This is a genomic window from Microcoleus sp. B3-D7, assembly GCF_036705305.1.
Lineage (GTDB): Bacteria > Cyanobacteriota > Cyanobacteriia > Cyanobacteriales > Microcoleaceae > Microcoleus.
This window is the reverse complement of the sequence record NZ_JAUBUE010000018.1, coordinates 1-113,134: the sequence shown is the minus strand read 5'-3', so window position 1 is coordinate 113,134 and position 113,134 is coordinate 1. Positions and strand designations below refer to the sequence as shown.

88 protein-coding genes are annotated in these 113,134 nt (G+C 47.6%); 31 read left to right on the top strand and 57 right to left on the bottom strand.

What is annotated here, in order from left to right; genetic code table 11:
* Positions 1-452: 452 nt before the first annotated feature.
* On the top strand, positions 453-1,019 hold the full coding sequence (locus QUB25_RS29820) for a group II intron maturase-specific domain-containing protein (protein WP_445251950.1): 567 nt from the start codon (positions 453-455) through the stop codon (positions 1,017-1,019).
* A 185-nt stretch (positions 1,020-1,204) separates the two neighbouring features.
* On the opposite strand, the gene QUB25_RS14860 is transcribed toward QUB25_RS29820, so the two are convergent.
* Both QUB25_RS14860 and QUB25_RS14855 read right to left on the bottom strand, forming a co-directional pair.
* On the bottom strand, positions 1,205-1,366 hold the full coding sequence (locus tag QUB25_RS14860; protein ID WP_333183910.1) for a hypothetical protein: 162 nt from the start codon (positions 1,364-1,366) through the stop codon (positions 1,205-1,207).
* A gap of 78 nt (positions 1,367-1,444) precedes the next feature.
* Positions 1,445-1,573, bottom strand: a complete 129-nt coding sequence (locus tag QUB25_RS14855; RefSeq protein ID WP_333183909.1) for a hypothetical protein — start codon at positions 1,571-1,573, stop codon at positions 1,445-1,447.
* A 132-nt stretch (positions 1,574-1,705) separates the two neighbouring features.
* Here QUB25_RS14855 and QUB25_RS14850 point away from each other — a divergent pair, with 132 nt between their 5' ends.
* Positions 1,706-1,951 (top strand): hypothetical protein, encoded by a 246-nt coding sequence (locus QUB25_RS14850; RefSeq protein ID WP_333183908.1) that lies wholly within the window; start codon positions 1,706-1,708, stop codon positions 1,949-1,951.
* A 207-nt stretch (positions 1,952-2,158) separates the two neighbouring features.
* Here the strand turns inward: QUB25_RS14850 and prfA are convergent, their stop codons facing one another.
* From prfA to rplC, 31 genes are all read right to left on the bottom strand, one after another.
* Complete coding sequence (gene prfA, locus QUB25_RS14845) at positions 2,159-3,253, bottom strand: peptide chain release factor 1 (protein WP_333059813.1); 1,095 nt, start codon at positions 3,251-3,253, stop codon at positions 2,159-2,161.
* A gap of 345 nt (positions 3,254-3,598) precedes the next feature.
* Positions 3,599-3,907: a 50S ribosomal protein L31 gene (gene rpmE / locus QUB25_RS14840; protein WP_333059812.1), complete on the bottom strand. Its 309-nt coding sequence runs from the start codon at positions 3,905-3,907 to the stop codon at positions 3,599-3,601.
* Between the two features lie 307 nt (positions 3,908-4,214).
* Positions 4,215-4,628, bottom strand: coding sequence for a 30S ribosomal protein S9 (gene rpsI, locus QUB25_RS14835; protein ID WP_006634975.1), 414 nt, complete (start codon positions 4,626-4,628; stop codon positions 4,215-4,217).
* Positions 4,628-5,083: a 50S ribosomal protein L13 gene (gene rplM, locus QUB25_RS14830; protein WP_015178725.1), complete on the bottom strand. Its 456-nt coding sequence runs from the start codon at positions 5,081-5,083 to the stop codon at positions 4,628-4,630. Before rplM ends, rpsI begins: the two co-directional genes overlap by 1 nt.
* A 139-nt stretch (positions 5,084-5,222) precedes the next feature.
* On the bottom strand, positions 5,223-6,065 hold the full coding sequence (gene truA, locus QUB25_RS14825) for a tRNA pseudouridine(38-40) synthase TruA (RefSeq protein ID WP_333059811.1): 843 nt from the start codon (positions 6,063-6,065) through the stop codon (positions 5,223-5,225).
* Between the two features lie 29 nt (positions 6,066-6,094).
* Positions 6,095-6,445 carry a 50S ribosomal protein L17 gene (gene rplQ, locus QUB25_RS14820; protein ID WP_190657966.1) on the bottom strand — a complete coding sequence of 117 codons (351 nt, stop codon included), beginning with the start codon at positions 6,443-6,445 and terminating at the stop codon, positions 6,095-6,097.
* Between the two features lie 125 nt (positions 6,446-6,570).
* On the bottom strand, positions 6,571-7,515 hold the full coding sequence (locus tag QUB25_RS14815) for a DNA-directed RNA polymerase subunit alpha (protein WP_332958426.1): 945 nt from the start codon (positions 7,513-7,515) through the stop codon (positions 6,571-6,573).
* A gap of 174 nt (positions 7,516-7,689) precedes the next feature.
* On the bottom strand, positions 7,690-8,088 hold the full coding sequence (gene rpsK / locus QUB25_RS14810) for a 30S ribosomal protein S11 (protein WP_332978136.1): 399 nt from the start codon (positions 8,086-8,088) through the stop codon (positions 7,690-7,692).
* 84 nt (positions 8,089-8,172) lie between these two features.
* Complete coding sequence (rpsM, locus tag QUB25_RS14805; protein WP_006634981.1) at positions 8,173-8,556, bottom strand: 30S ribosomal protein S13; 384 nt, start codon at positions 8,554-8,556, stop codon at positions 8,173-8,175.
* A gap of 83 nt (positions 8,557-8,639) precedes the next feature.
* Positions 8,640-8,753, bottom strand: a complete 114-nt coding sequence (gene rpmJ / locus QUB25_RS14800; protein ID WP_015178722.1) for a 50S ribosomal protein L36 — start codon at positions 8,751-8,753, stop codon at positions 8,640-8,642.
* 368 nt (positions 8,754-9,121) lie between these two features.
* On the bottom strand, positions 9,122-9,346 hold the full coding sequence (infA, locus tag QUB25_RS14795; RefSeq protein ID WP_006276978.1) for a translation initiation factor IF-1: 225 nt from the start codon (positions 9,344-9,346) through the stop codon (positions 9,122-9,124).
* Positions 9,347-9,639: 293 nt separating this feature from the next.
* Positions 9,640-10,224, bottom strand: coding sequence for an adenylate kinase (locus QUB25_RS14790; protein WP_333183907.1), 585 nt, complete (start codon positions 10,222-10,224; stop codon positions 9,640-9,642).
* Between the two features lie 5 nt (positions 10,225-10,229).
* Positions 10,230-11,534 (bottom strand): preprotein translocase subunit SecY, encoded by a 1,305-nt coding sequence (secY, locus tag QUB25_RS14785; RefSeq protein ID WP_333039629.1) that lies wholly within the window; start codon positions 11,532-11,534, stop codon positions 10,230-10,232.
* Between the two features lie 102 nt (positions 11,535-11,636).
* Positions 11,637-12,083: a 50S ribosomal protein L15 gene (rplO, locus tag QUB25_RS14780; RefSeq protein ID WP_006634984.1), complete on the bottom strand. Its 447-nt coding sequence runs from the start codon at positions 12,081-12,083 to the stop codon at positions 11,637-11,639.
* 146 nt (positions 12,084-12,229) lie between these two features.
* Positions 12,230-12,778, bottom strand: coding sequence for a 30S ribosomal protein S5 (gene rpsE, locus QUB25_RS14775; RefSeq protein ID WP_190745441.1), 549 nt, complete (start codon positions 12,776-12,778; stop codon positions 12,230-12,232).
* 162 nt (positions 12,779-12,940) lie between these two features.
* Positions 12,941-13,303, bottom strand: coding sequence for a 50S ribosomal protein L18 (rplR, locus tag QUB25_RS14770; RefSeq protein ID WP_333039624.1), 363 nt, complete (start codon positions 13,301-13,303; stop codon positions 12,941-12,943).
* Between the two features lie 2 nt (positions 13,304-13,305).
* Positions 13,306-13,854 carry a 50S ribosomal protein L6 gene (gene rplF / locus QUB25_RS14765; protein ID WP_333039622.1) on the bottom strand — a complete coding sequence of 183 codons (549 nt, stop codon included), beginning with the start codon at positions 13,852-13,854 and terminating at the stop codon, positions 13,306-13,308.
* A 122-nt stretch (positions 13,855-13,976) separates the two neighbouring features.
* Positions 13,977-14,381 carry a 30S ribosomal protein S8 gene (rpsH, locus tag QUB25_RS14760; protein WP_333183906.1) on the bottom strand — a complete coding sequence of 135 codons (405 nt, stop codon included), beginning with the start codon at positions 14,379-14,381 and terminating at the stop codon, positions 13,977-13,979.
* Between the two features lie 22 nt (positions 14,382-14,403).
* On the bottom strand, positions 14,404-14,949 hold the full coding sequence (gene rplE / locus QUB25_RS14755; RefSeq protein WP_006634989.1) for a 50S ribosomal protein L5: 546 nt from the start codon (positions 14,947-14,949) through the stop codon (positions 14,404-14,406).
* A 142-nt stretch (positions 14,950-15,091) separates the two neighbouring features.
* A complete protein-coding gene (gene rplX, locus QUB25_RS14750; protein ID WP_242719707.1) occupies positions 15,092-15,454 on the bottom strand; it encodes a 50S ribosomal protein L24 in 363 nt (120 codons plus the stop codon).
* Position 15,455: 1 nt separating this feature from the next.
* Complete coding sequence (rplN, locus tag QUB25_RS14745) at positions 15,456-15,824, bottom strand: 50S ribosomal protein L14 (RefSeq protein WP_006634991.1); 369 nt, start codon at positions 15,822-15,824, stop codon at positions 15,456-15,458.
* 116 nt (positions 15,825-15,940) lie between these two features.
* The gene (rpsQ, locus tag QUB25_RS14740; RefSeq protein ID WP_006634992.1) at positions 15,941-16,189 is read right to left on the bottom strand and encodes a 30S ribosomal protein S17; all 249 of its coding nucleotides are present in this window, start codon (positions 16,187-16,189) and stop codon (positions 15,941-15,943) included.
* A gap of 68 nt (positions 16,190-16,257) precedes the next feature.
* Positions 16,258-16,539 carry a 50S ribosomal protein L29 gene (gene rpmC / locus QUB25_RS14735; protein WP_333039617.1) on the bottom strand — a complete coding sequence of 94 codons (282 nt, stop codon included), beginning with the start codon at positions 16,537-16,539 and terminating at the stop codon, positions 16,258-16,260.
* Positions 16,540-16,698: 159 nt separating this feature from the next.
* On the bottom strand, positions 16,699-17,118 hold the full coding sequence (rplP, locus tag QUB25_RS14730; protein ID WP_333059807.1) for a 50S ribosomal protein L16: 420 nt from the start codon (positions 17,116-17,118) through the stop codon (positions 16,699-16,701).
* A gap of 114 nt (positions 17,119-17,232) precedes the next feature.
* Positions 17,233-17,961, bottom strand: coding sequence for a 30S ribosomal protein S3 (rpsC, locus tag QUB25_RS14725; protein ID WP_006634995.1), 729 nt, complete (start codon positions 17,959-17,961; stop codon positions 17,233-17,235).
* Between the two features lie 113 nt (positions 17,962-18,074).
* A complete protein-coding gene (gene rplV / locus QUB25_RS14720) occupies positions 18,075-18,434 on the bottom strand; it encodes a 50S ribosomal protein L22 (RefSeq protein WP_006634996.1) in 360 nt (119 codons plus the stop codon).
* Positions 18,435-18,531: 97 nt separating this feature from the next.
* A complete protein-coding gene (gene rpsS / locus QUB25_RS14715; protein WP_006634997.1) occupies positions 18,532-18,813 on the bottom strand; it encodes a 30S ribosomal protein S19 in 282 nt (93 codons plus the stop codon).
* Positions 18,814-18,926: 113 nt separating this feature from the next.
* A complete protein-coding gene (rplB, locus tag QUB25_RS14710) occupies positions 18,927-19,790 on the bottom strand; it encodes a 50S ribosomal protein L2 (RefSeq protein ID WP_333039612.1) in 864 nt (287 codons plus the stop codon).
* A gap of 158 nt (positions 19,791-19,948) precedes the next feature.
* Positions 19,949-20,257 carry a 50S ribosomal protein L23 gene (locus QUB25_RS14705; RefSeq protein WP_006634999.1) on the bottom strand — a complete coding sequence of 103 codons (309 nt, stop codon included), beginning with the start codon at positions 20,255-20,257 and terminating at the stop codon, positions 19,949-19,951.
* Entirely contained in the window at positions 20,250-20,882 is a 633-nt protein-coding gene (gene rplD / locus QUB25_RS14700) for a 50S ribosomal protein L4 (protein ID WP_333059806.1), read from the bottom strand. Before rplD ends, QUB25_RS14705 begins: the two co-directional genes overlap by 8 nt.
* Before the next feature lie 191 nt (positions 20,883-21,073).
* Complete coding sequence (rplC, locus tag QUB25_RS14695) at positions 21,074-21,709, bottom strand: 50S ribosomal protein L3 (RefSeq protein ID WP_333039608.1); 636 nt, start codon at positions 21,707-21,709, stop codon at positions 21,074-21,076.
* 431 nt (positions 21,710-22,140) lie between these two features.
* Here rplC and QUB25_RS14690 point away from each other — a divergent pair, with 431 nt between their 5' ends.
* The 3 genes from QUB25_RS14690 (at position 22,141) to QUB25_RS14680 (ending at position 23,899) form a co-directional block, all read left to right on the top strand.
* A complete protein-coding gene (locus tag QUB25_RS14690; protein WP_333059805.1) occupies positions 22,141-22,617 on the top strand; it encodes an NAD(P)H-quinone oxidoreductase subunit N in 477 nt (158 codons plus the stop codon).
* Between the two features lie 118 nt (positions 22,618-22,735).
* The gene (locus QUB25_RS14685) at positions 22,736-23,341 is read left to right on the top strand and encodes a VWA domain-containing protein (protein ID WP_333183905.1); all 606 of its coding nucleotides are present in this window, start codon (positions 22,736-22,738) and stop codon (positions 23,339-23,341) included.
* A gap of 72 nt (positions 23,342-23,413) precedes the next feature.
* Positions 23,414-23,899: a salt stress protein, Slr1339 family gene (locus tag QUB25_RS14680; protein WP_333183904.1), complete on the top strand. Its 486-nt coding sequence runs from the start codon at positions 23,414-23,416 to the stop codon at positions 23,897-23,899.
* A 241-nt stretch (positions 23,900-24,140) separates the two neighbouring features.
* On the opposite strand, the gene QUB25_RS14675 is transcribed toward QUB25_RS14680, so the two are convergent.
* From QUB25_RS14675 to QUB25_RS14660, 4 genes are all read right to left on the bottom strand, one after another.
* A complete protein-coding gene (locus QUB25_RS14675) occupies positions 24,141-24,680 on the bottom strand; it encodes a dCMP deaminase family protein (RefSeq protein WP_333039601.1) in 540 nt (179 codons plus the stop codon).
* Positions 24,677-26,206 carry a thymidylate synthase gene (locus tag QUB25_RS14670; RefSeq protein ID WP_333183903.1) on the bottom strand — a complete coding sequence of 510 codons (1,530 nt, stop codon included), beginning with the start codon at positions 26,204-26,206 and terminating at the stop codon, positions 24,677-24,679. The genes QUB25_RS14675 and QUB25_RS14670 overlap by 4 nt, the downstream gene beginning before the upstream one ends.
* Positions 26,207-26,304: 98 nt before the next feature.
* A complete protein-coding gene (locus QUB25_RS14665) occupies positions 26,305-27,636 on the bottom strand; it encodes a response regulator (protein ID WP_333183902.1) in 1,332 nt (443 codons plus the stop codon).
* Positions 27,629-30,499 carry an ATP-binding protein gene (locus QUB25_RS14660; protein WP_333183901.1) on the bottom strand — a complete coding sequence of 957 codons (2,871 nt, stop codon included), beginning with the start codon at positions 30,497-30,499 and terminating at the stop codon, positions 27,629-27,631. The genes QUB25_RS14665 and QUB25_RS14660 overlap by 8 nt, the downstream gene beginning before the upstream one ends.
* Positions 30,500-30,716: 217 nt before the next feature.
* Here QUB25_RS14660 and QUB25_RS14655 point away from each other — a divergent pair, with 217 nt between their 5' ends.
* From QUB25_RS14655 to dtd, 5 genes are all read left to right on the top strand, one after another.
* Entirely contained in the window at positions 30,717-30,887 is a 171-nt protein-coding gene (locus QUB25_RS14655; protein ID WP_333183900.1) for a hypothetical protein, read from the top strand.
* Between the two features lie 342 nt (positions 30,888-31,229).
* On the top strand, positions 31,230-31,409 hold the full coding sequence (locus QUB25_RS29815) for a transposase (RefSeq protein ID WP_445251949.1): 180 nt from the start codon (positions 31,230-31,232) through the stop codon (positions 31,407-31,409).
* Between the two features lie 346 nt (positions 31,410-31,755).
* Positions 31,756-31,956, top strand: a complete 201-nt coding sequence (locus QUB25_RS14645) for a hypothetical protein (RefSeq protein WP_333059796.1) — start codon at positions 31,756-31,758, stop codon at positions 31,954-31,956.
* Between the two features lie 396 nt (positions 31,957-32,352).
* Positions 32,353-33,492, top strand: a complete 1,140-nt coding sequence (locus QUB25_RS14640; protein ID WP_333183899.1) for a GTP-binding protein — start codon at positions 32,353-32,355, stop codon at positions 33,490-33,492.
* A gap of 880 nt (positions 33,493-34,372) precedes the next feature.
* Positions 34,373-34,828: a D-aminoacyl-tRNA deacylase gene (gene dtd, locus QUB25_RS14635; RefSeq protein WP_333039589.1), complete on the top strand. Its 456-nt coding sequence runs from the start codon at positions 34,373-34,375 to the stop codon at positions 34,826-34,828.
* Between the two features lie 107 nt (positions 34,829-34,935).
* Here the strand turns inward: dtd and QUB25_RS14630 are convergent, their stop codons facing one another.
* On the bottom strand, positions 34,936-35,304 hold the full coding sequence (locus tag QUB25_RS14630) for a hypothetical protein (RefSeq protein WP_333183898.1): 369 nt from the start codon (positions 35,302-35,304) through the stop codon (positions 34,936-34,938).
* Positions 35,305-35,347: 43 nt separating this feature from the next.
* Between QUB25_RS14630 and QUB25_RS14625 the strand changes: the two genes are divergently transcribed.
* The 3 genes from QUB25_RS14625 (at position 35,348) to QUB25_RS14615 (ending at position 38,556) form a co-directional block, all read left to right on the top strand.
* Complete coding sequence (locus tag QUB25_RS14625) at positions 35,348-36,586, top strand: HetZ-related protein (RefSeq protein WP_333183897.1); 1,239 nt, start codon at positions 35,348-35,350, stop codon at positions 36,584-36,586.
* A gap of 674 nt (positions 36,587-37,260) precedes the next feature.
* Positions 37,261-38,172: a DUF2382 domain-containing protein gene (locus QUB25_RS14620; protein WP_333183896.1), complete on the top strand. Its 912-nt coding sequence runs from the start codon at positions 37,261-37,263 to the stop codon at positions 38,170-38,172.
* A gap of 165 nt (positions 38,173-38,337) precedes the next feature.
* On the top strand, positions 38,338-38,556 hold the full coding sequence (locus tag QUB25_RS14615) for a hypothetical protein (RefSeq protein WP_333183895.1): 219 nt from the start codon (positions 38,338-38,340) through the stop codon (positions 38,554-38,556).
* 184 nt (positions 38,557-38,740) lie between these two features.
* Here QUB25_RS14615 and QUB25_RS14610 read toward each other — a convergent pair whose 3' ends face one another.
* Positions 38,741-39,709, bottom strand: a complete 969-nt coding sequence (locus QUB25_RS14610; RefSeq protein ID WP_333183894.1) for a TIGR03885 family FMN-dependent LLM class oxidoreductase — start codon at positions 39,707-39,709, stop codon at positions 38,741-38,743.
* Positions 39,710-39,910: 201 nt separating this feature from the next.
* Entirely contained in the window at positions 39,911-40,762 is an 852-nt protein-coding gene (locus tag QUB25_RS14605) for a DUF1206 domain-containing protein (RefSeq protein ID WP_333183893.1), read from the bottom strand.
* A gap of 1,069 nt (positions 40,763-41,831) precedes the next feature.
* Between QUB25_RS14605 and QUB25_RS14600 the strand changes: the two genes are divergently transcribed.
* From QUB25_RS14600 to QUB25_RS14575, 6 genes are all read left to right on the top strand, one after another.
* Entirely contained in the window at positions 41,832-42,077 is a 246-nt protein-coding gene (locus QUB25_RS14600) for a hypothetical protein (RefSeq protein WP_333183892.1), read from the top strand.
* Between the two features lie 334 nt (positions 42,078-42,411).
* Positions 42,412-42,990, top strand: coding sequence for a DUF3611 family protein (locus QUB25_RS14595; RefSeq protein ID WP_333183891.1), 579 nt, complete (start codon positions 42,412-42,414; stop codon positions 42,988-42,990).
* 443 nt (positions 42,991-43,433) lie between these two features.
* On the top strand, positions 43,434-45,065 hold the full coding sequence (locus QUB25_RS14590; RefSeq protein ID WP_333183890.1) for an alpha-amylase family protein: 1,632 nt from the start codon (positions 43,434-43,436) through the stop codon (positions 45,063-45,065).
* A gap of 153 nt (positions 45,066-45,218) precedes the next feature.
* Entirely contained in the window at positions 45,219-45,980 is a 762-nt protein-coding gene (locus tag QUB25_RS14585) for a ZIP family zinc transporter (protein WP_333183889.1), read from the top strand.
* Positions 45,981-46,149: 169 nt separating this feature from the next.
* Positions 46,150-48,567, top strand: coding sequence for a bifunctional serine/threonine-protein kinase/ABC transporter substrate-binding protein (locus QUB25_RS14580; RefSeq protein WP_333183888.1), 2,418 nt, complete (start codon positions 46,150-46,152; stop codon positions 48,565-48,567).
* A gap of 399 nt (positions 48,568-48,966) precedes the next feature.
* Entirely contained in the window at positions 48,967-49,686 is a 720-nt protein-coding gene (locus tag QUB25_RS14575; RefSeq protein WP_333059774.1) for a PHP domain-containing protein, read from the top strand.
* A gap of 483 nt (positions 49,687-50,169) precedes the next feature.
* On the opposite strand, the gene QUB25_RS14570 is transcribed toward QUB25_RS14575, so the two are convergent.
* Positions 50,170-51,336, bottom strand: a complete 1,167-nt coding sequence (locus tag QUB25_RS14570; RefSeq protein WP_333039571.1) for a CO2 hydration protein — start codon at positions 51,334-51,336, stop codon at positions 50,170-50,172.
* Between the two features lie 174 nt (positions 51,337-51,510).
* Positions 51,511-53,025 (bottom strand): NADH-quinone oxidoreductase subunit M, encoded by a 1,515-nt coding sequence (locus QUB25_RS14565; RefSeq protein ID WP_333183887.1) that lies wholly within the window; start codon positions 53,023-53,025, stop codon positions 51,511-51,513.
* Positions 53,026-53,153: 128 nt separating this feature from the next.
* Between QUB25_RS14565 and QUB25_RS14560 the strand changes: the two genes are divergently transcribed.
* Positions 53,154-53,765, top strand: coding sequence for a Uma2 family endonuclease (locus QUB25_RS14560; protein ID WP_333183886.1), 612 nt, complete (start codon positions 53,154-53,156; stop codon positions 53,763-53,765).
* 144 nt (positions 53,766-53,909) lie between these two features.
* Here the strand turns inward: QUB25_RS14560 and QUB25_RS14555 are convergent, their stop codons facing one another.
* Positions 53,910-55,784, bottom strand: coding sequence for an NAD(P)H-quinone oxidoreductase subunit F (locus tag QUB25_RS14555; protein ID WP_333039567.1), 1,875 nt, complete (start codon positions 55,782-55,784; stop codon positions 53,910-53,912).
* 623 nt (positions 55,785-56,407) lie between these two features.
* Here QUB25_RS14555 and QUB25_RS14550 point away from each other — a divergent pair.
* The 7 genes from QUB25_RS14550 to QUB25_RS14520 all read left to right on the top strand — a co-directional run bounded on the left by QUB25_RS14550 (position 56,408) and on the right by QUB25_RS14520 (position 62,933).
* On the top strand, positions 56,408-56,719 hold the full coding sequence (locus QUB25_RS14550) for a carbon dioxide-concentrating mechanism protein CcmK (RefSeq protein ID WP_006635059.1): 312 nt from the start codon (positions 56,408-56,410) through the stop codon (positions 56,717-56,719).
* A 96-nt stretch (positions 56,720-56,815) separates the two neighbouring features.
* A complete protein-coding gene (locus QUB25_RS14545; RefSeq protein WP_006635058.1) occupies positions 56,816-57,157 on the top strand; it encodes a carbon dioxide-concentrating mechanism protein CcmK in 342 nt (113 codons plus the stop codon).
* 263 nt (positions 57,158-57,420) lie between these two features.
* On the top strand, positions 57,421-57,726 hold the full coding sequence (locus QUB25_RS14540) for a EutN/CcmL family microcompartment protein (protein WP_006635057.1): 306 nt from the start codon (positions 57,421-57,423) through the stop codon (positions 57,724-57,726).
* Positions 57,727-57,843: 117 nt separating this feature from the next.
* Positions 57,844-59,481 (top strand): ribulose bisphosphate carboxylase small subunit, encoded by a 1,638-nt coding sequence (locus QUB25_RS14535; protein WP_333039564.1) that lies wholly within the window; start codon positions 57,844-57,846, stop codon positions 59,479-59,481.
* Between the two features lie 289 nt (positions 59,482-59,770).
* The gene (locus QUB25_RS14530) at positions 59,771-60,460 is read left to right on the top strand and encodes a carbon dioxide concentrating mechanism protein (protein ID WP_333183885.1); all 690 of its coding nucleotides are present in this window, start codon (positions 59,771-59,773) and stop codon (positions 60,458-60,460) included.
* 205 nt (positions 60,461-60,665) lie between these two features.
* Positions 60,666-61,439: a BMC domain-containing protein gene (locus tag QUB25_RS14525; RefSeq protein ID WP_333183884.1), complete on the top strand. Its 774-nt coding sequence runs from the start codon at positions 60,666-60,668 to the stop codon at positions 61,437-61,439.
* A gap of 453 nt (positions 61,440-61,892) precedes the next feature.
* On the top strand, positions 61,893-62,933 hold the full coding sequence (locus QUB25_RS14520; RefSeq protein ID WP_333183883.1) for a tetratricopeptide repeat protein: 1,041 nt from the start codon (positions 61,893-61,895) through the stop codon (positions 62,931-62,933).
* Between the two features lie 162 nt (positions 62,934-63,095).
* Here QUB25_RS14520 and QUB25_RS14515 read toward each other — a convergent pair whose 3' ends face one another.
* The 14 genes from QUB25_RS14515 to QUB25_RS14450 form a co-directional block, all read right to left on the bottom strand.
* The gene (locus QUB25_RS14515) at positions 63,096-64,253 is read right to left on the bottom strand and encodes an aldo/keto reductase (RefSeq protein WP_333183882.1); all 1,158 of its coding nucleotides are present in this window, start codon (positions 64,251-64,253) and stop codon (positions 63,096-63,098) included.
* A 123-nt stretch (positions 64,254-64,376) separates the two neighbouring features.
* Positions 64,377-68,717 carry an amino acid adenylation domain-containing protein gene (locus QUB25_RS14510; protein WP_333183881.1) on the bottom strand — a complete coding sequence of 1,447 codons (4,341 nt, stop codon included), beginning with the start codon at positions 68,715-68,717 and terminating at the stop codon, positions 64,377-64,379.
* 298 nt (positions 68,718-69,015) lie between these two features.
* Entirely contained in the window at positions 69,016-74,139 is a 5,124-nt protein-coding gene (locus tag QUB25_RS14505) for an amino acid adenylation domain-containing protein (protein WP_333183880.1), read from the bottom strand.
* Positions 74,140-74,182: 43 nt separating this feature from the next.
* A complete protein-coding gene (gene ectB / locus QUB25_RS14500) occupies positions 74,183-75,475 on the bottom strand; it encodes a diaminobutyrate--2-oxoglutarate transaminase (protein ID WP_333183879.1) in 1,293 nt (430 codons plus the stop codon).
* Positions 75,476-75,506: 31 nt separating this feature from the next.
* A complete protein-coding gene (locus QUB25_RS14495; RefSeq protein WP_333183878.1) occupies positions 75,507-76,925 on the bottom strand; it encodes a condensation domain-containing protein in 1,419 nt (472 codons plus the stop codon).
* Between the two features lie 6 nt (positions 76,926-76,931).
* On the bottom strand, positions 76,932-81,458 hold the full coding sequence (locus tag QUB25_RS14490) for an amino acid adenylation domain-containing protein (protein ID WP_333183877.1): 4,527 nt from the start codon (positions 81,456-81,458) through the stop codon (positions 76,932-76,934).
* Between the two features lie 22 nt (positions 81,459-81,480).
* Positions 81,481-82,530 carry a TauD/TfdA family dioxygenase gene (locus tag QUB25_RS14485; RefSeq protein ID WP_333183876.1) on the bottom strand — a complete coding sequence of 350 codons (1,050 nt, stop codon included), beginning with the start codon at positions 82,528-82,530 and terminating at the stop codon, positions 81,481-81,483.
* A 61-nt stretch (positions 82,531-82,591) separates the two neighbouring features.
* Positions 82,592-84,139 (bottom strand): condensation domain-containing protein, encoded by a 1,548-nt coding sequence (locus QUB25_RS14480; protein ID WP_333183875.1) that lies wholly within the window; start codon positions 84,137-84,139, stop codon positions 82,592-82,594.
* Positions 84,129-85,817, bottom strand: coding sequence for a pyridoxal-dependent aspartate 1-decarboxylase PanP (gene panP / locus QUB25_RS14475; RefSeq protein ID WP_333183874.1), 1,689 nt, complete (start codon positions 85,815-85,817; stop codon positions 84,129-84,131). Before panP ends, QUB25_RS14480 begins: the two co-directional genes overlap by 11 nt.
* A gap of 99 nt (positions 85,818-85,916) precedes the next feature.
* A complete protein-coding gene (locus tag QUB25_RS14470; protein ID WP_333183873.1) occupies positions 85,917-89,192 on the bottom strand; it encodes an amino acid adenylation domain-containing protein in 3,276 nt (1,091 codons plus the stop codon).
* Between the two features lies 1 nt (position 89,193).
* A complete protein-coding gene (locus QUB25_RS14465) occupies positions 89,194-93,936 on the bottom strand; it encodes an amino acid adenylation domain-containing protein (RefSeq protein WP_333183872.1) in 4,743 nt (1,580 codons plus the stop codon).
* 34 nt (positions 93,937-93,970) lie between these two features.
* Complete coding sequence (locus QUB25_RS14460) at positions 93,971-97,426, bottom strand: amino acid adenylation domain-containing protein (RefSeq protein WP_333183871.1); 3,456 nt, start codon at positions 97,424-97,426, stop codon at positions 93,971-93,973.
* A 20-nt stretch (positions 97,427-97,446) separates the two neighbouring features.
* A complete protein-coding gene (locus tag QUB25_RS14455; protein WP_333183870.1) occupies positions 97,447-106,044 on the bottom strand; it encodes an amino acid adenylation domain-containing protein in 8,598 nt (2,865 codons plus the stop codon).
* A 498-nt stretch (positions 106,045-106,542) separates the two neighbouring features.
* On the bottom strand, positions 106,543-106,839 hold the full coding sequence (locus QUB25_RS14450; protein ID WP_333183869.1) for a hypothetical protein: 297 nt from the start codon (positions 106,837-106,839) through the stop codon (positions 106,543-106,545).
* A gap of 5 nt (positions 106,840-106,844) precedes the next feature.
* Between QUB25_RS14450 and QUB25_RS14445 the strand changes: the two genes are divergently transcribed.
* The 4 genes from QUB25_RS14445 (at position 106,845) to QUB25_RS14430 (ending at position 112,764) form a co-directional block, all read left to right on the top strand.
* On the top strand, positions 106,845-109,634 hold the full coding sequence (locus QUB25_RS14445) for a TonB-dependent receptor domain-containing protein (RefSeq protein WP_333183868.1): 2,790 nt from the start codon (positions 106,845-106,847) through the stop codon (positions 109,632-109,634).
* 273 nt (positions 109,635-109,907) lie between these two features.
* A complete protein-coding gene (locus QUB25_RS14440; protein ID WP_333183867.1) occupies positions 109,908-111,089 on the top strand; it encodes a PepSY-associated TM helix domain-containing protein in 1,182 nt (393 codons plus the stop codon).
* A gap of 90 nt (positions 111,090-111,179) precedes the next feature.
* A complete protein-coding gene (locus QUB25_RS14435) occupies positions 111,180-112,442 on the top strand; it encodes an MFS transporter (protein WP_333183866.1) in 1,263 nt (420 codons plus the stop codon).
* A gap of 88 nt (positions 112,443-112,530) precedes the next feature.
* A complete protein-coding gene (locus tag QUB25_RS14430; RefSeq protein ID WP_333183865.1) occupies positions 112,531-112,764 on the top strand; it encodes a MerR family DNA-binding transcriptional regulator in 234 nt (77 codons plus the stop codon).
* Positions 112,765-113,134: the final 370 nt, after the last annotated feature.

Sequence of the window (113,134 nt, the reverse complement as noted above, 5' to 3'; positions counted from 1 at the left end):
TGAGCTGATCTTCTCTATTTGACCCTCAGGAGTGAGTGTCAGTAACATGATACCTCATCTTTCTGAGAAAGGCTATAGGTACTTGCTGCTGTAATTGCTTGATATACAGCATCATCAGTTTTTTCCGGTCTGGTCTACAGTCTTGTAACGCTTCGTAGACGCGATTGCCATTGACGATTGAATAATGGATTGAGCGAAAATTCCGCCAAACAAGCCGCATTCCTTGTTGTCATTACTGCATCCATCAGCTCGAATGTTGCATCTTTCGCCAGCACTAATAAATCGTATGCTGCTTGACGAAAGTTCTTTAATCGTTCACTGTTCATTCAGGGAGTGGATAGGTTTTCTTTTTCACCCTCATTCTCTCCCGACGCGGTGGCTCAAGTCCTGCTTTTGCCACCGTTCTCTCTTTTTTAGTCTAAACTCCAGCAGTTAAACCCAATGGTAAATTCATTTCAACACCAAGTCAAAAAGCTACAATTAGCATTAAGGCAAAAGTTAAAGAAGTGATAAAAGATAGTCGTTTCACTCTCGAACATCGCATCAACAAGTGTGGTTCGGTAGTAAGAGGGTGGAGAAATTACCATAGATTCTGCGATATGAGTCAACACAACCTGTGGTCACTGCGCTATTGGTTATGGAAATTCATTCGGAAACAAGGAAGATACAATCGTTATCAAACCAATAAGGTTATAAAAAGAGCAATTCCTGCAATTAGTTGGTCAGCCTGCAAGTTTGTCATTGTCAAGGGAGATAAATCACCCTATGATGGCGATTTTGTTTACTGGTCAAAACGAGAGAATGCTCACTACGATGGGATAACGGCACGACTTCTCAAGAAACAGAATCACAAATGTACAGAATGTAATCTATCGTTCATTTCAGGTGATATTGCAGAATTACACCATATCGACGGCAACCATGACAATTGGAAACCTATAAATTTGGAAGTTCTACATCGTGAATGTCACCAGCATCAGACCGTTCATGGTCAGGTGAGAGTCCGAACAGCGGGTTAAACCCGACTTATTAGGTGTCAGACTAGGAGCCGGATGCAGTGAAAGCTGCACGTCCGCGTTCTGAAGGAGAGGTGTCCCGTGGTAACACAGGCATCGACTCTAATTAACTGAGAGGGGCGGGGAATAATATCCCCCCTCGACTCAACCCTTGCCCACTTATAGCCGTCTACTTGCCCACTGATACATCAACTATTATATTTCCCAGACGACTCAGCCGCCGCCGCGAGTCTATCCATCACAGCTCTACCAATCACTGCCAACTCACTAATTGGTATACATTGAATTTTTTTAAGCAGATCATTAGTATCTACGGGTTCCTGCACCGGCTTGCCTTCAAGATGAGCCATGAGCTCTTCCATCGTAAAGCCTGCTCTTATCGCAATCTGAGTCAAATTTTTCGTATCTGGAAGTACCTGCCCCTTTTCTCAATACAAGACTGAAGCAGCAGAAACTTTCAACAGCTTGCCAAAAGCAGTCAGACTCATCGAGCCGCGCGCTAATTTAACAACCTCACTCAGTTTTTTGTTAGCTTCTGCGTCAACAAAATCAGCCACGAGATAACCACAATTCCTAGTTTACTTGTGTACCAACAAATTTACCTGTCTTGCTGGACAGGAGAAGATGTAGCCGATAGTATTTTACTTTTATTGAAAATTTTAATTAAAATTGATTTGGGAGAAATAGTAATGACCAAGAGACGCACTCAAAAAACTCACAAGCCCAGCCATACACGCCAGAGCCTTACAGCCTCCGGTTGGCTCGAACCCAAATGCTGGCAAATCTCCAAAATAGAAGCTGCCGAAGCCCTGAGAATGCCCGTCAATCGCCTAGTAAAAGTCTACACCAAACAACATCAAGTAATAGTCCTTTACCTGAAAAAGAAAGGACAAAAATGCAGCTCCTTTTTCAGCTACAGACTATTTGGCAGATAGCAACAAGAGGCGATCGCAGCAATTGCCAGTTGTCAAAACAAGCGAATCCTAGCACCCTTAGAAGTCATTGTACAATACGACCTCGAACATTTCAAATATCCAGTGGCGATCGCCGACGCAATTTGGGAGGCTCTACTCAACCATATCTCCCGCGTAACAAGGGGACTGAGGCTGAGCAAACAATGCGCCTAGCCCCCCATCACTCCATCAATTAGTAGAAGCAGCCAACTCAGCCAAACGTTCCTGCTGATCCTGAGAAATGCAAGTTTGAATAATCCCCTCAATATCCCCTTCCAAAACACTATTGAGCGAGAAATTCTCCCCCAAACGGTGGTCCGTAGCCCGATTGTCCTTATAGTTGTAAGTGCGAATCTTCTCCGATCGCGAACCAGTACCAACCTGAGCTAAACGCCGGGACTTCACCTCATCCTGCTGTTCCCGCAACTTCATCTCATAGAGCTTAGCCCGCAAAATCTGCATCGCCCGCTCCTTATTCTGCAACTGACTGCGCTCCTCAGTACAGAAAATCCGAATTCCCGTCGGCTTGTGAAACAAATCCGCAGCAGTTTCCACCTTGTTCACATTTTGACCGCCAGCGCCGCCCGATCGAGCCGTGCTCATCTCAATATCCTTCGGATCGATGTGAATCTCCACATCATCAACCTCCGGCATCACAGCCACCGTCGCCGTCGAAGTATGCACCCGGCCGCCAGCCTCAGTCACAGGCACCCGCTGCACCCGGTGTACTCCAGCCTCAAACTTCAGCTTGCTGTAAACGCTGTCGCCTGTAATTTCCAGAATCACCTCTTTAAAGCCGCCCATTTCCGCCAGCGACTCGCTCACCAACTTCACCTGCCAGCCTTGAGTTTGAGCGTAGCGCGAATACAGCCGCAGCAAATCTCCCGCCCAAATACTAGCCTCATCACCGCCAGTACCGGCCCGAATTTCCAGCATAATATTCTTGTCATCGTTCGGGTCGCGGGGGAGCAGCAAAACCTTCAAACGACTTTCCAAATTCTCCAGCTTCGCCTCAAGTTCCTGAACTTCCAGCGCAGCCATTTCTTGCATATCTCGATCGCCCGCAGCTTCCTTGAGAACCTGTCGCGCGCCCACCAAATCTTCCTGAGTGGTTTTCCACAGAGCAAAAGTATCGACCACTTCCTCCAAGGACGATCGAGCTTTCGCTACCCGTTGAAACTCTTGATTGTCCCTAGCCACATCCGGGTCAGCCATGCGGCGAGTCAACTCATTAAAAGTTTGCTCTACCGACTTCAATTTATCCAGCAAATAAGATTCAGCCATTGTCAGTTGTCCTTTTTCAATCGATTTTAGATTTTAGATTTTAGATTTTAGATTTTAGATTTGAAGAACAGTTGGGATAGAATCTCGATCGAACTCAACTGCCTGCATAGCAAGTCTTCAATCTAAACTCTCCAATCCGAGGGCGGATCGATTTTAGATTTTAGATTTTAGATTTTAGATTTTAGAACTCAAGAGCAGTTAGGATAGAATGTCGATCAAACTCTACGCGATCGAACTCTACTGCCTGCATAGCGAAGTCTTCAATCTAAAATCTAAAATCCGAGGGCGGTAAGTTGCCAGTAGAAAGAACTACTCTCAACAAACAGCGGACAAATGACAATCCGGCTACTTCTTCTTTTTGCCTTTACCAGCAGCCTTAGCAGCATCTGCTTTCGGATCTTCCATTTTAAGCGGTCCAGAGGAAGCATCTGCCTTCGGCATTTCTACCTCGGTCATGCCATACTTCCGCATAAAGCGCTCCACACGACCTTCAGTATCAATAATCTTCTGAGTGCCAGTATAAAAAGGATGATTTCCCGACCAGACATCAACTTGAAGCTTTGGTCTAGTTGAACCCACAGTCATTACCAGTTCCCCGTTGCAATAAACCTGAGATTCGGGATACCACTCAGGGTGAATGCCATCTTTTGCCATTGTTTTTTACTCTCTAATTTTGGAGTTTACAACCATTTTAGCTGCCGCAGGACTTCTAAACCAACAACAGCACCAATTTTGTCTTATACCTTTTGGAACCAGGAATCAGGAATCGGAAATAAACTTGAAAAAAAGGCAGATAAAATCTGAATGATTCTTGCCTTTTCTTTCTTCCTTCTTCCTTCTTCCTTTTTCCTTCTTCCCTCAATCCGTCAATCCGAACTTCCGTTACATCCGTTAAAAAATCCGTTGCCGAACTTTCATTACATCCGTTACATCCGTTACACAATCCGCTGCCGAACCTCGATTATCGCTTCGAGTATTGAGGAGCCTTGCGAGCTTTCCGCAAACCGTACTTTTTCCGTTCTTTGGCCCGCGGGTCGCGAGTCAAATAGCCCTCAGTCTTAAGAGGCTTGCGGTTGTCCGGGTCTAATTGACAAAGTGCTCTAGCGACACCCAAGCGAATCGAATCAGCCTGACCTGTCAAGCCACCGCCTTCGACTTTTACCAAAATGTCGTACTCATTTTCCAGACCCAAAGTTTCCAGAGGGGCCTTAGCAAGAGCCAAATAAGTAGGGTTGAATTGCAGGTACAAATCCCCCTCTTTACCATTGACAGTCAGTATGCCAGTGCCGGGAACCAAGCGCACCCGCGCTACGGAACGCTTGCGGCGTCCGGTACCCCAGTACACAGCGCGACCCGATGTATCTGTTGCTTGCATTACTCATTTCCTCCCGGAATCGTGTGAACAATTAATTCTTCTGGTTTTTGAGCTTGGTGCGGGTGGTTGGGGCCAGCGTACACCTTGAGTTTAGTAAACAGTTGTCTGCCGAGAGAAGTGTGAGGCAGCATTCCCCGTATAGCTTCTTCCACGATTCTTTCGGGTAAACGTGCTTGCAATTTGGCAAAAGTTTCTGTTTTCATGCCGCCCGGTCTTCCAGAATGGCGGCGGTAGATTTTCTGGGTGCGTTTTTTGCCAGTAACAGCGATTTTGTCCGCATTGATGACAATTACGAAGTCGCCGGTATCCATAGAAGGAGTGTAAGTCGGTTTGTGTTTCCCCCGGAGGTACATGGCAACTTCAGTTGCCAGACGGCCCAGCCGCTGGTCGGCGGCATCGACCACGTACCACTTGTGCTCTAGGGAGTCTTGAGTAGGGACGTAAGTTTTGTTCATTGTTTGTTGTTAGTTGTCTATTAACTGTTAACTGTTGTTAGTTGTCAGTTGTCAGTTGTCAGTTGTCAGTTTTTAATTGTTAGTTGTCCTTAGTTTTTTATTAGTAGTTACCTAATGACTAATGACTAATGACTAATGACTAATGACTAATGACTAATTTTGGCTGAGTGTCGTACCAGACATCTGGGGGAAAGGGAAATTCTGAATAGCCAACCCGCAGCAGGCACAAACCTTGAGCGGGAGCGGCATATTTTACCATTTCTCGGCGTTCGTTGACCCAGATATCTGTGAAATTGTCGATCGGCCTTTCCCCGCGACCCACCTGCACCAGCAACCCCACCAGCAGCCGCATCATCCCGTACAGAAACCCGCTCGCCTGAACCTCAATATAGATAAGAGGCCCAGAACGGTGACACTCTGCCACTTGTACGTCCACCCAGGAATGGGGGCGGGCTGAGCCCGCGCGGTGGAAAGCAGCCAGGTGATGCCGCCCGATGAGCGGTGTCAAAGCTGTCTGAATCAAAGATTCATCCACAGGGGCGTGGTAGCAGTGCCAAGCAAAAGGACGCACAAACAAATTAGGAGTCGGATCTGTATAAAGGGTGTAGCGATAGCGGCGCCAACTGGCTGAGAACCGAGCGTGCCAGGTAGGTTCCACCTTTGCCGAAGCTCGAATTAAAATATCTTTTGCCAGTCGAGAGTTGAGAACGCTTGCCCAGCGGTGAGCCGGAATTGGGCCGTGGGCATCAAAATGCGCTACTTGAGCAGCAGCGTGAACTCCCGCATCGGTTCTCCCAGCAGCGTGCAGCGTTACCGGGCGTTCCAGAACAGTCGATATTGCTGTTTCAATTTCTTCTTGTACTGTACGCTGGTTCGGCTGTCGCTGCCAACCGTGAAAGTTAGTGCCGAGGTATTGGATTACTAGAGCAACGCGCTGTATCGATTGGGGATTTTCGATTGGGGATTTTGGATTGTCAGTCATAAATCACAAATCTCCAACCCAAAATTGAATTAAACCAGTTCAACGATCGCCATTTCGGAATTGTCTCCTTGGCGGGGGACAGTTCGTACTACGCGGGTGTAGCCCCCGTTGCGCGAGCCGTACCGTTCTTGGGCTGCTTCAAACAAGGCGTGTACTAACTGTTTGTCGTAGATAAAGCCCATAGCTTGCCGGCGAGCGGCCAAGGAGCCATCTTTTGCCAGGGTAATCATTCTGTCCGCCTCTGGGCGCAGCGCTTTGGCGCGGGCGAGAGTGGTAGTAATTTTACCGTGGCGGATTAATTCGGTGGTCAGCGAGCGCAGCAGGGCGCGGCGCTGGTCAGCCGGTTTGTTGAGTTGGGGAACGCGACAGCGGTGACGCATAGCAGTTGGTAATTGGTAATTGGTAATTGGGTGCCGGGATAGTCCGCGAGTTTTGAGCGGTGATTTCTTTAACTTAAAAACTCACCTACTTAAAATTCAGAACTTTTTTACCCGTTACCCGTTGATTAACTTTTAGCTGATTTTTCCTGTGGCAAGGTAATGCCCAAGCGTTTTTGTAAAGCTTCAATCACTTCTTCGGCAGACTTCTGCCCGAAGTTCTTGATCTCGAGCAAGTCTTCTTGGGTATAATCCAATAAGTCTGCGACTGAGTTGATCTGAGCCCGCTTGAGACAGTTGTAAGCCCGGACGGACAACTGCAATTCTTCGATCGGAATTTGGCTGGTAGGATCGGCTTCACCTGGATACTCTGGTTTGAGAGAATCTTGGGTGATGTCTTTGAGAGGTGCAAATAAATCTACCAGGATGTGGGCAGATTGACTCAAAGCTTCTTGAGGCGTCACGCTGCCATCAGTCCAGATTTCCATAATCAGCCGGTCTTTCTCGACCGTGCCGCCTACCCTAGCATCTTCAACGCTGTAGTTGACTCTGCGAATCGGCATAAAGATAGCGTCAATTTGGAGAAAATCCAAAGCCGACCCATCATCGCGACTGCGGTCTACTGCTCGGTATCCGATGCCTTTTTCAATTCTGAATTCCATTTCCAGAACTGAGCCGGGCGAGAGAGTTGCAATGTACTGGGAGCGATCGATCAATTCCACCTCTGAGGGCAAATCGAATCTATCGGCCGTAACTGTGACAGGCCCCTCAATCCGCAACCTGCCGATTTGCGGCTGCTGAGAATGAGTTTTGAGGACCACCTCTTTCATGTTCAGGAGAATTTCTAGAACATCCTCACGTACCCCTTCGATCGTGGCAAACTCGTGATTGACGCCCGCGATTCGGACTGAAGTTACTGCCGTTCCTTCCAAATTTGACAGCAGAACTCGCCGAAGCGCATTCCCAACAGTTGTTCCTTGACCGCGATCGAGCGGTTCCAGGACAAATTTTCCGTACTGACTGCGGTCTTTGTCAGTGTTAGACTCTATACATTCAATTTGAAACTGCGCCACGGAGTGACCTCCCTTTTCCACTTTGGATTTTTGATTTTGGATTTTAGATTGCAGAGCATACCCCTGAACGGATTTCGGATTTTGGATGGACGGGGCAACAGTTAGAACCATTAGTTTTTGACTTTAAGCAGTTAGCCATTATCCAAAATCTAAAATCTAAAATCTCAAATCGTTTTAGACTCTACGCCGCTTGGGAGGGCGACAGCCGTTGTGAGGAATTGGGGTAACATCTCTAATCAGGGTGATTTCCAGTCCCGCCCCTTGCAGCGCCCGGATTGCAGTTTCTCTACCTGCTCCGGGCCCGCTCACCATTACTTCTATTTGGCGCATTCCTTGGTCGTTGGCTCTGCGGGCAGCACTTTCTGCTGCTGTTTGAGCGGCAAAGGGAGTTCCCTTTTTAGCTCCTTTAAAACCGCTGGAACCTGCCGATGCCCAGGATATCACTTCACCGTTGAGGTCGGTAATAGTTACAATCGTGTTGTTAAAGGTAGACTGGATGTAGCCTACCCCATTGGGTACATTCCGTTTCTGCTTTTTTGCACCAGATTTCTTGCCTGTTTGTGGTCGCGCCATATTAGTCTCTTTAACGTTTCTCTCAACTAATGTCCAGAAGCGCTAGGAGCCAGCAGCCCCCAGCGTATTTTTCCAAAAAAGATGTTACTTCTTGGAAGGTGCCTTTTTCTTGCCCGCAACTGTTCGGCGGACGCCACGACGGGTTCTGGCGTTGGTACGGGTTCGTTGTCCCCGCACCGGCAGACCCAAACGGTGACGCCGACCGCGATAAGTTCCGATGTCCATCAGGCGCTTGATGTTCATTGACTCCCAGCGCCGGAGGTCTCCTTCAATTTGGTATGTGGTTTCTACATGAGCCCGCAGAGCTGTCACGTCGGCCTCTGTTAAATCCTTGACGCGAGTGTCAGGATTGACGCCTGTTGCAGCGATAATTTTTTGGGCCCGCGACAAGCCTATTCCGTAAATGTATGTCAGACCTATTTCGACGCGCTTATCGCGTGGAAGGTCTACCCCGGCAATCCGTGCCACACTTTTTGTCTCCCTAGTTTTCCTGTTTGGCTACAATGTTCAATTAGGATGCACCTGCGTGCAGTACCCAATCTTCGTTTTTTCTAACCTTGGCGCTGTTTGTGTTTCGGGTTAGTGCATATCACCATCACTCGACCGCGACGGCGGATGACGCGACATTTCTCACAAATTTTTTTGACAGATGCTCGAACTTTCATCTTTCTTCCTGCCTGGAGAACCCCGCTCTAGCGGAGAACAGGCACGCTGGGACTGCCCGTAGAGCGGTGGGAGGAGAGGCTGGGCAAGGTGTAGACCTCTCCTCGATTAAATTGTATAAAGTGCGGGTTGTTTCATGAAGGAGCCCGCTTGCACCCACTCCCATTGCTGGGTAAAGTTCCCCTGCGCCAGAGTGTTGGCGAGCGATACTTTTACGGTGTAACAATGACTTAACCCGGTACACCGGTAGGTTGTTGACGCCCTTCTCGGCAACACTACAAACGTAGCATTATAGCATAAATTTGAAGCTTTTTACCAAATTCTCTCTAAATTAAACTTAGAATTCGTTTTTAGAAAGTTTTATCTAAGCCTATTTTTTCCGAAGGCGATAAGTAATCCTGCCTTTGGTCAAGTCATAGGGAGTCAATTCGACTTTGACGCGATCGCCAGGCAGAATTTTGATGTAGTTGCGGCGGATCTTGCCGGAAATGTGAGCCAGCACGTTAAACCCATTATCTAGGTCAACGCGAAACATCGCATTGGGCAGGGATTCCGTCACTGTCCCTTCCATTTCAATTAAATCTTGCTTAGACAATTTGGTATTTACCTCAACTCTACATTTGATTAACTAGGAGTGTCCCGGCGTTGGCCTCAAAACCTATTTACTGGTAGGAGTCAAACGGGAACGGGGGGCAATAATTAGGGCGACTCGATCGACTTGTTGACTCAACCAACCAATTGTTTTAGCTTTACTTGAGTAAAGTTGTGGCAATTAGTATCAAGTTCAATCCGGTCTCTAGCAACCCTCACAAAACCTGATAGCACAAAAAGCTCCTAGTTAACATATCTTAGCAAAAGCTTGTGAGTAACAAGCCGTATTGAGAGGGTTCAAGAGTCGATCGAGAGAGATTGTTGCAGTTCTGCGGTGACTAATTCCATTGCTCGATCGCCATCAACCACAACTAACTGTTGACGGCCGCTGTAAAAATCAATCAAAGGCTCAGTTTGCTCGCGATAAACTTGCAACCGACGGCGGATCGTCTCCTCATTGTCATCCTGCCGGCCCCGCGACAGCAGGCGAGACACCAAAATGTCGTCAGGCACGTCGAGATTAACAGCTTTGAGACCACATTTGGGGTTCGATGTACTCCCCTCGGCACCGCTAAGCTCCTGCAGCAGTTTGTCTAAAAAAGTTGCCTGGGCAACAGTGCGGGGAAAGCCATCGAGAATCCAGCCCGCATTCGCGTCCGGTTCATTCAAGCGTTCCTGCACGATATCCATCAGCAATTGGTCGGGAACCAACTCACCCCTGTCCATGTAAGCTTGCGCCTTTAAGCCCAAGGCAGTTTTCGCCACCACGCAGGCGCGTAGGATTTCGCCCGTAGAAATGTGGGGTATTTTCCAGAGAGCGCCTAATATCTGAGCCTGAGTTCCCTTTCCCGCCCCTGGAGGTCCCATGAAAATAAATTGCATTACGATTACTTCACCATTCCTTCATATCGCTGGGAGATGACGTAAGTTTGAATTTGCTTAGCAGTTTCGATCGCCACACCTACTAGAATCAGTAGGGAAGTTGCGCCAAAACCTCTAAAAGTTTGCACACCGATCGCGCTTTCTACAGCAGTTGGTACAATTGCCACCAGACCGAGAAAAATCGCTCCCAAGAAAGTCAAACGGTTCAAAACCTTCTCCACATAATCACTCGTTTTCTGACCCGGACGAATTCCAGGAATGCTAGCGCCCATTTTCTTCAAGTTCTGAGACATATCTACGGGGTTTACAATCAACGAAGCGTAGAAATAGCTGAAGAACAGAATCAAAGTTAGATAAAACAGCGCGTAAGCCCAAGGGGCAGGGCCGTTCGGACTCAAAACATTAGCAACTTGAACCAAAAACGGGTTATTGAGAGACTGAGCGAGGAAAGAAGGCACAATCAACACCGAAGATGCAAAAATAATCGGCATCACTCCGCCTTGATTCAAGCGCAGGGGCAGATAACTCCGGCTCTCCCGATAAACTTTGCGGCCGACTTGGCGACGGGCCGAAATAATCGGAATGCGGCGAGTACCTTCCTGAACAAAAACAATCCCGACAATAGTTACCAAAAAGACCAGCAGCAGAACGACTACGCGGCCGACAACTTGCGTGTCCCCACTTTGAGCCAATTCAAAAGTTTGTCCCAAAGAGCGCGGCAATACCGACACAATATTGATAAAAATCAGCAGCGACGCTCCGTTCCCGATACCTCGTTCCGTCACCACTTCCGATATCCACATCACAAACATTGAGCCTGCTGTCAGAGCCAAAGCAGTTTGTGCTATGAATAAAGGCGATGGAGACTGAGCAAAAGGGCTGACCCAAATCGCAATGCCAATACTTTGCAGAATTGCCCAGCCCAAAGAAACGTAGCGAGTAATTTGAGAAATTTTGCGTCGCCCCGCTTCTCCTTCATTTTTCTGCAAGTCTTCTAAGCTTGGCAGAGCCGCAGTTAGAAGTTGCACAATAATTGAAGCATTAATGTAGGGCAAAATCCCCAACGCGAAAATCCCCAACGCTGACAAGCCGCCTCCTGAGAACAAGTCCAGAAAGCCAATTAAAGGGCTATTTTGGACGTTTTGGGCAAAGGCGACTCGATCAATGCCGGGGACTGGCAAGTGGACACCCAGGCGTACTAAAATCAGTAAGCCAACTGTTACGAGGATGCGGCCTCGTAAACCAGCAGCTTGAGCCATCTGCATGAACGTCTCTTGTGCAGTTGGCGCTTTCTCTCTACTAACGTCCATAGTTACGATTTTGGATTTTAGATTTGGGATTTTCGACTAAATCATTTTCTGATAGCAAGCTTGAGGATTTGAGATTTGGACAGACTCTCAAACCTCAAATCTTCACGCAACTAATTCACAACTTCCGCCTGCAGCTTCAATTTTGGTGCGAGCACCTGCGGTAAAAGCCGAGGCGCGCACTTGCAAAGGTACATTCAGTTCACCATCTCCTAAGATTTTCAGCGGCCCGTCGTCTGTGGTGACAATTTTTGCTTGGATCAAAGAGGTGAGAGTAACTTCGGTGTTTGCTGGCAGCGATGCTAATTTACTTACATTAATGGTAGTGTACTCTTTCCGGTTCACTAGAGGGAAGCTTTTCAACTTGGGGAGACGGCGGTAGAGAGGATTTTGACCTCCTTCAAAACCGGGTCTAGTGCCGCTACCGGCTCTAGATTTTTGACCGCGCATCCCTTTGCCGGAGCTCGCGCCTTGACCGGCAGAAATACCTCTGCCCAAGCGTCGGGGGCGCTTTTGGGAGCCTGCTTTGGGTCGGGCGTCTTGCAATCTCATAGTTTTAGTAATTGGTAATTGGTAATTGGTATGTAGAGAGGGGGTACGCAGTAGTTTTGAGTGCGTGAGTTTTAAGTTGGGGATTTTTTTATTTTCACCGCAAGCACTTAACACTCAAAACTTACAGTTTCCCATTCTCGCGTGCCCTAACCGTAGAGATTTTCTACTGGAATTCCGCGCTCTTGAGCAACTTCGGACAAGGTGCGGAGGGTGGAGAGGGCATTGACTGCGGCTCGGGCGTTGTTTAAGGGATTTCCAGAACCTAGCTGTTTGGCTAAGATGTTGCGGACTCCTGCTAGTTCGAGAACAGTTCGCACTGCTCCCCCTGCAATTACCCCGGTTCCCGGAGCGGCCGGCCGCATCATCACTTTAGCTCCGCCGCCGTCACCGTTGATGGGGTGAGGGATGGAGTTAGATTTGGTGAGGGGGACTTCAATTAGGTGCTTTTTGCCGTCAGCGACGCCTTTTTTAACGGCACCGATTACGTCGCTAGCTTTGCCGACTCCTACTCCAACTTGACCGCGTTCGTTGCCGATAATGACTATGGCGCGGAAGCTGAGTTTTTTACCACCTTTGACTACTTTGGTAACGCGCCGAATCTGAACAACCCGTTCTTGCCATTCGGATTCTTTTTCGCGCCCTTTGTTGTTGCTGCTGCTTTTTTTCTTGTTGCGCTGTTCTTTTTGTTCTGCCATAGTTTTGTCCTGTGGGAATTAGTAATTGGTGAAAGGCGATCGGCAAGTGGTAATTGTTTGAGTAAAAAGTAAAAATAGAAGAAATCTGGATTTTGCCTTTTAACTTTCAACTTTTGACTTTTTACTTTTTAATTACTCATTACCCGCTACCCATTACCCCCTCTAGAAGTCTAACCCCGCTTCGCGAGCTGCTTCTGCGAGGGCTTTGACACGACCGTGATAGAGGTTGCCCCCCCGATCGAATACGACTTTGACTATGCCAGCGCTGGAACAGCGTTTGGCAATCAACTGACCGACTTGCACGCTCGCGGAGCAGTTGCCGCCAGAACTGAGAGTTGACTTCAATTCGGGATCGAGGGTTGACGCGGCAGCCAAAGTGTGCTGGGCGGTGTCGTCGATTACTTGAGCGTAGATGTGCTGCTCTGAACGAAATACCGCTAGTCTGGGACGTTCGGCGGTGCCGAACACCTTGCGCCGAACACGGCGGTGTCTGCGCTGGACTGATTCTTTGCGAGTAAGCTTCATTGTTACTTCTTACCTGTTTTGCCTGTTTTACCAGCTTTGCGCCGGACGACTTCGCCGCTGTAGCGAATGCCTTTGCCTTTGTAGACTTCGGGCGGACGCACTGCGCGGATGCGGGCTGCTGTATTGCCTACGAGTTCTTTGTCAATGCCGGAGACAATGACGTTGGTGTTGCCTTCAACTGCCATTGTGATGCCTTCGGGAGGGGGCATTTCAACGGGTTTGCTGTAACCGACGTTTAAAATCAGGTTCCGTCCTTGAACCTGTGCCCGATAACCTGTGCCGATAATTTCGAGACGCCGCTGAAAACCTTGAGATACACCTTCGACCATGTTTGCGACTAGGGTGCGGCACAAGCCGTGCAGTTGTCTGGCGACGCGAGATTCGTCTCGGCGAGTAACGAGTAAAGTCTCGCCTTCAATTCCCATAAGGATTTCGGCTGGGATAACTCGGGAAAGTTCACCTTTAGGGCCTTTGACGGCTACTTTTTGACCGTCTAGGGTGACGGTGACTTTCGTGGGGATGCTAATCGGACGCTTGCCAATTCGCGACATAGTTTTTTGTCCTTTGTTTTTAGTTATTAGTCCTTGATTATTAGTGCTTAGTTATTAGTCCTTAGTGATTGATTTTTGAGTCGGTTGCCAACGACCAGTGACTAATGACTAATGACTAATGACTACCAAACATAACAAAGCACTTCACCGCCCAAACCTTGGCGTCGAGCTTCTCTATCCGTCATAATGCCGCTGGAGGTGGAAATAATGGCTATGCCAATTCCGCCTAACACTCTGGGCAATTCTTTACGGTTCGAGTAAACGCGCAGTCCTGGTTTGCTGACTCGCTTAAGTGCCGTGATAATGGGCTTGCGAGTTTTACCTTTGTACTTTAGAGAAAGCACTAAATGTCGCTTGACCCCTTCTGCTTCTGCTTCTTGAAATTCGCCGATGAAGCCTTCACTTTTGAGGACTTGGGCGATGCTGCGGGTCATTTTTGTAGCTGGAATTTGCGTTGTTTGGTGGCGCGCCATGCAAGAATTGCGAATGCGCGTCAACATATCTGCTATGGTATCGTTAGCTGCCATCTTTTGCTTCTTACTCTAGTGCTTAGTTGTCCCGGAACGGCATTCCCATTTCTTTAAGCAAGGCGCGTCCTTCTTCGTCGGTGTTTGCTGTGGTGATAATTGAAATGTCCATGCCTCGAATTTGATCGATGCGGTCATATTCTATTTCTGGAAAAATTAGCTGTTCTCTCAGACCCAAGCTGTAGTTGCCGCGCCCGTCGAAGCTTTTGGGGCTGATGCCGCGGAAGTCGCGGATTCGGGGGAGTGCGAGGTTGATCAGCCGATCGAGAAAATCGTACATCCGATCGCCGCGCAGCGTCACCATAACGCCGACGGGTACTCCTTTGCGGATTTTGAAGCCTGCAATCGCTTTTTTCGCCCGCGTCACCACTGGTTTTTGACCGGTGATGATGCCAATTTCGTTGATCGACGAATCCAGTGCCTTAGCGTTTTGAGATGCTTCTCCCAAACCGCGGTTCACTGTGACTTTGACGAGTTTGGGAACCTGATGGATATTAGTATATTTAAACTGATCCATCAGTGTGGGAACGATTTTTCCTTGATAAAGAACTTTGAGTTTGTCCGGCATAGTTTTTGTGTTTCGTTAACTGTCCCTGGGCTTGGTCAGGGAATTTGTCGATTGTCCGTCCCACCGATGTTAGCTGTTAGTTATGAGTTGAAAAGTCACTTGTCAGAAGGCGGACTAATGACCGATGACTGATAACAAATCACTATTGATCGATGATTTCTCCAGTTTTTTTGAGCTGTCGCAGTTTCCGACCGTCTTCGCTAAATGTATAGCAAACGCGGCTAGCTATTTTTTCTTTTTCGGAATAGTGCATGACATTTGAGCTGTGAATGGGAGCCTCAAATGTGAGTATTTTCCCGGACTCTCCCTCTTGCTGGGGCTTGACGTGCTTTGTTCTGATGTTTACACCTTTAACAATTACTTTGCTGACTTTAGGATATGTCTTTAAGATTTCTCCGACTTTTCCTTTCTCTTTGCCAGTAATTATTTGCACGGTGTCGCCCGCTTTGACGTGCATTCTGTAGCGCTGCGGCTCGCTAGTTGGTTTACCCTTTTTTCCGTACATTTTAAAGTACCTCCGGGGCTAAGGAAACGATTTTAGTAAAGTTTTTGTCGCGCAATTCGCGGGCAACGGGGCCGAAGACGCGAGTGCCTTTGGGGTTGCCGTCTACGTTGATAATAACGGCGGCGTTATCGTCAAAACGAATGCTCATGCCACTGTCGCGACGCAGACCTTTGCGGGTTCTGACAATGACAGCCCGAACAACATCTGATTTTTTGACGGCCATATTGGGGATGGCGTCTTTGACGACGGCAATGATGACATCGCCGACTCCGCCGTAGCGACGGTTGCCGCCTCCCAATACGCGGATGCACATCAGTTTGCGGGCTCCGCTATTGTCGGCGACATTAAGGTATGTCTGGGGTTGAATCATGGTGATTGTTGACTGTTAACTGTTGACTGTTAACTGTTGACTGTTAACTGTTGACTGTTGACGACTAATTGATTAATCAAGTACCGATCGGGCGAGCGCGAGATCGCAATTAACTGTTAGCCGTTTTTTGTCCCGAAAATCTCAGCAACCGTCCAACGTTTGGTTTTGCTCAGTGGGCGAGTTTCAGTGATGCGGACGCGATCGCCGGATTTGCACTGATTTTCTTCGTCATGAGCTTTGTAGCGCTTGGTGCGGACTACGATTTTGCCGTATTTGGTGTGAGAGGAGCGGTTTTCGATTGCTACCACGACGGTTTTATCCATCTTGTCGCTGACTACTACGCCAACTCGTTCTTTAATTGCCATACCTACCTATTTTTGTTGTGCAATTGACTTGTTTTTAGCTACTGTGCGAGCCGAGGCTAGGTTGCTGCTCACTCTTGGCTGACTTCTGGGCTGGGAGCCGAACCTGCGGCTTCTTGAGCTGCGGCTGATTTTTCTGCCGCTTCTTTCTCAGCAACGATTTGGCGCTCGCGTTCAACTGTCATCAATTGAGCTAGCCGGTGTTTGGCGTGCTTGAACAGGTGAGGCTTTTCCATGCGGCCGGTAGCTTGCTGGAGCCGCAATTCCATTAGTTGGCGCTTGACGGCTAAAATTTGCTCTGCTACTGCAGCATCGCTTAATTCTCTAGCTTCTTTAATCTTGGTCAAAGACATAATTGTTTGCTTTCTCGTTAGCGAGCGGTATGACAGAAGACATAATTGTCTCTTAGGCTGAAGGTCGAAGGAAAGAAAAGTTATGAAAGCCAGATTTTAAAATGCTGTAGCCGTTTAAAATGCTGATTAATACAGACCTAATTCTACCTTCGCTCTTCGCTATGACTGGCCTTCTTCGCGAGTGATGAACTTGGTTTTAATTGGTAATTTGAAAGATGCCAAACGCATTGCTTCGCGGGCAGTTTCTTCAGTTACGCCGCCAATTTCAAACATTACCCGGCCCGGTTTGACCACGGCCACCCAAAACTCTGGTGAGCCTTTACCAGAACCCATCCGGGTTTCTGCTGCGCGCTCGGTGACTGGTTTGTCGGGAAAAATGCGAATCCAAATTTTGCCACCCCGGCGGATATAGCGGGTCATGGCGCGGCGTCCGGCTTCTATTTGGCGGGAAGTAATCCAGGCGGGTTCGACGGCTTGGAGCGCGAAGTCGCCAAAGCTAACTGTATTGCCGCGGGTGGCAATACCGCTCATTCGCCCGCGCTGTTGTTTGCGGAATTTCGTTCTTTTAGGGCTTAACATGGCTTTGGGAGTTGGGTAATTGGTAATTGGTAATTGGTAATTGATGATTGCTAATTGCTAATTGGTTTGGAACAACTCACACTTAACAAATGACAACTAACAGTTAACAATTAGCTAGCCTTCGTTCGATCGATCTTCAAAGTTCTGGCGGCGGCGCTTTTGTTTGGTGCGGGGCACTGCTGCATTTGGTGCAGCCTCTTGTTCCTGTCCGGGAATAATTTCGCCTTTGAAAACCCAAACTTTAATGCCCAGAATACCGTAGATGGTTTGAGCAGTGCAGTAGGAGTAGTCGATGTCTGCCCGCAGCGTGTGCAAGGGGACTCTTCCTTCCCGGGTCCATTCCGTACGGGCAATTTCTGCACCGTTGAGGCGTCCGCTGACTTGAATTTTGATGCCTTGGATGCCGACTTTTTGGGCGCGGGTGATCGCTTGGCGGACGACTCGGCGGAAAGATACGCGCCGTTCTAGTTGCTGAGCGATGTATTCCGCGATCAGTGTGGCATCGGCGTCTACTCGCTGGACTTCGACGACGTTGATGCGGATTTGGCGGTTGCTACCCAGTTGCTGCTGCAAACCGACGCGCAAAGTTTCGATCCCTGCTCCGCCGCGGCCTACGACAACGCCTGGTCTGGCGGTGAACACTTCTAGGTCGATTTGATCGGCTTTCCGCTCAATTTTGACCGATGAAATGCCAGCATTGCTGAGGGTTTTACGAACGTACTTGCGAATTTTATAGTCTTCTTGCAAGAGTTCTGGATAGTTTTTGGGATCGGCAAACCAGCGAGAGCGGTGCTCTTGGGTAATGCCGAGGCGAAAACCAATTGGATGTATTTTTTGGCCCATAATAGTTGATGAGTTAATTGGTAATTGGTAATTGGTAATTGGTAATTGGTAATTGGTGATTACCCATTTTTTCAACTTTAAGCTGTTTATTACCTATTACATTTTTCCCTGGTTTAGTTTTCTACGAGCGGAGCTACTACTACGGTAATGTGACAGGTTGGCTTGCGGATTTGGTAGGCGCGACCTTGAGCGCGGGGTCTAAAGCGTTTGAGGACTGGGCCTTGGTCTGCGTAAGCTTGAGAAACTACCAGCTTGGATTTATCCAATCCTGCGTTGTGTTCGGCGTTGGCTACTGCCGATCGCAAAACTTTGACGATTGGTTCGCAGGCGCGGTAGGGCATGAATTCGAGTAAAATCAGCGCTTCTTGGTAGCTTTTGCCGCGAATTTGGTCGAGGACTCGGCGCACTTTGAAGGGGGATGTCCGGATGTAACGGGCGATCGCCTTAATTTCGGATGTGGTATCTATAACCATTTCGATTTGGGTAATTGGTAATTGGTAATTGGGAAAAAGGTAATTGGTAATTGGGAAAAAGTTGATCCGACTACCTATTACCTGTCACCTAATTCGGCTATCTTTTTGCCTTTTTATCACCACTTTTCGCGTGACCTCTAAAGGTGCGAGTGGGGGAAAATTCTCCGAGTTTGTGACCTACCATTTGGTCGGTGAGGTAGACTGGTACGTGCTGTCTGCCGTTGTGAACGGCGATCGTGTGACCTACCATTTGAGGCAGGATTGTGGAAGATCGCGACCAAGTTTTAATTACTTGTTTTTGGCCGGCGGCGTTGAGTTTTTCGATTTTTGTCATCAGAGCATCTGCGACAAAGGGGCCTTTTTTTAGCGATCGAGACATGATTTTTTTAGTAATTCAGGAGTCATTAGGCATGATTCAGCAGTCATTGGTCATCAGTCCTCAGTCATTAGTTAGCAGTTAATAACTAAGCACTGAAGACTGCTGACTGATGACTAGCTTTGTCTACCGCCCTTACCGCGCTTGGAAGATTTGCGGCGGCGGCGGACGATTAAAGCGTCGCTGCGCTTGTTTTTGCGTCGAGTTTTTGCACCCAATGCTGGTTTACCCCAAGGAGTGACAGGCCCCGGACGTCCGATGGGAGCTCTGCCTTCGCCACCGCCGTGCGGGTGGTCTACCGGGTTCATGACACTACCGCGAACGGTGGGTCTACGACCTTTCCAGCGGGTGCGACCTGCTTTGCCGAGGCTGATGTTTCTGGCGTCTGTGTTGCCGACTTGACCGATAGTGGCATAGCAGTCGGCGCGGACTTTGCGCTGTTCGCCGGATGGCAGTTTGAGGGTAACGTAGCTACCTTCTTTTGCCATTAGCTGAGCGCTGGAGCCGGCGGAGCGAACGATTTGTCCGCCTTTTCCAGGTACTAGCTCGACGTTGTGGATGCTGGTACCGAGGGGAATGTTCTTCAGGGGGAGGGCGTTACCAATCTCGATCGGCGCGTCTGGGCCTGAGACAATTACTGTACCGACGTTTAAGTTGAGCGGGTGCAGGATGTACCGTTTTTCGCCGTCTTTGTAGAACAGGAGGGCGATGCGGGCGTTGCGATTGGGGTCATATTCGATCGCCTTGACGGTAGCTGGAATGCTGTGTTTGTCGCGGCGGAAGTCGATGTCTCTATAAAGCCGTTTGTGACCGCCTCCCCGGTGGCGACAGGTAATGACGCCTCGGTTGTTGCGGCCTTGTTTGGTGTGCTTATTACTGGTTAGAGACTTTTCTGGTTCTGATTTGGTAATTTCAGCAAAGTCCGAGACGGTTTGTTCTCGGGTGCTGGAGGTATAAGGTCGGTAAGAACGGATGCCCATAATCGATTTTAGATTTTAGATTTTAGATTTGGGATGCAAGGACTTGGCGGTTTTGGATTTTAGATTTGGGATTATCAGTTAACTTGGTAACTTTCTGGGTTTGGTATTTTCACCAGTTAACCGCAATCTAAAATCTAAAATCTAAAATCCAAAATTGGCTAAACTTCTGGGAATAGGAGTTTGCGGATCGAGTCTCCGTCGGTCAGAGTTACGGTTGCTCGCTTGTAACAAGGTTTAAAGCCGACGAATTTGCCAACTCGACGCTTTTTGCGCGGCGGGTTTTGGGTGTTGACGCCGATGACTTTGACCTTAAATAGTTCTTCGATTGCAGCTTTGATTTGAGGCTTGGTCGCTTTGGGGGCTACGTCGAATGTGAATTGATTTAATTCCATCATTCGGGTAGCTTTCTCGGTGAGAATCGGACGCTGGATCAAATCTGCGTAGTCGCGGGGGTCGATTTTACTCACCGTAAATCTCCTGAATTTTAGCTATGGCTGTAGATGTGACGATAATTTTGTCAGCCGCGAGAACGTCGTAAACATTCAGGGAGGTTGCCAAGATGACGTTTACTAATTCGATGTTGCGTCCTGATAAGTAGACGTTTGGTTGCGGTTCTGGCAAGATTAACAGAACTTTTGTATCGGGTTCAATACCCCAGCGGGCGATCGCACTCAGCAATTCTTTGCTTTTCGGTTTCGGAAATTGCTCTGCAAATTCTTCAACCACAATGATGTCTTCGGTGCGACTTTGGAATGCTGTCCGCAAAGCGAGACGGCGTTCCTTTTTGTTCATTTTGACTTCAAAGTCTCTCGGTTTTGGTCCGAAGATGACACCGCCGCCCCGCCACAGCGGAGAACGGATAGAACCTGCTCTGGCTCGACCCGTGCCTTTTTGACGCCAGGGTTTGCGACCGCCGCCTCTGACTTCCGATCGAGTTTTGGTGCAAGCATTTCCTTGACGGGCGTTATTCAGTTGCCGCGTCAATGCTCTGTGAACGATGTGAGACGCATTTTCTTCTTTGGCTACGCGCAGTTCTAAAGTTGTTTCCCCAACTTCTTCGCCTTGCCAATTTCGGACTACACAATTAACCATATCTTTTGTCCTTTGTCTGTTGTTAGTTGTCTGTTGTTTAGTTGTCTGTCGTCTGTTGTCTGTCGTCTGTTGTCTGTTCTCAGGTCTTAGTTTTCAGCTCTTAGTTTTCAGCTTTTAGTTCTTAGTTATTGCTTGCTACTAACGGCCAACCACTATCTACTGACTGCTGACTACTGACTACTTACTACTGACTAACGTCCTACTTTTTTCTCAGGCACAACATTGACTAAGGCGCCAGCTTTGCCGGGAACTGCTCCCTTAATTAGCAGTAAATTCTGCTCTGTATCCACCCGGACAATTGTTAGTTTGCGGACGGTGACTTGAACGTTGCCCATACGTCCTGCCATTCTTTTCCCAGGATAAACGCGACCAGGAGTAGTTCCAGGCCCGATCGATCCAGGCTCGCGGTGGTTCTTGGAACCGTGAGACATGGGGCCTCGTTTAAAGTTGTGGCGCTTTTGAAAACCTGCAAAACCTTTACCGATGCTGGTACCGATGACATCTACTATTTGTCCCGGTGTAAAAGTATCTGCTTTTAGTTGTTGACCTAATTCAAATGAACTGGTGTCTTCCAATCGGTATTCCTGCAAGTGGCGCAGTGGATTCGCCCCCGACTTGGCAAGGTGTCCTAGTTCTGGCTTGTTGAGAGCCTTTGGTTTGACTTCGTTGTATCCAACTTGAACGGCACCGTAGCCGTCAGTTTGTTTTGTTTTGATTTGAGTTACTGTACAAGGCCCTGCTTGTATGACGGTGACGGGGATGGCTCTCCCTTCGGCGTCAAACACTTGAGTCATGCCTAGTTTAGTGCCAAGAATGCCTACAGACACGGATTTTCTTCCTTTTATTTACGCAAGAGGTTTCGGATTGCGAAATTTACGTCAATCCGCTTGCTCTTGTGCAGAAACATTTATTTCAGTGTTCCTGCAATTAACTGTTATCAACCAACAGCCTTCCTCGGTGTTTAAAATTTGAGTTTTAAATTTGGGAGCGAGCTTGTGGAAGTCTTGCAAGGGTTGAGATTCGCGGATTTTTACCTGCTATATCTCCGAGTTTTGTCTCGGTCTTGCTTGTTTGTGCCAGGACTTGAGCAGCAAACCACTCAGTATCCTTTACGGCGACAATTCACAATAGTACATGAAGTGTTTGCCGTTTGTCAAGGGCGCGATGAGAATTTTTCGCCTCAACTTTAGGATTTATAATATTTCCAGCTCGCAAGCAGCGATCGACCAAATTTTGATACAGCAGGAAACACAAATTTATGGGACTGATTACGACGGGATCTGATCTGATTCGGGATTTGGAAAAGTCGGGGTCGCTGGCCCTGTACGTTCCTTTAGAGGGAGGATTTGAGGGGCGCTACCTCCGCCGGCTGAGGGCCGCGGGCTACGGTGGGTACACGATTTCGGCGCGGGGTTTGGGCGATTTGGCGATGTATTTAACGGGGGTTCACGGGGTACGACCGCCGCATTTGGGCAAGAAAACTACTGGCAACGAAGGGGCGGTTGGTTATACATACTACGTGCCGCCGATGTTGAAAACTCAATTAGACAATTTGCCACCGAAAGCAAAAGGATTGGTGCTGTGGATTATTGAAGGGCAAATTTTGTCGAGTCAGGAGATTGAGTATTTGACTGTTTTGCCGACGTTAGAACCACGAGTTAAAATAGCAGTGGAGATGGGGGGCGATCGAGCTTTTAGCTGGAAGCCACTTAAAGATGCTTTAGTTGCAGCTTAAATTCTGCTGTTTTAGATCGCAAATCTACTAAAAAAACCAGCGAGCAACTAAAGCTCAACAGCTTCTGCTCGCTGGTTTTGATATTTTGGGGAAAAACTTAATTAACAGGAAAAATCTTATGCTTCAGAACCGCGATTATACGATCATTATTGACAAAAGCGGCAGTATGTACACAAAAGACCAGATGGGCGGTAAAAGTCGGTGGGCGCTCATGCAAGAATCGACGATCGCATTGGCGAATAAATGCGAAGAACTTGATCCTGATGGCATAACAGTTTATGTGTTTTCCGGTCGCTTCAAGCGCTACGACAACGTAACATCAGCTAAAGTAGTGCAAATTTTCCAAGAAAACGAACCTTCGGGAACTACGAATTTAGGTGCTGTTCTGCAAGACGCTCTGAACAGTTATTTTCAGCGCAAAGCATCCGGTAAGACCAAGCTAAATGGGGAAACAATATTAGTGGTGACGGACGGGGAACCGGACGATCGCAAAGAAGTGATGAAAACTATTATAGAGGCTTCCCGGAAGCTCGATCGAGATGAAGAGTTGGCGATTTCTTTCATTCAAGTAGGGAATGCGCCGGAAGCTACTAAGTTTCTCAAGATATTGGATGACGAACTGCAAAGCGCCGGGGCTAAATTCGATATCGTTGATACTGTCACGATGGATGATATTGAAGGAATGACCCTGACAGAGGTATTGCTGAATGCAATAACTGATTAAGGAGGCGGGCGAAGTTTCCGTGATTATATTGGGGCCAGTTAGCCCAGCAGCATTTTTTAGGGGGTTTAAGTTATGGAATCGATCGAGCGCCTGTTAGGTGAACTGAAGGCAGAGTATCAAGCATCTCAGAAAATTGCTGAGTTGAAAAGTCAGGCGCCGGCGCAAGCACAAGCGCCGTCAAATGCAACATTTAAAACATCAGATATAAATTTGTATGCTAGTCCTTTGGATAAGGATTTAGCTCAAATTAAGGCTGAGTACGAATTGCCAAATAAAGCTCAGGAAGTCGCTTCACTGCAACCGCTTAAGGTTGAGCACGAATTGCCAAATAAAGCTCAGGAAGTCGCTTCACTGCAACCGCAACCTGCAGAAAAAGTCGCGGAACCACAGTTGGACGTACAAACGCACAGACAGAAAGTTAGGCAAGCTCAGGTTTGGCTGAAAAAGTTGGATAAGAATTCCGATGAGGGATATTGGTTCGATCAGTTTGCTTTTAAGTATTCTTCGAGGATAGATGCCGCGATAGACTATTTGCAAGCAGTGAATGAGTTTGATTGATTGAACTACACGGTCTTCACAATTTTTAATGAAGTTTTTTGGTTGATTGCTATCTCTATTTGTTGTAAGGACACGGCAGTGCTGTGTCTTTACAAAGCGTAAAATACCGATCATTTGTATTACGCGGGATTTAGGACATGGCAGTGCCGTATCCCTGCAAATTGCCAGAAAATAAAAATCATTTATAGGAACACAGCACAGTTATTTCCTGTGGCTGCCACAACCACGGGAAGGATTGCTCCTATACTAAATTTTTGGACACAGATGTAGGATGCAATAAAAACAAAGCCGCCTTTTTTGCTGTATCTTCAGATAGCTGAATTTGTTTTAACTCAACAATACCTTCACTGATAAAAGTATCTCTCAAAGCAGCTTTTTCTCCGCTGTTAAAAGTCGTTTCGTAAAACACTTCTCTAATTCCAGCCGCAATAACTAATTTCAAACAATAGATGCAGGGTTCTAAAGTGACGTAAATACTAGCCCCAGCAGTAGATATACCGTGTTTAGCAGCTTTGGCGATCGCATTTGCTTCCGCGTGAACCGCCCTTGAGGGCAAAGTTTTGCTGGCGTCGCAACTACTCAAACCAGGATAGCAGAAGCCTTGAGTAGTACAGTGTGCCGAACCTGACGGCGAACCGTTGTAACCCGTTGCTAAAACTTGCCTGTTTTTAGTTATCACCGCGCCTACAGGAAAAGCCAGACAAGTCGATCGAGTAGCGGCCAATTTTGCTAACATTAAGAAGTATTCGTCCCAATTCGGTCTTTCTTCTTCTAGATTCATTTTCTATCCTGAATGTATTGGTTGCTGGTTTTCAGACACTCGGCCGCCTTTTGCAATTCTATTCCCAAATAACCAATATGCTCGGGTTGGATGGCAGGGGAAGCCGCACAAATTTCTCGCACTAACTTGAGAGGGTTTTTTCCAGAATAACAGGTGACAACTTCGCCGCTGCCCGGGGTGGTTTGCGTGACAACTATTTGATTGTCGGCTACTTCAACTAAAAAATTGCCTGCTGCATCGAAAAAGTCTCGATCTTCGCAGATTTTAGCATATTGGGTTTGAATGAGTCGATCGGCATTTTCAAAGGTATCGTCATACAAGTGAGCAGATTGACTCAGCGTTACCAACGGGCCCATCGTCAAATTATAATCGGAACGCCTCGCAATTTCATCTCGAATGTGCTGCTGCAAAGCCCGCAAACCCATTGCATTTGCCGGCCAAGCCGCAAACATATCGTTACTGCGGAGAGTTGCGGTTAGCGATATTTCACCGTCCACAACTCGCACCCAAATGTGATTTAAACAAGGACTGCCACTGTGCTGGTGGTCGGATGAACCGTCAGGTCTTCTGTTAACATTTCCGCCCGCATCCCACAGACTAATTACAGCACTTGCGGCGTCAATTTCCTTAATTAGTTTGGCAATAACTTCTTCAATTTGATCTCGTCCAAACCACGACCGCATCCGCTGTGCGTAGGTATATTTAATGCCTTCGCTATATGGGGCATCTTCCAGCATTTGCGGTTTGTACTGTTCGAGGAAATCACGGTCTATTGGTAAGTAATTCGGTTCGGGAAAATAGAACTCCGCAGGTTCATCTGTAATCACTGCCATTAAGTCGATTAATTCTTGCCACTGTCCGTCGTAACCAGTCGGTCGTAAGGTGCCGGTGGTCTTAATTCGGTGGATAATTTTTACCCAAGTTTCGGCGATAGTTTTGCCTTCGATTCTGTGTCCGTATTTCTGACCGGGAAGCACAGTCGGGACGATTTCAACTAATGGAAAAGTTAGGGTTTCTCCCCAAGGTTCAACCACTGCTTTTTCGGAAAAAGACTTTACAAAAGTCACTGTTTCTGCTATATTTATTGCTTCTTTCCATTCGATTGAATGACGCAAGAGTTCTAAGGCTTCTGCTGATATTTCAATATCAATGTAGCCAAATATTGAAGATTTAATTAACCAGCAATCTCTACCAGTATCGCTTTTGCCGGCTTCAAAGCCGTTGCGAAAAAAGTCGATCAAGCACGCTGCAGCACCGGAGTTGCGGTCTTCTTTGGTAGCGTTGAGAATTACTAAAAAGCGGACGTGGGGATTGCACAGCAAGTTTCTAATTAAGAAGTTGATGCCGCGAGTAGGAGAGTATAGTTGTCCGATGACAGCAAATTCGTTGGGTTGTAATTTTTTGCCGATCGCACTTTTTACTGTCCAGCCACTGACAATGGCTGTTTGCCCCGTTCCGCAAATTAATTGATTTGGCTTGTATAGGGGTTTGTACTCAAATTTATTGACGAGATTTGTGGCTGTCATGGTTTACCGTTTTTTGCACCGCGTACTACTATATCAATAGTTTGGATGGTTTGAAGGGGCACTATCAATCATCTTTATGCCACCGCTGCAAGGATTTGTTATGCTGCGTCAACGCAAATCTTTGCCTGAATGTCTTTTACCGCGATCGCCTTCAGCGGAATTGAAATCACAAACTCTGTACCTTCACCTAAAGTTGAGTTGACTTCTAAAGTTCCAGAGTGTTTCTGGACTACGATTTGATGAGCGATCGCCAATCCTAGGCCTGTTCCTTGCCCCACGCCTTTAGTGGTAAACAGATGCTCAAAGATTTTTGGCTTCACCGCATCCGTCATCCCAATCCCATTATCCTGAATTCGGATCACTACCTGAGATTCCGACAATTGGGTTTTGACAGTAATCTGGTTGGGTTTGGCTTTGATCTGAGCAAAACTGCGTCCTTGATTTGATTCCTCAAGCGCATCGATCGCATTTGCCAGCACATTCATAAATACCTGATTCAACTGTCCGGCAAAGCATTCTACCTCTGGCAGATCGCCATAGTCTGTGATGACTTGAATTTCCGGGCGACATTCGTTGGCTTTGAGGCGATGCTTGAGAATCAACAGCGTGCTGTCAATGCCGTCGTGGATATTGCAAGTAATTGGGAGTTCGCAATCCGAACGCGAGAAGGTTCTTAAACTGGTGCTGATTGTGCGAATGCGATCGACTCCTTCTTGCATCGAATCGATTAATTTGGGTAGATCCTCTTGTAAGTATTCCAAGTCTATTTCCTCCACGAATGACTGAAGCGTGGTACTTGGATAAGGGATTTCTTTTTGGTAGAGAGCGATCAGTTTAAAGAGGTCTTTAATATAGTCCTGAGCAGGATTCAGATTGCCCGCAATAAAGCCAAGCGGGTTATTAATCTCGTGCGCGACACCCGCCACTAAATTGCCCAAAGCAGACATCTTTTCGGTGTGGACTAAGTGACACTGAGACTGTTGCAGTTGTGTGAAGGCTGCTTCTAAATCAGCCGTTTGCTCAGCTACACGCTGTTCGAGATTTTTCGTTAACTGCCGTAGCTGCAAATGAGTTTTTACCCGTGCTAGCATCTCCTTTTCTTGAAAGGGTTTGGTGATGTAGTCCACAGCACCCAAGTCAAATCCTTTCTCCTTACTATCGGCATCGGAGACAGCGGTCATAAAAATGATCGGAATGCTGGCTGTCCTGGGATCTGCCTTCAGACGTTGGCAGGTTTCAAAGCCGTCAATTCCTGGCATTTGAACATCGAGCAAGATCAGATCGGGAGGATAAACTTGGACTCGCTTAAGAGCGCGATCGCCGTTGATTGCGGTTGCTACTTCATACCCCGCATCACTTAAGGTTTCACAAACCACTTCTAAGTTTGCAGGGGTATCATCCACCACCAGAATTAATTGAGGACTAGACATCGGCTTTTTTCTCTGTGAGGTGTTGTTGTAGCAACTCTTCAATTTCTTCGTCTTTAAATTGCTTGGCAAGCGGAAGAATTTGTGATGCAAAATCAGCGTAGCGAGGGTTAGAGTGAGCAAGATGCTCTGTGTGTTCTCGTAGCCGTTTTAAGTTGCCTTGCTGTGCCAGTTGTAGTAACGCCCTTAACTCTAAAGTCGAAGGAATAATCCCTTCAGGCTTATCTAATGCAGTCGTTAGAGTGGATGGCCCAGAGTCGTTTGAGGCTGTCATTTCATATTTCCACTTTAATTCCAAATGAGTGGCTAAGAGGTTAAATAATTCACTGACTTCCACTGGCTTGGCCAGGAAATCATTTCCCCCTGCATCTAAACTCATCTGTTGATAGGCTTGTGATACTGATGCAGAAGAGACAATGATCTTCTGGTGTTGCAACTCATTTGCACTGCGAACCTGTTTGAGCAGTTCAAAGCCATCCATGACTGGCATTGCCAAGTCTGTAATCACTAAGTCAGGTTGAGACTGTCGTATTTTTTCCAATCCTTCTTGTCCATTTTCTGCCTCAGTAAGTTGGAATCCTAGTGGATATAACAAGTTGACGAGAACGGCTCGGTTTTCCCAACGATCGTCTACAACAAGAATGCTGCGTCGTTGTCCTTCGTAACCAATAATTTGTTTTCCAGTTGTGAGGGAGTTTTGCTCGGCCCAATCAGTGACGATCGCCATTTCCACCTCAAAAAAGAACTCACTACCGACTCCGGGTTGGCTCTTAACTTGGATTTTTCCGTTCATAAGTTGGACAATCCTTTGGCTGATCGCGAGTCCTAAACCCGTACCCTCGACTTGGCGCTGGCGATCGCCCACTTGTTCAAAAGCCTGAAAAATTTTATCCAAATGATCGGGCGCAATTCCTACGCCCGTATCCTCAACTTGAAATTTGAAAGAGTGAGTGGACGGATTGGGATGATTCTCAACTACGGCAACCTTGAGCGTGACACAACCTTTGTCGGTGAATTTAATCGCATTTCCCACCAAGTTGAGTAACACCTGACGCAGCCGTTTTTCATCGGCAAAAATCCCTTCAGGCAACTGCGGATCGGGCTGGTAAACGAAGTTAATGCCTTTTTGGTCGGCACGAATGCCGCAGATTTCAGCGACACCTTGGAGGAATGAGGGAAAGTGAATCCCTTTAGGTGTGAGTTCTAATTTGCCGGCTTCAATTTTGGACAAGTCCAACACATCGTTAATCAGGGTCAGCAAATGAGAACCACACTGGTGAATGATTTCTACCCCATGACGTTCTTTCGCTGGCAATGCGCTGCTGCGGTTGAGGATTTGAGCATAGCCCAAAATACCGTTGAGAGGAGTGCGAAGTTCGTGGCTCATGTTGGCGAGAAATTCGCTTTTTGCTTTGTTGGCATTGTCTGCAGCTTCCTTTGCATACTTGAGTTCGGCGGTGCGTTTTTCAACTCGCTGTTCAAGCTGCTGGTTAGTTTGCTCTAGGGCGGTGAAGGAATCGCGCAACTGCTGCGCCATTCGGTTAAAGGATTGAGCAAGTACACCCAGTTCTTTAACGCCAGAGGTTTCGACGTTTTGGTCGAGTTTTCCTTCGGCGATCGCTTCCGATGCGTGACTGAGCAGCAAAATGGGTCGAGCAATCCAGCGCGAGGTGTAGATACCCAAAACGGTTGCCAGTCCTAATGCGCCTAAACACAGCCAAATCGTGTTGACTGTATTGGCATTAATTCGTCCCATGAAATCTGATTCCGGCATGGCGACGACTACGAGCCAGTCCAATCCCCATTCGTCCTGCCAGGGAGTTACTTGAACAAACTCCCGCTCACCCTGGATCTCAAAGTCTAGGCGCTGGATGGTTTGAATGGTTTTCAGATCGCCGAAGCGATCGCCGAGATACTTGGACGTGGCTTGAATTAGGGCGTCCTTACTCTCAAAGCCCCGCAGTCGCTGAGGTTTGCCGTTGGTCACTGAAAACACCGGCGCATCGCTAGAGCTGGCAACGATTAATCCGTTGCGCTCCAGAATGAATACCTTGCTGGATTGACTAACCTTAATTTCACGTAAAAAGTCACTAATTTGCGAAAGGCGTTGCTCGACCCCCACGCTGCCGATCAACTGACCATTCTTGTCATAGATGGGGCGACTCGTGGCGATCGACAAGGGGTAGTTATTAGTCTCCCATTGATAGATCTCGCTCCACCCTGGCTTGCCCGTCTCGACACCTTTGGCGTACCAGCCTTCTTTCTGGAACTGATACGCTTTGGTGATTTCAAACATTTTAGTTGGCTTGCTTTGGTCATTTGTAATGTAGTTGTACAAATCTGGATTGCCGTACCGCTTCGGTAGCACCAGGCTAATGTCAGGATTGCCATGGTTCGGAATGGTTGACTCGCGGTAATATCCCGAGGCAATAAAGTCCCCCGTTTTAGACCCGTACAGGATATAGCCAACTTTGTAGGTTTTTACCTGCTTTGCAAAGAATTGAGCCAGGCGATCGGCATCCTGTAAGTTCAGCAATCCCAGGTCAATTTGCTCGCCGTTGATTTGCGTCAAATAGCGGGTTGCAGCGGCATAGCTGTCGAGGTGCTGATCCACACGGTTACTCACCTCTGTTTGTAAGTTAGTCGCTAGTTCATTCACTGCTTTTTGTCCATTTCGCAGTGACAGATACCCTGTTAATCCTACGGCAGCGAAGATTTGCAGGATGAATGGAACAACCAGACCGGTTCGCAGGGGAACCTTACTAAAGCCTTTAGCAGCACCAATTGTGGACTTCGACAGCATAGCGTTCAGAACAGTAAAGATAGGGTACAGGCCTGAGAGTTCCCAAACTTGGTTTATAGGCACCAGATTTTATCTGCAATAAACAGGAAAAATATCGGCTTCGGTTGGACTTCTAAAAAAGCATTGCGGTTCAAGTTTTATAGCGTCAAATCCCGCACCACTTGGTAGCGGAAATCGACACCAACACTAACAATTGATGTCCTACCTCCAACGACCAGTCGCATTAGCAAGTTGCGAGTCACTTTCTCTTTTTCACGGAGAGCAACAATGGCTGAGTTAGATGTGGCGTTGGTTGGTGGAGTGGCAGGGAGGCTGTTATCACCTCGGATCTGTTAGCAGACTGTTGTATTTAGTAGATCGGGCGATCGTTCTGACTCAAATTTCAAGGCGATCGCACACACTCCACCAAAAATATCTCAACCCCATTACAATCGAAGACTACCGCTTATAGAATCAACTTGACATCTTTTGGGCGAGGGGAGCATCTCATATTTGTAAAAACACTTCTTCTGGCTCCTTCTTCCTCTTTCCTCCTGCCTCCTGCCTCCAATGGCTCCTTCTTTCTTCCTCTTTCCTCGCAGCCTCGCGCCTGACAGTCTGTGGCCTCCAAACTCCAATTTCTAGCTTGGCTGCAAAAGTGGGATGCTCCCGGGGCGATCGAGTAAAATTGACAAAAAGAGGTAAATTTAATCAGATTGGGGTTTAAAATGGGTTATTCCAGCGATGTCAGCAACAAAGAGTGGGAAATTATTGAGCCATTACTGTTCCAAAAGAAGAAAACCCAACCTCCGGTGTGGACTTGCGTGGCAAATCCTTTTCGGGGATATTTTATCAACTCAAGAACGGTTGTAATTGGTCAGACTTTCCCAGAGCTATACCACAATATTCTACTGTCTTCTGGCATTACCCAAATTGGTGTGAGGACTGTGTACTTGATCGGATTATGACCGACTTACATAGTAAGGTGCGCTAACAAGTCAAAAAAAACCGCAGTGGACAACCCTAATAATGATTGACTCACTTATGCGAGAAAAACACGCTTCTACGCTAGTGAGGAGTCTAAAGGGTTTTGTTTATACAAATGCACCGTTTAGCATCAAAAGACATATAGCTGTCGATATACTTGGCTTTCCCTTCTTTACCCACTGTACCAAAGCTAGCTTATCTGATAATCTGCAAGCTGATTGAAATTTTTTCCCAAAACATCGATTACTTCAAATCTAAACCTGCCGAACTTCCCAAAACTACCCTCTTGTTAGACAACGGGTACCACCCTGAGAAACGCAACTGTTGCCTTGGAGGAGATTTATCCTCAGATTATGGCTAAGATTAAATTTGAACTCGCAGCCGCGCCATCAAAAGCCGAAAAGTACGCTAAACGGCAATCTGAATTTGTGCCCTCGGCGGCTAGATGGGGGAAGAGAACGTTCCAACGCTTGGGTGGAAAGATGCAAAAGCTGGCGTCAAAAACTTTGATCGCACACTCGCTCGTTCAAATGCCAAACTCAAGCTTTGCTTGATCAGACTGATGCTTAGAAGACTAGCCACCGCGTAAAAAGATCTCAAATGGGTTCTATAGATTAGCGGGATTTGCCGATGGCACTGAGCTTGAGTCTGTCCCAAATTTGTCGCTGCTGAGTTTACCGGGAAAACTGGTTGCAGGCAAACTGCCACAGGTACTCTAAACAAAAAAATTATCAAAAAAATAAAAAAGTGCGATCGACCGCGTTAGCAATTGCCGATAATTAGCGGCGCACTTATTTTGCACTCTCGGGCTGATTGCCGGTTGATGCGTAGATACCATGCCACCAAACCCAACATTTCTCCGAGAAACTGGGTTTACGAGGCCTTGTCCTAATTAAGATACAATAAGAACCACAAAGAAATTGCGATCGACATTATTTGACAGTCAAGCTATGCAATCTACAACTCAGTCCGAGACAGAACTGGCGATGGACGCTCCCAAACACGGATTGCCCGTTACAATCATTACAGGATTTCTCGGCAGCGGCAAAACAACCCTGCTCAACCACATCCTGACCAATCAGCAGGGTTTGAAAACAGCAGTTTTGGTAAATGAATTTGGCGAAATCGGCATCGACAACGAACTGATTGTCACCACCGACGACAACATGGTTGAGCTGAACAACGGCTGCATCTGCTGCACAATTAATGAAGATTTAGTTAATGCAGTTTACAAAGTTCTGGAACGTCAAGAAAATCTCGATTATCTGGTAGTCGAAACAACCGGACTCGCCGACCCGCTGCCAGTAGCGATGACTTTTTTAGGCACAGAACTGCGCGACCTAACTCGTCTCGATTCGATAGTGACAGTAGTAGACGCAGCTAACTACAGCTTAGATTTGTTCAACTCTCAAGCAGCTTACAGTCAAATAGCTTACGGCGATATAATTATCCTCAACAAAACAGATTTGGTTGAAGAAGCAGATTTAGATTTGTTAGAAGTTAAGATTCGCGATGTCAAAGAAGGTGCTCGAATTTTGCGAACAGTAAAATCGCAAGTTCCCCTGCCGCTAGTCCTCAGCGTCGGATTGTTTGAATCCGACAAATATTTCCAATCTGAAAAAACTGCTAGCAGTCACGACCATCACGACCATCACGACCATCACGACCATCACGACCATCACGACCATCACGACCATCACGACCATCACGACCACAGCCATCACGACCACAGCCATCACGACCATCACGACCACTCCGACCATTTAGAAAATGACGGATTTACCTCAATTTCTTTCCAAAGCGACAAGCCGTTTTCTCTGAGAAAATTTCAATATTTCTTAGACAAACAACTGCCAACAAATGTGTTTCGCGCGAAAGGAATTATGTGGTTTGAAGAAAGTCCGAAACGGCATATTTTTCACTTGAGCGGCAAGCGATTTACGATGGACGATGATGAGTGGAAAGGTGAGCGGAAGAACCAGCTTGTTCTCATCGGTCAGGGTTTGGATACCGAGAATTTGCGCTCGCAACTCGAAAACTGTCTTTGTATGCCTTCAACCAGTCGCGGTAAAGGTTTTGGGAAGAACTAACAGTAAAATATTCTTTTCACCTAAACCAAAGAGCGTCGCGGTCTAATTGTTTTCGCGATCGCGAACTGGAGATGGATGGGGACAATGAAGGGCGATCGCCCTCTAAGAAAAAGAGTGCCCTCCAAGAAAAAGAGCGCCCTCGAATAAAAAGAGCGATCGACCTATTTTATTGTTGCTAACAAAAACAGAGCAGCACACTTATACTATCCGCCGATCTCAAAAGCACGATCGCCAGTGCTTTCAAAGGTGCAGAGTTGCGTTGGTTTTACGTAATCTCTGCACCTTTATGCTGTTCCCACCACCTCTCACCACTCCTACTTCCCACAAGCAGGGCAATAGTTGGCAAACTCAACGAGGTCTGGGAGTTTCCCGTGACAGTCTCACGTTCCTTGTTTTCGGCTAAGCTATTACAACAAGCTTGCAAGGAGACGGGCTATGAGCAATCGGCGGCTAAAAAAGAATTCGTGATTGTATTTCGCTCTTTTTATTACGACTCCAAAGGAATTTTTGGTGTTTTTGGGTAAAAATTCAAGATGACATTTTTCTTTTTTTTGCTAATTGTTTGTTAGCCCTTCTCAAATTGATTGGTTACGCTGCCTTGTTTTTGGGTTTGATTTTAATGCTGGGTCATTTCTGTCTAGTTGACATACACATTAGCCGTGCGCGCATAACCCTCCAATCTCAGTGTCCTGAACCAGTGATCGAGCCTAAGCCTGCTGTGTCATTTAAGACTCAGGCGGGTCAACTATAAACTTGCCTTTGAAGCCCCCACGCTTAATCTAAGATTTAGTGGTGAGTGGCTGACAATTTCATTTTCATCGCGACACGGCGATGGCGTTGCTGTTCAAATAATCCTAAGACGCTACCAAAAAGCAAGTCAATGCGAGTCATCATCCAGCGAGTAAAATCATCTCAAGTCGAAATAGAAGGTCAAATTGTCGGCAAAATTGGCCGCGGGCTTAACTTGCTTGTAGGTATTGCAGACACCGACACCGAAGAAGAACTCGATTGGATGGCTCGCAAATGCCTGGAACTGCGTTTGTTTCCCGACTCTGCCGGGGATACCGGGCGCTGGGACAAGTCCGTACAAGACATCGGCGGCGAGTTGCTGGTTGTGAGTCAGTTTACGCTCTACGGGGACTGCCGCAAAGGTCGGCGACCTTCCTTTGACAGAGCAGCGGCTCCTGGAAGAGCGGAAATTTTTTATGATAAATTTGTCGAAAAGTTGCGCCAGAGCGGCTTAAAAGTCGAAACAGGCTTGTTTGGAGCGATGATGCAAGTCTCGATCGAGAATGACGGGCCGGTGACTTTGGTATTAGAGAAAGAATCAGGGTGAATTGTTTGCCAACAAAGCTCTCTTTGCTTCTTTCTTATTCCTTCTTCCTTCTTGGATAAGATCAAATTTCCAGATTAACCGGGTTTCCGAATTACTGTGCCGTAGCTTCAGAATACATTGCAGTTAGCTACACTCTGCCGAGTCTCGATTCCACAATCTATAACGGCCAAAACCGCCTCAAATAGCCAGTTATTAGATTGTCCACTCAGCGGCCTGGCAGCACCCTCAATTTTCCTCGCGCTCGCCCACCCAAATAACAGCTCAGAATGCTTGTACAGTAAGGCTTTAACGGCAATAAAATCAATCTTCCACAGCCAGCGCTTAGAATCAGATTCAGCAGCCAAAAACTGTTGCATGAGAGAGTGGAACACTGGCATCACTGCGGTTATCTCTACTTCCGTAACATTCAATGTATAGAGAGTTGAATCAGCACAGCAAGCGAAACCGCCAGCAACTGCCACCTCACTCTCTGACAAATGTCCTCGCACACCCGCTGTGCCCTACCACCCGATAAACGCCATGACTCTCAAAACTGCCACCAACACCGTCAACTGCAACACCGCTTCTGACATCAACAGCATTCCGGCTGCATCCAGCGAACAAACCGCCGAAATCAATTCTCTTCCAAGCATCGATATCCTCGCTTTGGCTAACTTCGCCCTCAAAGAATTGCAAGCGGAAATGAAAACTTCCAGCCGCAGCGCTCAAGCAGTGGCGATGCGGATTGCTAAGGAAGTCGAACGGATTTGCCAAAAAAGCGATCGCATCCAAATTTCCGGCGAAGTTGAAGCTTGGCAAATCACCTTGGCCGAGCACCGGTTGCAAAAAACCCTGCAATACTACCGCCTCGGTTCCAAACAAGGCCGCGTCGAACTGCACTCTCACCTCGCGGCCATGATTTACCGCCATGTTGCTTCTTTCCGCTCGAACTTGAACTTCCAAGCTCGCTACAACATGATTGAAGACTTTTTGCAAGGCTTTTACATCGAATCTCTGCGAGCTTTCCGCCGCGAACACCAACTCGATGTCACCTACCAGCCCAGAACACAGCTAGAATTGGCTGAGTACATGGCTTTTACCGAACACTACGCGAAGCGCCAAATCGGTTTACCCGGCCGCAACCGCCAACGCCTGATCGTGTTGCGCGCTCAAGGATTTGCCAAGGGCCAGCCTCCCGAAACTGCGATCGACATTGAAATGGCTGTAGAATCCGGCAAGGGAGAAGAAGCAGAAATGTACAGCCGCTCTCCGGCGCTGCAACAAGTGCGCGAGCAAATGGTATCGGAAACTGTCGATCCGGCTGATGCTGTGCTGCGCGATCGAGTAGTCTCGGAATTGATCGCCTATCTGGAATCGCAAAATCAGCCAGAATGCGTGAATTACTTAACTTTAAAATTGCAAGACCTTTCGGCTTCGGAAATTGACCGCGTGCTCGGTTTGTCTTCCCGCCAGCGCGACTACTTGCAACAGCGGTTTAAGTACCACGTCGAAAAATTTGCCCGCACTCAAAATTGGAAACTTGTCCACGAATGGCTGGGTGCTGATGTCGATCAAAAGCTGGGAATGACTTCGGAGAAATGGGAAGCATTTCGCGCTCAACTTGCGCCCGAAATGCAGCAACTGTTAGAAATGAAGCGGAATCAAGAAAGCGACAAGGCGATCGCCACGGCGCTCAAATGCACTCCCAAACAAGTCCAAAAACGCTGGGCGCAACTGTTGGAGCTGGCTAGCCAGACTCGCAACAGCAGCCAAGCTTAACTGGTACTCAAATATGAATGCAACTGTTTTCTTGAGACTGGAAAATGCGATCGGGTGCGGCACCTGCACAGGACTGCCCGCCCCGGCGTCCGCTCTCAAATCAACAAGCGCTGCTACTAAATTATCGCCGCTTTTTGGCAAAATCAATTTATTAAAACAACATTACTTTTTTGAATATCTTTCGTTCCCTGGTTATGCCGGGGAATTTGTTTTTATTAATCATTAGTCATGAGTCATCAGTCATCTTTTAGGAGAAATTGCTTGCTTAAGATGCTGCATTGCCTATATTCATAATAATATTTAAACATAGGGAGTATCCTAACAAAGGCAAAGTTGTTCAAATGTGTTTCACCAATATATCCCCCATAAAATTTTATTTTTAAAGTAATAAATTATGTAGATATTTTTTATCCGTTCATGTAACGTATCACCATCTAATTTATAAGTGTATTTTTTATACAAATAGTTAAATACCTCTTGTGAAACTTGAGCGTGCAGAATTATATCAAAAATGACAAGTCATCTATCCAAAGACATAAAAAATTTAAAATAAAATAAATATACTCATCCTACTATTCTGTTTCACTTAATCCTTCATAAGAAGGAAGCATCAAATTTAAGCTCTATCTAAAATGGGGTCATAAGTTGATATAGATAGAAAGGGCAGGACTGGTATGTTACTTTACAAAATTGAAGATTTTAATCCCGACTACCGCGAAGCTGCTTTTAATGGCGAAGATATCAAAGGTCTGGATATCTATGCTAGAAATACAGATGAGAAGATTGGCTCCATCGATACCGCGCTAGTTGATGAGACAGGACGTTTCCGATATTTTGTTGTTGACACGGGTTTCTGGATATTTGGCAAGAAGGTATTAGTTCCAGTTGCTCTTTGTCGAGTGGATGTTGATGCAGAGCGCATCTACGCGACGGGTTTGAGCAGTCAAGACCAAGCAGAAAGACTACCCAGGTACGAGGATGGAATGGTGGTGGATTACGATTATGAAGAACAAGTTCGGGGTGTTTATCGTACTCTAACTGTAGAAGCGTCTGCACCTGTAGAAGCATCATTGCCTTTAGAAACCTCATTGCCTGTACAAGCATCTCCACCAGTTTCTATGCCGCGCTCTGTCTCTAACCAAGCTAGGGCTGCTGGTTATGATCGCAACACCTACACTTACGAACAAGAGCCTCAATTGTATCAGATGAACGAGCGCGAACATCACAAATTCCGACTCTACGAAGAACGACTGGTTGCAGAAAAAAGCCGTCACAAAACTGGCGAGGTAGCAATTGGCAAGCGAGTTGAAACCGAAACGGCACGGGTTTCAATTCCCACAGAAAAAGAGCGAGTGGTAATTGAGAGTATAACTCCAGAAAAGGCAGGTGCGCCAGTAACTCGGGATACTCCCTTCAAGCAGGAAAAGGTGATGCGTATGGAAGTTTACGAAGAAACTGCTGATATCAAAAAAGAAACTTTTGTGCGCGAAGAAGTTAACATCAGGAAAGAAGTTGAAACGGAGATTGTTGAGGCAAGGGAAACACTGCGTCGTGAAGAGTTGGACGTGAAGACTGAAGGGCGTTAGAGTGCGAATGAATTGAACAAGGGTTTGTATTTGCGCTGTCTTCCACCAAATATGCGTTGAAGCGCAAATACGAACCTACAAAATTACTACACTTACAAAAAAAGAGGATCATTAGAATGTCTAATTGCTGGCGTTTGCCGCTAATTAAGTCCAGCATTTTTAGCTTTGTCGTTTAGCATCTATGCGACCAGTTTTTTAGTAAAATCTGAGCCAGTTGCAGCTCAACAGACATTTGATATCGTTCTTGCCTTCAAAGATGCTGGCATCGGCTTGCGCGATCGTGATGTGCGAATGCTGATGCCGCGCCATCCCGATAAGTGGCGAACCGCATTGGATTTGGGAGATAGCGATCGCACTCAGGATTCTGACAATCCTAGTCGGTAAGTCATATCGATTCCAGTTGCACCGTCGGTGATAGTTGACTGTTGACTATGAGTCAAAAAACTGAAAATAGCGCCCTATATTTGTTGGCAGCTTGTATTCGAGTTTACGCCCGACGATGAAGCGCGGATTTGATATCATTCCGGCGCTGCCGGAATGATATCAGTAGCATCATCATAATTACGACTCAACTTTTTGTCAGCGCTGGCACTACTTTTTCGCCAAACACCTCAATAAACTGCTCTTGTTCTCGGTTAACGTTGTGCAAAATTAGTTCATCAAACCCCAATTCAATATCTTTTTGCAACCACTCAATATGCTGCTCTTGGTCTGCCGAGATACGGACGTGTTGATATAACTCCTCTGGTTGCACAAACTCCCCGGCGGCATCAAATTGATCTGGTGTTATCAGTTCTGTCAACATTTTGCTCTTGAAGATGTTACTACGCCATTGCTCATGAGCGCCTTGTAGTGCTTTCTCTGCATTACTGTCATAGGAAAGCTGCACTTTCAAAATCATTGGTTTCCCTTCTCCGCCACCGCGACGAAAGGCATCAACGACTTTTTTTAACTTTTCAGGTGGGCGAGAAGTAGTAATTAATCCATCTGCCCAACTGCCCAACCATTCTGCGGTTTCTGGGGTAACTGCGGCGCCGATAATTAATGGGAGAATTTCCGGGCGGGTATAGAGTTTTGCATCTTCTACGCACACTAAACCGCGATGGGTGACGGTTTCTCCGGCCCAAAGGGCGCGGATAATATCGACACATTCTTTGAGGCGCGCGTTGCGATCGCTCTTAGTAGGCCACTTATGCCCAGTAATATGTTCGTTCAACGCTTGACCGCTGCCAACCGTAAGCCAAAAACGATTTGGAAACATTTCTGCCAACGTTGCCGCAGCTTGGGCAATAATAGCCGGATGATACCGCTGTCCGGGAGCGCAAACAACTCGATAGGAAAGCGTTGGCGTTGCTTGCATTGCTGCACCCAACCAAGACCAAGCAAAACCGCTTTGTCCTTGCGCTTCACTCCAGGGATGAAAGTGATCGGAAGAAAGGGCATGGGTAAAGCCAGCTTGTTCTGCCATTTGGACATATTTCAACAGTTCGCTGGGCTTAAACTGTTCGTGGGAAGCGTGATAACCAATTGGTGCCATAAGTTTTTAGGAGTTTTGAGTTGACTAGGGGCCGTACATCCTTACCCGCCCTGAGTTTTGAGTTAAAATATCCAGACTTAAAAGCAGGTGATTGAATCAGGAGGCCTAGTAAAAGTTTTGAGTTTTGAGTTAGATAAGTTTTGAATTCACCCAAAATAATCTTGAACTCAAAATTCATAACTTTCTGTCTAAGGGTTAAGCTTATGAGTGGAAAATTCGCCGATAGCGAGCTTCAATTACCGAGTAGATGCCATAGGCAATTAAACCCAAAGGTACTAGAGCCAAAATCACTGGACTAAAAGGTTGTTGTGCCAGAATTTCCAACACCTCGCCCAATCCCTTCGTTTGACTGGCATCCGAGAGCCTTGCTGCTTGAATGAAGAAAAAACCGATTATAACGAAAACAACTCCACGGGCAGCAATTCCAAATCGACCCAACCGTGTCGCCCACTTTTGCTCGGTTGGACTCATTTCATCTAGCTTGAAATGGCGGCGAAATTTGGCTTTATATGCTTCGTAGAAATAAGAAAAGCCTACACCAATAACAATTGATCCCGCCAATCCTACCAGCCATTGTCCAAACGGTTGCGCTAAAATTTGGGCTGTCAAATCTTCGGTTGTATTGCTATTACTACGGCCCGAACCCATTATCAGTTTTACAGCCGTTAAAGCCAAACCTGCGTAAGCTAAAGCACTTAAGGCGTAGCCAATGCGTTGGGCAATTCGCTTGGCATCCATTTTCTGTCCTTGGTGTTCTGGGTCGAGAATTGTCTGAACGATACGCCAAAGGGCATAACCAATAATGCCAATCGTTACCAGAAATAGTAGAAATTTACCGAACGGTTGGTTAACAATTTCTGATAATGCACCGCTAGTATCGGTTGTCCTGCCACCCATACTAAAGGCTGCTTGTGCTGCTAGAAAACCGACAATAAAGTAAACTAAGCCTTTGGAAGCATATCCCAATCTTGCCAGTCGCTCAAACCAGGGATGAGAAGCTGTCTGTCCAATTGAGTCTTTAATACTGTCGGTGGGTGAGTTGTGGCGTTTCATATTTTTTATACTTTAGTTGTTAACGACTGCTGGTCTAGGCATATGGTGAATTCCTTTCCTGTTAACTGACTTTTTAAACAATAAATTTGTATTATTTATTAATTCAATAGTTACCTTGTTGAGAGATTTTTTTCATCTGTCTTGAGCGGGAGTTTCAGATGTTGATGGATTGATGAATTTCCTATTTATTACCCTTGACAAATCTAGCTTTATGGGCTATGAGATAGCTTCCCTGATGGAGCAGTCTGCCAGCAGTATAGTATATCCTTGAGGGAAAATTATTTCACAAAATTTTTAATAACAATTAGAATTGGGGGCGCTAAAAATAAGCCCACAAAATTCAATAATAATCTGAATACTGTCTAGAGTTTCAGGGGTAATTGGGAAGCAAAGATACCTGCTTTTTTATAATGATATGGCTGACAAAATTTCCTGCTGCAAATTGTTTGATTAGGAAATATAGCAACAACACCTCGCCTGCTTTCCAAGGCGAATCTAATAAAGGCAGCCGTGCTGAAATTACGCTTAAAAATTCGCCTATATAGGGAATGAAAGCGAATATAAATGCCACAATACAGTTAACAAAAAACCGTGTCCCTTGCTAAGCAAACAAATTAATAATGCTCGTAATATAGCAAGCATAAATCATTGGTGAATTTATTACTAACTCCCCTTACTAAGAGGAGGGTTGGGGTGGGTAAAAAAAATATGACTTCTGCAAGGATTGCTATAGCACTAAAACTCATGCTTTATGCAATGCCTGCCAACCAACCCATTAAACCCTCTTCGCATTTTGAGATAATTTCATCGGCTCGCTGAGGTAAAAAGCGATAAAAAGGTTGATATTTGCGTTGCGGTATGGCATCAAATTTACCAGAACTATGGTCAAAAATATAACTAATAAGCTATGGATAATCAGGGTTAGATAGTAGGAATACAACAGATAAATAGGCGAATTGGTTCACCTAAAAATAGTTTAAATTTGTTGGGTTAAATGGTCAATACTGGGAATGGGGTCAAAAATTTGTCCGGGTAATCTTGCTTGCAACCAATAGCACCCAACTCGCATATGAATAGTTGGGAATCTGCAATAACTGCCCTAACTAGCTTATGGACGTTGCAAGAATGGATGCGCCCCAGTGCGGGAGTTGGGAATCAAGCATCTATCGCCAATAGTCCGATCGCACTTAACTCAAAGCTGTATCATAAATTTTTCCTCAATCATCTTCCATCAGGTGGATATTTTCTTATGGCATCAGACAGATGGCAAGGTTGGGCTAGTTTGATTAAATGGTATGTAGAAGCAAGATTTTGAAATGGTGAACAAAGACAATAGACGTTTTGCCTAAGTCGATTTTTAAGACTCTAAATTCCCATTGTCGCAAGAAGTTGATTGTTCAGAACCGGGAGGATTTTAGGAAAATCAAATCAACCACAACGGCAGTGTCCGTGTTGAGTTCAACCTTTTATTTACCGGAAATTGCCGAATTCGGTTCTCAAACATCCGGCATCCTGTCCTGCCGTTAACTGACTTTTCAGGAAAATTCTAATAGCTAACCACAAGGCGATCGCTTGCGACAGGAAGACAAGCAGAACCTATTTCTTACGTCGTTTGCTTTGATGCTCAATTCAGCAATAAGGTGTATATAATGAATCAACTTAATCAACCAGAACCCTTGTCGCAACCGCTGACCCAAAGCGAATTCGTCGCAACTTTTCGCTTGTTTAGTAGATTTAGCTTCTGGATACAGTTATTCTTTGGTGCTGTTTCCGGCATTGTTTTATTATTTGCTATGTTGGGTCGCAACATGGGCGATCAAACCAATAATAATGCAGGTATTGGGTTCGGCATATTTTTAGCGATAGTTGGTCTTTTATTGCTGTGCTTTAGAATTTTTTGGGATTTTCGCTATAGGCTTTTAGGGCGACTTTTGCACGCCGAAAATTCCCAGGTATATCCCAGCAAAGAACATATTACTCACACCTTACGGATTGGATTAGTTTCTAGTTTGGTGGGGGTATTAATCGCTTTTGTCGCTTCAGAAGAAACAGTTGCTGTAGTCCTAGCAAAAACTCTTAGTCAGCCCCAAGCGATGGCAGCTTATGCGCCAGAAAACGTGATTCGTTCCCTAGATATTTTTGTGACGATGGCAAACGTCAATCTGGTTGGCGCTCACTTTTTTGGAGCTGTTACTTCTCTTGGGTTACTCAATTGGGTAGAAGAGTAGTTGGCAGCATGGGCGATCGCTAAAGGAAAACACAACTCCTATGCCGTCAGGACTTACGAGCGCTGACCAATTTAACTAAGGTTTATGCTGGTGTACTGTCTTGGCGAAAGAGAGCGAAGACAGTGCAGCTACAAGCTAAACAAGTTGGCTATTTGGATGAACATCTAATCGGAAATTGGTTGGTAGCGATCGCTCCTGCTAATGGTGGTCAGCCCGATCGACCATTTTGTAATAAAAAAAACCTAACTTATTTATTATATTGATAAATATTTAATCTATTATATCTATTATATTGATATATTTTTAATTGGGAAAAACAGAACTTATACTCATATTCCGAAGAATGAGCTATACCCGTGGCATTCAGATTCCTAAATGATCTAGTGACCGGGTGTGTGAACAAAACAATGTTACACAGTTTCTATATTAAGAAATTTACTGCAATGAAAGACCTTTGGTATAAAAACGCAATTGTCTACTCCCTCGATGTTGAAACTTTTATGGACTCTGACGGCGATGGTGTAGGCGACTTTCAGGGACTTATCAACCGCCTAGACTATTTATCCGCGCTAGGAATTACTTGTTTGTGGTTGCTGCCGTTTTATCCTTCCCCTAACCGCGACAATGGTTACGACGTGATGGATTACTACAACATTGATCCGCGACTGGGAACCCTGGGAGATTTTGTCGAGTTCATGCACCAAGCAAGGGAACGAGGCATTCGCGTGCTGATCGATCTGGTAGTAAATCATACGTCCAATCAGCATCCTTGGTTTGTGGCAGCCAAAAGCGATAAAAACTCCAAGTATCGCGATTACTATGTGTGGTCAGAAAATCCACCCAAAACTGATCCAGAATTGCTGGTGTTTCCCGATGCCGAGGACAGTATTTGGGAGTATGACGAACAAGCAAACGCTTACTATTTGCATCACTTCTATAAAGAACAGCCAGATTTGAATATTGCCAATCCGGCGGTACGAGAAGAAATATGCAAAATTATGGGTTTTTGGTTAGAACTGGGGGTGTCTGGATTTCGCATTGATGCTGTTCCCTTTTTAATTAAAGGAATTGGCATCGAAGGTGCAGACCCCGAAAGCCTGCGAGGTTTCTTGGAAGAAATGAGAGAGTTTGTCTCATCGCGTCAGGGTGATGCTGTGTTGCTGGCAGAAGCAAATGTCGATCGCGAGCAAATTCCTATCTACTTTGATAAGGGCGACAGAATGCACATCCTGTTCAACTTTTTGCTGAACCAGCATCTGTTTTTGGCCCTGGCGCGTCAAGAATCCACAGCGCTGCGCGAGGGACTAAAAACCTTACCGGATATTCCTGCTATTTGTCAGTGGCTTAATTTTGTGCGCCACCATGATGAACTGACGCTAGACCGCATTACTTCATCGGAACGAGAGGAAATTTTTGCAGCGTTTGCCCCTGATAAAACTATGCAAATTTTCGGGCGCGGGATTCGTCGTCGCTTACCACCGATGATGGCAGGCGATCGCCGCCGCATTGAACTGGTCTACAGCTTGCTTTTCACCCTGCCTGGTACACCCATGCTGCGCTATGGCGAAGAAATTGGCATGGGCGACGACCTTTCGCTGGAAGGTCGAGACAGCGTTCGCACCGTGATGCAATGGTCAGATGCAGCTAATGGTGGCTTCTCGACGGCTGCAACTGATACTCTTGCCAGACCTACGATCGCCCACGGAGAATACGGTTACAAACAAGTCAATGTCGTCGCAGCGCAGCGCGATCCTGCCTCATTAATTAACTGGATGGAACGTGCAATCAGCATCCGCAAGCAATGTCCTGAGTGGGGTAGGGGCAAGTGGCACATTCTCGAAACCGACTCTCCCTCGGTGTTAGCCCACTGCTGCGACTGGCAAGGCAGGACGGTGATTGCTGTGCACAATTTAGCCGACAAACCTTGTACCGCTACGCTGAAATCTCACGAATACACCCCTCTGTTCGATTTATTTGGCGATCGCCTGTATGAATCTCTCGGTGCGGACTCGCCCTCTATTCCCTTAGAACCCTACGGCTATCGCTGGTTTCGAGTCAATCGAATCCTGGGGTAAAAAAGTTAATGTTGATGGGAACACTAGCGACTCTAACTATTAGGAATTTACTTCGCTGATTAGGTAAACAACGCGGTTTATGGCCCCCATCCGTAAGTCCTATATATAATTTTTAGGCGGGGATAAAAAAATTTTTCCTTTGAGGTGCGGCTGATGTTTCCAGTGTGGTTGCAGGCAGGATTTTGGGGTTTACTAGGGGGGTCGGCATTGCTACTGGGAGCGGCGGTGGGTTACTTTGTCAGCATTCCCCAGCGCGCGATCGCGACAATTATGGCTTTTGGCGCTGGTGTGCTGATTTCAGCGCTATCCTTTGAACTGATGGATGAAGCTTATAAGCGCGGCGGTTTCGACTCTACAGCGATCGGCTTTTTGGGGGGCGCTACTGTCTACACAGCCGCCAATTGGTTTTTGAGTCAACAGGGAGCAAAACACCGCAAGCGATCGGGCGCATTGCACCCAGCTAAAACAGAGTCAGGCGATGGCGGATTAGCCATCGCCCTCGGCGCGCTGTTAGATGGAATACCGGAGTCGATCGTCGTTGGTGTCAGCATGATTTCTGGAGGCGGTGTTAGTTGGGTGACAGTAGCAGCAATTTTTCTTTCCAACATTCCCGAAGGGCTCTCCAGCGCCGCCGGTATGAAAAAAGCAGGGAGATCGATGGGTTACGTTTTTGGAGTTTGGGGCGCGATCGCAGTTATTTCCGGTATCGCATCATTGTTAGGATATACGGTTTTCAGTGGCTTTTCTGCGGAAGTAATAGCCGCTACTACCGCAGTAGCAGCCGGGGGTATTTTAGCCATGATCTCAGATACTATGATTCCCGAAGCATTCGAGGAAACTCACGATTTTGCTGGACTAATTACTGTCTGCGGTTTTTTAGCTGCTTTTGTACTCAGTAAATTAGCCGAAAGATAATTGATAATTAGCCATGGTGATCACTAAAGTAATGTAGAATTGCTGACACTTATAGTGTTTTTGATATAGACACATACGAATTTAATATGTTGCCAAGCTGTATCTGACAGGGAAAAAGCTTATAATCAACCTTAAAGACCGCAGCCACTCAAGAGGTGTTGAAAAATTTATGTGTCTCGAATCAGGGTATATCCTGCACGAAAGCTACCAAATTATCGCTTTGTTGGGACAGGGAGGGTTTGCTAGAACCTACACGGCTGCACAAATAAACCAACCTAATAATCCTCTGTGCGTCGTTAAAGAAATTCCTTTTCCCTCATCGAACGATCCGCGCGTCTTGGAGAGGGCAAGGAAGCGATTTGAAAGGGAGGCTAGCGCTTTGCGCCGTCTCGGCAACAACTCGCGCATTCCCGAATTATTCGATAGCTTTGAAAAAAAAGACCATTTTTATTTAGTGCAAGAATACGTTAAAGGACATCCGCTTAGTCAAGAACTCATTGCGGGCGATCAGTGGAATGAGCAACAAACTGTTGCTTTGTTGCGGGAAGTTCTGGAAATATTAACATCAGTCCACCAAGAAAATATTATTCACCGCGATATTACACCTTTTAACTTAATTCGGCGCAAAACTGATCAAAAAATTGTTTTAATTGATTTTGGGGCCGTCAAAGAAATCGGCACTTTTACCTCTAACTCTACTGGTGAAATATTCAGCTCGCAGGCGATCGGCACCAGGGGTTATATGCCTGCCGAACAACACGATACGCGGTCTCTCCCGCAACCATATAATGATATTTATGCAGTAGGAATCATCGCGATTCAAGCCCTCACCGGGCGGCGTCCCACCAATCTGCCGCAAGACCCCGAAACTGGTGAAATTGTCTGGGATTATTTAACATCTGAACCGGTTAGCAACAAGCTCAAAAATATTTTAACCAAGATGGTGCGTTTCCACTTTCAAGACCGCTACCAATCTGTTGATGAAGTTTTGCAAGACTTGGATTTGTCGATCGTCGCAGGGCCCCAAGTACCCAAAACTTCGCGGAAGTTGCGATCGCGCTTTCGCTGGCTGCTGTTCGGCGTTGCGGGGATTGCAGCTTTTGGGGCGATCGTATTTTTAATCCCCAGAATTTCCCCGCTAATCTCGATAATTTCCCCGCCGGGAAAAACGCTGCCTACACCATCCGCCGATGGTGTAAGTTCCGGCGAAAAACTCTTAGTGCAAACCTCCGCCCTGTGGTCAAAACAAAGGGGAATCAATGAGTTTGCCGACTCAAATTATCCCGAATCTTTAAAATTGCTCAAACAGTCCTGGCGGGAAGACCGCAGAGATCCAGAAACTTTAATTTACATCAACAATGCTTTGCTGAAGGCAATAAAGGCAGAATATTACACGATCGCAATTGTTGTCCCTATCCGCCGCAATCAGGACGGCAGCATCCTCAACGCAAATTTAGCCGAAGAACTGCTCCGTGGCATTGCTCAAGCTCAAACCGAAGTTAATTTAGGTCTTCTGGCTGCAAATGAGAACAATAAAGATTTTCCCGGTCAAGGCTTTCTCGAACCAAAAGCTATTAGGAAAAAAGGTCTGAAAGTCATCATTGCTGATGATGGCAATATCAAATCCTATGCCGTTCAAAGGGCTAATTATCTGGTCGCTCAGCCCGATATTCTAGCAGTCATCGGACACTACACCAGCGACATGACTGTGGAAACAGTAGATATTTACAATCAAAATCAACTAATCGCCATTTCTCCGGGAAGCACCACAGAAGAACTGACGCGAAAACCTCGAAAATTTTTCTTTCGGACGGCTCCGACAACTAGCCTAGAAGCTGAAGCTTTAGTAAATCAACTGTTATTGGTCGATGAGAAAAAAGCCGCAGTATTTTACAATCCCAACAGTCCGTTCAGCGCTTCTTTGTGGGAAGAATTCAAAAAGCAATTTGAAGCAAAAGGAGGCTCAACTTTTAGGCTAAGTAATTATTACGATTTATCTAAAAATAATTTTAACGCCGAAGCAGCCATCCAAAAAGTTGAGAAGACCGGAAGAACAGCCTTACTTGTCATTCCCGACGGTCAAGTCACTAATTCCCTGGAAAATGCGATCGAAATGATAAAAGCTAACGGCGATCGCAATTGGATTGTCGGGCCCTGGACTTTGTACGAGCCGAGAACGCTAGAAGTAGCCAAACAGTTAAAGTCTATTGAAAAACTGGGAATATCCCTGTTTTGGCATCCGCTAGCAAGCTTTGACAAAAAGTTTCCTGTCAACGCGGAAAAATTGTGGGGAGGCCCGGTAAATACTCGATCTGCCTTAACCTACGATGCCGCCCGGACACTGATTAAAGCCCTAGAAATGCAGCCAGAACCTAGCCGCGAAGGAATGCAAAAAACCTTAGCCGATCCAAACTTTAAAGCCGAGGGAGCCACGGGTATAATTGAGTTTGACTCAAAGACTGGAAATCGGAAAAATCCTCCCAAACGAGTAGCGCATATTGTACCCTGTTCTACAGCAATATATGGCGTTACCTTTGTGCCGATCGAATTTCCCACAGCCGCAGCTGCAGGTTTAAAGTGCGATTGAATTGATATCTTGTGCCATTGTCAACAAACCTGTAGAGGGCGGACAGGATGCCCACCCCACAAGAAAATTTACTCTTGGTGGAATAGGCCGGAAAGCCTGTTGTTAAGAATGATGCAATATGTGGGAGTAATTGATATCTTCCGGCCTTGTCAACAAACCGTCGGGGACGAGTTTTACCAAATATAATTGCCTAAAATCAATAATCTCATAAACTCGCCCCCACCCGACGATAAAATGCTGGATAGAGAATTGTGCAAGATGTGCGAGTGAATTGATATCTTGTGCCGAACGCAACAATCCGACAGATGTTTCAATCCTACAGCCGACTATTGCCACAGGTGCAACATATCAATTTATTAGATATATTAAACAAGGTTAGTTTTTTCTATAATAACGCTTATGGCTGTCAATCTCGCTTCCTCAACAAGTTCTAGTCTCAAACCAGAAGCCCAAAATATCTCAGCACTGAAACAAGTCTTTCAGACAATTGATGCCGAGAGCTGTCCGGGTTCCTATAATTTTCATATGCACACAGTCTACTCCGACGGGCGATTGCAGCCAGAGAAATTGATGGAACAAGCCATAGCCCGCGGCCTCAAGGGCTTAGCTATCACCGACCACCACAGTACCCAAGGCTACGTTAAAGCTCAAATTTGGCTGGACAATTGGAAATTAAACCATCCCGACAAAAATAGCGAAGCACCTAGTCTTTGGACAGGCGCTGAAATTAATGCCGAATTGCTCAACAATGAGGTACACATTCTCAGTTACGCCTTCGATCCGCAACATCCCAGTCTCAAACCATACCTACGAGGTAAAAGCACTGAAGGCACTTATTGTTATTCAGCAGCCAGGGTAATTGAAGCTATTCATGAAGCAGGAGGTTTAGCAGTTCTGGCACATCCTTGCAGGTATCGATCGACTGCAGATAAACTAATCCCAGAAGCCTCTCGTTTCGGCATTGACGGTGTAGAGATTTACTATGCTTACGGTAATCCCAATCCTTGGAAACCGAGTCCCATACAAACTGCTTTAGTCAAAGATTTAGCAGAAAGTTATGGTTTGCTGGGAACTTGTGGCACGGACTCTCACGGTCTGAGTCTTCTAGTCCGAATCTAGATACTTGGGAAATAAGAAGTGCTTTACCCTGTCATTGCCAGTCTAAGCGTTAGCGGATATATGTCTTATGAAAGCAATCACAATGACCCAAAAACAAACAGTTTCTCAGGTCATATTATGTCCGCTAAAATGACTACCATAAAATTGTTTGATAGTGAAAACTTCAGTCCTCATAAAAGTTTGAGGACTGAAGTTTTCACTACTTGGCTTAGAATGGCTATTTGACGAGACGTGATATCATATTAATTCCGGTTGCACCGGAATTATTGTTGACTGTTGACTGTTGACTGTTGACGGGCGGGTCGAAAAACTGAATGGTTGAGTGGTAAGTGTTGACTCGATTTTATTATTCCGATGCAACCGGAAACGATATCCTTTCCCTAGCCAGGATGAGCTTTCGCCCTCCACAAGAAAGAAATTGCCAAAGCCGGTAATATAGTTGCAACTCCTAGAGACCTGGCTCCCTAAAAAGTAGTCTCCCTTCTACCGTTCTGGGAACAACTGACAGGCCCTATTAGTTGGCTGATTTGCCCAATCCAAGCGAGAATTCCCAAATCGATCCATCCAACCTTCCAAATAAGCTCGATTAGCCTTTTTTTCCTCTGGGTCGGAGGTATTCATGGGATGAGGTGCTAAACCCAAAATAGTCGCCGTCGTCACGCAAAACATCGACTTCTGAAAACTCTGGCAAATTTGCACCCGCACATCGTCTTCACCCCGACAGCTAGTGCGATAAACTTCGTGCAAATAATCCGGCAGAAAATGCCGCATATCTTGCATCAATTGAGTTGGCGGAATCCCTGCACCTCCAATAGGTAAAGGGTCAGCAAACAAAGCCCCGTAGGCAAATTCTCTTTGTTCTTCCGGGATTTGATGAGCTTGAGCATTGTATGAAACTGTGCCAAAAAACGCAGTGCCCCGAAAGAAAACAGCCTCTACATAAGGCACGGCTACATCTGGTAAAAATGTCAAATTTGCCGTCGCTGGCAGTATATCGTAGACTTGAGGGCCAATCTTGACGCTGTAGGTAATCGGTAGGCTGGCCGCGGCTACTAAACCGGCTTTGACAAAATCAACTACATCAGAAATAGACTTAGTTTCTCCTCGATCGTAGGAATCAGATAAGTCTATGAACAAATCGCTCATTACTCGCCAAAACTGACCGAGACCGGTGTAGTAAGCTAGCATCCGCACTTGTTCGGGCAAAAAATCAGGAAATGCTTTGTGGAGGGCTTGCATGAAAAAATTACCTTTCAGCTTAGCCGCGATCGCTTTTTCGACCAAACTGCTAAATTCCGGGGAATCCAAATAAGTGTCCAAACCGCCGCCGCCGTGCCAAAGCATTGTTCTCATGCAATACTCAGCATACTCAAAATTAATGCGATCGTGCCATAAATAGCGCATTAATTTGGGCACGGTCACATCTCCGTTGAAATATTTAAAAAACGGGAAAAGCACTAAAAACTGTTCTTCTGCAATATAATTGAGATTGCGAGAATAGGCATCTAAAACAATACCATAACTTTTCAGCACGCCGACAACTTCAACTACATTTTCCGTAGACTCAGGCAGTAAAGCTTTGCCTGATTCTAAGAGGTCAATGTATACGGCTAGGGGATGGGAAGAGGGTTTTAATACGGTACTTTTCATTTTTATTTAACCTGAATTGAAGGAAGGCACGACACGGATTTGAACACGGATACACTGATGAAGGGAATAGGTAGGGACACGCCAGTGCCGTGTCCCTACAGCCGTCTGCTGTATTTCATGGGATTGAAAACTGCTATAGGACTAAAGTCCGATGCTACGAACCTAGGTCATATTTTATTTCAAGTTTTGAGCAATCACTTTAACTTGGGGTGGCACATTAGCTACCATTCCGATCGCAGTTTTTTCGCTCAAACCAACTAAAACTCCCGGCTGCACTCCCATGATGGCGATAATTATTGCTAAAACCAGCGAAGGAATACGATCGCGCCAGCGGACTTGCGGCAAATTTACCACCACATCCGAAAGGCGGCCGAAAAAGGCGCGGTTGACCATAATTAAAAAGTAAACTGAAGTTAAACCAGTGCCGATCATGCAGAGGAAAGTTTGCACCGGAAACACTGGCAAACTGCCCCGAAATATCAAAAATTCAGCAATAAATCCAGCCAAACCCGGAATGCCGGCACTTGCCATCACACCGAGGATCATTAAACTGCCAATCATCGGCAAACCGCGATCTGGATTGAATAAACCTTTGAGCACATCGATGTTGCGGGTGCCGGATTTTTTGTAAACAACGCCGACACTCAAAAATAGCAGCCCCGAAATTAAACCGTGGCTAACCATTTGCAAAACAGTTCCCAGCATACTAATGGGAGTAGCTGCGGCGCTAGCTAACAAAATGTAGCCCATGTGAGCGATCGAACTGTAAGCTACAATTTTTTTCATATCTTTTTGGGCGATCGCGCAACTGGCTCCGTAAAGCACACTGACCACAGCCCAACTCGCCAACCAAGGTGCCGCCACCGCCCACGCATCGGGAAACAAACCTAAACCAAAGCGCAGCATCCCATAAGTTCCCAGCTTCAAAAGCACCCCCGCCAGCAGCACCGAAACCGGCGTCGAAGCTTCTACGTGAGCATCCGGCAGCCAAGTATGAAAAGGCACCAAAGGCATCTTAATACCAAAAGCCAGCAACACCCCTGCCAGCAAAACAATTTGCCTTACCAAAGGCAAGGGCAATCCTCCTTGCAAATGTGATGCGCCCGCTGCACCAACCATATCGAAACTCGAAGCACCGCTAAGCCAACCAGTGCTCAAGAAAGCAGCCAGCAGCACAATTCCCGCAAATGCAGTATAGATTAAAAACTTAGTAGCAGCGTAACCCCGGCGCTCGCCTCCCCAAATCGCAATTAACAGGTAAAGCGGAATCAATTCTACCTCAAAAAACAAGAAAAATAGCAGCAAATTTTGAGATAAAAAAGCCCCTGTTACGCCGCCGGTAATTAACAGAATCAAAGAATAATAAAGTCGAGGTCTGCGGATCGACTCATCCGTAGCGTAAATAGCTATTCCTGTCAGCAGAGTATTTAAAATTACCAAAGGCAGAGCCAAACCATCAACACCGAGATTGTAATTCAATCCCAAAACATCTACCCAAGGAATAAATTCCGAAAATTGCAACTGACTGGTACTGGCATCAAACTGAACTGCCAAAATCACCGAGAGAATAAAAGTTATACCCGCAATGGCGATCGCGACATTCCGAACTATTTTAGAACTCACTGAACCGGGCCAGAGCCCAATCAGGGCAGCAGCCAACATTGGTATCCAGATTAAAGCACTGAGCATCAATTAAAACTTTCCTTTGTTACACAGTATTTAGAGCTATATTTAACATTAACGCAAAGCAACTACATATAAAAGCGATCGGCTAATTTTCTTGTTAACATAGATTCAAATGTCTCTGGAATCCTCCTATGACCTCAAGTCTTACAGATCGAGAAGATTTGCAAATTAAATCCGGTTCTCCTTCCACCCGCCTCACCGTTGCCGACTTGGAAGAACTGCAAGGTATACTCTGCGAAGCACATCTAGACTACCAACTCGAACTGGTAGACGGGAAGATTATCGTTATGGGCCCATCAGACATTGTATCGAGCGAAATTGGACTTGAGTTTGGCAGTCTTTTGCGTAACTGGGTCAAACCCCGCAAACTCGGACGAGTGTTTGAGTCCAGCGGCGGGTTTATTCTCCCCAATTCAAATCTTACAGCACCGGACGTTTCGTTTGTGGTAGCCGATCGCCTCAAACAAAGTAAAAGGTATTTTGCCGAACTTGTTCCCGACTTAGTGGTAGAAATCAAATCTCAGTCTGATCGCCTCAAACCCCTCCGAGAAAAAATTTTATCATTCATCGAACTCGGAGCCAAAGTAGGAATATTAATCGACCCAGACAAGCATACAGTAACAATTTACACTCCGATAGCCGAGCCAGTGGTATTGAGAGACGGCGACATGATTTCAATTCCCGAACTTTTGCCCGGTTGGGAAGTTCCAGTGACCGAATTATGGCCGATCGATTTTGAATAAAACTAGATAAAAAAGCAGACAAACCCAGACTAAAATCATCTGCGTTCATCTGCGTTCATCCGCCCTCATCTGCGGTTAAAAATTAAATAACATCAGACCAAAAGCAGACAAACCCCGAAAAATTCATCTGCAAACCTCTACAGTTTAAAACTGCCAAATAATCAACGCCAGCAACACAGCAACCCCCCCCGCAATAGTCAACACATAAAACTGCGACTGACCAGTGCCGGTGTACTTCAACCCTTCACCGCTGAAAATTGTGGCAAAACCGAACAAATTCACCGCCCCATCCACCACATACTTATCAGTCCAAGCGCTGATTTTAGAAATAAAAGCCACAGCCCAAACGACAGTCAAGCGGTAAACTCGATCGATATAAAAATCGTAAGCAAACAAATCCTGCAACGCCGGCACCGGCAGCCGTACCGGTCGAGGTAATACCCCGTACCAATAAATCGCCACCCCAACCGCAACGCCAATCAACCCAGATAACAACAACAGCGGCGTATCCAGCGTCTTCAAAAGCAAATTTAAAGCATCAAAATCTCCCGTTTCCGCCCAAGGCCCAGTCCAACTAATTAATAGTTGCCACTCCTGCAACATCCAAGGAACTAATAGCCCCATTACCGTCAAAATTACCATCGGCAAAGCCATCGGCCAACCAACTTCTGGAGCTCTGCGAGTTTTCGGCTGCGGTTTTCCCACAAACACTAAACCGAATATGCGAGTTAAATTTAGCGCTGTCAAACCGTTAACTAAAAGCAGCACAATTACCAGCCACAAAGGCACAGTCCAAAAACCGTTGAGCCAGCGTCGCATCGCCCAAAAGTTCCCCAAAGGCAACAGCGCTACCATCCCCGCAGCGCCTACTAAATAAGCCGTAGTCGTGGCAGGCATCTTCGACCACAACCCACCCATTTCTGTTAAATCTTGAGTGTTAGTTGTAGTAATAATTGACCCTACGCTCATGAATAATAGGCCTTTGGCGATCGAGTGCGCGAACAGCAACAGCAAAGCAATGTCAACTTGATTTAGCCCCACGGCGATAAACACCAAACCCAAAGAAGCGCTGGTAGAATGCGATAGTGCTCTTTTGATGTCGATTTGGGCGATCGCTACCAAGGAAGCGCCAACCGCCGTCACCGCACCCAAAACCACCAGCACCGCATCTGCGATCGGCGAAAGCGCTAAAACAGGCTGAAGTTTAATCAAAACATAAGCCCCAGCGCCTACAACTACCGTATTCCGCATAATCGAAGCCGGGTTGGGTCCTTCCATCGCCTCGTCGAGCCATAGATGGAAGGGAAATTGAGCACACTTGGCCGTAGGTGCGGAGATTAAAGCCAAACCTAAAAGAGTCGCGACTACAGGAGACAAAGTTGCAGTTTCAGCCCATGTTTCCAAATCGGAAAAATTCAAACTTCCTGCTAAAGTTGAAAGCGTCACTACTCCCATCAGCAGTGGCACGTCTCCTACACGCTTGGTTAAAAACGCATCTCTAGCGGCGGTTACTACCAGCGGTTGAGCGTACCAAAACCCGACTAGCAAGTAAGTTGAAAGCGTCAGCACTTCCAACAAAGCGTAAGTTAGAAGCAGCGAGTCGCTAATGGCAATGCCGCTAATTGCCGCTTCAAAAAAACCCATCAGCCCAAAAAATCGAGCTAGCGCCCAGTCTTTTTCCATGTAGCCTAGAGCGTAAATTTGTGCTAGCAAACTCAGAACACTAACTAACTCCATTGCTCCCACGCTGACGGTGGAGATTTCTATTGCAAAAGACAAATCTAAATCTGCTGCTTGCACCCAGTGGACGAGCAACTGTTGGGGCGGTTGATCCCAAGTCGCTGTAAAAATAACTGACCCGTGCAGGAAAGCCAACACCGTCATCAGCAAATTGAAGTAAGCCGCAGGCCTCGGGCCTGTTCTGCGAACGGTTCCCGTAGACCACGGCAAAGTTAAAATTGCGCCTATTAAGCCATATAAAGGTACCCACCAACAGGCTTGGAGGAGAAATTGAGTCATTTAATTTATCCCTTAAACTTGAAATTACGGGCTGCCTTTATACAAAAACAGTTGCGGGCGATCGCGTGATACCCTAAAACTTTGACTAAACCCGATCGTATAGTTCTGGCAAAATAATTTGCACCCAAGATTCACTATACATTAAAGCATCTAAACTGATAATTCTCTCAACACAAAATTAGTGGCTTAGTAGAAGAGGCACTCAAAGAAAAAAATGCCTGCCGATGGGCCAAAACTGCCTTTTTTGCCGATTTCCCTGCGATCCCCCTTTTGAAATCCCCAATTTTCCCGGCAGTGATTAGCTCCGACTTCACATACCGAACTCTACTTTATGAGTATTATTACTTACTTTAATCCCCCCTCGCTCTCGGTATCTACCCCTCTAAATATTAAGATTATTAAATAAATATTAAATTATTTTAAGTAACATAAAAAATTTTAATTTTTGTTATTAAACATTATGATGTTAGTTTATATTGTCAAGGTGGACAGATTCCCCTATTCTTATAGGATAGGAAGCTTTACACTGCATTACTAAAAAATGTGGGCCTCCCCGTCCAAATTTTTAGATTTCTCAAAGATTTGTAACGGTAATTTCGCTCATCCTCAAAGGAGATTCAAAAATGTCAATTGCCGTGGGAATGATTGAGACAAAAGGTTTTCCCGCTGTGGTGGAAGCTGCCGATGCTATGGTCAAAGCTGCCCGCGTTACCCTCGTGGGCTATGAAAAAATCGGCAGCGCCCGCGTCACCGTAATTGTGCGCGGCAACGTGTCGGAAGTCCAAGCCTCAGTCGCAGCAGGAGTGGAATCCGTCAAGCGTGTGAACGGCGGAGAAGTCGTCTCTACCCACATCATCGCTCGCCCCCACGAAAACCTAGAATACGTTCTGCCGATTCGATATACAGAAGCAGTAGAACAGTTCCGAGGCTACTAAGTTCTTAGCGCACAAAAATTTCGTTAAAGGAAAATTTGTGCGATCGTCAAAAATTAACTGTTTAGTTCCCCAAATATTCAATCAGGAGTAAAACCAATGGCAATTGCAGTTGGCATGATCGAAACCCTAGGCTTCCCCGCAGTGGTAGAAGCCGCTGACGCGATGGTCAAAGCAGCCCGCGTCACCTTGGTAGGCTACGAAAAAATCGGTAGCGCTCGGGTTACGGTCATTGTAAGAGGAGATGTCTCGGAAGTGCAAGCTTCTGTCGCAGCCGGAGTAGAGTCAGTGAAGCGCGTTAACGGCGGACAAGTGATGTCCACCCACATTATCGCCCGCCCTCACGAAAACTTAGAGTACGTGCTGCCGATTCGCTACACGGAAGCTGTAGAACAGTTCCGTGAAGGCGTTAGCGGCATTCGCCCCCTCAACAGATCATAAGATAGGCGATCGGCTGTTAGGGGCGTTTGGTAATTAAAAATTAAAAATTAAAAATCGCGCTGTTTTTGATTTAGCATTTTTAATTTTTAATTGAGGTGGGTATGGGATATTGGTTATTAGTCATGAGTCATGAGTCATAAGTCATTAGTTACTAGACGAAGCTCTAAAAAGCGGACAGCGGACTGAGGACAGAGCTAATTAAAAAAAGACAAGTGACAGTGTAAAAATGACAGTTACCAATTACCTATTACCTATTACCTAAAATGCAAATGGCCAAAGTTCTCGGCACAGTTGTCAGTACCCAAAAAGAGCCGACACTGAGAGGATCGAAATTTCTACTGCTGCAATTCATCGATGAGGAAGGTTCGCCAGTTCCCGGCTATGAGGTAGCCGCTGACTGTGTGGGCGCTGGTATAGATGAATGGGTTTTAGTAACCCGAGGCAGCGCAGCCCGGATCGCGCCCGGAAGCGAAAACCGTCCGATCGATGCTCTAGTAGTAGGCATTATAGATACTGTCAATGTAGAAAACCGCCTCATTTACAGTAAAAAAGACGACCCGTACGGCTAGTTGCAACCGTTAGCAGTTAACAGTTAGTGGAAAAATAACTAACAACTAACAACTAACAACTAACAACTAACAACTAACAACTAACAAAAAATTTTTCAGCTTAGGAGAACTTAATTTATGGCAGTCCGCAACGTTGCGGCTCCCCCGACGCCTTGGTCGAAAAACTTGGCTGAGCCCCAAATTCACGACACCGCCTTCGTACATTCCTTTTCTAATATTATTGGGGATGTGCATATCGGTTCTAATGTGATGATTGCCCCCGGGACATCTATCCGCGCCGATGAAGGCACTCCTTTTTATATCGGACAAGGAAGCAACATTCAAGACGGAGTAGTGATTCACGGCCTAGAACAAGGCCGAGTCACAGGAGACGACGACAAATCCTATTCTGTGTGGGTGGGGAAAAATACTTCCCTCACCCACATGAGTTTAATTCACGGCCCGGCATACGTGGGCGACAACTGCTTTATCGGCTTTCGCTCTACGGTGTTCAATGCCAGAGTGGGGAACGGCTGCATTGTCATGATGCACGTACTAATTAAAGATGTGGAGATTCCCCCCGGTAAGTACGTACCTTCGGGAGCCATCATCACTAATCAGAAGCAAGCCGATCGCTTGCCTGACGTTCAAGATTCTGACATTCAATTTGCGACCCATGTCATCGGCATCAATGACGCTCTGAGAACGGGTTATCGCTGCGCTGAGAACATCGCCTGTCTAGCACCAATTCGCAACGAGCAAACTAAAAACCCAAATATGACTCAAACCAAATATTCTACCCATGCCGGCACCCAATTGAGTTCAACTCTTGCCGATAGCATCCGCAATTTACTAGCTCAAGGATACAGCGTGGGAGCCGAACACGCCGACGCACGCCGCTTCCGGACCGGTTCTTGGCGCACTTGCGGCCCGATTGCCTCAAAGCGCGACTCTGAAGTAATCGCGGCTTTGTCAGCTTGCATGGCCGAGCACCAAGGAGAATACGTCCGCTTGATCGGGATTGACACCAAAGCCAAGCGCCGCGTACTAGAAGAAATCGTCCAAAGACCGGGAGACAACGGCTCTAACGGTTCAAACGGTGCGAAAACTCACCAATCTAACGGTAAAGTTGCACAACAAGCTTCACACCACAATAGCGGTTCCGTGTCAAGCGGAAAATTGAGTGCCGAAACAGTGGCTCAGGTTCGCGGCTTGCTAGCTCAAGGCTACAAGGTGGGGACGGAACACGCCGACGCCCGCCGCTTCCGCACCAGTTCTTGGCAAAGCGGGGCTTCGCTGCAAGTCAGAAACGAATCTGAGGCGATCGCCGCTTTGGAAGCTGTGATGAATCAGTACCCAGGCGAATACGTGCGCTTGATCGGGATTGACCCGAAAGCTAAGCGACGCATAGTTGAAGAAATTATTCAGCGTCCCGACGGCCCAGTTGCTCAATCGGCTAAGCCTGCAGCAACCTCGGGATACAAAGCAGCTTCGACTGGTTCGGCCAGCAGCGGAAGTTTGACCGGCAAGACGATCGACCAAATCCGCAACCTGCTTTCCCAAGGCTACAAAATTGGCACGGAACACGCCGACGCGCGCCGTTTCCGCACCGGTTCTTGGAGCAGTTGCGCCCCGATCTCATCCAACCGCGAATCCGAAGTGATTTCTGCCCTCGAAAGCTGTCTCAAAGAACACAGCGGCGAGTACGTCCGCTTGCTCGGCATCGACTCCAAGGCGAAGCGCCGGGTACTCGAAGAAATTATCCAACGACCTTAATTTGCCTGGTAATTAGCCTGTTTCTTCCGTTAAGCCCTCGCACTGGGGCAAACGGGAGAAACCCAAGCGGATTGAAGTAGGATTTGAGATAGTTAAAAAGCTCGAATGAGAAATGTTGGTCAAAATCTAGAATCTTCGGAAAGTTTCTATAAAACGTTAAAGCATCAAGATTCTCAGTATTAGTAAATTATCGTTTCTTAGATTGACATGGTTAAATTTATCAGTCGAGAAAATCCATAATTTAAAGTCGTTTTATCGAAAAAAATAGCTCCTTTCATGGTGAAGTCGAATGTATTTATCGCCACTGCAATTAAGTAGCAACTCTCAGATTTTGATGAGTGGCGATGTAGTTGTGAATGAGGGTGCGGCGATCGCCCCTGGAGCAATCCTGCAAGCAGAGCCGGGCAGCCGGATCTCGATCGCCGCCGGTGCCTGTATCGGTATGGGAGTTATCCTTCACGCCCGTGAAGGTACTCTGGAAATCGCGGCGGGCGTTATTCTGGGTGCAGGAGTGCTGGTGGTAGGTGCGGGAACGATCGGGGAAAATGCCTGTATTGGCGCCGGGACGACCCTAATCAATCCTTGTATCGACAAAATGCAAATTATGCTAGCAGGTTCTCTACTGGGAGATACCAGCCGCCAAGTCCCCGCAGAAACAACCGCAACAGCGCCAACAGCAGCGCCAACAGCAGCGCCAACATCACCAGAAACCCCCGAAGCCACTACGCCACCAGTCGATCGACCGATCGAGCCGATCGAGCCGCCACAACCCGCCCAAACACCGCCTCAAACTGCGCCGGAGACTGCCCCAGAGCCGCCGGAATCCACTGCCGCAGAGCCGCCCCAGCCAGGGGAAATCCCAACTATTCTGTACGGTCAAGCTCACATCAATCGGCTGTTGGGGACGCTGTTTCCGCACCGGCAAGCTTTTAATCGACCGGAGGAAAACGGCCAAACTCTATCGGGCGGTTCCGGGTAGCCGTCATTTCCGCAAAAGGCAGCTATGCTGAAGGCAGAAAGATCAAATATAAATAGGTAATCTCATATTATTGGTAGCTCAGCAATTGGTAAGGCCTTGCCGCAGCAATCTGTGTCTTGTAGCTCGTGCAGTCTGTCTTCTCATCTGAGAAACTATAAACTATCAACAAATTTTTATTTTGGGAAGTTTCTAAGGGTAATAGAAGATGGACGGACAAACAGATCGTAACAGTCACGAAGAGCGATCGCAGCGCCAGGAATACTTCAAAGACACTGCTTTGGGTTTGGTATCCACCAAGAGTTTTCCGGCAATTGTGGGGACTGCTGACATGATGCTGAAGTCGGCAGGAGTGATTTTAGTAGGATACGAAAAAATTGGTTCCGGTCACTGTACCGCGATCGTCCGGGGCAGAATCTCGGATGTGCGTTTGGCTGTGGAAGCTGGAGCTCAAACAGCCGAACAGTTCGGGCAGTTTGTTTCTAAGTTGGTGATTCCTAGACCTTTGGCTAATTTGGAAGTGGTTTTGCCGATCGGCTTTCGCCTGACTGAACTTTCGGAAAAAGGCAGTTATTCTCGGCTTAGCAATCAGGCGATCGGTTTGCTCGAAACCCGGGGATTTCCGGCAATGGTCGGTGCTTGCGATGCTATGCTCAAATCCGCAGACGTACACTTGGCAGCCTACGAGAAAATTGGCGCTGGTTTGTGCACGGCAATTATTCGCGGTGCAGTCGCAGATGTAGCAGTAGCGGTAGAAGCGGGGATGTACGAAGCTGAGCGAATTGGCGAGTTAAACGCGGTGATGGTAATTCCCAGGCCTTTGGAGGATTTGGAACAAACTTTACCGCTGGCGAGTTGCTGGATCGAGCAGCGTACACCTGTGATGATGCCCGTGTCGGTTAAGGAAAAGGAACAAGAGTTGATCGAACTTCCAGATTTGGAGAAATTGACTGTTTATGTGGAAGAGGAAATCAATCGGTAATTGGTAATTAGGCAACAAAAGTTTGTAGAGACGTACTGCCGCAAATACTGAGACGAAGTTTGTCAAAAAAATATAGAGTTTACTCGGTAGAAAGGCTGGTAACAATTTATACTGAGTAGCGGTCTCAAACTTAATTTGCCGATCGAGCCGATCGCCGCCGCATCAATAGACACAGATCACCAAGTAAAACTAGACTTTTGAGATAAAGTCGATCGTCGGGTAAACGATGGAACTGACTAATAAGTAAATCCAGCCGAGGTGCAGAGCCTTTCAACAGGATTTAACTACGGTTAAAATAAACCAAAAATCCTGTTTAGGGTAGATTGCCGGGAATTATTCAAGAGTTATTCTGACCGCAGGTGGATGCTCTTTTAACAGATTAACGGCTGTCGAACTCAAAACTGACTGCACAGGAATCAACCCCCAGAATCAAGCAATCCTGAAAGTTGACCTATGAACCTCAAACAATTTTACAAGCGCGGTTTGCACAGCGCCAAGAAAGGAAACTATGAAGCGGCGATCGACGATTTCGATCGCATACTGCAACTCAATCCCGCCGATGCCAAAGCCTATAACAATCGCGGCTTGGTTTACTATTACATGAAAGACTACCAAAAAGCGATCGCAGACCTCAGCCAAGCCCTAGATATCAATCCTAATTTGTTCGAGGCTTACTTGAATCGAGGCAATGCTTGGCGTCATCTCGGAGAACACGAAAAAGCCATTGAGGATCTAAACTGTGCTTTAGCAAATAAGCCTAACAGCCACGCTATCTACAACAACCGGGGACTTGTACTTGCTAATTTAGGAAATTACGAAGAAGCAATAGAAGACTACAATCGAGCTCTATCTATCAATTCCAACAATTATAAAACCTATTACAACCGGGGGCGCGCTTACTACCTTTTGGGAGAAAAAGAGGCAGCAACGGAAAACTTTAACGAAACGCTGCGGTTGAATCCTAAATATATCAAAGCTTACATAAATCGAGGTCTGTGTTACCACCAATTAGGAGACAATACGCAGGCGATGGCCGATTACAACACTGCGCTCGCCATCGATCCACAAAATGTTTATGCCTATTATAACAGAGGTTGCGTTCGCTATAAATTAAAACAAATGCAGCTTGCAATTGAAGACTTTGACCAAGCAGTAAAACTCGATCCGAACTATGTTAAAGCTTATCTCAACCGGGGTTTAGCGCTGTATAAACTTGGAGATGTTACGGCAGCAAATAAGGATTTTTACCACGTAATGTGCATTAATGCTGAAGCTTATTTATACTACCAAGCCCAGCGGTGTACGCCTGATATTAATTCATACTTCAAGGAAGCGCCACAGGTAGAACTTAATAATGCTGCCGAATACTACAACACAACCTTAAATACGATGTCAACTTCCTTAAGTTCCGCAGCATTAAATGCGGTCTGGAATCAAGAAGATTTGGAGAACAGAGACTCGATTATCTGTGAAGGCGAATTTATTAATGATTGATTTAGTCAGTAATCAGGGATATTCGGTACTTAGTCGGCTAAAATGTTACAATAATATCCAATTTTATCACACTAAGTACGGAAGAACCATAAATATTAACTGAAACTATTCCATAATGCCATTCAAGATTTTAAGTTCAGCCGTTCTCCGGCAAGGGGAACTTCAATTTCCGTTTAACACTTGAACAATTGAATTAGTAAGTTCCTGAAAGCTTGCTCTCCCAAGCCGCGGGACAGCAGCAAGGGCTAGGTTCTCTTCTATATGTTTTGGCGCTTTCATCCCTACAAGGGCACTCAGGAGGCCAGGGACGCTGCGGGTATATTGGAGCGCCCGCTGGCAGTCTGTCTGCAAGCGATCGCCAAAGGCAGAAGCAATCTTTTCTGGGATCTGACCGATAACCTGCGCTTCACAGATCGACCTACTGGCGATCGCGGAAATGCCTAAGCGATCGGCAGCTTCCAATACTGAAACTTGTTCTCCTTCGATTGTTTGAGTTGGAATTAGCACCGCTTCCGGCATCCCCATATTCAAAGGAAGCTGGATAAACCGAAACCGATCCTCTTTGTTCCCAGCTACTTCCCCAGCAAGAAATTTCGCACGCGCCAGATCGATATGGTACCTTTCAGTTGGAGGTACGCGAAAAGCATTCCAAGTTGCCACACCGTAATTGGCAATTTTACCAGCTAAAACTGCACCTTCAAGTACCTCAAAAACCTCTCGCAACTGATTATAAAAAGTATCGGGTTCAACTTGAGAAAGTAGCTTTTCTGGATTGTGAAGGTAGTAGACATCGATTGTCTCAATGCCGAGGTTGGCGAGGCTCCAATTAAGCTGATCTTGAATGTATTCTGGGTGGATGCAGTAACGCTCCTGGGCCAAATCTGCCATGCTGACAGTAGAGTTGTTTGGCTCGACGTACTGCTCATAAAACCACTCTACATGGTTGGGAGTTGGATGCGGAACAACGCCACCTTTCGTACAGATAATTAGTTCATCTCTTGAAGCCTCTCCCGATTCCAATAGACGCCGGATAGCCTTTCCGACACTCCGCTCTCCGTACTGGTAGCGGTAGTTGATTGCTGAGTCAATTACGTTGGTACCCCGCCGAACCGATTCAACTACAGCTTCCGCCACAAGAGTATCAGTATACTCATCTGGTTCCCCAAGGTAGGTGCCAATTCCAATCGAGCTGGCAACGAGCGAACCAGTTTCTCGGAAGTGATCGGCTGCACAGTTTTTTTTGTGCCGTTCCCTGTAACGCCCCGTTCCTTCTGCGGTAGCTCTGCCTGCGATCGCGATCGCATTACTACTTCCTAACATAAAAATCTTTTGCCTTCTCTTAAATAAACTAATCAGGATTTCCGCAAGTCTAAGTGATGCTTGATTTAAAATTATCCTCAAAGTGAGCGAGGTAGAAGCGCGATCGCTCGCGCCTCTACATTTTTAGACCAGATTTTTGGGAGCCTCTATTAACTGGCGATCGACGAGATAAGAAAAATAAGTCCGAAACAAACTCGCATCCGCTTGCGGGCAGATAATGTCCGTTCCAGAAAGCCCCTTCAACGCCTTCTGGCAATCGAATTTCAGCGTCGCCGATTTAGGCATTTCTGCGTCCGAAACTTTTTCGGAGAAAAGACCGACAAGCGGATACAACGCATTTTCTGGAGAATATCCAGCGCGATTGATTATTTCTGCTTGCCAAGCCTCAGACGAAACTCGTTTGATTGGATAACCCATTGAGCAAATCCAGCCAAGCAATTCACTCATCAGAAAGGACTGAGGGTTGACTAAATGAAAAGTCTTTCCGAGCAATTCTTTTTGGGTCGAAAGATGAACGATCGCTCGGCTCACATAGTCAACAGGCGCTACATTCATCAGCTTATCGTCATGGGGCGCACATCCAAGTTGCACGCAACCAGCGATTAACCTGTACAGTAAATCGCTGGGATTGCAAGCCCCTGTTTGGCTGTCCCCAGAAATGCGGCCTGGCCTGTAAATGCTAACAGGAATCCCGCGCTCGCGCGCCACCTCTACTAACCTTTCTGCAACCCACTTAGTCTGAGTGTAAGCGCCTTTTAGACCCTCTCCCGGAGTGAGTTCATCCTCCTCTCGTACCACCTTAATCCCAGATTCTCCCATTGCCGAGAAAACGGAAATCGTAGAAATTAAATGGACTGGTTTTAGCTTACTTTGACTCGCCAATCTCAGAACTTCCTGCGTCCCCAAAACGTTAGCGGGTTTGAGAACCGAGTAGGGATAAGTAAACTTGACAAACGCGCCATTGTGGTAAATGACATCAATTTTACTGGCTAAAACTCGGAACTGCTCCTCAGAAAGCCCCAAAAGTGGTTGAGACAAATCTCCAGCAATTGGGATAATGCGATCGCTGCTGCTTTCATCCCAAATTAAATAGGATTCGAGGCTGCTTTGAATCCGCTTTTTAGCTGATTCTGAATCGGCAGAACGGACTAGGCAATAAATTTCTGCTTGAGTTTGTTGCAAGAGGTCGCGGAGTAAAAAGGCTCCCAAAAAGCCCGTCGCCCCTGTTAAAAGAATGCAAGCTGGTTCAGTTTTTGGCTCGCTCAATGGAGTTGCAGGGCGAATTGCCGGATCTAAAACAACTTCAGCGTTAATATCGAAACTTGCAGTGCGATCGCCCGCAGAATCCGCCCCATCATTCACCTCAATATTCTTTGCTAAAGCAGCGATGGTAGGCGCTTCAAAGAAACGGCGCAAGGGCAATTCCTTTTGGAAAGAGTCTCTTACCTTTGCTAGCAACTGAGTAATCAGTAATGAATGTCCCCCCAAATCAAAGAAATTGTCATAAATTCCCACTTTTTCCAGCCCTAGCAGCTCAGCCCAAATCTCAGCCAGCATTTTCTGAATGGGAGTGCTAGGATCGACAAAAGTATCTGCTAAATCGGCTCTCGCCGCCTCCGGCGCTGGCAGGGCTCGCCGGTCTATTTTTCCATTAGCCGTGAGGGGCAATCCTTTCAGTACGACAAAAGCAGAAGGAACCATGTAGTCGGGCAGTTTTTCTTTTAAAAATGACCGCAGCTCGTTAATAGCGATCGCCGATTCCCTCGCGGGTACAACATAGGCCACTAAGCGCTGGTTCCCCGGTTCATTTTCCAGTAGCAAAACTACTGCTTCGCGCACAGCAGAATGTTGAGATAGCGCTGTTTCTATTTCCCCCAATTCAATGCGGAACCCTCGCAGTTTCACTTGGCTGTCGGTCCGCCCTAAAAACTCAATAGTTCCGTCCGGCAAATACCGAGCCAAATCTCCTGTTTTATACAGACGCGCTCCTGGTTGGGCGTCGAAGGGGTTGAGGATGAATTTTTCTTCTGTTAAGTGGGGTTGGTTTAGATAGCCGCGAGCTAAAGAAAGACCGCCGATGTATAACTCGCCGGACACGCCAATAGCAACTGGCTGCAAGTGCGAATCAAGTAAATAAATCTGCGCGTTATTGATAGGACGACCGAGAGGAACTGTCTCAGAAATACAATTTTCTCGGTCTTCGATGGGATAAGCCAGCACGCCTACGGTGGCTTCTGTTGGCCCGTAATGGTTGAAGACTGAACAGTCTGGGGCGTATTTCTCAATAGTTTCGAGCAAATTCCAACTTAAGGCCTCGCCGCCAAGGATTAATCGCTGTTTCGGCAAAACCTGCGCCGGATCAGAAGCAGTTAATAAAGCTTTTAGGTGGGAGGGAACGATTTTGAGACAGTCAATGGAGTGCTGCTGAAAGTAAGCAGCCATCGCCTCTGGATCGGTGGCGCGTTCCTGGGAAATTATGTGAAGGCTTCCTCCCGTACATAAAGCTGGAAAAATTACTGTATTTCCTAAGTCGGCTGCTAAGGTAGAAACGGTTGCGAAACTGGCTCCTGATGGCAGGTTTAGCCGTTCCTGAATGCTGTAGAGGTAATTGAGGAGCGATCGGTGTTCAATTGCCACTCCCTTTGGCGTGCCAGTGGAACCGGAAGTGTAAATGACATAAGCTAAATTTTCAGGAGAGAGAGGAGGAGACGGAGAGGGGGAGACAGAGGGAATTTCTGCGTCTAAGCAAACGATTTTTGCCTGAGTTTTTGGCAAGTTTTCGATTAGCTGTTGTTGCGTTAATAGCACGGCCACTCCGGCATCCTGCAACATCAAGGCGAGGCGCTCTTTTGGCATGGCTGGGTCGAGCGGCAAGTACGCGCCGCCTGCTTTGAGAATGCCGAGCATTCCGGCGATCGCATCCACAGATCGCTCAGCACAAATTCCCACTAATCCTTCGGATTTTACTCCTAATTGTTGTAGGTAATGAGCGATTTGGTTGGCGCGGGCGTTGAGTTCCCGGTAAGTGAGTTGCTGATTTTCACAGATAACCGCAAGGCGATCTGGTACGCGCTCCACTTGTTGCTCAAATAGCTGGTGAATACACTTGTCTTTTGGGTAATCTTTCTGTGTTTGGTTGAACTCAACTAAGACTTGGTGGCGGGCGCGATCGCTTAGAATTTCCAACTCGCCGAGAGCGGTTTCTGGGTGATTAGCAGCACTTTTTATTAAGGTGTAGAATTGCTCTGCTAAACATTGGATCGCTGGTTTCCCTATCAAAGTTGGATCGTAGTGAAACTCAGCGATGAGAGCATCCTCTCGGCGCGCGCAGGAGAGTTTAACTTTGAAGCGATCGCCGCAGACATATTGCTGGTAAATTGAGAAATCTATGCCAGCCGCCGCATACTTTTCTAGTTGTTCCTCAAACTCAAAACAAAATGGAAATCCAGGCGAGTCGTTTATATCTTCCCGGTTGAAATATTCCTGCCATTTATAAGCATCGCTTTGGGATTGCTGAATTTCCTGCCAGAATTCCTGAAAGGTAAAATTTTCTTGCAGTTGGCTGCGAAGCGGTAAAAACTTGGCAAATAGACCGAGTGCTGGCTCTAATTCTTCATATTTGCGATTGTCGAAGGCGGTGCCAATAATGATTTCTGCCTTTCCCAACCGCCGCCAGAGCAACGTTTTCCAGCAAGCTAGAAAGAAAGCAGATATTGAGGTTTCGTAGCGGCGGGCGATCGCTTCTATTTCTTCTAGTAAACTCAGTTCTATTTTAACCTCAAAAAATTTCGGCTCAAATGGAGCGGGCGCGCTGCTATTTTTATTTTCAAAAGGCAATTTTAAACTCGCTAGCGCCGAGTAATCCCGATCGGTCCAATATTTTTTGCCCTCTGCCGCCTCTTCATCCTCAATCAATTCATTCTGCCATTCCGAATATTGGACATATTGCACCACTTCGTCGGCCAGTTCCTCACCTTGCAAGCAAGCTGCATAACACTGGCTAATTTCTCGAATTAGATTTTTGACGGTGCGGGAATCGGCGCACAGGGAAGGCAGGCTGACAAGCAAAATGTGCCTGTTTGCTGATAGAGAAATTAAGGATAAGCGCCAAATTGGATTTTGATCTAAGTTGAAAGATGAGCGCTTTTCGCTTTGAAAAATTTCAGGGAGTTTAGTGGCTTGTTCTGGCGGGGTCAAGCATTCGAGATTAACGATCTGCCAGGAAATTAAGCTGCGATCGCCGATGACTTGAATCGGAAATTTAATCCCAGAACGTCGCTGAAAGCTGGTCCGCAGAATTTCGTGGCGATCGCTGACTTTTTGCAGCGCTTCTTTTAAGACATTTGTTTGGAGATTGCCCTCGATAGAAATCGCACATTGGGCGCGGTAAGCGGGACTATATTGTTGCAACAGCCACAGATATTTTTGTTGAGGAGAAAGCCGAAATCCATTAATTGTTTGCATTGGTTATATTGCTTTATGTTTTAGGATAGCCAGGGACTTTAGTCCAAAGCTTATAGCTCAAGTCCGTTAAAACTCACATCTTGTACCATTGTCAAGAACAGGCAAGATGCCTGTTCCACAATAAAATTCATCTCTCGCTTCACAGGCATCTTGCCTGTTCCTAAACAAGTAATTTAAAATGGTGCAACATCTCAGTTAAAACAGACTATTGGAAAGGCGTTGAAGTGGCGACTACTGACAATTCTCACTTCCTAGCATAGTCGGATAAAGCCGAATTTTGCGGCATAGAAGCCCGCTTTTAAAGCTCTGCTTCACCGATCATTTCGCCCATCGCTACCACAATTTTGCGCGATCCGACAAATGGATTGCGACTGTGAGCAGCCAACATATTATCTAACATTAATATGTCGCCAGCTTGCCAAGGAAAACTAACGGTTGCCTGCTGATAGACTGCCTGAATTTCTGCCATTACCGAGTCTTCAATAGGAGTGCCGTCGCCGTAATAAACATTGCGAGGCAGGTTTCCCTCTCCAAAGACAGATAATAAAGAGTTGCGGACTGCGGGATCTAAGCAGGAAATGTGGTGCAAAAGCAGTTGGTTAAAAAATACCATCTCTCCTGTTTTGGGGTGCTGGGCGATCGCCGGACGTAGCTTGCAAGTTCTGAGCTTATTTCCGTCTTTCCACTCAAATTCTATGCCTGCTTGACGGCAATATTGTTCCACCTCTGTTTTCTGCGCCGTTTTGAAAAATTCTTGCCAGCTTACATCGAGTCCGTCGGTGTAGTTGCGGACGTACATCAGTTGCTTTTGGGCGAATTTTTCTCGGAGTTTGGGGTCGAGCAACTGGTAAACTTTCCGACAATCAACGATCGGGGTTTCGCCGCCTGACTGCGCGGGTTGAACGCAGAAAAACCAGATTTTCATTGGCCAGCGGTGCAGGTGCGAACTTTCGCTGTGAAAGAAGATAGTTTGCTCGGCGGGATAAGGGGTCGAACCGTAAACTTTGCCGCCGATTCCTTCGCGCGGCAAATCTCCGTACTCGCCGAACAGTTCCGGACAAATCCCCAAGGCGAACTGCTCGAAAGTAGAAACTAAAGGCTCGGTGAAGCCTCGAAACAAAATTGCACCGTGTTGCTGCAATTTTGTCTCGATCAAAGTTCGGTTGTTTTTCGCCCAATCAATGAGATCGACATCGCTGGCAGCGGGTTTAACGACTAGCGGCAATAGTTCCCCAGGCTGGAGAAATTCGGTTTTTATCAACTCGCCGTCTGGCAGAGTGACTACTTTCGGTTTAACACTCTTAAACTTGCTAAAATTCAGCTTTTCGCGCTTGACTTCTTGCATGACTTGTTGTTGTTTTTCCGCTTCTGTGATAATTTCTAAGTTATTTAACCGAGTCTCAGGCTCCGCCACAATGCTGTTGAGTAAGGTTTCAAAACGGCTGGACATTTGCTCGATGGCGGCGGCATCGAAAAGGTCAGTATTGTACTTCCAAGTGCCTGCAATTCCTTGCTCGGTTTCTCCGACGAAGAGAACTAAATCAAATTTCGCAATTCCGCTGTCAAGTTCTAAGGGAGTCAAAGTTAACCCGCCTAGCTCTAAAGCAGGCATGGGCATATTTTGCATGACGAATAAGACTTGAAAGAGCGGTGTTTGATTCAGGCTGCGATCGGGCCGCAATTCCTCCACCAATTTGTCGAATGGTAAATCCTGGTGAGCATAGGCTTTTAAGGTGACTTCGCGCACGCGATCGAGCAATTCAATGAAAGTAGGATTGCCGCTGAGATCGCCGCGCAAAAGCAAGATATTGACAAAGAAACCAATCAGAGCCTCTGTTTCCAATTGGGTGCGGTTGGCGAGGTCGGTGCCAACCACCATGTCATCCTGATTTGTCGATCGATATAGCAGCGTTTCAAGAGCAGCTAGCAACGTCATAAATAGGGTGACATTTTGTTGGCGGCTCAGCTTGTTGAGCGCGGCGGAAAGGTTTGGGGAAAGCTGGAAAGGTTGAAGGGCAGCGCGATAGGTAGAAACAGCGGCGCGCGGTTGTTTGGCAGGCAGTTGCAGCACTGGTAAGTGATTGCCTAAGTGTTGCTTCCAATAGGCAAGTTTTTCTTCTAAAACTTCCCCAGAAAGCCAGTTTCGCTGCCACACGGCATAATCGGCGTATTGGATTGAAAGTTCGGGAAGTGGGGAGGGTTTGCCAGTGCAAAAAGCTTCGTAGAGGGTTGCCATTTCCCGCACGAGTACCCCTAGGGACCAGCCATCTGCCACGATGTGATGGATGGTTAGCAATAAGATAAATTCTGTGTCGCCTAACTGTAGCAAAGTGACTCGCATTAATGGCCAGTTTGCTAAGTCAAAAGGTTGTTTCGCTTCCTCGGCGGCGAGCCGCATGGCTTCTGCTTCTCGCTGAGATTGAGGAAAGTGCTGCAAATCTATAACTGAGAGCGCGAAAGTAGGTTCGGGAATTATCAACTGAATGGGCCGCCCTTCCACCGCGCCAAAAGTTGTCCGCAAGGCTTCGTGGCGATTGATAACTGCTTGGAAACTGCGCTCTAATGCTGTCACGTCGATCGCACCTTTCAAGCGCACGGCTGCGGGGATATTGTAAGCCGGATCGCCCGGTTGCAACCGATCGAGAAACCACAGCCGCTGTTGTGCGAAAGAAAGGGGCAATTCTGGGCCTCGCGGTGCGCGATCGATGGGGGGTGCTTCGAGTTTTTGCTCGCTGCTGCTGATTTGGGAAATGCGCGAGCTCAAACTTGCCACTGTTGGCGATTCAAATAAGACGCGCAGGGGCAATTCAATTTTAAACGCTTCTCGCAGGCGCGCGATCGCCTGAGTAGCTAATAGGGAATGTCCTCCCAATTCAAAGAAGTTATCCTCGCTGCCAATTCCCTCGACACCTAACACTTCGCTCCAGATGCCAGCAACCATTTCCTCTATCGGCGATCGCACCGCGGAGATCGCGCTTTTTTCCGGTGCAGGCAGCGATCGGCGATCCACCTTGCCATTCGGCAAAAGCGGCAGCGCCTCCAGCAGCACGAAGGCTGAAGGCACCATATACTCCGGCAATTTTTGTTTTAAATCGCCGCATAATTCATCTGCCAGGCTCGACGATTGAAACTCTGAAAAACTGTTTTGTGCCTGGTGCCCAGCGATATAGGCGACTAGACGCTTGTTGCCGGGGTTATCTTCCCTGACGATAACTGCCGTCTCCCGCACGGCTGGATGTCGCTCCAATACAGCCTCTATTTCTCCTAGTTCAATGCGGAAACCGCGAATTTTTACCTGGCGATCGATGCGCCCTAGAAATTCGATCGTTCCATCGGGAAGCCACCGCCCTAAATCTCCGGTTTTGTACATTAAATCTTTGTCAATTCCTGGCAGCGGTTTTGCCGTATTTGGAAAGGGATTTTCAACAAAGCTTAATTGAGTATTCTTTTCATCTTTCCAATAGCCCTCGCCGACGCCAAATCCCGAGACGCAAATTTCTCCCGGCACTCCGACGGGCACTAACTTCATCTGAGAGTCGAGGATGTAAAGATTAAAATTGGCGAGGGGTTGGCCAATGGATAGCGATCGCTGATTTTCCGGCAAAGGTTTTTCAATAATTGCCTGCGTAATATCGTCAGCCGCTTCTGTAGGGCCATAAGCATTGACAACGCCGATAGAGGGATACAAACGCAACCACTGATTCGCCAACTCTACCGAGACGGATTCTCCCGTTACCATCATCCATTTTAAATTGGGGAACGCTCGTTGCTGCGGCGATAATTTTGAAAGATAGTCTGTCAATCCTCGGACAACGGTGGGAACGAGTTCGACGAGGGTTAATTTGTGTTTTTGAATTCCCTCACACAATTTTTCTGGATTGTAAATTGTTTCCGCGTCGGCAATTACGGTTTTTCCGCCAATTAAAAGAGGCGCTAAAAATTGCCAAACCGAAATATCCGATGAAGCGGGAGCGCTTTGCAAAAAGGTAAATTCTTCAGTCAATCCCAGCGCCTCAAATTGAGCGTAAATGTGATTGATCGCGCCGCCGTGTCGGATAATAGCTGCCTTGGGCAATCCGGTGGAACCCGAGGTATAAATCGCGTAAGCTGGATCGGTGCCGCGATTGCTAGTTTCTAGATTGGCTGCGGGCAGTTTATCGAAATCGCGGCGATCGCATATCTGAACCTCGGCGGCGGATCTCGCCGCGCCCTCCGGCTTGACATCTAAACAAGCCAAATATTTTAACTGAGGGCAATACTCGATTTGGCTTGCCAAAATCTCTAAAAATGAAGCGTCTGTTAAGAGAATTCCCACTTCGCTGTGAGAAAGCATATAGCGAATTCTCTCCGGAGGATAAGTGCTCTCAATGGGAACGTAGACTCCCCCCGCCTTTAAAATAGCGAGAATAGCGATGAGAAAATTCGGACTCCGTTTTTGCAGAATTCCCACCAGTTGTCGATTTTTGACTCCTAAACGCTGCAAAAATCTAGCGAGTTGATTCGCTTTTTCGTTCAGTTGGCGATAAGTTAACTGAGTTTCTTCAAAAACAACAGCTATGCGATCGGGCGTTTTTTCGACCTGGCTTTCAAATAAATCGTGAATCGTTCGCTCGACAGGATACTCTCTAGCATTGTCGTTAAAACTTTCTAATAGCTGGCGGATTTCAGATTTGCTTAAAAAACTAAGATCCGCAATTTTCAGGTGAATGTTGTTGGTGACGTTTTCCAAAAGATTGACATAGTGTGCCGTCAGTCTTCTGATGGTTTCCTCTTTGAAAAGCAAGTTGCTGTATTCAATTTTGCCTACAATCCGATTGCCCTCGACTTTCAAAGCAATTGTTAAATCATTGCCGAGTTCCGCGAGATCGCTTGCAGAGTGAATGTTTTCCCATAAGACGGCTACGTCAAAAATTGGACAGCGGCTCTGAGTTTCGGAAATTTTTAACAACCGCACTAATTCAGCAAACGGATAATTTTGGTGGCTGTAGGCCGCGATCGCAGTATCTTTGACTTGCAGCAGAAACTCTTTAAAAGTCAATTCAGGAGTGACAGTGGAGCGCAGCGGAAGCACTCGATTAATTAAGCGATCGCTTTTTTCTGGGTTATAAACCGGCGAGCCGACAATAACATCGCTCTTGCTAGTATATTTGTGGAGCAGTATTTTAGCGGTAGCGAGGAGAATTAGATAAATTGACAAATCGGATTTTTTCGCCAACTTAAAAATCGCTTCAGACAGTTCGATCGACAGTGCAAATGCGACCTCTCGCTCTTTGCCGCTATCTAGCACAGGTCTTACATAATCGGCTATCAAAGTTGTCTCCGGCAGTTCCCCGGAGAGCTTGTTTAACCAATAAAGTTTTTGAGACAACAAGTTATCTGAAATGGGGGTAATTGGTCTGATTTGATTGGCTACGGCTATCATCGATCGTCTCCTCACATTTTAAAAATTGGAAAAATTTGAGCAATTAGGAATTCAAGCAATCGGACAAGGCTTGTTGCAAAATCGCACAGCCTTTTTGCAAAATTGACCATTCGATAGTCAGGGGAGGCAATATTTTTATAGCCGTATCATTTCTCCCAACTCTTTCCACAATTAATCCCAACTCGAAACACCGCGAAGTGACTTTTTTAGCAAAACTAGCAGCGCCAAATTTTTCAAAATCGATGCCCCAAATTAAACCAATTCCTCGGATATCTATTTTTTCATCTATCGGGGCAATTTCCTCCGCGAGAAATTTTTGTAAAAAGAACTCTTTCAATTGGACTTCGCGTTCGAGATTGATATTTTCTCGATACTCTAGAGCAGCGGTAGCTCCTACGAAAGCGAGTTGATTTCCACGAAATGTACCCGTATGTTCGCCCGGTTCCCAAATATCTAACTCAGGTTTAATCAACAAAAGCGACATCGGAAATCCGTAACCGCTGATCGATTTGGAGAGGATTACCATATCGGGAACGATATTAGCTCTTTCAAATGAGAAGAATGGCCCTGTCCGCCCGCAACCCACTTGAATGTCGTCGCAAATTAATAAAATGTCGTGGCGATCGCACAAGTCTCTGAGTTGTTGCATCCACTCGACGGGCGCGACAATTACCCCCCCTTCAGCTTGCACCGTTTCAAAAATAATTGCCGCTGGTTTTTCGATTCCAGAATTGACATCATTTAGGACGGCTTCGATATACCCTATGGTATTAAAACTTTCCATGAACCCATAGGGATAGGGCATAAAAGTTACATTATTTGATGTTACGCCTGCCCCCGCTCTCGCTGCGATATTGCCAGTCGCAGCTAAACTGCCTAACGTCATGCCGTGATAGGCTCCCATGAATGAGAAAATGCCCGGTCTTTTCTTGATTTTTCTGGCTAATTTCAAAGCCGCTTCCACGGCATTCGTTCCCGTTGGGCCGCAAAACTGAACTTTATAATCCAGCTTTTTCGGTTGTAAGACAGACGAAAAGAATTTTTCTAAAAATTCTTTTTTGGCTGAGGTGTGCATATCTAATCCGTGCGCGATCGCGTCCGATGCCAGATACGCTATTACCTTCTGCTTGATATAGTCATTGTTGTGCCCGTAATTTAGCGCCCCTGCCCCTGCTAAAAAATCGATATATTCCGCTCCTGTTTCGGAATATATGATAGAATCTTTTGCCCGATGGAATATATCAGGAAAATTTCTGCAATAGCTTCTGACATTAGACTCGCGACTTTCAAAAATATTCGCTGGCTGACTTGGCTTTTGTAGGGCGATGCGATGCATGGCAACTTTCTCACTCTGGTTAATTTGTTAGTTACGCGGCGGACAATTCAAAACTAAACGTTACTTCTCTTTCCAGACTTAACGTCATGGGATACTCGCGATCGATCGGCAACAGCAAGTCCTTCAGGAGGGCGTTTGGTTGCGCCAAGATGCCCTGAATCAATCTCTCAAAATCCTCCAGAATCTGAGTAATTGTGGCTAGCTCGAAGCGGCGGAAATCGTAATTGATGCCGATGCAGAACTTTTGATCCGGATACACGGCAACAGTCAGGGGATAGTTAGTCTTGTAAAAATTCGGCGCATTGGAGAAAATCGTCGAGTTCGAGACTTCTAGATCGCCTTCCCATTTTTCCAATAGTGAATCCACTGGCGCGTTTTCATACACCAAAATACTCTCGAACAAAGGACTGCTTCGCGGCACTTGGCTCCACCCTTGAATATCAACTAGCGGACTCCATTCGTACTGGCGCATTTCCAGTAATTGTTCTTGAAGCTGCCTCAGCCAAACTAGCAGAGATTGGTCAGAAGCTACCTCGATCCATACGGGCAAGCTGTTAACAAATAGCCCAATTAGCGGCTCGTCTTGTAGCAATTCTATTGGGCGTCCCGCCACCGTACATCCGTAGACGACTTTGCGCTCGCCGCTGTAGTAACTGAGGAGCATCGCCCATGCTCCCTGAAAGATGGTACTCAATGTAAGCTGGTGCTGCCGCGAAAAAGATTGCAGCGCTGCTGTAGTTTCTGGCGATAAATAGATTCTCTGTTCGTCGTATTTTTCCTCGGAATTGAAGGCGCTGCTAGCATCTAGATTGGTGAGGGAAGTAGGCGATCGCAATTCTCCGAGCGCTTGCCTCCAGTACGTCTGGGCTTTCGCTACGTCTTGTTTTTGCAACCATTCGATGTAGTCTCGGTAGGGAATGCTGGGCCCTAAATCTACCTTTTTCCCCTCACAAATTGCCTCGTAAATTTGAAGCACTTCCGCGAGAATCGTGGGAATTGACCACCCATCCATCACGATAAAATGTCTACTCCAAATAAATTGGTAACAGTTGTCAGCGAGGTGAAACAAAGTCAGGCGCATCAAACACTCTTGGGAAAGGTCGAACCCTAATGCGCGATCGCTATCCAGAAAAGTATTTAATTGCTCCTCCTGTTCCGCAGGATTTAGCCCCCGCCAGTCGCATTGCTCGAAGGGAACTGTTACTTGCTGATATACAACTTGTAACGGTTTGTTGATATCTTGCCAGAAAAAGCCAGTCCGCAAACTCGCGTGTCGGTTCGCTACTTGCTGCCAAGCGCTAGAGAAAGCTTCAACGTTGAGATTGCCCCGCAATAAAAAGGGCATTTGGAAAAAATACAGTCCCAATTCCGGAGCGAATAAGCTATGAAAGAGAATGCCTTTTTGAATCGGTGAAAGTTCGTAAATATCCTCAATGTTTTCTACTTTCATGAATTTTTACCTGCGTTGGTTGATTTTCGTTAAGAAGCGATCGAGGTCTTTTTGACTCAAATTTGCTTTTGGGAAGTCAGAAGGCGTGTAGGTTCCTGCTTCGGCAGCCTGACAGTGGGCAGCAAGCGATCGCAAATTATTCACAAAATCTTTAGCTAGTTTTTCGATGGTGGTTCGCCGGTAGGCTGCTTCGCTATACCTCCACTCTAGTTGCAGCCTATTTTCTCGCACGCCTCCGTCAATTTCGATCGGATAGCGCCGATTTCCTGGTAGGCTGCTGCGATCGCTTTCAACTAGCTCAAACGCAAAAGATTCAGGCAAAATCGGATATAATTGCTCGCGGTAGTTAAATCTAACCTGCGATCGCTCCAAAGCTTGCAGGTGCGCCGCTACTTCTGCATCATCGCCTAAATAGCTCAGTACCCCGTAGCCAGCGCCTCGATTGGGTACGCCCCGCACCTGCTCTTTAATCGCCTTTAAAGCTTCCCCAGGCCCAGAGATGCCCTTGAGAACAAGCTGCACCGGGAAAATCGCCGTAAAGCAGCCAATAGTGCGCGACAAATCGATATCTTTGGCAAAAATTTCTCGCCCCGAAGCCTCCAAATCCACCAGCAAGGAATCCGCTTTCGTCCATTGATTAAAAGTTTGCACCAATGCAGTCAGCAATACTTCGCTCGTTTGGGTTCCATAAGCTGCGGGAACTTTTTGCAGTAAAGTGCGAGTTTCTTCAACATCGAGCGAAACTAATACAGCGTTTTCCAGATCGTTGCTTGGAGAATCAACGGGCAGTTTCGAGACTTCTTGACGCGCAGCGAGCCAGTAATCTCGCTCTTGCTGAATTTGTGGCGATTTGGCGTACTCTTGCAGAAATTCTGACCACCGTTTAAAAGTTGCTGTTGTGGGCGGTAATTCTACGGATTTGCCCTGACTGATCTGCGCGATCGCCGCCGAAAGTTCCTCTAGCAAAATTTTCCAGGAAACGCTATCTGCCGCCAGTTCGTGAATCGTTAATAGCAGGCTAGTGGGCAGATCGTTTCCCTGGTTAAACAAAGCCACTCGCCAGAGAATTCCCTCGGCTGGATTCAAACTTTCTTTCAGCTCGGTCGCAGCGGTTTCTAAAGCCGTTTCTCTTTCGCTCGCTGGCAACGCCGATAAATCGATGTATGAGAAAGGTTCTGTTTGAATTTCATCTAAACTCCCGTACATCTGCTGCCAACCCGATTCTGTATGGAGAAATCGCAGGCGAAGAATGTCGTGGCGATCGAGCAATTTTTGCACCGCTTGCTGCCATAGTTCAGGAGCGATGTCCGAGTCGGTTTTAAATAAAAAGCTCTGGCATTTCCCGGAAATTTTTTCTTCTAAAAATTCCTGCTGTATGGGGAGAATAGGCAGCAGTTTTTCAGGCGTCTCAATTGTGCTTGCAACCGCTGCCAGCTCCGCTACAGTGGGGCACTCAAACAGTTGTTTGGGCGTCACGCGCAAGCCGGCTTGATTGATTTTGGCGACGATGCGAATGCTTGATATCGAATCTCCGCCTAACTCGAAAAAGTTATCATAAATTCCTACTTTTTCGACCTCTAGCATTTGCCCCCAAATCTGGGCGATAGTTTCCTCGGAAGGCGTGCGAGGTTCTGCGAAAGTTCCTTCTAATTTCGCTCTGGCACTGTCGGGTTCTGGGAGCGATCGCCGATCTACCTTTCCGTTAGGAGTTAAAGGCAAACTTTTGAGCGTTACAAAAGCCCAAGGCACCATGTACTCAGGCAATTTTGTCTCTAAAAAACTGCGAATTTCGCTGCTGTTTGGTGCTTGTTTCTGATTAGAAACAAAATAAGCCACGAGGCGCTTTTCACCAGGCGCATCTTCCCGCGCCACCACTACGGCCTGCGCGATATCTGGATGCTGCCCTAACGCTGCCTCAATTTCTCCCAATTCAATGCGGAAGCCCCGGATTTTTACTTGACTGTCAATTCGCCCGAGGAATTCGATGTTTCCATCTGGCAAATAGCGAGCCAAATCCCCAGTTTTGTACAGCCGCGCTTCCGGCGCACCGAATGGGTTCGGAATGAATTTTTCTGCTGTCAATTCGGGGCGGTTGAGATAGCCCCGCGCCAGACTGATGCCGCCGATGTGCAGTTCCCCAGGCACGCCTACTGGCACTGGCTGCAAATGGGAATCCAGTAGATAAATCTGGGTATTTGCTATAGGTCTGCCGAGTGGAACTGTCTCGGAAATTCCTTTCAATTCCTCGCCATACACTTGATAGGTGAGTACGCCCACCGTCGCTTCTGTTGGCCCGTAGTGATTGAAAATCAGGCAATCTGAATTGATTTTACGAACCTTTTCCATTAGCTCCCAACTAGCAGCTTCACCGCCTAAAATTAGCCGTCTTCGTGGCAAAATAGACTCGGCGACAGAAGAAGTTAAAAGAGCAGCAAGGTGCGAGGGAACAATCTTGAGGCAATCGATAGAATGGCGGCGGAAATATTCACCCAGCGCTTCTGGATCGGTGGCGCGTTCTTGGGATACTATATGCAGGCATCCACCGGAACAAAGTGCCGGGAAAATCGCTGTATTGCCCAAGTCTGCCGCGAAGGTAGAAACGGTAGCGAAACTGGCACCTGATGGCAAGTTTAATCTTTCCTGAATACTGTGTAGGTAATTGAGGAGTTGCCGGTGTTCGATCGCTACTCCCTTGGGCGTGCCAGTGGAACCGGAAGTATAGATGACGTAAGCTAAATTGTCAGAAGAGGCGCGAGGCGTGTAAGAGGCAGAATTAGTGGGAATGTCTGTATCGATGCAAACAATATTTACCTGAGTTTTCGGCAAGCTTTCAGCGAGTCGCTGTTGCGTTAGTAGCACCTGCACCTGGGCATCTTCTAGCATGAGTGCCTTGCGATCTGCTGGGGTTGCCGGGTCTATGGGTAAATACGCGGCACCTGCTTTGAGAATGCCTAGCATTCCCACAATTATTTCTAAAGAGCGATCGACGCAAATTCCGACTATTGACTCTGGCTCAACTCCCTGTTTTTGCAGGTGATGGGCGAGTTGATTGGCGCGATCGTTGAGTTCTCGATAGTTAATTTGTTGATTTTCAAAAACGACAGCAATATTATCAGGAGTGCGATCGGCTTGTTCTTCAAAAAGCTGGTGAACGCATTTGTCTGTCGGGTAATCTTTCTGGGTTTGGTTGAACTCGACGAGAAGCTGGTGACGATCGCGATCGCTGAGTATATTTAATTGACTGATGGGTATTTGTGGATTTTTTAAGGCACTTTCTAACACAGCCTGGAAGTGTTGTGACAAGCGCTTGACATCTTCAGCTTCAAATAAAGCCGAATCGTAGCGAAACTCGGCGATTAAGCAATTGCCTCGTGAAAGGCCCGAAAGTTTAAGTTGGAAGGGCTCCACGCAGGCATCTTGCCGATCGAGGAAAAATGAAACGCCAGACTCGCCATATTTCTCTGGTTTTGTTTCATACTCAAAGCAGATGGGCAAAAAAGCGTTACTTTTATCGGATTCTAGAGTTTCTTCCCAGGTGAAATATTCTTGCCAAGTGTGAATATCTTTGAGATTTAGCTCAACTTGCCGCCAAATTTTGGCAAAACTGAATTCGTCTTGCAAGTCGCATTGTAGCGGTAAATAGGTACTCAACAGCCCCAGCGATCGCTCTAATTCTTCATATTTTTTGCGGTTTCCAGTTACGCCGACGATCGGGTTTGGCTGTCTGGTAAGCCGCGCAATCAGAATTTGCCAGCAAGTCAGCAGAAATGTAGAAATATCGCTTTGGTGTTCTTGGGCGATCGCTTCCAGGTTGTTCAACAAATCACCCCGAATTTCCACCCTTTCTACTTGTGGCTGAAATTCCGCTTCTCGATTCTTCTTTTCCCAAGGAAGCGTTAATAAATCGAAAGCTTCAATGTTCAGCTTTCGCCAGTATTCTTGGCCGATTGCCGTTTCTTCTGATTCGAGCAGCTCATTTTGCCACTCAGCAATATCGGCATATTGCATTGACTCATTAGATAACTCTTCCCCGCACGCACAGGCTGAGTAGGAAAGACTGAGTTCGCTGGTGAAATTTTTCAGGGTGGCACTATCTGCAATTAAGGCAGAGAAGTTCGCCAGCAATAGGTGCTTGTCTTGGGCGAGAGTGACTAAAGAGATGTGCCAAAGTGGGCCGCGCTCAAAATCAAAAGCAAGCAGACTTAGTTGCTGAAAAAGCGCTTCAATTTTAGATTCTTGTTCTTCGGGAGACAAACCGCTGAGATTGTGTTCCGAGATAGGAACTTCACCAGTGCTGGCGATCGCTTGCAGGGGTAGTGTCATCCCAGGCAAGCAGTGAAAGCTAGTCCGCAGGATTTCGTGCCGATTCATGACATTTTGCAGCGCACTTTTAAGAATCTCTCGATCGAGGTTTCCTGTAATTAAAATTGCACCTCGAACGCGATATATCTGTTTAGGATTATTTTGCTGTAACTCCCACAGGTGCCGTTGCTGTGGAGAAAGTCTAAACCCTTCAATTGTTTCCTTTTGCATATCTACTGTTCCTTTCATGGGTCTAAATGTCTTGACAGCTAAACGGTTCTGCCATCCCGACAACAACTCGACGCGAACCAGAGAATGGGGTACGTCCGTGCGCGGCTAGCATATTATCTAGCAGCAAGACATCTCCTTCTTCCCAAAGGAAAACAGTTGTTTCTTGCTGATAGCAGCGACGAATTTCGTCTAATATAAAATCTTCAATGGGCGAGCCATCGCCGTAATAAGCATTGCGGGGTAAATCTTCCTGTTTAAAAGAAGTTAAAAGCTCTTTGCGAACGACGGGTTCGAGATTGGAAATGTGGAAGAGGTGAGCTTGATTAAACCACACCATTTCCTGCGTTTTTGGGTGTTCAGCGACAGCTTGACATATTTGCCGAGTTCTCAAGCGATCGCCACTTTTCCATTCTAACTCTATTCCCGCTTTTTTGCAATACTCTTCTACCTCAATTTTGCTATCAGTATTAAAGACATTTTGCCAGGGCAAATCTACGCCACCGCCGTAATTTCGCACATACATAACCTTTTTTTGGGCAAACTTTTCTCTAATTTTTGAATCCAGGCTTTCAAACACTTTGCGGCTGTTCGCAATCGGGGTTTCTCCTCCCTGTTCAGCTTTCTTGACGCAGAAAAAAGCGATTTTCAGCGGCCAATTTCGAGAATAAGCCATTTCATTGTGCAGTGGGATGAATTGCTCGGCAGGATACTCGGTAGAAGTGTAGATATTTCCGCTCACCTGACTGCGCGGAGTAGAGCGAAAAGAATATTCCAACAAGTCGCCAGCAATAGTTTGAATAAACTGCTCGAAACCATTCACCCCGCCGACTTCAAAGCCTCGAAAAAGTATTCCTCCATGCTTCCATAACTGCGTTTCAATTGATGAGCGATTGTTCTGCGCCCAACCTGCGAGATTTAATTTTTCTACTGTTGGCTGAACAACTAGAGGTAGAAGGTTTTCGGGCTGGAGGTAGGCGGTTTTGGCTAATTCCTCTGAGGACAGGCTGACGGCTTTGCGCCTAACTGCTCCTAACTTTTGGGAATTGAGATTCTTTGTTTCTGTATTTGTCATAGTTTTTGGTTTTGTGAAAATCTTATGTCTTTTTCCCGAAAAAACCTGAGAGATTGAGGCATCATTTTAAACTTTTCATAACTTTGCGTTTAGCCATTTTTAATTTTTGAATTCCCGAAATCTGAATTTGTTTTTCCTGCTCGATTTGGTGCTGCCTTTCTGCTTCGGGAAGAATTTCTGCCAAGTCGTCGATTTTGATATCTGGCTGGATGACTACCTGGTTGAGGAGGGTGTGGAAACCTCTCACCATTCGGGCAATGGTCGCAGCCTCAAATAAGTCTGTTTTGTACTCAAATAAGCCTTGAATCCCTTCTGAAATCTCCCAGAGAGTGAGGCTTAAGTCGTGTCTCGACATACCGACATCGAATTCCAGAATGCTCAAGGTCAAACCTGCTAACTCCAGGGGTGGCATGGGCGCATTCTGGAGTACAAACCACACTTGAAACAGCGGGTTATAGCTGAGATTTCGCTCCGGCTGCAGTTCCTCTACGAGCTTTTCAAAAGGGACATCGGGGTGAGCGTAAGCTCCTAAAGCTATCTCGCGTGTTCGACCGAGTAGTTCGCGGAAAGTTGGATTACCTGCGGTGTCAATTCGCAGCACTAAAGTATTGACAAAAAATCCAATCAGTTCCTCTAATTCAAGGCGGTTGCGGTTGGCGATTGGAGAGCCAATAGCGAGGTTATCCTGCTTTATGTGGCAGTATAGCAAGGATTGAAATACTGCCAACAAAGTCATAAAGAGAGTGACATCTTGTTGCTGGGCGAGCGTTTTCAGTCTTTCAGTTAAAGAAGCAGAAATAACAAAAGATTGCTGCGACCCTCGGAAAGTTTGCACGGGAGAGCGCTGCTTATCTGTTGACAGCACAGCTAAAGTGCCACCCAATTGCTGTTTCCAATAAGCCAGTTGTTTTTCTAATTTCTCTCCCTGGAAATGCTGCCGCTGCCAACTGGCGAAGTCGGCATACTGCACGGGAAGTTCAGGCAGCCCAGAGGGTTTGTCAGTGGAAAAAGCTTCATAAAGTGCGGCCACTTCTCGTACCAATACCCCCATCGACCAACCATCAGAAATAATGTGGTGTATCGTCAGCAGCAACACATATTCTGCCGAACCCAGTTGCAGCAGAGTGGCCCGCAGTAAGGGATCTCGCGTTAAGTTAAAGGGGCGTTGGGCTTCTTCAAGAGTACGCTGCTCTATTTCAGCTTGCTGCTCAGTTTCTCGTAAATGTTGCAAGTTTACCACCGACAAAGCGAAATCCAAGGAAGGAGAAATCAGTTGAACAGGTTCCCCGTCCACTTCTGCAAAAGCAGTCCGTAAAACTTCGTGACGCCTGACAATTTCATTGAGTGTTTGTTGCAGTGCTGACAAATTCAATTGTCCTTGCAAACGCACAGCAGCAGGAAGGTTGTAGGCAGGGTTTTCGGGAGACAATCGATCGATAAACCACAGCCGTTGCTGGGCAAAAGAAAGGGGAGCCGAATTTTGCTGCGATCGCCTGGGAATGCGCTTAGATTGCTCAGCCTGTACTGCCTCTTTGCCCAATGCTTTGAGGAGGAGCGCTCGCTTCTGGGGCGAGAGGTTTTTTAGTCGTTCTGAACGATTAGTAGACATGATGATTCACCTCCTCGCAGTGGTCGCTGTTTGTGATAGTTAAGGAAAGCTTTGCTGCTATTTTTAGCTGGTCGTTTAAAACAATGTTGATATCTGCTTCAGTGGTGAGGGGGTTGGCAAGGACGACTCGAAAAGCAACAATGGGAATGGTTTTGCCATAACAGGTGTTTTGCAGGGTTGTTCGCGATACGAAGGTGTGACCGGCTCGCCGCTGGGTCTCCTGAAGACGCTCGTTAAATTGATTGATGAAGTGGTTGTCTGCTTCGGCTAGTTGTTTTTTGGCTGCTTTTTCTCTGAATGTTTCTGGAATGTAGCGGTATAAAAGAATATTAATTTCTGGTTCTAGCAGCAATTCAAAGGCTGGATTTTCCCGAATTAAATTGGCCAAGTGCTGCGTTTTATCGATGCCTCCATCTATCAAAAACTCATAGCCTTGATGGCCGATGATATTCAACGCGGCTTGCAAGTACAAACTCGCACCTGGTCGAGAGCCTTCGAGAGAGCGCTTGCCTAGATCGATGGAGTCTTTTCGCACCGTGTAGGGCGCGTGTTTTTCAATAACTTTGGCGGTTTGGGGATTGCGGAATAAAACCAGACCGATTCCCATTGGCAAATACATTTGTTTGTGTCCATCTATGGTGACGGAATCTGCTAGTTCAATGCCTGCGAATTTGTGCCGGTGACGTTCGGAAAAAAGCACGGGGCCGCCCCAAGCTGCATCGACGTGAAAGTGAGCGTTTGCTTCTTGCGCGATCGCCGCTATTTCTGGAAGCGGATCGATACTTCCCGAATCGGTGCTGCCTCCAATACCGATAATTGCCAGAATGTGCAGATTGCGATCGCGACATTCGGCTACAGTTTGGCGCAGCGCTGCCAAATCCATGCGGTGATTGGAATCGGTGGGGATTTTTAGGAGATTGCGATCGCCAATGCCTAATAAACCGGCAGCCTTTTCAAAAGAATAGTGCATCAAATTGGAGCCGATTATCACCATTCCCTTGTAGCCGTAAAACTCTAAAGCTGCGTACAAGCCTTCTTTTTCAATGCCACTAAAATTATTTTTTGGCCCTAAAGAAGTGTTGCGAGCGCACCACAAAGCTGTGACATTAGCTAGGGTGCCGCCCGTTGTCATGATACCGAGCGTGCTGTCACTTTTTTGAATGTGCTGGTTATAAAAATCCTCAGAAAAATCGTAAATTAATCGGTGGAGCATTGCCAAAGTCTGGCGCTCGCAGGGGCTTAAAACTTTGGCCGTTTCCATCTTGACCAAATTTTGATTCATCGCGGTTAACAGCTTCGCGATCGGGCGCACAAAATAGGGAAGTGCGCTAGTCATGTGACCGATATATCGGGGAGAAGATGTGTGAATGGAATGGGCAACGAGGGTTTCGGTCAAATCATCGATATAATTGCCAACATCTGTAGGAAGGGCGGGAATTTTGTTTTCCCTAAACTCCTGAATAATTAACTCTAAGTCAATATCTGTACTAGCGGTTTTTGCGTACAAAAAGTCTTGAACTAGGGCAGAAATTCGCTCCTCCATTGCTTCTTCTGCCAAAAAGGACTTTTCTGAAGCACTGAATAGCTCCATTAACTTTTCTTCAAGTGGGGTAACAGAGGCTTTTAATGGCTGCATTACATCTTGAGAATCTTTGGCTTTTACTGTTAGTTTACTCATCCGGAATCAATCCTGTTAAATGGGCTTTTTTTATCTCCTATCCCCCACCGAAGCCTTAAGGAGAAAAGGGCTTTTTGTGTTTTTTTACCAACACTATATTTACTCAGCCAGCATCACAGTTTGTGCTGACTCTCCATCACTATTTTCTAAGATATCGAGCAATTCATCTATCTGGTTAGAATCGGCGTTTGCCAGAATTTCTTCCTCGATTAGTTCAGCTAAATTCTCAATGGTGGGAGCGGCAAAAAAATCGCACAGCGCTAACTCTATCCCAAAGCACGATCGCACTCGCGATATTAACTGTGTGGCCATCAGAGAGTGACCGCCGAGGTCAAAAAAGTTTTGGTTTGTTCCTACTTTTTCTAGCCCTAAAAGAGCAGTCCAAATCTCAGCAATTTCTTTCTCTGTGGGCGTTTGTGGCTCAGTGAAGGCTGTTTCATCAGAAACATAATCGCACCTTTGAGATAAGGCGAGGCGGTCAATTTTTCCGTTGGGCGTTAATGGCAGCGCATCTAATAGCACAAAAGCTGAAGGCACCATGTAATCGGGCAGTTTGTGCTTCAAGAATGAACGCAATTCGGAAATAACTTCTGGGTGCGGATTTCTGAACCCTGAGTTAGGAACTAGGTAAGCGACTAGGCGTTGACTACCTGGTGTGTTTTCCTGAAGCAAAACAGCAGCAGTGGACACAGAAGAATGTTGAGAAAGTGCTGCCTCTATTTCTCCTAGTTCGATGCGGAAACCGCGAATTTTTACTTGGCAATCGCCACGACCCAGAAATTCTATATTACCATCCGGCAGGTAACAACCGATATCGCCTGTTTTGAAGAAAACTTTTTGATGAGAATTACCGAGAAAATGTAATTTTTCTTGCCCAAACGGGTTAGAAATGAATTTCTCCGAGGTTAAGTCGGGGCGGTTTAAGTAGCCCTGTGCCAATCCATCGCCGCCGACGTAAATCTCGCCGGGAATTCCTATGGGAACGGGTTGCAAATTGCGATCGAGCAGATAAATTTGCGTGTTAGCGATCGGGCGACCGATTGGAACTTTCTCGAGAAAGTGAGTTGCATCGTACCACGTCACGTCCGCAGCTACTTCAGAAGAGCCATAAAGATTGATTAATACCCGCTGGGGCATCTGCTCTCGAAATTGCTGGCAAAGTTCCAGCGGCAGAGTTTCTCCGCTGCAAATCCAATACTTTAATTGAGGCAAACGGCTGTCTAAATCAGGGAAGGAATCTAAGATAGCGCGCAACAAAGAAGGAACCAGCACCAGTCGGGTTACATTTTGCTTGGATAAGGTTTGAAGGAATTGGTTAATATCTTTGACGGATCGATCGGGAATAATCACAGTGGGCAACCCATGCAGCAAAGGAGCAAAGATTTCCCAAACCGAATCAACAAAATTTAAGGAGGTTTTTTGACAGCAAATATCCTCTTCGATAAAAGGGTAGGGGTTCCAGAAACAGCGATTCACTGTGCCTCGGTGGGTGCCGAGTACGCCTTTGGGAGTGCCTGTCGAGCCGGAAGTGTAGAGGACGTAAGCGAGGTGATCGGCTTCCACTTTAACAGCGGGGTTGCGATCGCTTTGGCGGGAAATTTCCTGCCATTCGGCGTCGATACAGACGACTTTTGCGCTGTGTTCGGGGAGGGTTTCTAGGAGGTTTTTTTGAGTCAAAAGCACCGGAACTTTTGCGTCTGCCAGCATGAAGGATCGGCGTTCTTGGGGATAAGCAGGATCGACAGGAACGTAAGCGGCACCGACTTTTAAAATGCCCAAAATGGCCACCAGCATTTCCAGCGATCGCTCTAAGCAAATTCCCACCAAAACTTCGGGTTTTACACCTAGAGATTGCAAGTAATGCGCGATTTGGTTGGCTTTGGCATTCAATTGGCGGTAAGTCAATTGTTCATTTTCGCAAATTGCAGCCACTGCATCTGGGGTTCGCTCTGTTTGCGCTGCAAATAATTCGTGAATGGAGGAATTTTTGGGGTAATCCGCTTGGGTGTCGTTCCACTGGACAAGTAATTGCTGGCGTTCGGCGGCGCTCAATAGGGGTAATTCTGACAGTTGCCGCTCAGGATTTGCACTCATTCCCTCCAATAAAGTTTGCAGGTGTCCGAGCATCCGCGCGATCGCAGCGTCTTCAAAGCGGTTGCTACTGTAACCAATTTTGAGCGCCAACTCCTCACCAGGCACCACCGTCAGCGTTAGAGCATAGTTCGTCTTTTCAAAAGAAAGAACACTTTCTATTTCCAGGTTTTGAACCCGCTTCTGCAAAGAAGACTCTAAGGGATAGTTCTCAAAAACTACCAGCGTGTCAAACAAAGGCAGCCTGCGCGGCACTTCGCTCCACCGCTGCACCTCTACCAAGGGGCTGTATTCGTACTGCCGCGCCTCTATTTGTCGGTCCTGCAACTGCTTGAGCCAAGACAGCAGCGAGTCTTTTGCGCGAATTTTGACGCGCGCGGGCAGGGTGTTGACGAACAGCCCCACCATCGATTCTACCCCCGCTAAGTCTGGTGGACGACCGGAGACAACCGTTCCAAAAATAACGTCTTCCTCGCCGCTGTAGCGGCTCAAAAGCAGCCCCCAGGCTCCTTGCACTAGAGTGTTCAGCGTCAATTGCTGCTGCCGAGCTAACGATCGCAGCGCTGCTGTTGTCGCTACAGGCAGCAGGATTTGCTGTTCGCGATCGCTTTCTTCTCCCGCAGCGGCTCCAAAATCCCGCTCAATTGGCAGCGGCGTGGGTGCGGTAAAGCCTTGGAGGCGCTGCCGCCAAAACGACTCAGCCTCAGACAAATTCTGCTGCTGTATCCAAACAATGTAGTCGCGATAGGGGCGCGGGCGCGGCAAGGATAATTGCTCGCCGTTGAGTTCGGCTTGATAAAAATCAAAGACTTCTGTGAGGATGGTGGGGTTAGACCAGCCATCTAGCAGCAGGTGGTGGTGGCTCCAGATGAAATAATAAGTATCTTTTGCCAGTTTGATGAGAGTCATCCGCATCAACGGCGGTTGCCGCATATCCAAACCCCGATCGCGATCGCTTTTGAGAAAGGTTTCTAGCTGCTGTTGCTGTGCTGCGGGCGCGAGATCTTGCCAATCCAACTCCTCCCAAGGCAGTTGGACTTGCCGGGACACGACTTGAACGGGTTCTTTGACGCCTTCCCAGACGAAGGAAGTACGCAAGATGGGATGTCGATCGGTCACCTGCTGCCACGCCTGCTTGAATGCCTGCGCGTTCGCCAGTTGGCGAAGCGTGCAAGTTAATTGCTCGAAATAAACTCCGGAGTTGGGAGAGTAGAGCGTGTGAAAGAGCATCCCCTGCTGCATGGGCGAGAGGGGGTAAAAATCTTCAACGTTGCCTTTGCCCATTTCAAACTTTTCCAATTGCTGAAAGAATGTCTTCTAGGTCGTTTTGCGTCCACTGGCTCCACTTAAATTCTGCAAAGTCAGAGGGAGTGCAGCCGACTGCTTCGGGTTCCTGGGAAGCCAGGGCGATCGCTCGCAGGGCTTCGGCAAATTTTTGCGCTAAATTCTCCACCGTAGAACGTCGGTGGATTTCCTCGCTGTAAGTCCAATCCATTCGCAACTGCCCGCCCGCAACAAATCCGTTAATTTCTATCAAATAGCTGCGGTTTCCTTCGGGGCTAAAAGGCTGCCCGACGGATTCCCCAGACAGGGCAAATAAAGATGATTCAGGGAGAACTTGGTCGAACTGTCCGAGGTAATTGAAACTCACCTCTGCTGCAGGGAGCGATTGCAGTTTCTGGGAAATTTCGCCGCCAGCGAGATATCGCAGCAACCCGTAACCCATACCGCGATTCGGGATGGCGCGCAACTGTTCTTTGACAGCCTTTAAGCCATCTGCGGGAGTGGAAGCCTCGCCGATCGACAGCAGTACCGGAAACACGGAAGTAAACCAACCCACAGTCCGCGAAACGTCTGCATCTGGGAAGATATCTTCCCGCCCGTGCCCCTCTAAATCAACCAGCAGCGTTAGCTCTCGGGTCCACTGGGCAAACGCCCACGCCAGTGCTGCCAGCAGAACGTCGTTAATTTGAGTTCGGTAGACTTTGGGAACTTCGTGCAGCAAGACGTTAGTGTCTTCAGCAGCGATCGCCACCGACACGATGCGCGACTGCGCTACCGCATTGCTTCCCCCAGCGAAATCTACTGGCAGGGGAGAAATCGGCTTTTGCAGGTGTGCCAGCCAGTAATCGAATTCTTGGTGCAACGCTTCTGACCGAGCGTATTCAACCAGCCCCTGTGCCCACTGTTTGAAAGATGTCGTCTTCGGCGGCAGCGAGATTGCAAGACCCCTGCTCAACTGCTCGCAGGCATTATGCAAGTCTTCGAGCAAAATTCGCCACGATACGCCATCGACAGCTAAGTGATGGATAACTATTAGCAGGCGCGAAGGTTGCTGCGCCCCCAGATCGAACAGAACAGCGCGCGCGATCGGCCCTTCTGACAGGTTTAAGCTTGCCTGTAGTGCATCGGCTTTAGACAAAATAGCACAAGTTTGCTCATTTGTCAACAAATTAGATAAATCTAATTTTTCAAACGGCACGGCTCCCCCCGGTTCGGCATTGAACTGCTGCCAGCCAGATTCGCCGGGGGCAAAGCGCAGGCGCAGGGCGTCGTGGTGCGTCAGAAGTTGCGCGAACGCTCGCTCCAGCAGCACTGCTTCGAGGGGTTGCCGCACTTCTAACATCACGGCTTGATTCCAGTGGTATCCACAGGCAAAATTTTCTTCAAAGAACCACTGCTGCACGGGAGTCAGCGGCACCGCGCCCGTCACCGGTTTTTGCTCGGCTCGCACAGCCTCGACAGTGCCAGCAGCGGCTGCCAGAAACGCGATTGTCTGGTGCTGGAATAGCAGTTTGGGAGTCAGTTGAATCCCCGCTCGATTGGCTTGGGCGACAATCTGAATGCTGAGAATCGAATCTCCGCCCAACTCGAAAAAGTTGTCGTGTATGCCCACTCGCTCGATTCCGAGTACCTGCGCCCAAATACTCGCGAGTTGCTCCTCGACGCTGCTGGAAGGAGCCGCGAAAGTCTCTTCCAATTCGGATCGCGTCAAGTCCGGCGCTGGCAGCGCAGCCCGATCGAGCTTGCTGTTGGGCGTTAAAGGCAGTTTCTCCAGCAAGACGAAGGCAGACGGCACCATATACTCTGGTAAGCGTTCTTGCAGAAACTGGCGCAGCTCGCTAGAAGGCAGTGAAGAATTTTGCTCTCGGGCGTCGGGGACGACGTAAGCAACGAGACGCTTGCGAGCGTTCGTCTCGGACCACACCAAAACAGCACTTTCCCGCACGGCCGGATGCTGGGAGAGTGCCGCCTCAATCTCTGCCAGCTCGATGCGGAAGCCGCGGATTTTCACCTGATTGTCAATGCGACCAATTAGCTCGATATTGCCAGATGGCAAGTAGCGAGCTAAATCCCCAGTTTTGTAAAGGCGATTTGAAGGCCCGAAAGCAGAAATTTCTTCCCAGAAGGGGTTGGCAATGAATTTCTCAGCGGTTAATTCGGGGCGGTTGAAATAGCCCCGCGCCAAGCCTGCACCGCCGACGTGCAGTTCTCCGGGAACGCCGATCGGCACGGGTCCCAAGGCAGCGTCTAAGATGTAAAGCTGGGTGTTGGGAAAGGGCCGTCCGATGGGCACTAACTGCTCGCCCGCTAAATTTCCCGTCGCGCTTTCAAAATAGCAACTGTCGATGGTGGCTTCAGTGACCCCAAAGGAGTTAATCAACCGAGTTTCAGGGCCGCACAATTGCCGGAATTTTTCATATTCCGAGCCATACCAACTGTCTGAGCCGCAGACGAGGATTTTCATAAAGTCGAGCCGCTGTCCGCTCTCTTCTAGGTACTGGATCAGGTTCCTCAAGACGGCGGGAACGAATTCGGCAAAGTCGATCTTTTGCTGCCGCATCAGTTCGTAGAGTTCCTGCGGCGCGAGCAGCTTCTCGCGATCGCACAGCACGAGTTTGCCGCCAGAACACAGCGATCGCATCAAGTCGCCGCTAAAAACGTCGAAGGAGAAGCTGGCCATCTGGAGGTGAGATGTTACCCCAGAGCGAAGCTCATAAGCGGTTTCCCAGCCTAAATAGGCATTTACCAGACTGCTGCGATTGACTGCCACCCCTTTAGATCGTCCAGTAGAACCCGAGGTGTAGGTAACGTAAGCGAGGTTTTCAGGCGCGGCTGTGTTAGAGGGGTTTTCTTCGCTCTCCAGGGAAACTTGCTTCCAGTCTGCGTCCAAACAAACGACTTTGCAGGAGTGCGGGGGGAGCTTGTTTAACAGGTGTTGTTGCGTCACCAGCAGCGGTGCCCGGGCGTCTTCGAGCATATAAGCCAAGCGCTTCGGCGGGTAAGCGGGGTCTAGGGGCAGGTAGGCTGCACCTGCTTTGAGGACGCCCAGAAAAGCTGCGATCGCCTCTAGAGAGCGATCGGCGCAAACGCCCACCAGCACCTCTTTCCTTGCTCCCAGCTTTTGCAAGTAATGCGCGATTTGGTTTGCCTTGGCGTTGAGCTGTCGGTAGGTTAGCTGCTGGTTATCAAAGACTACCGCCGGGGCGTCGGGGGTTTGCTCCACCTGTTTTTCAAACAGCTCCTGCGGGCACTGGTTGGGCAAATAACCCGTATTGGTGTTATTCCACTCCAGCAATTGCTGCTTTTCGGCAGCAGTCAGCAGGGGCAAGCTGGAGAGGTTCTGCTCTGGATTAGCGGCGATACCTTCCAACAAGGTTTGCAGGTGTCCGAGCATCCGGGTAATGGTGACGCGATCGAACAAATGCGTGCTGTATTCCACTGAGGCTTGCAGCCTTTCCCCCACTTCTTCTAAATCCAAGCTCAAATCACACTGCGTCGTATTCGTTTCGACATCGAGCAGATTTAAAGTCAATCCGGACAGCTCCAAGGGCGGCATGGGGTTGTTCCGCAACTGGAACATAACCTGAAATACCGGGTTATAACTCAGACTGCGCTCGGGTTGCAGTTCCTCAACCAGTTTCTCAAATGGCAAGTCTTGGTGCGCGTAGGCTCCCAAAGTCACCTCGCGCAAGCGTTGAAGCAATTCTCGAAAAGTAGGATCGCCGGAAACGTCAGTCCGCAACACCAGGGTATTGACGAATACGCCAATGAGCCCTTCAATTTCCGCGCGGTTGCGGTTGGCGATCGGGGAGCCGACTAGCAAGTCTGTCCGCCCTGTATAGCGGTAAAGCAGCGCTTTAAATGCTGCCAGCAGCGTCATAAACAGGGTAACGTCCTCCCGCTGGCTGAGGTTTTTGAGGGCGGCTGTCAGCTCCTGAGACAGCAATACCGACTGGGTTGCGCCTTCGGAAGTCTGAATGGGAGGCCGGGGTCGATCGGCTGGCAGTTCCAGCAAGGGAGGCGCTCCCTCCAACTGTTGCTTCCAGTACGCAAGCTGAGTTTGCAGCACTTCGCCGCAGAGCCAGTTGCGCTGCCAGATCGCAAAGTCGGCATACTGCACGGGAAGCTCTGGAAGCTGCGGTTGGTTTCCGGCGGATAAGGCTTCGTAAATTGCCGCCAGTTCCCGCGCCAGCACTCCTATGGACCAGCCATCTGAAACAATGTGGTGCATCGTCAGCAGTAAGACGTATTCTTCTTCGCTAAGCTGTAGCAAAGATGTCCGCAGCAAGGGGCCTAGTTCTAAGTCAAAGGGCTGTTGCGCTTCCTTTGCAGATAGCTGCTTTACGGCTGCCTCTCGATCGTTCTGGGGCAGTTCTCGCAGGTCTATTACTGGCAGCCGCAAGGGAGTTCCAGGAGGAGCAATGACTTGAATTGGCTGTCCCTGAACCTCAGTAAAAGTCGATCGCAAGGCTTCGTGCCGGTTGACGATTTCGTTGAAAGTTTGCTCCAACACGGCGACATTTAATTTGCCTTTGAGTCGGATAGCGCCTGGGAGATTGTAGAAAGATTTTCCTGCCTCGAACTGGTCGAAAAACCACAGCCGTTGCTGGGCGAAAGACAAGGGGAGCGAGTCGCCTTCTTTCCTTCTAGGAATTCTGCGATCGCTTGAGGATTCTACCCCCTTTTCTCGTAGCATCACTTCCAGCAATGCGCGTTTTTTTGCAGATAGTTTCAAATAGCTCATTTGACCCTGATTAATTTTGACTAGACTGCTGGAATTAATAAGTAGAGGGAGAGGCGATCGCCAATTCCCGATCAAGTAGAGAAGTTTTTTCGTCGAGCATTCGCTCTACTTCTTCATCGGAAAGTTCCGCAAGACTCAGCAGCAATTGAGCGGTATTTTCAACGTTCTCTCGCTGCGCGGGATTTTCCACCAGGGCAGCGGCTTGCTCGGATGCGGTAGGTGACTCGAAGAAGGAGCGCAGGGGGACATCTACCCCGAAGGTGTCGCGCACGGCTGAGATGATTTGCGTTGCTAGTAGGGAGTGCCCTCCTAAATCGATAAAAAAGTTGTCGTGAATGCCGATTTTTTCCACTCCGAGTATTTCAGCCCAGATGCCTGCGAGAACTTTTTCAACCGGGGTATTAGGCGCGACAAAGGTTTTCTGAAGGAATGCGGCATCCGGTGCGGGAAGAGCTTTGCGGTCTATTTTTCCGTTGGGAGTTAGAGGCAGCGATTCCAGCATGACAAATGCAGACGGCACCATGTATTCCGGCAGCTTTTCTTGCAGGTAGGCACGCAGGTTGCTGATGCTGGGAAGTTTGTCTTGGTTAAGCACTACATAAGCGACTAAGCGCTGGTTACCGGAACCGTCATCGCGCGCGATCGCCGCCGCATCTTGCACCGCGGGGTGCTGTCCGAGAGTTTCCTCAATTTCTCCTAACTCGATTCGATAACCCCGTACTTTCACCTGATGGTCGCTGCGCCCCATAAATTCAATATTTCCGTCGGGGAGATAGCGAGCCAAGTCCCCAGTTTTATAGAGGCGTTCTGATAGAATGAAGGATGAAGAATGAAGGATCAATGAAGCATATATTCCCCCCTGTGCAAAGGGGTTAGGAATAAACTTTTCTGCGGTAAGTTCCGGTCGGTTTAGATAGCCTCTGGATAAGCCAGCCCCCCCAATATGCAGTTCGCCAAAAATACCAACGGGAACCGGCATTAAATAGCGGTCTAAAATGTAAATTTGAGTGTTAGCAATAGGGCGACCGATGGAAACTGATTCATCTTTGCGGTCAACCTGATAGAGAGTAGACCAGATGGTGGTTTCTGTCGGGCCGTATAAATTCCACACCAAAGCGCCCCGCAACTGCAACTGATTGGCAAGCTGTTGAGGTAAAGCTTCTCCCCCGCACAGTATTTTTAATCCCTCGCTTCCGGGCCATCCCGCTGCTAAAAGCATTTTCCAACTGGCTGGAGTAGCTTGCATAATGGTTGCGCCAGAATTATTTAAGGTTTCTAACAGTTTTTGTCCGTCAGATGCCACTTTTCGGCTGGCGAGAACGACGCGAGAACCTGTTGTAATAGGCAGGAATAACTCCAGCGCTGCAATGTCAAAAGATAAGGAGGTGACTGCCAGCCAAATATCTCGGTCTGCAATCGCGAGCTGCTGACGCATAGAAATCAAAAAGTTGACGACAGCAGCGTGGGAAATTTGCACCCCTTTGGGTTGTCCTGTTGAGCCTGAAGTATAAATGACATAGGCTAAATTGGAAGAATTTTGTAAGCCAGCGGCTGGCTCGGTACTGCTCGATATGGCTTCCCACTCGGCATCCAAGCAGGCGACGTGGGCGCTGTTTTCCGGCAGGGTTTCTAACAGCCGTTTCTGAGTTAAGAGAATTGGAATTGCCGCATCTTTTAGCATGAAGGCGAGGCGCTCTGGCGGATAGGCCGGGTCGAGGGGAACGTAAGCGCCACCCGCTTTGAGGATGGCAAGAAGTCCGACCACCATTTCTAGGGAACGCTCGACATAAATTCCCACCAAAACTTCAAGTTTAACGCCGATTTTTTGCAGGTAATGTGCGAGTTGGTTTGCTCGTTCATTCAGCTCGCGGTAGGTAAGTTTTTGGTCTTCAAATACGACGGCAATTGCATCGGGAGTTCGCTGTGCCTGCGCTTCAAATAATTGATGAATGCAGCGCTCGCTCGAATAATCAGCGCGGGTGTCATTCCACTCTATCAACAACTGATGCCGCTCTTTTTCCCCCAGCAACGGCAACTCTTCAATCCGCCGCTCTGGGTTGGCAGCTATGCCATCCAGCAACGTGATAAAATGCCCCGCCATCCGCTTGATTGTGGCTGCATCAAATAAATCTGTGCTGTATTCAAACTGACCGCTAATTTCTTCCTGCTTTTCTTCTAAATACAGCGTTAAGTCTACTTTTGCTGTCTGATTCTCAACATCTAAAAGAGTGAGATTGAGTCCGGCTATTGATTCCGCAGCAACAGGTGCAGCTTGCAAAACAAAAGCAACTTGGAACAGTGGATTGTAGCTCAAATTTCGATCGGGTTGCAACTCTTCAACCAGTTTTTCAAACGGCAAATCCTGGTGAGCGTAAGCTTCTAAACTCACCTCCCGAATGCGAACGAGCAACTGCCGAAAAGTGGGAGTCCCTGACAAATCAGTTCGCAATACTAAATTATTGACAAAAAAGCCGATTAGCCCTTGAATTTCCGCTCTGTTGCGGTTGGCAATGGGAGAGCCTACGGGGATATCTGCCTGTCCTGTATAGCGATAGAGCAACGTTTTAAAGGCTGCTAGCAGTGTCATAAACAGGGTGACATTTTCCAGGCGGCTGAGCTTTTTGAGGGCTTCCGTTAGCGTTTTGGGGATGAGGAATGATTCTTTTGCACCCCGATAGGTTTGCACCGGGGGACGGGGGCGATCGGCTGGCAATTCTAGCAAGGGGGGAGCGCCACTAAGCTGCTTTTTCCAGTAGTTAAGCTGAGTTTGCAAGCGATCGCCCGTAAGCCATTCCCGCTGCCAAATAGCAAAATCGGCGTACTGTATGGAAAGTTCGGGAAGTGGGGATGGTTTGCCAATCGAAAACGCTTCGTAAAGTGCTGCTAATTCTTGCAGAAAGACTCCGATTGACCAGCCATCAAAAATAATGTGGTGTAGCGTCAGCAGCAACACATATTCCTCAGCATCTAAGTGTAGCAAACTAGCTCGCAATAGCGGCCCTTTGGTGAGGTCAAAAGGTTTGCTAGCTTCTTCAGCAGCCAGTTGTTTTACTTTTTCTTCTCGCTCAGTTTCCGCCAATTGTTGCAGGTCTAAAACTTGCAGCCCGAAATTAAAATTCTGACCAACCACCTGCACGGGTTGACCGTCTACAGTGGCAAATGTCGTCCGCAAAGCTTCGTGACGGCGCACAATTTCCTTCAAACTTAGCTCTAGCACGACTACATTTAGCCTGCCTTTGAGTAACACAGCCGCCGGAAGGTTGTAAAAAGGGTTTCCCGGTTCAAATTGGTCAATAAACCACAGTCTTTGCTGGGCAAAAGAGGTGGGAAATGCAAATACTTCTTCTTCGGAAGCATTCGCAGACTCGCGAGTATCTGTTGGAGGTTTTTCGGAAAAATGCACCGTCATTGGATTAGTAACTGGTAGTTGGTAATTGAGATGGCAGCGGATATTTGGGGATTGGTTATGAGTTATGGGCTGCAATCCCATGACTCATCACTGATTTGTGCTTAGCGCAAAGATGACAGTTTCATGCGGTACGCCGATCGCGAAACAGGCGCGATCGCGGGTTCTTCAACTGTCGCGTTTTTGTTTTTGGCTTCAGAAATATTTTCAGCAAGTACGGCGAGCGATTGTCCTGCAAAAATATCGCATAAAGGCAATTCTATCTGACAAGATTCTCGTACCTTTGCTGCTAATTGAATTGCCAGCAGCGAATTTCCTCCTAGTTCAAAAAAGTTATCGGCAATGCTTAACTGTTCGATGCCGAGAACCTCACAGCCAATTCTCGCTAACATTGCCTCAATAGGGGTGCGTGGTGCGACAAAAATCTTTTCTTGTTGAATCGCGGCCTCCGGTTCAGGCAGTGCCTTGCGGTTAACTTTGCCGTTCTCCGAAAGCGGCAGCGCGTCCAAAATTATAAATGCAGAAGGCACCATATAATCGGGCAGTTTTTCGCTCAGGAATTGGCGCAATTCTTCAACTGCCGGGGCAGCGTTTTGTTGTGGAACAATATATGCTACTAAGCGCTTTTGACTGTGCTTTTCTCCCAAGGCGGTGACAATGGATGCTTTGACTGCTGGGTGCTCATTCAAAGCAGCTTCAATTTCTCCGGCTTCGATGCGGAATCCGCGAATTTTAAGGCGGAAATCTTCTCGTCCTAAAAATTCGATGTTGCCGTCAGGGAGGAAGCGCCCTAAATCTCCCGTTCGGTACAAGCGATCGCCCGTAACGGGGTGCGTGAGGAAGCTGGCGCGAGTTTTTTCTTCATTCCGCCAGTATCCTTTTGTCAGTCCAACTCCGGCACAGCACATCTCGCCGGCAACCCAGACGGGACAGTCTTCGAGCCTTTCATTCAAAATGTAATAGCGTGTATTGGCGATCGGCGATCCGTAGGGAATGCTCTTCCAAGAAGAATCAACAGTTTCTACCGGATACCAAATATTCCAAAGGGTAGTTTCGGTTGGCCCGCCGACACTGACAACGCGACATTCTTTGACGATCGCCCTTAACCTCTCAGGCAGGGTTATAGGTATCCAGTCTCCACCGAGAAACGCCCAGCGCAAGCACTCTGGCAACACCTCAGAACGTCCGCCAGCGTAATCGAGCAGCATTTCCATCATCGGGGGAACCGAGTTCCAAATGGTGACGCGCTCTTTTACCATCAATTGAGCCCAGTGAGCGGGGTCTAGCCGTTGCGCCGCATCGGGAATGACGATCGCTCCCCCCGCTGCTAGGATGCCGAAGATATCATAAACCGACATATCGTGGTGCAGTGCAGTGACTGCGATCGCGCGATCGCACTCGGCCACATTAAACACTTGGTTGGTCTGAGCGATCGCATTGACTGCACCGCGGTGCGCGATCGCCACGCCTTTCGGCAAGCCAGTTGAGCCGGAAGTATAAATCACATACGCTAAATCTTCCGGTTCCTGCACCGACTCCAAAGCTTCGCTGCTTTCTGCAGCCAATTCGTCGGTATCTAGACAAATTCGCCGCACATTTTCCGGCCATTCCAATCGCTGATTTAACTGAGATTGCGTCAAAACAATCTCAACTTCGCCATTTTCCAGCAAATACCACAGCCGCTCTTTTGGTAGCGCCGCATCTACGGGCAAATAAGCTGCCCCGGATGCGAGAATGCCGAGCACAGCGACGATTTGCTCCCATCCTTTTTCCATGACGACGGCAACCAACTGGTTGGGGCGAGCTCCCAGCTTCCGCAATCGGTGAGCGACTTGATTCGATCGCAGATATAGTTCCTCGTAGGTGAGGGTACGATCACGTGTAATAATGGCGGGTTCGTGCGATCGCGACGCGACTTTCTCAGCAAACAGTTCGTGCAGCAATACATCGGGAATCGGTGCTTCGATGCCGTTAGCGACGGCTTGCTGCTGCAACTGCGCCGTTCCCTGCCAAGCTTCCTCCGAGCTGGCGAGGCGCTGCAACAGGCGGCAGTAGGCATCAAACATATCGTCGATTAGCCCTTGGGGGAAGAGTTCTTCCACCGCATCCCAGTTCAAGAATAGAGTGCCGCCAGCTTCGCTGTACTGATTGTCTATCCAAACTTGGGGAGTTTGACCGACGACGTAAACAACCTCTCCGATTTCTGCGATCGCGGCCAGTATGGAAGAATCGCTTTGTCCGGGGTTATTCTGCGGATTAGTCGTGAATACCACTGGCATCGGTGCCGCCGATGTTCTTCCCAGCAGTTGCGTCAATTCTCGCAGAACGCGCACGCCGCTGACGTACTGGTGCTCTAAATCGTGCCAAAGCTGCTGAGTCAGGCGTTTCGCCCGAACTTCAAAACTTTCTCGGCGCGAGTTGTCTACCTCCAGCAAAGTAAACGAGGCAAACTCGCCGATAATGTCGTTGACTTGCGGGTGCAGCGAAAGGCGATTGAAGCGCGGCACGTTGAGGGTAAACCGAGGGCTTTTGCTCCACAGGCCCAGAACTTCGGCATAAGCAGCCAGCAAAACGCCTGTCGGAGAAAGCGCCGATCGCGCGGCTCTGGCTTTAAGTTTTTTCCACGTTTCCGGCTCTAACTGAGCGGTCCTGCGCTTGAAGCGAGGCTGTGTCAGTGAACTCGGATGCTTGGCCAAGGGGAGTTCGGGCGCTGGCGGCAGAGTGGCGAGGCGATTTTTCCAATACTCTAAAGATTGCTGGAAAAATGGGGCATCTTGGAGCGCGATCGCAGCTATAACGTAGTCGCGGAATGACAGTTGCAAAGGCGTGATCGCCGCGTTGGGATTGCGGTAAAACGTCACCAAATCTCCGAAGAGAATTTGATAGCTCCAACCGTCAATGCACAAGGCGTCAATGCTGACGTGCAAGCGGATGCGGCGATCGCTCAGAAGCGAGGCGCGAATCTCGAAAAGCGGCCAGCGATCGAGCGGCAGCACTTGGTGAGACAGGGACTCGCGAATTGCTTCGAGTTGGCAATTCACCGCCTCTGGGCTTTGTCCGCGCAAATCTAATACTGGAATTGCATAAGCTGGCACTGTTTCTAAAATTTGCTGTTGCCCGTCTGGATGGACGATCGCGCGCAGCATATCGTGGCGTTCCACCACTCGCTGCCACGCGAGGCTAAACCGCTCTAAATCTATATCGTCGCCTTCAATTTCTACATAGCCGTGAATGGCGACATTCCCCATTTCAAAAAAGCTATTTCTCCCGATCCAGTACGCCTGCTGCATTTCATTGAGCGGAAAAGGTTCGCAGCGATTTTGAGGATCGGGGACGATTGCAGGCAGTTGGGCAATCGGGCGAGATTCGATCGCCTGCTGCGCTTTAGCGATGGCGATCGCTTCTGCCAAACTTTCCACCGTCGGAGACTGAAACAAACTGCGTAGCGGCAACTCTACCTGAAACGCTTCTCGAACTTTAGCAATCAGTTGCGTGGCCAGCAGGGAATGTCCTCCCAACTCGAAGAAATTGTCGCCAATTCCTATTTGTTTGACGCCGAGAACCTGACTCCAAATTTCAGCGAGTAACTGTTCTTCCCGAGTGCGAGGTGCAGAAGCGGCGTTTAATTCCGATCTTTCTACATCGAGCCCTCTGAGCGATCGGCGATCAATTTTTCCATTAGATGTTAAAGGCAGAGCCTCTAGCAGCACGAAGGCTGAAGGGATCATGTATTGTGGCAGCTTTTCTTTGAGAAAGTCACGCAGTTTGCTAATTAAAGATGGCTGCCCAGTGCTCAATTCAGAGCTAGAAACGATATAAGCCACCAAGCGGTTTTCGCCTGAATTATCCTCCCCAAGCAGCACTACACTTTCCCGCACTGCTGGATGCTGGCTCAGTACCGCTTCAATCTCGCCCAGTTCAATTCGGAAACCGCGAATTTTGACTTGATTGTCGCTGCGGCCTAAAAATTCAATCGTTCCATCTGGCAGGTAGCGGGCAACATCTCCTGTGTTGTACAACCGCGCCTCGATTTCCTGACTGAAGGGATTGGGAATAAACTTTTCGGCAGTTAGTTCGGGTAGGTTCAAATAGCCTCTGGATAAGCCAGCGCCGCCGATATACAGTTGGGCCAAAACGCCTACAGGAACCGGCTGCAAATTTGCGTCCAGAATGTAGAGCTGGGTGTTGGGAAGAGGGCGACCGATCGGGATCGAACCGCGCTTTGATTCAACGGATTTTATCGGATGGATGGCTGTCCAGACAGTGGCTTCTGTGGGGCCGTAAAAGTTCCAAAGGGGGACGTTCCACTCAAGCAACTCAGAAGCGAGTTCTGCGGGCAAAGCTTCTCCGCCGCAAATAATTAGGCGCAGGCTCCATTTTGGCTCGCCATCTGCTGTTTTTTGAGCGTCAATCAGTTGGCGGATTGCTGAAGGAGTTTGATTGAGAATGGTAACTCGCTCCGAGCATAGCAATTGGTAAAAAGCCGAGGGCGATTGAGTAACTTCTAGAGGGACGATAACCAGCTTTCCGCCGTGAACAAGCGCTCCCCAAATTTCCCATACGGAGAAGTCGAAAGCGTAAGAGTGAAAAACAGTCCAAGCGTCGCGCTCGCTAAAATTAAATACGGGGTAAGTGGCTGCAAAAAGATGAACGGCGCTGCGATGGTTGACTTGAACGCCCTTGGGTTTCCCTGTCGAACCTGACGTATAGATTACATAAGCAAGACAATCGGGCGTTACATCGCTCAAACAATTTTCTTTGCTTTCTCGCGCGATGTTTTCCCAGTCTGAATCAAGGAAAACTGCACTCCGCGCCCGATCGCGAATCTTCTCATATATATGCGACTGCGCCAGCAGCACTTGAACCTTGGCATCCTCGAGCATGAAGCTCAAGCGTTCGCTTGAATACGCCGGATCGAGCGGAACATAAGCGCCGCCAGCCTTAATAATTCCCAGCAATCCCACCACCATTTCTAGGGAGCGATCGACATAAATTCCGACGCGGACTTCAGGTTTTACACCGAGTTTTTGCAGGTAGTGCGCGACTTGATTTGCTTTTTGGTTTAGTTCCTTATAGGTGAGCTGTTTGTTTTCAAACACCACCGCAATGGCATCGGGTGTCTGCTGCGCCCGAGCTTCAAACATCTGGTGAATTGTAGAATCTTTTGGATAATCCACTTGCGTGTTATTCCACTCCACCAACAGTTGATGCCGTTCGCGATCGCTCAACAATGGCAATTCTGAAATAGGCGTGTCGGCATTGGCGATAATTCCTTCCAGCAAAATCTGAAAATGCCCGTGCATCCGCGCGATCGTGCTGGGTTGGAACAGGTTCGTGCTGTACTCCCACGTCGCCGTCAACCCCCGATCGGTTTCTTCCAAAAACAGCATCAAGTCAAAATTAGCGGTTCCGGTATCAATTTCATGGGAATTTAAGGTCAGCCCTGGCAATTCTAGAGTCTGCGTCAAGCCGTTTTGCAAGGCAAACCCCACTTGAAACAGCGGCGAGTAGCTCAAATCTCGCTCTGGCTGCAACTCCTCGACCAGCTTCTCAATCGGTACATCTTGATGCGCGTAAGCGCCTAATGCCACTTCTCGCACGCTCCTTAGCAACTCTCGAAAAGTTGGATTTCCATTTAAGTCAGACCGCAGCACTAAGGTATTGACAAAAAATCCAATTAATGCTTCAACCTCGCGGAGATTGCGGTTGGCGATGGGAGAGCCAACTAAAATATCTGTCTGCCCCGTGTAGCGATAAAGCAGCGTCTTGAAGGCTGCCAGCAACGTCATAAATAGGGTGGCTTTTTCTTGCTGGCCCAACCCGGCCAGGGCCGAGCTCAAATCTTTGGGCAACTCCCAAGTTTGTCTCGCACCCTGGAACGTTTGAACGGCGGGGCGAGGAAAGTCTGTTGGTAAATTTAGAACCGGCAAGCTGCCGCTTAACTGCTGCTTCCAGTAAGCCAGTTGTGTCTCTAATATTTCTCCTTGCAACTGCTGGCGCTGCCATGCGGCAAAGTCGGCGTATTGAATTGGCAGCGGGGAAAGCAAGGGTAAACGATCGCTAGCAAAAGCTTGATAAAATTCTGCCAACTCCCGGAGAAATACGCCCAGGGACCAACCGTCAAAAACGATATGATGCACGGTTAGAAGCAAGACGTGCTCTGTGAAGTCGAGGCGCAGCAGTTTGGCGCGCAGCAGAGAGCTTTGCCCCAAGTCAAAGGGAGCTCGCGCTTGGAGGGCCGACAGCCTTTGTACCTCGGCCTGGCGATCGTCTGGGGAGCGCGAGCTCAAATCTATCACTGGCAGCGTCCAATCGCCCGCAGCAGCAACAACCTGTATCGGTTGCCCTTCCACAGCGACAAACGCAGTTCTCAAAACCTCGTGCCGCTCGATAATTTTCTCAATACTTTGCCTGAGTGCTTCTACATTAAGTTGCCCACTTACCCGAACCGCACCGCAGAGGTTGTAGAAGGGGTTTCCCGGTTCCAATTGGTCGAAGAACCACAAGCGCTCTTGGGCAAAAGACAGGGGAAGATGGCGCGAGCGAGAAACTGGCCTCGGGACGGCTGCTTTGGTATTTCCTGTCAGTTGCTCTAGAATTTGCACTGCCAGTCGAGCAATGCTCCTATCCTCAAACAAATCGGCAACCGATACAGTAACGCCCAAGTCACTTTCAATTTGATTTTTTAACTCAAAAGTTCTTAAAGAATCTAGTCCAAAGCTACTGAGCGGTCGATCGATAATATCTTGTGTTTTCCCGCTGGCACTGAAGTGGATTGAAGATTCCTCTTCCGTCGCTAGCCGACTTTGGCTATTATCCGGGGAATTCATTCCCCGGCGGTTTACCTGCTGCCAAAGGTAAGCCTCAAGCAGCGGCTGCCGTTCTTCTAACTCTGCTGCCAGCAGAATTTCTCGAGTGAGACGATTCTCTATTTCAACAAAATCAGCTAACTCTAAAACGCTGCTCGCAAAAACTTCCAAATTGTCAGCTAGAAAGTCAGCACAGGCGGCGCGACGTTGAATTTTACCGCTGGTCGTTTTCGGAATGCTTCCGGGCTTAATCAGCACTACTCCATAAACTTGCACTTCATATTCTTGAGCAATGCTGGAGCGGATGGCGCTGATAATTTCCTCGGCATTATCCGGCGCTTTGCGAGATTGTAATTCTGGCACGATAACTAGCTGCTCTTCGCCGGCGACTTCCACCGAGAATGCCGCGATCGCCCCTGGCCGCAAACTGGGATGGCTGCGCTCTGCGGTTCTTTCTATATCTTGGGGGTAAAGATTGCGACCTCGGATGATAATCATATCTTTGAGTCGCCCTGTAACAAACAGTTCTCCGCCGCGTAAAAAGCCTAAATCTCCTGTTCGCAAAAATGGCCCTTCGCGGGTATCTGAAAGATATGCTTGAAAGGTTTTTTCTGTTTCTTCTGGGCGATTCCAATAGCCTCGCGCAACTGTTTCGCCAGCTACCCAAATTTCTCCGACTTCGTGCGGCTGGCATTGCGTCAGAGATTCGGGATTGACGATCGCAACTAGAGTGCCAAATTCAGGGAAACCGCAGCCGACTAAAGTTCTCGCGCCGCGATCGCCTTCGACAACTTCTACAATGTGATTATTTGCCAGCGCCCCAGCGTCAACAGGTAAGAAAGTCGGTGTTATTCCGCTGCGAACCGTGGCAATTTTTAGCGTGGTTTCTGCCATTCCGTAAGCAGGACAAAAGGCATCGGCGCGAAAACCGCAGGGCTCAAAAGCTTTGGTAAATCGCTCTAGGGTTTCTTTGTGGATCGGTTCTGCGCCGTTATAGGCGACGCGCCAACTACTCAAGTCGAGCATTTTTTCGCCATCGCCCAAGATTTTGCTTATTTTGCTAGCACACAAGTCGTAAGCAAAATTTGGCCCGCCGCTGTGGGTAGCTTTGTAGCGCGAAATCGCTTCCAACCAGCACATCGGGTTCTGAATAAAAGCCGCTGGCGGCATGAAGTAAGAGGGAATTCCCAAATACAAAGGTTTGAGCAATCCGTCAATTAACCCCATGTCGTGAAAGGGGGGGAGCCACGTTACCGCAACGCTCTCGGCATCGTGGTGAAAGCCTCGGTGAATGTATTCGATGTTGTACAAAACGTTGGCGTGGCTCACCATTACGCCTTTGGGGGTGGAGGTTGAGCCGGAAGTGTACTGAAGATAAGCCGCGGAGTCGGGATCGATGGGTGGCTGCTGCCACTTTTCCCCGTCATCGGCAAGCGCCTCTGCACTCAGCCAGTGCAGCCCTTTGAGTTCCGGCGCTTGCTCGCATAGCTGCTCTAAATTTTCCAAGTGTCGCGCGGGAGCGATCGCAACTTTTGCTCCTGCGTCTTTGGCGAGCGCACTAATTTTCGCTAAATTCCGTTTCAGCTTCGGCGGATAGAGGGGAACTGCGATCACTTTGGCGTACAAACATCCAAAAAAGGCGGCGAGATAGTCCAATCCTGGCGGGAAAAGCAGTAAGGCTCGTTCGCCAGTGAACCCCAATTTCTGAAGTCGCACGGCGTGCGATCGGGCGATCGCGTCTAACTCTCGATAGGTCAAACTGGCGGTTTCAGTTTTTCCGTCTAACAGAAATGTATATTTCTGCTCTGGTTGGTGTAATGCTCTGTTTTGCAGGAGTTCTACTAAAGTACAACTTTCGGTGAGTTGGTTTCCCTTAATGCTTGCGTCACTCATCGATTCTTTTTACCTATAAATCTTGTTTGCAGTACGCCAACCAGTTCCGCCAAATTCTTTCCACATAGACTTTCTGTGGACAGTTGTCCGGCGTTACGAGTCTCCCATCAGCGTGTTTGAGTCTTCAATCCGGGTATTAGCGCTTGTTTTGAGTTTTTTTTGTCGATCGCGCTGTTCGGCAATGGCTCCGGGGCGATTTCAGTCCGAGCCAGCTTCGATATCAGCTTCAGGGGCTTTACGGCTATCGACTTTAAGCATCCTATGCTAGATGATATTTATTGTCAAGAGTCTGGCAGCAAATTTGTTGACTGCTATGGTTTTCTATATGACAATCTTTTCTAACTCTTGCCATAGCATTTTAGGCGCTCGTTTGTCTAGCCCTTACCGCAACCATAATAGGCAAGTGGTGCACAACTAGCTAGAGGGGTCTAACCCCCTATATTAAAATGCAATTAGTTTTCATTAGTTAACTCTTGACAGATGTAACTGCTGTGTTATCTAATTAAGGCACTTTCTCATTAAGCGTCCAGCAACTACTTCCTTTAACCGAGGAAGGTGCCAACCGTGGGCGATCGTCCAGAGCGCCACCGGACTGAGGCGTTCGCCCTCACGCGCTTCCTGCCAGACAAAGGCGGATAGCGACGGGAGAATCGGATCGAACTGCGCCTGACAACTAGGTCGTATCTTCCGCAGGTCAGTTTCACTCCTGCCCACAAGAGCAGCAACGCTGCCACAAATCATGTTGTGCAAACAACGCAAACCACATATCCGAAGTTCTATCAATTGTTGATTCAAGACTAATGAACATATCGCAGAAATTACTAAGTAGCCTTGGGCTGGCAGGAGTCGTGTCGGCGGTAGTCGCTCAGTCGGCGTGCGCTTCCAACATCGCGCAGGTGACGGGCATTCGCCTCAACCCCACGTCAGAAGGCATTGAAATCATCCTAGACACTGAAGATGGAAGACCCCTGCAAGTGTTCACCACCACCTTTGGCGAAACTTTACAAATTGATGCCATCACCGCTCAACTGCGACTACCGGGGGGAAATGAGTTTCGTCAAGACAAACCGGCTGCCGGAATTGCTTCTGTCACCGTTACTCCTTTAGATAACAACAGCATCCGAATCAAAGTGATTGGTGAGAGAGGCCAACCAGTGGCACGGGTGATTCCTAACGCTGCGGGTCTGATTCTCAGCTTACAACCCACCTCGCAGATGACTGCTCGCCCGCCTGCACCGGCTGCTACAACACAGCAGCCGGGGACACCCGCAGCACCCGTGCCACCGACAGGGCAGCAGGTAGAGATACCCGCAGAACCTTTGCCACCTACAGCGCAGCCACCAGGGACGCCTGGAGAACCCTTACCGCCTACAGCGCAGCCGCCAGGAACGCCTGGAGAACCCTTACCGCCTACAGCACAGCCACCAGGAACGCCTGGAGAACCCTTACCGCCTACAGCGCAGCCACCAGGAACACCGACACAGCCACCGGGAACGCCACAGGTGGGGAGAGACCCGATTGAAATCGTCGTCACTGCAACGCGAACCGCAGAAAGAGTGACGAACGTGCCGCGCTCTATAACGGTGGTAGACTCACAAGAAATTCAGGAGCAGGCAGGGCCATCGAGAAATATCGGGGAAGCTCTGGCAAATGAGGTTCCCGGTTTTGCGCCCCCGACTCAAAGTACGGCAACTTATGGACAAACTTTGCGGGGTCGCGACGTTTCCGTTCTGATTGACGGCGTGCCACAAGGTACCAATCTTCAATCTTTTGGCAGAGATTATAGAAACATCGATCCCAGCGCGATCCAACGCATTGAAGTAGTGCGGGGGTCTACAGCAATCTACGGCGCTCAGGCTACAGGTGGCGTGGTTAATATTATTACTCGCCGGCCAACTGAGGAAAGGCTAACTGCTGTTACTGAAGTAGGCGTCAGTAGCGCTTTAACAAACACAGAAGATGCTCTAGGCTTTAACGCTCAGCAGACGATTTCTGGCCGAAGTGGCAATTTCGATATGACGGGCACTGTCTCGCTCTCTAGAAGTGGATCTTTTTACGATGCCAAAGGCGATCGCATTCCCTTTTTTGAACTCGGCGGAGATAGCAGCACCCTCTTCAACGTGATGGGCAAAGTCGGGGTAGATTTGACCAGCGAACAGCGGCTGCAACTAACTGTCAATCACTATCGGGAAACCCAAGATCCCAATGTGATCGGAGACTCTAGCGTTGACGACCAGGAAGGACGGCAAAAAGCCCGCGCCATCCGAACCGGAGATTTTGATATCGACGGGGAAGAACCGGGAAATAAAAGTACACAGCTCAACCTAAGTTACACCAACCAAAACCTTTTTGGCAGCAGCCTTCAAAGTCAAATCTACTATCGAACGAATTCCAATTCAGGCGTTCCTTTAGATTACCGCCCGTTCGAGTTCTATGGTCCGTTTGTCGGCGTTACTCGTTCGCGAGCCGAGAGCGAACAGATAGGAGGTAGACTGGCGATTACCACTCCTTTGTCCCGTGCCGAAAATCTTCGATTAACTTGGGGTTCTGACTATGTTACTGAAGATAGCAAACAGCGTTTCGACTTGTACGACCCGGAGATATTTGACACAAGTGGTCGTCGGGTTTACCGGAAAATTTCCGAGCGTCCTTTCGTTCCTCCTTACACTTACAACAGCCTTGGCCTTTTCGGTCAATTGGAATGGAATATTGACGATATAGTCATTCTAAGTGGCGGGATACGTCACGAACGCATCGGGTTAGAAGTCAATGATTATACCACTTTTAACGATCGCCAGATCCAAGGAGGCGATCGCAAATTTAACGCCACCCTATTTAATACAGGGGCTGTCTATAAAATTAATGACAACTTCAACGTATTTGGCAACTTTGCTCAAGGTTTCTCAGTTCCCGATTTCGGCCGCATCCTCCGCGAACCCCCAGACAATTTTGTCGGAATTGAATCTTCGTTAGAAGTAACTCAACCGCAAAAAGTGAACAGCTACGAAATTGGCATTCGAGGAGCGTGGGAATCCGTGCAAATGTCGCTTGCCGCTTTTTATAATACCTCTGATCTAGGAGTGAATTTTCAACCAGTTGGCAACACCGGTCGACTGGAACTAAAGCGCGCCCCAGAACGCATTTACGGCTTAGAAGGGACTGTGGATTGGCAACCTGCACGAGCATGGTCGCTCGGCGGGACTGCTACTTATATTCAAGGCGAATATGAGGAAAATGGCAGTTCCATCGCCCTCGATAGCGTCCGAATTCCACCGCTCAAGCTAACAGCTTATCTCGAAAACGAAACTTTGCAGGGATGGAACAATCGGTTACAGTTATTGTATTCTGGAAATCGCGATCAAGCCTTCAAAGATGGCTCGGATGGTGGCCCAATTAGCAGCTATCTCACAGTGGATTACGTCAGCACAATTCAACTGGGAAAAGGTCTGCTACAAGTCAAAGTCGAGAATTTATTGAATAATCAATATTTTCCCGTGGTTTCTCAATACTTAGCTGGATTTGGCTCGGACAGCTCTAATTATCCAGGCAGAGGTTTGACTCTCAGTGTTAATTACCGCCTTAACTGGTAATTATTTATCGGCTGGGGATTTCCTGCTGATGAGAAAGTTGGGGCTTGCGAGGAAAGCGCTGGCCGCCTAACTGTCGCTATCAGGTGTTGTTCTGGTAATGATAACAAGGGTAACTCTCCCTCTGAGAGACCCAAGTTGCTAGTTACAAATCTACCCCCAAGCTTCGGGGGGCACTCTAAAAGCCCTCCGCAAATTTGGGAAGAATACTCTAAAATTCCCGGAAATTTGCGGGGTTGGGGGCGTCTAATTATAACTAGCAACTTGGGTTAGATAATGAGAACAGTTAACGGCTTTGAGAAAAATTTAGAGATGAAGTTCCGCAAACTCGCATTCAAACTGCACTTGTATTTGGGGTTGGTGGTAGGAATATTTCTAGCAGTAATTGCTTTAACGGGTAGCTTGCTGGTTTTTAGTCCCGAAATCGAGCGGTTCTTCAATCCCCAACTCCTGCAAGTCATTCCTCAAGCCGAACAGATACCGCTGGAAAATGTCCTGCAAATTGTCGAAAAAGCTTATCCGCAAAATCAAGCTCTTAGTATCTTGCTGCCGCGGTCAGCGAAGGAAGTTTGCCAAGTTTGGATGCAGTCAAAAAATGAGGAAATAGTTAGCGTTTATGTCAATCCTTACAGCGGAGAAATTACGGGTACGCGCCTTGGAAAACAAACTTTTACAGGTTTTATTTTGACGTTACACGCGGAATTAGCGGGAGGAGAATTCGGTCATCTTGTTGTCGGTATTTGCGGTCTAGTAATGCTAGGACTAACTTTTACTGGTTTGGTATTGTGGACGGGTTGGCGCAATTTGGGTCGCGGATTTTCTATTAATTGGAAAGCTCAGTGGCAGCGGACTGTATTTGATTTACATAACGTTTCTGGCATTGTATCGGTCGCTTTTCTCATACTCATCTCGGCGACAGGGACAGCGATAATTTTTTACCCGTCGGTTGAATCGACTTTGTATTGGCTAACCAATGAAAAGCCACAGCCAGCATTGACTTCTCATCCCCAATCTAGCAGATCGAGGCAAAAGATTGACGAAATATTACAGCAAGTTAATACCGTTTGGACGGAAGCTAAAACCACTTTTATTTCTCTGCCTTTGACACCTGAAGAAACTTTTAAGGTACGGAAAAAATTTCCAAATGAGCCTCACCCAAACGGTATTAGCACCATTTATCTCGACCAATATAGTGGCAAAATATTGCAGGCTGACAGTGTAAATTCTGCTTCTGTAGCCAATCGAATTCTCAACTCGCTTTATCCGTTACATATTGGCAGCTATGGCGGAATTTACTTGCGACTTGTACACGCGCTCGCAGGATTAGGAGCGATTGTACTGTTTGTTACGGGCGTACTAATGTGGCGACAGCGGCATTTGGCGAAATTTTACCGCAAGGAGGCGAGACAGCAATATGAAGAATTATCTCCACTGAGCCAGCAATGGCCTTGGTTTTAAGGATAGCGGCGTGCGGTTTGATGCGGGTGTCATTCTTCTGCCTAAAAACCCCGATTCTCTGAATTTTAAATCCTATCAATCGCTTATTTAATGCAAAAATTTATTCAACTCTGGCTCGGACAAACTGCTTCGATGATTGGCAGCGGTATGTCCGCGTTTGCGCTGACTATTTGGATTTGGGAGTCCACCAGTCAAGTGACGGCTTTGGCTTTGTTGATTTTTTTTATTCAATTGCCGCGCATCTTGCTCGCTCCGGTTGCTGGCATTCTCGTCGATCGCTGTAATCGAAAATTTTTGATGGCGATCGGTGATGCGGTTTCAGCTGTGTTAACGCTCGCTATCCTATTACTTTATATCAGCCAAAATCTGCAACTATGGCATTTATATGTAGCGGGTGCAGTTAACGGAATTTTTGACCAAATTCAGCAGTTAGCTTACTCAGCAGCCATCGCCACAATGATGCCAGAAAAGCATTACAGCCGTGCTAGCAGTTTAAGTTTTCTGGCAAGTTACGGCGCGAGTATTATTGCTCCGACGCTGGCGGGGATTCTCTATTCTGTGATTGGGTTGAGCGGGATTTTTACGATCGACCTGGCAACTTTTACAATAGCGATCGCCACCCTAGTATCTGTCAAAATACCCCAGCCCGCGATCGCCTCCAATCCCCAGCCGACTCGCTTTCACCTATTGCAAGAACTCAGCTTCGGATTCCGCTACATCGTCGAGCGTCCCAGCCTGCTGGCCTTGCTGGTGTCCGTTTCGCTATTCTGGTTTGCTCACGACATCGGCGCGGCCCTCTACTCGCCGATGATTCTGGCACGCACCGGCAACAATGCCAGAACCCTAGGTACTATCCTTTCAGCCGCCGGCGCCGGCGGCGTTCTAGGAGCATCGATCGTCAGTATTTGGGGCGGCCCCAAACGCCGAATCCGGGGCTTTCTGCTCGGCATGGCAGGCGCGGGCTTGAGTAAAATACTCTTTGCTTTCGGTCAGGCACTTTCCATCTGGATTCCCGCTCAATTTTGTTCGTCTTTCAATTTCCCCATCCTCGGCAGTTCCAACGAGGCGATTTGGTTGGCGAAAGTCGCACCAGAAGTACAGGGGCGCGTTTTTGCTACCAGAGCAGTTATCGTGCAATTGGCGTCAGCGATCGGTTTATTGATCGCAGGGCCACTTGCCGATAGCGTCTTTGAACCCGCCATGCAACCGGGAGGTTTTTTAGCAGCTATTTTTGGCGGAATTATCGGGACAGGTGCCGGTGCTGGCATGGCTTTGTTATACGCTATCTCCTCGCTGGGCTTACTGCTCGTTGCAGTCGGTGGGTATGCTTGCCGACTGCTGCGCGATGCCTAAAGGGGAAATGGGAAAGGGTTAAATAACGAGAGTCAAAATCTGGACAATACCCCATTAACCTAGACAAAAGTTGTGATCTAATCAAGTTATGTCGAGTTTAAGTCCTCCAGAAACAGCCGAGCTATTAGGTGTAACGGTCAAAACCTTGGATCTATGGGAGGCTGACGGCAAAATTAAATCAACTCGTACAGTTGGTGGTCATTGTCGCTATGATATTGCTGACTTAATTGGCAATAAAACAGGCAGTGAATTGACAGTAGGTTATGCCAGAGTATCCAGTCACGATCAAAAAGACGATCTTAAAAGACAAGTTCTAGCTTGAGAAAGCTATTAGACCTCTCCCATAATTCCAATCCCTTCCCCCGCTTGGTTTCTGGTGGACGGTTCCGGAGGGGCTCGTCCGCCAGAAACCAACGCTTCAATAAGGATTTCAACGGTTTGTCAATAATAACTACCCTATTTTATGGCCTAATTTTTACTATTTTTTTCAGCTTGTAGGGACTTTTCTTGACACATAACTATCGCACCTATTCGCCACCGTATTAATCCACCTACCACCAAAATTACTGGCTCGTAATTTTTTGGTGTTAAGCGAAATCTCTCTGCTGCTACTCTACAATACTCCGGACAGTTTTTCAAGAGGGAGGCGATGGCTTCGGCAAGCAACGCTTACGCAATAAATCACAGAAGCG

Coding starts and splice junctions, on each gene's coding strand:
- QUB25_RS14860 (WP_333183910.1), bottom strand. CDS start 1,366: ATGGCTCATCTTGAAGGCAAGCCGGTGCAGGAACCCGTAGATACTAAT.
- QUB25_RS14850 (WP_333183908.1), top strand. CDS start 1,706: ATGACCAAGAGACGCACTCAAAAAACTCACAAGCCCAGCCATACACGC.
- prfA (WP_333059813.1), bottom strand. CDS start 3,253: ATGGCTGAATCTTATTTGCTGGATAAATTGAAGTCGGTAGAGCAAACT.
- rpmE (WP_333059812.1), bottom strand. CDS start 3,907: ATGGCAAAAGATGGCATTCACCCTGAGTGGTATCCCGAATCTCAGGTT.
- rpsI (WP_006634975.1), bottom strand. CDS start 4,628: ATGCAAGCAACAGATACATCGGGTCGCGCTGTGTACTGGGGTACCGGA.
- rplM (WP_015178725.1), bottom strand. CDS start 5,083: ATGAACAAAACTTACGTCCCTACTCAAGACTCCCTAGAGCACAAGTGG.
- truA (WP_333059811.1), bottom strand. CDS start 6,065: ATGACTGACAATCCAAAATCCCCAATCGAAAATCCCCAATCGATACAG.
- rplQ (WP_190657966.1), bottom strand. CDS start 6,445: ATGCGTCACCGCTGTCGCGTTCCCCAACTCAACAAACCGGCTGACCAG.
- rpsK (WP_332978136.1), bottom strand. CDS start 8,088: ATGGCGCGACCACAAACAGGCAAGAAATCTGGTGCAAAAAAGCAGAAA.
- rpmJ (WP_015178722.1), bottom strand. CDS start 8,753: ATGAAAGTTCGAGCATCTGTCAAAAAAATTTGTGAGAAATGTCGCGTC.
- QUB25_RS14790 (WP_333183907.1), bottom strand. CDS start 10,224: ATGCAATTTATTTTCATGGGACCTCCAGGGGCGGGAAAGGGAACTCAG.
- secY (WP_333039629.1), bottom strand. CDS start 11,534: ATGGACGTTAGTAGAGAGAAAGCGCCAACTGCACAAGAGACGTTCATG.
- rplO (WP_006634984.1), bottom strand. CDS start 12,083: ATGAGATTGCAAGACGCCCGACCCAAAGCAGGCTCCCAAAAGCGCCCC.
- rpsE (WP_190745441.1), bottom strand. CDS start 12,778: ATGGCAGAACAAAAAGAACAGCGCAACAAGAAAAAAAGCAGCAGCAAC.
- rplR (WP_333039624.1), bottom strand. CDS start 13,303: ATGAAGCTTACTCGCAAAGAATCAGTCCAGCGCAGACACCGCCGTGTT.
- rplF (WP_333039622.1), bottom strand. CDS start 13,854: ATGTCGCGAATTGGCAAGCGTCCGATTAGCATCCCCACGAAAGTCACC.
- rpsH (WP_333183906.1), bottom strand. CDS start 14,381: ATGGCAGCTAACGATACCATAGCAGATATGTTGACGCGCATTCGCAAT.
- rplE (WP_006634989.1), bottom strand. CDS start 14,949: ATGCCGGACAAACTCAAAGTTCTTTATCAAGGAAAAATCGTTCCCACA.
- rplX (WP_242719707.1), bottom strand. CDS start 15,454: ATGTACGGAAAAAAGGGTAAACCAACTAGCGAGCCGCAGCGCTACAGA.
- rplN (WP_006634991.1), bottom strand. CDS start 15,824: ATGATTCAACCCCAGACATACCTTAATGTCGCCGACAATAGCGGAGCC.
- rpsQ (WP_006634992.1), bottom strand. CDS start 16,189: ATGGCAATTAAAGAACGAGTTGGCGTAGTAGTCAGCGACAAGATGGAT.
- rpmC (WP_333039617.1), bottom strand. CDS start 16,539: ATGTCTTTGACCAAGATTAAAGAAGCTAGAGAATTAAGCGATGCTGCA.
- rplP (WP_333059807.1), bottom strand. CDS start 17,118: ATGTTAAGCCCTAAAAGAACGAAATTCCGCAAACAACAGCGCGGGCGA.
- rpsC (WP_006634995.1), bottom strand. CDS start 17,961: ATGGGCCAAAAAATACATCCAATTGGTTTTCGCCTCGGCATTACCCAA.
- rplV (WP_006634996.1), bottom strand. CDS start 18,434: ATGGTTATAGATACCACATCCGAAATTAAGGCGATCGCCCGTTACATC.
- rpsS (WP_006634997.1), bottom strand. CDS start 18,813: ATGTCTCGATCGCTAAAAAAAGGCCCCTTTGTCGCAGATGCTCTGATG.
- rplB (WP_333039612.1), bottom strand. CDS start 19,790: ATGGGCATCCGTTCTTACCGACCTTATACCTCCAGCACCCGAGAACAA.
- rplD (WP_333059806.1), bottom strand. CDS start 20,882: ATGGTTAATTGTGTAGTCCGAAATTGGCAAGGCGAAGAAGTTGGGGAA.
- QUB25_RS14690 (WP_333059805.1), top strand. CDS start 22,141: ATGGGACTGATTACGACGGGATCTGATCTGATTCGGGATTTGGAAAAG.
- QUB25_RS14685 (WP_333183905.1), top strand. CDS start 22,736: ATGCTTCAGAACCGCGATTATACGATCATTATTGACAAAAGCGGCAGT.
- QUB25_RS14680 (WP_333183904.1), top strand. CDS start 23,414: ATGGAATCGATCGAGCGCCTGTTAGGTGAACTGAAGGCAGAGTATCAA.
- QUB25_RS14675 (WP_333039601.1), bottom strand. CDS start 24,680: ATGAATCTAGAAGAAGAAAGACCGAATTGGGACGAATACTTCTTAATG.
- QUB25_RS14670 (WP_333183903.1), bottom strand. CDS start 26,206: ATGACAGCCACAAATCTCGTCAATAAATTTGAGTACAAACCCCTATAC.
- QUB25_RS14665 (WP_333183902.1), bottom strand. CDS start 27,636: ATGTCTAGTCCTCAATTAATTCTGGTGGTGGATGATACCCCTGCAAAC.
- QUB25_RS14655 (WP_333183900.1), top strand. CDS start 30,717: ATGTGGCGTTGGTTGGTGGAGTGGCAGGGAGGCTGTTATCACCTCGGA.
- QUB25_RS14645 (WP_333059796.1), top strand. CDS start 31,756: ATGGCTAAGATTAAATTTGAACTCGCAGCCGCGCCATCAAAAGCCGAA.
- QUB25_RS14640 (WP_333183899.1), top strand. CDS start 32,353: ATGCAATCTACAACTCAGTCCGAGACAGAACTGGCGATGGACGCTCCC.
- dtd (WP_333039589.1), top strand. CDS start 34,373: ATGCGAGTCATCATCCAGCGAGTAAAATCATCTCAAGTCGAAATAGAA.
- QUB25_RS14625 (WP_333183897.1), top strand. CDS start 35,348: ATGACTCTCAAAACTGCCACCAACACCGTCAACTGCAACACCGCTTCT.
- QUB25_RS14620 (WP_333183896.1), top strand. CDS start 37,261: ATGTTACTTTACAAAATTGAAGATTTTAATCCCGACTACCGCGAAGCT.
- QUB25_RS14610 (WP_333183894.1), bottom strand. CDS start 39,709: ATGGCACCAATTGGTTATCACGCTTCCCACGAACAGTTTAAGCCCAGC.
- QUB25_RS14605 (WP_333183893.1), bottom strand. CDS start 40,762: ATGAAACGCCACAACTCACCCACCGACAGTATTAAAGACTCAATTGGA.
- QUB25_RS14600 (WP_333183892.1), top strand. CDS start 41,832: ATGAATAGTTGGGAATCTGCAATAACTGCCCTAACTAGCTTATGGACG.
- QUB25_RS14595 (WP_333183891.1), top strand. CDS start 42,412: ATGAATCAACTTAATCAACCAGAACCCTTGTCGCAACCGCTGACCCAA.
- QUB25_RS14590 (WP_333183890.1), top strand. CDS start 43,434: ATGAAAGACCTTTGGTATAAAAACGCAATTGTCTACTCCCTCGATGTT.
- QUB25_RS14585 (WP_333183889.1), top strand. CDS start 45,219: ATGTTTCCAGTGTGGTTGCAGGCAGGATTTTGGGGTTTACTAGGGGGG.
- QUB25_RS14580 (WP_333183888.1), top strand. CDS start 46,150: ATGTGTCTCGAATCAGGGTATATCCTGCACGAAAGCTACCAAATTATC.
- QUB25_RS14575 (WP_333059774.1), top strand. CDS start 48,967: ATGGCTGTCAATCTCGCTTCCTCAACAAGTTCTAGTCTCAAACCAGAA.
- QUB25_RS14570 (WP_333039571.1), bottom strand. CDS start 51,336: ATGAAAAGTACCGTATTAAAACCCTCTTCCCATCCCCTAGCCGTATAC.
- QUB25_RS14565 (WP_333183887.1), bottom strand. CDS start 53,025: ATGCTCAGTGCTTTAATCTGGATACCAATGTTGGCTGCTGCCCTGATT.
- QUB25_RS14560 (WP_333183886.1), top strand. CDS start 53,154: ATGACCTCAAGTCTTACAGATCGAGAAGATTTGCAAATTAAATCCGGT.
- QUB25_RS14555 (WP_333039567.1), bottom strand. CDS start 55,784: ATGACTCAATTTCTCCTCCAAGCCTGTTGGTGGGTACCTTTATATGGC.
- QUB25_RS14550 (WP_006635059.1), top strand. CDS start 56,408: ATGTCAATTGCCGTGGGAATGATTGAGACAAAAGGTTTTCCCGCTGTG.
- QUB25_RS14545 (WP_006635058.1), top strand. CDS start 56,816: ATGGCAATTGCAGTTGGCATGATCGAAACCCTAGGCTTCCCCGCAGTG.
- QUB25_RS14540 (WP_006635057.1), top strand. CDS start 57,421: ATGCAAATGGCCAAAGTTCTCGGCACAGTTGTCAGTACCCAAAAAGAG.
- QUB25_RS14535 (WP_333039564.1), top strand. CDS start 57,844: ATGGCAGTCCGCAACGTTGCGGCTCCCCCGACGCCTTGGTCGAAAAAC.
- QUB25_RS14530 (WP_333183885.1), top strand. CDS start 59,771: ATGTATTTATCGCCACTGCAATTAAGTAGCAACTCTCAGATTTTGATG.
- QUB25_RS14525 (WP_333183884.1), top strand. CDS start 60,666: ATGGACGGACAAACAGATCGTAACAGTCACGAAGAGCGATCGCAGCGC.
- QUB25_RS14520 (WP_333183883.1), top strand. CDS start 61,893: ATGAACCTCAAACAATTTTACAAGCGCGGTTTGCACAGCGCCAAGAAA.
- QUB25_RS14515 (WP_333183882.1), bottom strand. CDS start 64,253: ATGTTAGGAAGTAGTAATGCGATCGCGATCGCAGGCAGAGCTACCGCA.
- QUB25_RS14510 (WP_333183881.1), bottom strand. CDS start 68,717: ATGCAAACAATTAATGGATTTCGGCTTTCTCCTCAACAAAAATATCTG.
- QUB25_RS14505 (WP_333183880.1), bottom strand. CDS start 74,139: ATGATAGCCGTAGCCAATCAAATCAGACCAATTACCCCCATTTCAGAT.
- ectB (WP_333183879.1), bottom strand. CDS start 75,475: ATGCATCGCATCGCCCTACAAAAGCCAAGTCAGCCAGCGAATATTTTT.
- QUB25_RS14495 (WP_333183878.1), bottom strand. CDS start 76,925: ATGAAAGTAGAAAACATTGAGGATATTTACGAACTTTCACCGATTCAA.
- QUB25_RS14490 (WP_333183877.1), bottom strand. CDS start 81,458: ATGCAAAAGGAAACAATTGAAGGGTTTAGACTTTCTCCACAGCAACGG.
- QUB25_RS14485 (WP_333183876.1), bottom strand. CDS start 82,530: ATGACAAATACAGAAACAAAGAATCTCAATTCCCAAAAGTTAGGAGCA.
- QUB25_RS14480 (WP_333183875.1), bottom strand. CDS start 84,139: ATGTCTACTAATCGTTCAGAACGACTAAAAAACCTCTCGCCCCAGAAG.
- panP (WP_333183874.1), bottom strand. CDS start 85,817: ATGAGTAAACTAACAGTAAAAGCCAAAGATTCTCAAGATGTAATGCAG.
- QUB25_RS14470 (WP_333183873.1), bottom strand. CDS start 89,192: ATGGGCAAAGGCAACGTTGAAGATTTTTACCCCCTCTCGCCCATGCAG.
- QUB25_RS14465 (WP_333183872.1), bottom strand. CDS start 93,936: ATGAGCTATTTGAAACTATCTGCAAAAAAACGCGCATTGCTGGAAGTG.
- QUB25_RS14460 (WP_333183871.1), bottom strand. CDS start 97,426: ATGGGATTGCAGCCCATAACTCATAACCAATCCCCAAATATCCGCTGC.
- QUB25_RS14455 (WP_333183870.1), bottom strand. CDS start 106,044: ATGAGTGACGCAAGCATTAAGGGAAACCAACTCACCGAAAGTTGTACT.
- QUB25_RS14445 (WP_333183868.1), top strand. CDS start 106,845: ATGAACATATCGCAGAAATTACTAAGTAGCCTTGGGCTGGCAGGAGTC.
- QUB25_RS14440 (WP_333183867.1), top strand. CDS start 109,908: ATGAGAACAGTTAACGGCTTTGAGAAAAATTTAGAGATGAAGTTCCGC.
- QUB25_RS14435 (WP_333183866.1), top strand. CDS start 111,180: ATGCAAAAATTTATTCAACTCTGGCTCGGACAAACTGCTTCGATGATT.
- QUB25_RS14430 (WP_333183865.1), top strand. CDS start 112,531: ATGTCGAGTTTAAGTCCTCCAGAAACAGCCGAGCTATTAGGTGTAACG.